This window comes from Pseudomonas sp. RA_15y_Pfl1_P11 (assembly GCF_963970975.1).
Classification (GTDB): Bacteria; Pseudomonadota; Gammaproteobacteria; order Pseudomonadales; family Pseudomonadaceae; genus Aquipseudomonas; species Aquipseudomonas tritici.
Genome location: NZ_CAXAOY010000001.1, coordinates 1 through 115,343 on the forward strand (window position 1 = coordinate 1; position 115,343 = coordinate 115,343).

95 protein-coding genes and 10 pseudogenes are annotated in these 115,343 nt (G+C 59.2%); 65 read left to right on the forward strand and 40 right to left on the reverse strand.

The features are described from left to right. Window positions 1-130: 130 nt before the first annotated feature. The 7 genes and pseudogenes from AACY44_RS00005 to AACY44_RS00035 form a co-directional block, all read right to left on the reverse strand. Window positions 131-432, reverse strand: a pseudogene (locus tag AACY44_RS00005) (DUF6531 domain-containing protein); the annotation flags it as partial. A 68-nt stretch (window positions 433-500) separates the two neighbouring features. After that, entirely contained in the window at window positions 501-947 is a 447-nt protein-coding gene (locus tag AACY44_RS00010; protein ID WP_339529542.1) for a hypothetical protein, read from the reverse strand. Between the two features lie 2 nt (window positions 948-949). Next, a complete protein-coding gene (locus tag AACY44_RS00015) occupies window positions 950-1,945 on the reverse strand; it encodes a toxin C-terminal domain-containing protein (RefSeq protein WP_339529544.1) in 996 nt (331 codons plus the stop codon). Beyond that, on the reverse strand, window positions 1,942-2,511 hold the full coding sequence (locus AACY44_RS00020; RefSeq protein WP_339529546.1) for a DcrB-related protein: 570 nt from the start codon (window positions 2,509-2,511) through the stop codon (window positions 1,942-1,944). The genes AACY44_RS00015 and AACY44_RS00020 overlap by 4 nt, the downstream gene beginning before the upstream one ends. A gap of 17 nt (window positions 2,512-2,528) precedes the next feature. Beyond that, window positions 2,529-4,382: a type VI secretion system Vgr family protein gene (locus AACY44_RS00025; RefSeq protein ID WP_339529548.1), complete on the reverse strand. Its 1,854-nt coding sequence runs from the start codon at window positions 4,380-4,382 to the stop codon at window positions 2,529-2,531. Window positions 4,383-4,425: 43 nt separating this feature from the next. Next, window positions 4,426-5,139 carry a hypothetical protein gene (locus AACY44_RS00030; protein ID WP_339529550.1) on the reverse strand — a complete coding sequence of 238 codons (714 nt, stop codon included), beginning with the start codon at window positions 5,137-5,139 and terminating at the stop codon, window positions 4,426-4,428. Then, on the reverse strand, window positions 5,136-6,155 hold the full coding sequence (locus AACY44_RS00035) for a hypothetical protein (RefSeq protein ID WP_339529552.1): 1,020 nt from the start codon (window positions 6,153-6,155) through the stop codon (window positions 5,136-5,138). Before AACY44_RS00035 ends, AACY44_RS00030 begins: the two co-directional genes overlap by 4 nt. Before the next feature lie 584 nt (window positions 6,156-6,739). On the opposite strand from AACY44_RS00035, the gene tssB reads away from it, so the two are divergent. The 21 genes and pseudogenes from tssB to tnpC form a co-directional block, all read left to right on the forward strand. Further along, window positions 6,740-7,288, forward strand: coding sequence for a type VI secretion system contractile sheath small subunit (tssB, locus tag AACY44_RS00040; RefSeq protein ID WP_339529554.1), 549 nt, complete (start codon window positions 6,740-6,742; stop codon window positions 7,286-7,288). Further along, window positions 7,278-8,777: a type VI secretion system contractile sheath large subunit gene (tssC, locus tag AACY44_RS00045; RefSeq protein WP_339495149.1), complete on the forward strand. Its 1,500-nt coding sequence runs from the start codon at window positions 7,278-7,280 to the stop codon at window positions 8,775-8,777. The genes tssB and tssC overlap by 11 nt, the downstream gene beginning before the upstream one ends. A gap of 25 nt (window positions 8,778-8,802) precedes the next feature. Next, the gene (gene tssE, locus AACY44_RS00050; RefSeq protein WP_339507012.1) at window positions 8,803-9,285 is read left to right on the forward strand and encodes a type VI secretion system baseplate subunit TssE; all 483 of its coding nucleotides are present in this window, start codon (window positions 8,803-8,805) and stop codon (window positions 9,283-9,285) included. Beyond that, window positions 9,285-11,117 carry a type VI secretion system baseplate subunit TssF gene (gene tssF, locus AACY44_RS00055; RefSeq protein ID WP_339529557.1) on the forward strand — a complete coding sequence of 611 codons (1,833 nt, stop codon included), beginning with the start codon at window positions 9,285-9,287 and terminating at the stop codon, window positions 11,115-11,117. The genes tssE and tssF overlap by 1 nt, the downstream gene beginning before the upstream one ends. Next, window positions 11,081-12,151, forward strand: coding sequence for a type VI secretion system baseplate subunit TssG (gene tssG, locus AACY44_RS00060; RefSeq protein ID WP_339495142.1), 1,071 nt, complete (start codon window positions 11,081-11,083; stop codon window positions 12,149-12,151). The genes tssF and tssG overlap by 37 nt, the downstream gene beginning before the upstream one ends. Beyond that, window positions 12,148-14,739 carry a type VI secretion system ATPase TssH gene (gene tssH, locus AACY44_RS00065; RefSeq protein ID WP_339529559.1) on the forward strand — a complete coding sequence of 864 codons (2,592 nt, stop codon included), beginning with the start codon at window positions 12,148-12,150 and terminating at the stop codon, window positions 14,737-14,739. The genes tssG and tssH overlap by 4 nt, the downstream gene beginning before the upstream one ends. Before the next feature lie 58 nt (window positions 14,740-14,797). After that, a complete protein-coding gene (gene tssJ / locus AACY44_RS00070) occupies window positions 14,798-15,430 on the forward strand; it encodes a type VI secretion system lipoprotein TssJ (RefSeq protein ID WP_339529561.1) in 633 nt (210 codons plus the stop codon). After that, window positions 15,427-16,770 carry a type VI secretion system baseplate subunit TssK gene (gene tssK, locus AACY44_RS00075; RefSeq protein WP_339529563.1) on the forward strand — a complete coding sequence of 448 codons (1,344 nt, stop codon included), beginning with the start codon at window positions 15,427-15,429 and terminating at the stop codon, window positions 16,768-16,770. The genes tssJ and tssK overlap by 4 nt, the downstream gene beginning before the upstream one ends. After that, window positions 16,767-17,480 (forward strand): DotU family type IV/VI secretion system protein, encoded by a 714-nt coding sequence (locus AACY44_RS00080; RefSeq protein WP_339507007.1) that lies wholly within the window; start codon window positions 16,767-16,769, stop codon window positions 17,478-17,480. Before tssK ends, AACY44_RS00080 begins: the two co-directional genes overlap by 4 nt. A gap of 30 nt (window positions 17,481-17,510) precedes the next feature. After that, entirely contained in the window at window positions 17,511-21,164 is a 3,654-nt protein-coding gene (locus AACY44_RS00085; protein ID WP_339529565.1) for a type VI secretion protein IcmF/TssM N-terminal domain-containing protein, read from the forward strand. Then, window positions 21,161-22,054, forward strand: coding sequence for a type VI secretion system-associated protein TagF (tagF, locus tag AACY44_RS00090; RefSeq protein ID WP_339495132.1), 894 nt, complete (start codon window positions 21,161-21,163; stop codon window positions 22,052-22,054). Before AACY44_RS00085 ends, tagF begins: the two co-directional genes overlap by 4 nt. After that, window positions 22,051-24,534, forward strand: coding sequence for a type VI secretion system membrane subunit TssM (gene tssM / locus AACY44_RS00095; RefSeq protein WP_339495130.1), 2,484 nt, complete (start codon window positions 22,051-22,053; stop codon window positions 24,532-24,534). Before tagF ends, tssM (AACY44_RS00095) begins: the two co-directional genes overlap by 4 nt. Window positions 24,535-24,695: 161 nt before the next feature. Continuing rightward, a complete protein-coding gene (locus AACY44_RS00100) occupies window positions 24,696-25,214 on the forward strand; it encodes an Hcp family type VI secretion system effector (protein WP_339529567.1) in 519 nt (172 codons plus the stop codon). Window positions 25,215-25,372: 158 nt separating this feature from the next. After that, window positions 25,373-27,398: pseudogene (locus AACY44_RS00105) on the forward strand (T6SS effector phospholipase Tle3 domain-containing protein). Then, entirely contained in the window at window positions 27,395-29,071 is a 1,677-nt protein-coding gene (locus tag AACY44_RS00110; protein ID WP_339529569.1) for a type VI lipase adapter Tla3 domain-containing protein, read from the forward strand. Before AACY44_RS00105 ends, AACY44_RS00110 begins: the two are co-directional and overlap by 4 nt. Beyond that, the gene (locus AACY44_RS00115; RefSeq protein WP_445261140.1) at window positions 29,068-30,663 is read left to right on the forward strand and encodes a type VI lipase adapter Tla3 domain-containing protein; all 1,596 of its coding nucleotides are present in this window, start codon (window positions 29,068-29,070) and stop codon (window positions 30,661-30,663) included. The genes AACY44_RS00110 and AACY44_RS00115 overlap by 4 nt, the downstream gene beginning before the upstream one ends. Next, window positions 30,660-30,929: a PAAR domain-containing protein gene (locus AACY44_RS00120; RefSeq protein WP_339495293.1), complete on the forward strand. Its 270-nt coding sequence runs from the start codon at window positions 30,660-30,662 to the stop codon at window positions 30,927-30,929. The genes AACY44_RS00115 and AACY44_RS00120 overlap by 4 nt, the downstream gene beginning before the upstream one ends. A 48-nt stretch (window positions 30,930-30,977) precedes the next feature. Beyond that, window positions 30,978-33,509, forward strand: a complete 2,532-nt coding sequence (locus tag AACY44_RS00125; protein ID WP_339529571.1) for a type VI secretion system Vgr family protein — start codon at window positions 30,978-30,980, stop codon at window positions 33,507-33,509. 234 nt (window positions 33,510-33,743) lie between these two features. Next, window positions 33,744-34,826 carry a type VI secretion system protein TssA gene (gene tssA, locus AACY44_RS00130; RefSeq protein WP_339529723.1) on the forward strand — a complete coding sequence of 361 codons (1,083 nt, stop codon included), beginning with the start codon at window positions 33,744-33,746 and terminating at the stop codon, window positions 34,824-34,826. Window positions 34,827-34,994: 168 nt separating this feature from the next. Continuing rightward, a pseudogene (gene tnpB, locus AACY44_RS00135) lies at window positions 34,995-35,351 on the forward strand (IS66 family insertion sequence element accessory protein TnpB). An 18-nt stretch (window positions 35,352-35,369) separates the two neighbouring features. Then, a pseudogene (gene tnpC, locus AACY44_RS00140) lies at window positions 35,370-36,713 on the forward strand (IS66 family transposase); the annotation flags it as partial. 57 nt (window positions 36,714-36,770) lie between these two features. On the opposite strand, the gene AACY44_RS00145 reads toward tnpC, so the two are convergent. Genes AACY44_RS00145 through AACY44_RS00160 form a run of 4 tightly spaced genes read right to left on the reverse strand, consistent with a single transcriptional unit; the run spans window position 36,771 to window position 42,488 of the window. Next, the gene (locus AACY44_RS00145) at window positions 36,771-37,805 is read right to left on the reverse strand and encodes a hypothetical protein (RefSeq protein WP_339529573.1); all 1,035 of its coding nucleotides are present in this window, start codon (window positions 37,803-37,805) and stop codon (window positions 36,771-36,773) included. 11 nt (window positions 37,806-37,816) lie between these two features. Continuing rightward, the gene (gene tssM, locus AACY44_RS00150) at window positions 37,817-39,820 is read right to left on the reverse strand and encodes a type VI secretion system membrane subunit TssM (RefSeq protein ID WP_339529725.1); all 2,004 of its coding nucleotides are present in this window, start codon (window positions 39,818-39,820) and stop codon (window positions 37,817-37,819) included. Further along, the gene (locus AACY44_RS00155; RefSeq protein ID WP_339414935.1) at window positions 39,718-41,316 is read right to left on the reverse strand and encodes a type VI secretion protein IcmF/TssM N-terminal domain-containing protein; all 1,599 of its coding nucleotides are present in this window, start codon (window positions 41,314-41,316) and stop codon (window positions 39,718-39,720) included. Before AACY44_RS00155 ends, tssM (AACY44_RS00150) begins: the two co-directional genes overlap by 103 nt. Then, a complete protein-coding gene (locus AACY44_RS00160) occupies window positions 41,313-42,488 on the reverse strand; it encodes a tyrosine-type recombinase/integrase (RefSeq protein WP_339414934.1) in 1,176 nt (391 codons plus the stop codon). The genes AACY44_RS00155 and AACY44_RS00160 overlap by 4 nt, the downstream gene beginning before the upstream one ends. Before the next feature lie 337 nt (window positions 42,489-42,825). Here AACY44_RS00160 and AACY44_RS00165 point away from each other — a divergent pair. From AACY44_RS00165 to AACY44_RS00185, 5 genes and pseudogenes are all read left to right on the forward strand, one after another. Further along, window positions 42,826-42,996, forward strand: a pseudogene (locus tag AACY44_RS00165) (type VII toxin-antitoxin system MntA family adenylyltransferase antitoxin); the annotation flags it as partial. Continuing rightward, window positions 42,986-43,340, forward strand: a pseudogene (locus AACY44_RS00170) (DUF86 domain-containing protein). The pseudogenes AACY44_RS00165 and AACY44_RS00170, both read left to right, overlap by 11 nt. Before the next feature lie 380 nt (window positions 43,341-43,720). Further along, window positions 43,721-44,641, forward strand: coding sequence for a ribokinase (gene rbsK, locus AACY44_RS00175; RefSeq protein ID WP_339414933.1), 921 nt, complete (start codon window positions 43,721-43,723; stop codon window positions 44,639-44,641). A 67-nt stretch (window positions 44,642-44,708) separates the two neighbouring features. Next, entirely contained in the window at window positions 44,709-46,040 is a 1,332-nt protein-coding gene (gene fucP / locus AACY44_RS00180; RefSeq protein WP_339529575.1) for an L-fucose:H+ symporter permease, read from the forward strand. Beyond that, the gene (locus tag AACY44_RS00185; RefSeq protein WP_339414931.1) at window positions 46,037-47,110 is read left to right on the forward strand and encodes an aldose 1-epimerase family protein; all 1,074 of its coding nucleotides are present in this window, start codon (window positions 46,037-46,039) and stop codon (window positions 47,108-47,110) included. Before fucP ends, AACY44_RS00185 begins: the two co-directional genes overlap by 4 nt. 20 nt (window positions 47,111-47,130) lie before the next feature. Here AACY44_RS00185 and deoR read toward each other — a convergent pair whose 3' ends face one another. Continuing rightward, the gene (gene deoR, locus AACY44_RS00190) at window positions 47,131-47,895 is read right to left on the reverse strand and encodes a DNA-binding transcriptional repressor DeoR (protein WP_445261105.1); all 765 of its coding nucleotides are present in this window, start codon (window positions 47,893-47,895) and stop codon (window positions 47,131-47,133) included. A gap of 120 nt (window positions 47,896-48,015) precedes the next feature. Here deoR and deoC point away from each other — a divergent pair, with 120 nt between their 5' ends. After that, the gene (gene deoC / locus AACY44_RS00195; RefSeq protein ID WP_339529577.1) at window positions 48,016-48,699 is read left to right on the forward strand and encodes a deoxyribose-phosphate aldolase; all 684 of its coding nucleotides are present in this window, start codon (window positions 48,016-48,018) and stop codon (window positions 48,697-48,699) included. Window positions 48,700-48,776: 77 nt separating this feature from the next. On the opposite strand, the gene AACY44_RS00200 is transcribed toward deoC, so the two are convergent. Further along, the gene (locus tag AACY44_RS00200; RefSeq protein WP_339529579.1) at window positions 48,777-50,003 is read right to left on the reverse strand and encodes an MFS transporter; all 1,227 of its coding nucleotides are present in this window, start codon (window positions 50,001-50,003) and stop codon (window positions 48,777-48,779) included. A 280-nt stretch (window positions 50,004-50,283) separates the two neighbouring features. On the opposite strand from AACY44_RS00200, the gene AACY44_RS00205 reads away from it, so the two are divergent. Then, on the forward strand, window positions 50,284-50,538 hold the full coding sequence (locus tag AACY44_RS00205) for a hypothetical protein (RefSeq protein ID WP_339437259.1): 255 nt from the start codon (window positions 50,284-50,286) through the stop codon (window positions 50,536-50,538). A 55-nt stretch (window positions 50,539-50,593) separates the two neighbouring features. Here AACY44_RS00205 and AACY44_RS00210 read toward each other — a convergent pair. Then, a pseudogene (locus tag AACY44_RS00210) lies at window positions 50,594-50,839 on the reverse strand (LysR substrate-binding domain-containing protein); the annotation flags it as partial. A 1-nt stretch (window position 50,840) separates the two neighbouring features. Between AACY44_RS00210 and AACY44_RS00215 the strand changes: the two are divergent. Further along, window positions 50,841-52,277: pseudogene (locus AACY44_RS00215) on the forward strand (methyl-accepting chemotaxis protein); the annotation flags it as partial. Between the two features lie 122 nt (window positions 52,278-52,399). Here AACY44_RS00215 and AACY44_RS00220 read toward each other — a convergent pair. Then, the gene (locus AACY44_RS00220) at window positions 52,400-52,717 is read right to left on the reverse strand and encodes a type II toxin-antitoxin system RelE/ParE family toxin (RefSeq protein ID WP_339414927.1); all 318 of its coding nucleotides are present in this window, start codon (window positions 52,715-52,717) and stop codon (window positions 52,400-52,402) included. 345 nt (window positions 52,718-53,062) lie between these two features. Here AACY44_RS00220 and AACY44_RS00225 point away from each other — a divergent pair. Continuing rightward, window positions 53,063-53,182, forward strand: a pseudogene (locus tag AACY44_RS00225) (LysR family transcriptional regulator); the annotation flags it as partial. Here the strand turns inward: AACY44_RS00225 and AACY44_RS00230 are convergent. Both AACY44_RS00230 and AACY44_RS00235 read right to left on the reverse strand, forming a co-directional pair. Then, window positions 53,174-53,260 (reverse strand): annotated as a pseudogene (locus AACY44_RS00230) (ABC transporter substrate-binding protein); the annotation flags it as partial. The pseudogenes AACY44_RS00225 and AACY44_RS00230 sit on opposite strands and share 9 nt — an antisense overlap. 56 nt (window positions 53,261-53,316) lie before the next feature. Then, window positions 53,317-54,624 (reverse strand): MFS transporter, encoded by a 1,308-nt coding sequence (locus AACY44_RS00235; protein ID WP_339529581.1) that lies wholly within the window; start codon window positions 54,622-54,624, stop codon window positions 53,317-53,319. Window positions 54,625-54,860: 236 nt separating this feature from the next. On the opposite strand from AACY44_RS00235, the gene AACY44_RS00240 reads away from it, so the two are divergent. The 6 genes from AACY44_RS00240 to AACY44_RS00265 all read left to right on the forward strand — a co-directional run bounded on the left by AACY44_RS00240 (window position 54,861) and on the right by AACY44_RS00265 (window position 61,085). Next, window positions 54,861-55,583, forward strand: coding sequence for a GntR family transcriptional regulator (locus tag AACY44_RS00240; RefSeq protein ID WP_339414925.1), 723 nt, complete (start codon window positions 54,861-54,863; stop codon window positions 55,581-55,583). Then, window positions 55,580-56,368 (forward strand): SDR family oxidoreductase, encoded by a 789-nt coding sequence (locus AACY44_RS00245; protein WP_339414924.1) that lies wholly within the window; start codon window positions 55,580-55,582, stop codon window positions 56,366-56,368. Before AACY44_RS00240 ends, AACY44_RS00245 begins: the two co-directional genes overlap by 4 nt. A gap of 67 nt (window positions 56,369-56,435) precedes the next feature. After that, window positions 56,436-57,368 carry a 3-keto-5-aminohexanoate cleavage protein gene (locus AACY44_RS00250; protein ID WP_339414923.1) on the forward strand — a complete coding sequence of 311 codons (933 nt, stop codon included), beginning with the start codon at window positions 56,436-56,438 and terminating at the stop codon, window positions 57,366-57,368. Between the two features lie 67 nt (window positions 57,369-57,435). After that, window positions 57,436-58,314, forward strand: coding sequence for an SMP-30/gluconolactonase/LRE family protein (locus AACY44_RS00255; protein WP_339414922.1), 879 nt, complete (start codon window positions 57,436-57,438; stop codon window positions 58,312-58,314). Window positions 58,315-58,387: 73 nt separating this feature from the next. Next, window positions 58,388-59,710 (forward strand): MFS transporter, encoded by a 1,323-nt coding sequence (locus AACY44_RS00260; protein WP_339427833.1) that lies wholly within the window; start codon window positions 58,388-58,390, stop codon window positions 59,708-59,710. Between the two features lie 55 nt (window positions 59,711-59,765). Continuing rightward, window positions 59,766-61,085: an MFS transporter gene (locus AACY44_RS00265; protein WP_339414920.1), complete on the forward strand. Its 1,320-nt coding sequence runs from the start codon at window positions 59,766-59,768 to the stop codon at window positions 61,083-61,085. Here AACY44_RS00265 and AACY44_RS00270 read toward each other — a convergent pair. Further along, a complete protein-coding gene (locus AACY44_RS00270) occupies window positions 61,063-61,242 on the reverse strand; it encodes a hypothetical protein (protein ID WP_339414919.1) in 180 nt (59 codons plus the stop codon). The genes AACY44_RS00265 and AACY44_RS00270 overlap by 23 nt on opposite strands. Window positions 61,243-61,371: 129 nt before the next feature. On the opposite strand from AACY44_RS00270, the gene AACY44_RS00275 reads away from it, so the two are divergent. Next, entirely contained in the window at window positions 61,372-62,295 is a 924-nt protein-coding gene (locus AACY44_RS00275; RefSeq protein WP_065874789.1) for a LysR substrate-binding domain-containing protein, read from the forward strand. Window positions 62,296-62,344: 49 nt separating this feature from the next. Then, window positions 62,345-62,707, forward strand: coding sequence for a 5-carboxymethyl-2-hydroxymuconate Delta-isomerase (locus AACY44_RS00280; RefSeq protein WP_339414918.1), 363 nt, complete (start codon window positions 62,345-62,347; stop codon window positions 62,705-62,707). A gap of 32 nt (window positions 62,708-62,739) precedes the next feature. Here the strand turns inward: AACY44_RS00280 and AACY44_RS00285 are convergent, their stop codons facing one another. The 4 genes from AACY44_RS00285 to AACY44_RS00300 all read right to left on the reverse strand — a co-directional run bounded on the left by AACY44_RS00285 (window position 62,740) and on the right by AACY44_RS00300 (window position 66,679). Beyond that, window positions 62,740-63,675, reverse strand: coding sequence for a LysR family transcriptional regulator (locus tag AACY44_RS00285; RefSeq protein ID WP_339414917.1), 936 nt, complete (start codon window positions 63,673-63,675; stop codon window positions 62,740-62,742). Between the two features lie 137 nt (window positions 63,676-63,812). Continuing rightward, window positions 63,813-65,000 (reverse strand): cyanate transporter, encoded by a 1,188-nt coding sequence (locus AACY44_RS00290; protein WP_339438727.1) that lies wholly within the window; start codon window positions 64,998-65,000, stop codon window positions 63,813-63,815. A gap of 163 nt (window positions 65,001-65,163) precedes the next feature. Further along, window positions 65,164-65,778 (reverse strand): NAD(P)-dependent oxidoreductase, encoded by a 615-nt coding sequence (locus AACY44_RS00295; protein WP_339529584.1) that lies wholly within the window; start codon window positions 65,776-65,778, stop codon window positions 65,164-65,166. Between the two features lie 34 nt (window positions 65,779-65,812). Beyond that, window positions 65,813-66,679: an MBL fold metallo-hydrolase gene (locus AACY44_RS00300; RefSeq protein ID WP_339529586.1), complete on the reverse strand. Its 867-nt coding sequence runs from the start codon at window positions 66,677-66,679 to the stop codon at window positions 65,813-65,815. A gap of 104 nt (window positions 66,680-66,783) precedes the next feature. Here AACY44_RS00300 and AACY44_RS00305 point away from each other — a divergent pair, with 104 nt between their 5' ends. Together AACY44_RS00305 and AACY44_RS00310 are read left to right on the forward strand one after the other, a co-directional pair. Next, entirely contained in the window at window positions 66,784-67,689 is a 906-nt protein-coding gene (locus AACY44_RS00305; RefSeq protein WP_339437272.1) for a LysR family transcriptional regulator, read from the forward strand. A gap of 100 nt (window positions 67,690-67,789) precedes the next feature. Continuing rightward, window positions 67,790-67,966: a hypothetical protein gene (locus AACY44_RS00310; RefSeq protein WP_339414912.1), complete on the forward strand. Its 177-nt coding sequence runs from the start codon at window positions 67,790-67,792 to the stop codon at window positions 67,964-67,966. A gap of 34 nt (window positions 67,967-68,000) precedes the next feature. On the opposite strand, the gene AACY44_RS00315 is transcribed toward AACY44_RS00310, so the two are convergent. Both AACY44_RS00315 and AACY44_RS00320 read right to left on the reverse strand, forming a co-directional pair. Continuing rightward, window positions 68,001-68,879, reverse strand: a complete 879-nt coding sequence (locus AACY44_RS00315; protein WP_339414911.1) for a helix-turn-helix domain-containing protein — start codon at window positions 68,877-68,879, stop codon at window positions 68,001-68,003. Beyond that, a complete protein-coding gene (locus AACY44_RS00320) occupies window positions 68,876-69,091 on the reverse strand; it encodes a hypothetical protein (protein WP_339414910.1) in 216 nt (71 codons plus the stop codon). The genes AACY44_RS00315 and AACY44_RS00320 overlap by 4 nt, the downstream gene beginning before the upstream one ends. Here AACY44_RS00320 and pobA point away from each other — a divergent pair. Both pobA and AACY44_RS00330 read left to right on the forward strand, forming a co-directional pair. Then, window positions 69,069-70,253, forward strand: coding sequence for a 4-hydroxybenzoate 3-monooxygenase (gene pobA / locus AACY44_RS00325; RefSeq protein ID WP_339438740.1), 1,185 nt, complete (start codon window positions 69,069-69,071; stop codon window positions 70,251-70,253). The two genes, AACY44_RS00320 and pobA, sit on opposite strands and share 23 nt — an antisense overlap. A gap of 65 nt (window positions 70,254-70,318) precedes the next feature. After that, entirely contained in the window at window positions 70,319-71,836 is a 1,518-nt protein-coding gene (locus tag AACY44_RS00330) for an MDR family MFS transporter (protein ID WP_339437273.1), read from the forward strand. 132 nt (window positions 71,837-71,968) lie between these two features. Here the strand turns inward: AACY44_RS00330 and AACY44_RS00335 are convergent, their stop codons facing one another. Both AACY44_RS00335 and AACY44_RS00340 read right to left on the reverse strand, forming a co-directional pair. Continuing rightward, the gene (locus AACY44_RS00335; RefSeq protein WP_339414908.1) at window positions 71,969-72,808 is read right to left on the reverse strand and encodes a cache domain-containing protein; all 840 of its coding nucleotides are present in this window, start codon (window positions 72,806-72,808) and stop codon (window positions 71,969-71,971) included. A gap of 40 nt (window positions 72,809-72,848) precedes the next feature. Further along, window positions 72,849-73,619, reverse strand: a complete 771-nt coding sequence (locus AACY44_RS00340; protein ID WP_339414907.1) for a transporter substrate-binding domain-containing protein — start codon at window positions 73,617-73,619, stop codon at window positions 72,849-72,851. Window positions 73,620-73,963: 344 nt separating this feature from the next. Between AACY44_RS00340 and AACY44_RS00345 the strand changes: the two genes are divergently transcribed. From AACY44_RS00345 to AACY44_RS00375, 7 genes are all read left to right on the forward strand, one after another. Then, on the forward strand, window positions 73,964-75,334 hold the full coding sequence (locus AACY44_RS00345; protein ID WP_339529589.1) for a glutamine synthetase family protein: 1,371 nt from the start codon (window positions 73,964-73,966) through the stop codon (window positions 75,332-75,334). A gap of 102 nt (window positions 75,335-75,436) precedes the next feature. Beyond that, window positions 75,437-76,036: a class I SAM-dependent methyltransferase gene (locus AACY44_RS00350; RefSeq protein WP_339529591.1), complete on the forward strand. Its 600-nt coding sequence runs from the start codon at window positions 75,437-75,439 to the stop codon at window positions 76,034-76,036. 122 nt (window positions 76,037-76,158) lie between these two features. Beyond that, complete coding sequence (gene rnd, locus AACY44_RS00355) at window positions 76,159-77,292, forward strand: ribonuclease D (RefSeq protein WP_339414904.1); 1,134 nt, start codon at window positions 76,159-76,161, stop codon at window positions 77,290-77,292. After that, on the forward strand, window positions 77,289-77,582 hold the full coding sequence (locus AACY44_RS00360; RefSeq protein ID WP_069022347.1) for a YcgL domain-containing protein: 294 nt from the start codon (window positions 77,289-77,291) through the stop codon (window positions 77,580-77,582). Before rnd ends, AACY44_RS00360 begins: the two co-directional genes overlap by 4 nt. Before the next feature lie 107 nt (window positions 77,583-77,689). Continuing rightward, entirely contained in the window at window positions 77,690-78,622 is a 933-nt protein-coding gene (locus tag AACY44_RS00365; protein ID WP_339414903.1) for a D-2-hydroxyacid dehydrogenase, read from the forward strand. Between the two features lie 165 nt (window positions 78,623-78,787). Continuing rightward, window positions 78,788-82,006 carry an OspG family effector kinase gene (locus AACY44_RS00370; protein WP_339529593.1) on the forward strand — a complete coding sequence of 1,073 codons (3,219 nt, stop codon included), beginning with the start codon at window positions 78,788-78,790 and terminating at the stop codon, window positions 82,004-82,006. A gap of 5 nt (window positions 82,007-82,011) precedes the next feature. After that, window positions 82,012-86,316 (forward strand): SET domain-containing protein-lysine N-methyltransferase, encoded by a 4,305-nt coding sequence (locus AACY44_RS00375; protein WP_339529595.1) that lies wholly within the window; start codon window positions 82,012-82,014, stop codon window positions 86,314-86,316. 49 nt (window positions 86,317-86,365) lie between these two features. On the opposite strand, the gene AACY44_RS00380 is transcribed toward AACY44_RS00375, so the two are convergent. Next, window positions 86,366-86,950, reverse strand: a complete 585-nt coding sequence (locus AACY44_RS00380; protein ID WP_339414900.1) for a nitroreductase family protein — start codon at window positions 86,948-86,950, stop codon at window positions 86,366-86,368. Between the two features lie 154 nt (window positions 86,951-87,104). Here AACY44_RS00380 and AACY44_RS00385 point away from each other — a divergent pair, with 154 nt between their 5' ends. Continuing rightward, window positions 87,105-87,554: a YcgN family cysteine cluster protein gene (locus tag AACY44_RS00385; protein WP_049709459.1), complete on the forward strand. Its 450-nt coding sequence runs from the start codon at window positions 87,105-87,107 to the stop codon at window positions 87,552-87,554. Window positions 87,555-87,566: 12 nt separating this feature from the next. Continuing rightward, a complete protein-coding gene (locus AACY44_RS00390; RefSeq protein WP_339456444.1) occupies window positions 87,567-88,784 on the forward strand; it encodes a hypothetical protein in 1,218 nt (405 codons plus the stop codon). A 120-nt stretch (window positions 88,785-88,904) separates the two neighbouring features. Here the strand turns inward: AACY44_RS00390 and AACY44_RS00395 are convergent, their stop codons facing one another. From AACY44_RS00395 to AACY44_RS00405, 3 genes are all read right to left on the reverse strand, one after another. Beyond that, entirely contained in the window at window positions 88,905-89,246 is a 342-nt protein-coding gene (locus AACY44_RS00395; protein WP_339414898.1) for a YgaP family membrane protein, read from the reverse strand. Between the two features lie 68 nt (window positions 89,247-89,314). Continuing rightward, a complete protein-coding gene (locus AACY44_RS00400) occupies window positions 89,315-89,782 on the reverse strand; it encodes an RNA methyltransferase (protein ID WP_339414897.1) in 468 nt (155 codons plus the stop codon). Window positions 89,783-89,874: 92 nt separating this feature from the next. After that, a complete protein-coding gene (locus AACY44_RS00405; RefSeq protein ID WP_057723014.1) occupies window positions 89,875-90,249 on the reverse strand; it encodes a YajD family HNH nuclease in 375 nt (124 codons plus the stop codon). A gap of 98 nt (window positions 90,250-90,347) precedes the next feature. On the opposite strand from AACY44_RS00405, the gene AACY44_RS00410 reads away from it, so the two are divergent. Further along, a complete protein-coding gene (locus AACY44_RS00410) occupies window positions 90,348-91,268 on the forward strand; it encodes a ParB/Srx family N-terminal domain-containing protein (RefSeq protein ID WP_339529597.1) in 921 nt (306 codons plus the stop codon). A 58-nt stretch (window positions 91,269-91,326) separates the two neighbouring features. Here AACY44_RS00410 and AACY44_RS00415 read toward each other — a convergent pair whose 3' ends face one another. Then, window positions 91,327-92,013, reverse strand: coding sequence for a spermidine synthase (locus AACY44_RS00415; protein ID WP_339529599.1), 687 nt, complete (start codon window positions 92,011-92,013; stop codon window positions 91,327-91,329). Window positions 92,014-92,091: 78 nt separating this feature from the next. On the opposite strand from AACY44_RS00415, the gene AACY44_RS00420 reads away from it, so the two are divergent. Further along, on the forward strand, window positions 92,092-92,370 hold the full coding sequence (locus AACY44_RS00420; RefSeq protein WP_339414894.1) for a hypothetical protein: 279 nt from the start codon (window positions 92,092-92,094) through the stop codon (window positions 92,368-92,370). Here AACY44_RS00420 and AACY44_RS00425 read toward each other — a convergent pair. Continuing rightward, entirely contained in the window at window positions 92,367-92,840 is a 474-nt protein-coding gene (locus AACY44_RS00425) for a cyclic nucleotide-binding domain-containing protein (protein ID WP_339414893.1), read from the reverse strand. The genes AACY44_RS00420 and AACY44_RS00425 overlap by 4 nt on opposite strands. A gap of 70 nt (window positions 92,841-92,910) precedes the next feature. Then, window positions 92,911-94,953, reverse strand: a complete 2,043-nt coding sequence (locus AACY44_RS00430; protein ID WP_339414892.1) for a S9 family peptidase — start codon at window positions 94,951-94,953, stop codon at window positions 92,911-92,913. A 24-nt stretch (window positions 94,954-94,977) separates the two neighbouring features. Between AACY44_RS00430 and AACY44_RS00435 the strand changes: the two genes are divergently transcribed. From AACY44_RS00435 to AACY44_RS00445, 3 genes are read left to right on the forward strand one after another with little or no spacing between them, the layout of a single operon-like run. Further along, complete coding sequence (locus AACY44_RS00435) at window positions 94,978-95,514, forward strand: MFS transporter (RefSeq protein ID WP_339414891.1); 537 nt, start codon at window positions 94,978-94,980, stop codon at window positions 95,512-95,514. Between the two features lie 21 nt (window positions 95,515-95,535). Then, window positions 95,536-96,312 (forward strand): class II glutamine amidotransferase, encoded by a 777-nt coding sequence (locus tag AACY44_RS00440; RefSeq protein WP_339414890.1) that lies wholly within the window; start codon window positions 95,536-95,538, stop codon window positions 96,310-96,312. Between the two features lie 11 nt (window positions 96,313-96,323). Beyond that, window positions 96,324-96,866 (forward strand): DUF2937 family protein, encoded by a 543-nt coding sequence (locus tag AACY44_RS00445; RefSeq protein WP_049709451.1) that lies wholly within the window; start codon window positions 96,324-96,326, stop codon window positions 96,864-96,866. 165 nt (window positions 96,867-97,031) lie between these two features. Here AACY44_RS00445 and AACY44_RS00450 read toward each other — a convergent pair whose 3' ends face one another. Continuing rightward, window positions 97,032-97,952, reverse strand: coding sequence for a LysR family transcriptional regulator (locus tag AACY44_RS00450; RefSeq protein WP_339414889.1), 921 nt, complete (start codon window positions 97,950-97,952; stop codon window positions 97,032-97,034). A 175-nt stretch (window positions 97,953-98,127) separates the two neighbouring features. On the opposite strand from AACY44_RS00450, the gene AACY44_RS00455 reads away from it, so the two are divergent. Genes AACY44_RS00455 through AACY44_RS00465 form a run of 3 tightly spaced genes read left to right on the forward strand, consistent with a single transcriptional unit; the run spans window position 98,128 to window position 100,474 of the window. Continuing rightward, the gene (locus AACY44_RS00455; RefSeq protein WP_339414888.1) at window positions 98,128-98,868 is read left to right on the forward strand and encodes a 5-oxoprolinase subunit PxpA; all 741 of its coding nucleotides are present in this window, start codon (window positions 98,128-98,130) and stop codon (window positions 98,866-98,868) included. Beyond that, complete coding sequence (locus AACY44_RS00460) at window positions 98,865-99,569, forward strand: 5-oxoprolinase subunit B family protein (protein ID WP_339438705.1); 705 nt, start codon at window positions 98,865-98,867, stop codon at window positions 99,567-99,569. The genes AACY44_RS00455 and AACY44_RS00460 overlap by 4 nt, the downstream gene beginning before the upstream one ends. After that, window positions 99,566-100,474, forward strand: coding sequence for a 5-oxoprolinase subunit C family protein (locus tag AACY44_RS00465; protein WP_339414886.1), 909 nt, complete (start codon window positions 99,566-99,568; stop codon window positions 100,472-100,474). Before AACY44_RS00460 ends, AACY44_RS00465 begins: the two co-directional genes overlap by 4 nt. A 29-nt stretch (window positions 100,475-100,503) precedes the next feature. Here AACY44_RS00465 and AACY44_RS00470 read toward each other — a convergent pair whose 3' ends face one another. The 3 genes from AACY44_RS00470 to AACY44_RS00480 all read right to left on the reverse strand — a co-directional run bounded on the left by AACY44_RS00470 (window position 100,504) and on the right by AACY44_RS00480 (window position 103,703). Next, a complete protein-coding gene (locus tag AACY44_RS00470) occupies window positions 100,504-101,682 on the reverse strand; it encodes a vWA domain-containing protein (RefSeq protein WP_049709446.1) in 1,179 nt (392 codons plus the stop codon). After that, the gene (locus AACY44_RS00475) at window positions 101,682-102,527 is read right to left on the reverse strand and encodes an AAA family ATPase (RefSeq protein ID WP_339414885.1); all 846 of its coding nucleotides are present in this window, start codon (window positions 102,525-102,527) and stop codon (window positions 101,682-101,684) included. Before AACY44_RS00475 ends, AACY44_RS00470 begins: the two co-directional genes overlap by 1 nt. A gap of 99 nt (window positions 102,528-102,626) precedes the next feature. Further along, entirely contained in the window at window positions 102,627-103,703 is a 1,077-nt protein-coding gene (locus tag AACY44_RS00480; protein ID WP_339529602.1) for a DUF748 domain-containing protein, read from the reverse strand. A 125-nt stretch (window positions 103,704-103,828) separates the two neighbouring features. Between AACY44_RS00480 and cysK the strand changes: the two genes are divergently transcribed. Together cysK and AACY44_RS00490 are read left to right on the forward strand one after the other, a co-directional pair. After that, window positions 103,829-104,803 carry a cysteine synthase A gene (cysK, locus tag AACY44_RS00485; RefSeq protein ID WP_339414883.1) on the forward strand — a complete coding sequence of 325 codons (975 nt, stop codon included), beginning with the start codon at window positions 103,829-103,831 and terminating at the stop codon, window positions 104,801-104,803. A 109-nt stretch (window positions 104,804-104,912) separates the two neighbouring features. Beyond that, window positions 104,913-105,848 carry an aspartyl/asparaginyl beta-hydroxylase domain-containing protein gene (locus AACY44_RS00490; protein WP_339414882.1) on the forward strand — a complete coding sequence of 312 codons (936 nt, stop codon included), beginning with the start codon at window positions 104,913-104,915 and terminating at the stop codon, window positions 105,846-105,848. Window positions 105,849-105,912: 64 nt separating this feature from the next. On the opposite strand, the gene acnA is transcribed toward AACY44_RS00490, so the two are convergent. After that, on the reverse strand, window positions 105,913-108,654 hold the full coding sequence (gene acnA / locus AACY44_RS00495; protein WP_339529604.1) for an aconitate hydratase AcnA: 2,742 nt from the start codon (window positions 108,652-108,654) through the stop codon (window positions 105,913-105,915). A 196-nt stretch (window positions 108,655-108,850) separates the two neighbouring features. On the opposite strand from acnA, the gene rlmM reads away from it, so the two are divergent. Continuing rightward, complete coding sequence (gene rlmM / locus AACY44_RS00500; protein ID WP_339437149.1) at window positions 108,851-109,927, forward strand: 23S rRNA (cytidine(2498)-2'-O)-methyltransferase RlmM; 1,077 nt, start codon at window positions 108,851-108,853, stop codon at window positions 109,925-109,927. 156 nt (window positions 109,928-110,083) lie between these two features. Next, complete coding sequence (gene tusA / locus AACY44_RS00505; RefSeq protein ID WP_339414879.1) at window positions 110,084-110,335, forward strand: sulfurtransferase TusA; 252 nt, start codon at window positions 110,084-110,086, stop codon at window positions 110,333-110,335. Here the strand turns inward: tusA and AACY44_RS00510 are convergent. Then, complete coding sequence (locus AACY44_RS00510) at window positions 110,332-111,726, reverse strand: MATE family efflux transporter (RefSeq protein ID WP_339437150.1); 1,395 nt, start codon at window positions 111,724-111,726, stop codon at window positions 110,332-110,334. The genes tusA and AACY44_RS00510 overlap by 4 nt on opposite strands. Window positions 111,727-111,866: 140 nt before the next feature. Between AACY44_RS00510 and pdxB the strand changes: the two genes are divergently transcribed. Continuing rightward, window positions 111,867-113,009: a 4-phosphoerythronate dehydrogenase PdxB gene (pdxB, locus tag AACY44_RS00515; protein ID WP_339529606.1), complete on the forward strand. Its 1,143-nt coding sequence runs from the start codon at window positions 111,867-111,869 to the stop codon at window positions 113,007-113,009. Between the two features lie 52 nt (window positions 113,010-113,061). Here the strand turns inward: pdxB and AACY44_RS00520 are convergent, their stop codons facing one another. Next, on the reverse strand, window positions 113,062-113,235 hold the full coding sequence (locus AACY44_RS00520) for a PA1571 family protein (RefSeq protein WP_339529608.1): 174 nt from the start codon (window positions 113,233-113,235) through the stop codon (window positions 113,062-113,064). Between the two features lie 245 nt (window positions 113,236-113,480). Here AACY44_RS00520 and AACY44_RS00525 point away from each other — a divergent pair, with 245 nt between their 5' ends. Next, a complete protein-coding gene (locus AACY44_RS00525; protein WP_339529610.1) occupies window positions 113,481-115,265 on the forward strand; it encodes an ABC transporter transmembrane domain-containing protein in 1,785 nt (594 codons plus the stop codon). Window positions 115,266-115,343 lie beyond the last annotated feature (78 nt).

Consider the following 115,343-nt stretch of genomic DNA (forward strand, 5'->3'; position numbering starts at 1 on the left):
GGTAGAGGTACACTTTTTCAACTTTGGCGTCGGGGCGCATCATGACGGCGGGCTCCTGAAGGATATCGGGAGCCCAGCATCAGGCATCAAATGGCAGCTTTGAATGTGTAGACGATGGATCGCTTACCTGGCTGCGCACCAGGGTCAACCGTTCATGGGGGGAGTAGATGCGTTCGCCTGGCTCCAACACGACAAAGGGGACGCTGCGGCCTTGGTTATCGCAGAGGTAGATGAATTCGCCGTTCTGGTGCAGGGACTGCTCCCATGGCAGCACCCAACCACGCCCCAGTGCGCTATCCACGTTCAAGTCGCTGGCATAAAAGCGTGACCAGTGGATCGGCATCAGCCCCGGCAGAAGTCGGTCTCCTGCTCTTCGGGCAAGATCTTGCGACCGTTGGTGGCATCGACTGGATTGCCGAAGATGGCCCCCACCGCCCGATCCAGCTTTCAGCTTTGGCGTTTTTGCTATTCAGAATGCTCTTTGGGTTTCTTGAAGTGTGCTAAGCATAAGGAGAGAGGTATTCTTGAATTGTTAAGTTGTTAGATAGGGCTGATATGCAAGATGGTGCGCATTTGTTAGATAGAAAGTACATGTAATAATCATAGCCGAAGTGGAACTCGCCATTTGGCGAAATTAGTTTGCACCAGATTTGCTCTCTCAAAATCTGCCTTGCAATATTTTCAATATCAGATACATTTATTTCCTGGCCTTCAAAAAAATCTTCGCTGTCATGCGACTCTAATTCGGATACTTTATATTGAGCAATGTTCATGCATTCTGAAATTGTCCTGATCGCATTCAGATACCTGCTTTCTATTTCTACATAGTCTTTTTCTTTCTCTGGCGTGTCTATTTCATGAAAGCTGGTCCATTCCTCCGGTGGAGATGTAAGATAACCTTCTGAATTGACCTTGTCGTATTTTGTAATTCTATAGGAGTAAGGCATATCTATTTTCCTACCTTTGTCAGATATTCGTTATATGTTCCGGAACGTATAGTTTTGTTTCCAAGATTTTTTACGCTATTTGCAGCTTTCCAGAAGCCACCGTTGTGCTGATCTATATCGCGCGTTATATATCGTAATTCGCTTGGGGCTTTGCTGTTATAGTACACAGCCTGTCCGTGTGAGCGTTCATTGATTTTTATATAGTCTAATTTTTTTGCTATTTCCGCATGCTTTGGAACTACTCTAAGGTTTGCAAGATTTGATCCGAAACCTTCAGTTTTTATCGTATATCTTTTATCGAACCATGATCCACCTTTCGCTCCCAGCATGCCACCAAGAAATGCACCGCCAAAAGCAGTGAGTTTTTGGCCATTTGACCCATCTCCAAACAGCTTTCCACCAAACCAATGACCTCCGATGCCCCCAGCCACCCCTCCGAAAAAGGCAACAATAGGTATCAGGAACCCGCCTGTTAGCACGACGGCACTGGCGAAGCCAATCCCTCCAATCGTCCATTGAAGCCACACAGGTACTTCAGGATTGATAGCGTCAGTGAGCTGCGTTCCACCTCCAATAAAAATATTGCCTGATCCTGTACTGATTTTTCCATCACACTCAGTACGATCGTCTACCCTGGCTGCTGGCTGACCATTGATATAGACGCTGGTGCTGCCTTCAGCGAGCACCTTACCAATGCCGTGTTGGTCGCAGTCAACATGATCAAGGTGTGCTCTAGCAGCTGGTTTTCCATTGAAAAACACGTTGGGTGAACCGGATGTGATCTTGCCAGCCTCATTGCGACAGAACGAGAGACTGCCAATTAGTTGTCCGATACCAGCCCCGGCCGCAGCGCCTGCTCCGATCATGGTCACTGCCGCTAGACCACCGGTGCCTACGATTAGTGCAGTGGCTGCAGCGCCTACCGCCAGTCCAATCAGCAATCCCGCAAGCGCGCTTGAATGCTCTATCGAATCACCCTCACGAGCTGCCGCCGTCATTCGCAAACCACGCCAGAGTGAGGCTGTCGCAGTTGCATCGTTTCAACCACTGAGTAGAACCTGATCCTCTCCTCGATCAACATGCCCTGAATATTGTTACTGGTACCGGTGATCTGAATCAGTACTCGATGGTGTTGCTCGTCGGTATGCAAAAACAGTATTTGGATCTGGTGGACTGGCTTGCCTTGTTGGCGCCACCGATACTCGAATTCGTGACCTTCCACGCCGGCGATCTCTAGGGGCGCAAGTGGATTAATCCACTCAAGGTGCGCAAGAGAACCTTCCATTTCTTTGATTACGCGTTGGCTTATACCTTCCACGTCCGCGTCTTTATCAATTTGGCTGCGGCCTATTACTAATGAGAAAGGACTCGGACCTGAGTCAGTTTCGGCGAATACGTGAAATGTTTTATCCAAGACGCCGACTGGCCGAATAAAACTCAGTTCGTTTGTCAAATAGGGAGCAGGAGGGGGAGGACTTGCTTCAGATTCTTGCAACGCTGCTGCTTGTTCTTGACGTTCGCGCAACAGCTTTTCCGCGTAGCGGTCGTAGATATTCTGACGCATTAATTAGGGCCTCTCGGTTAACTATTTTCGTTGATGTGAACTTTTGACGTACCGATCAAATTGAGGGTGCTGCCAGATAAGGTAATGACGCCGTCATTACACATAGTCAGGGAGCTGCTTCCTACCGTTAAGACGATGGAGGTACTTGCGGTCAGGGTGATAGCGTTGCCCGAAGTTTCAAGTTTGAATTCGCCCTCTTTGATCGTTATAGAGGTGTCATGGGTAATGGTTTCGGTGTGCGTTCCCGAGATCTCCAAGATACGGTTACCGCCGACGGTCAGCGAGTCATCACGTTCCACTTCTCTATCCATGTCTCTTTCTGCGTGCACCGAAATGCGCTCACTGCCCTGCTTATCTTCAAACAATAGCGAGTTGGCATTGGCCCTGGAGCCCTTGGTCGAGCGAGTGAGAAAACCACTCTGTGTCTTGTTGGCCGGCAAGCTCCAGGGCGGTGTGTTCTTGCTGTTGTAAACGCTGCCGGTGATCAGTGGGCGGTCGGGCTGGCCGTCCAGGAACGACACCACCACTTCATCGCCAACCCTGGGGATGTGGATGCTGCCGAAGCCACCGCTGGCTGAGGTTTGCGAGACGCGAACCCAGCAGGAACTCTCTTCTTTCTTGCGCTGGCTGTTGGCGCCGCGTGACTCACGGTCCCAGTGGAAATGGACCTTCACCCGGCCCAGGTCATCGGTGAAGATCTCTTCACCGGGCGGGCCGACCACGATGGCCGTTTGCGGGCCGTGGACGGTGGGGCGAGGGGTCACTGGTTGCGCACGGAAAGGGATCTTCTTGCGGATGCAGGTGAAGGTATTTTGATAGCCAGCCTCACTGCCGGTCAGGTAGTTGTTGCTACCTTGATGGTTCACGGTAAGCAACTGAAACTGCCGGTCTTCTATCGTGTCGCAGTCATGCTCATGGTGCTGGGTTAGTTCAAAGGTGAAGCCAGGGCACATTGCCCGGCAGTTGCTGGCACCACTGAATATTTTTCCTTGCACTTCCAGGGCTTCGATGCGGTGGCGTACCAGACGCTCACCATCGGCGCTGCTCGCGTGGGTGTACTGCCCTGGGAAGTCATAGATCTCGTATGCCGTAACGTCGCCCTGCTGGTTCAGGCTCTGCAGGTTTACCGGTAAAAGGTGATCCGGTTGTTTGTAGTCGAATGTCTGTACGGCAATCTTTCCAGACTGCAGCTGGCGATGGCCACTCCATCGGAAGATCGAGTCCGCGGTCTCGTTGATTGACGTGCTGTGATAACGGATTGCGGGCTGCTGCGCCAATGGCTTGAGCAGGTTGGAGGCATCGGTGATGGTCAGGGTGTGCTGGTCGGCACTGTGCTCAAAATAAAAAAACAGGCCTTCACTCTCAAGCAAGCGCAGCACGAAGTTCAAATCGGACTCTCGGTACTGGGTGATGTAACTCCGTGACGGCAGTCCCCCCAGCAAGCGGAACTCGTACTGGGCAAGCGGTGTGTAGTCAGTAAAAACTGAACTGATTACTTGCTCAACGGATTGATTTTGGAAAATGCGTGAGTTAAAGCGTTTCCCGAGCATCCACAGCCAAGGGGTTAGTGTTGCCGAATAATGAGTCAGGTTGCCCTGGCTGCCGGAACTGCCGAACCGGGTGACGTAGCCATGCACGTGGCGGGCTCCGCCATCGGCAAGCTCGATCTCTAAGCAGACCGGTTTGCCAATCAGCTTTTTTAGTTCAAGAGCAGGATCCTGAGAGAGCATCGACAGCGTGAAATTGAACAGCTGCGAGAGCCCCTCACTACCACTGAAGTTTTCTAACAGTAGTTCCTGAAGTTCCAGCGTTGGGGTGCTAAGCTTGATCAGTCGCCGATTTTGAGGCTCGAAAATGCTGGTTAGATCCATAGGTCGGGACTCTCCATGTCGTGGCGGTGGCAGTAATAGGGGGTTAATTAAATAGCTTTTGCACTCTGCGGCTAATCCATGATGACTGCCTGAGTTTGCGTATAGCTTCTATGTTTTCGAACAAGAAATACTTGTTCGCCGCTGACTCTTCAGTTTTTAGTCGTTTTACTCCTGAAATGGTATTGCGGTAATAAAATATTATCCAAAAAACCAATCCGTAGTATCCCACCGCCAATACTGTAAGTGCCCACTCGTATTGAGCTAGGAGCGGGGCTGCTAAGGCGCAGGCGCCGGCAGACGCTCCAACTAGAAAGTTGCGATATTGCGGGGAGGGAGAGTTGTCGATAGGGATGGTCTTGACCCGGTAGCGATCGTGGCAAAAAGGCGATTTATAGCTCTTCCTGGAGTATGCCCAGTAATAGAGTGCCAAAAGAGATAGGGAGGGGAGGCTGGCAATTAATGAAGCCTGCGATAGTGGTACCTTAAACTGAAAATATAGTAGTGCATCATTCATTAGGAATGTCGTCAAGAGTGAGAAGCTCACAAGCGCGTTAAGCCAAAATGATGCGTACTCTGTAAAGCTTTCTGTTATATGGGCACAATATAAATATTTTGCGATTACCCAAAGTGACAAAATGGTGTATGGAATTAAAAGTGCCGCTGGATGCAATAAGGTGACTATTCCGCCAAATAATATGTGGACGCCTAATGCCCCTCTAATTCTGCTCAGAAAATTAACTTCGCTTGTGTGGATCACCGATTTGCTCCGGTTAGTAGATCGCCAATTTTGTGGTTTAGCGATTCCTCACCGTAGTTCATGACGATTTGAATTGCTGTACCAAGAAATAGGGTCACAGATATAACCACTACAGCAGGGGTGAGGTAAGCTCCTACGACAATCCCAACTCCAACAGTAAGGACGTTTGCTGCTTGGCTATAAGCAGATTTATGTAAGAAGTCGCTTAGGTTTCCTGACTCTGAGGCATCAATCGCTGCCTGCGGGCCTAGTGTCAAAATCCCGCTGGCAGTAGGGCCGACCAGTACTCGGCCTATTCCACGCGAGCTAAAGGCGTTGCTGGTGATTGGAACCCTGCTTCGTAAGGCCTGCGCAGCTTGATGTAAAGGGAGTAATGCAGTGTTAGCCCCAATTCGACCTCCAATTTGGAAGAGCTGGGCACGAGCGTTAGTTGGTACTTCGAAATAAAGTTGACCACTCAGTCTCACTATCTTGATTCGCTGTTTAAACGCTCGTCTCGCGGATATGCTCCCAGGTTTGCCGCGGGTGTTTGCCCAGTTCACCAGCTGCTGTTTTAGGCTTGGCTGAAGATCGAGCAAGTCTACCAGTCTGGCTCCTTTGGTGAGAGTGTTTACTAGAGCTGCGAGTGTGGCAGTAGTACTGGGGAGGCTGGATAGCGAAAACAGTACTGGCCCAATCACGGGAATGGATTGCGCCTTCTGATGTAACTCTTTAATTTCGCTAGCAGTTACATACTCTGTAACTTTAACCTTTGAAAGCAGATAACTAAGGTGCAACGCCATCTGCTCGTGCTCTTGAGCATCCAGTCCGTTATCCGGATCGCTAAGCGTTGCCACCATAAAGTGTGCCGCGCTCAGTTCGTCAGTCGCGTAAAAGCCACTAATAGATATGTCTGTAGGAAACTGGCGCTCAGCGATCACGCTTGGCCAAGGCAGTGTGCCATGCCCAAGTAACCCACTATTCGTGCCCTCACCCAGCGGGTCATTCACCGAGCAGGGATACAGTCTGTTGCTCATCCATAAGTTCCTGTAAGCGCCATGACGCGAGTGATTCAGTCATCAGCATTCATGATGCTCATGCAGGTATTCACTCGCATTTAAAGTCGCGAAGGAGACCTTCTTGGAAAACGCTTGTCAAGCCAGGGAATTGTAACGCGACGAACTATCTGTGCTGAAATCTGTAAAAAATATGTGCTATAAAACGGTACTGTTCGTTGTGAGATTTCGTCCTGGTCCCGCGAACTAGAGCTGTTGACGTGTAGGGCTGCGTGCGCGGGCGGAATGGGTCGATCGAAATGTTTTGTAAGTTATCTTTCGATAAAAATTACAAATTTATTCCTTGTGGGAATGGTCCTTCAATTCAAGCCGAAATAGGCTACTTGAAACAGTAATGGGTCTGATTGTTCGTACTGATTTCGGCAGTTACGGTGTGCGGCGTTTGATGAGGCCCTTTGAGCTGCCTTGGCCGCATTAGTTCAGCCTCAAATGGTTTACAAAAGTTGTGTGCTTAAGCCTTGGCCAACATCTCATTTCCGTAGGGGATTTTCCCGCTACGGTGTGTAGGGCAACAACGGATGAAACACGATTAAGGAGTTCGCCAGATGGCAAAGATGGAAAGTACCCAGCACAAGCTCGACCGTATTCGTGCGCCGCGTGTGCAAATCACCTATGACGTTGAAGTTGGAGACGCCATTGAACAGAAGGAGTTGCCGTTCGTGGTCGGTGCGATGGGCGACTTCTCTGGGCACCCGCTGGAGCCACTGCCGCGCCTGAAGGATCGTAAGTTCGTCCTCATTGATCGCGATAACTTCAATGGCGTGCTCAAGGGCATCAAGCCACGGCTGAGCTATCGCGTCGATAACACCTTGGCCAAAAATGACACGCAACTGGGCGTTGAACTCAACTTCAATGCCATGGATGACTTCGAGCCACAGAATGTGGTCAAGCAGGTGGAGCCACTGAGAAAGCTCTTGGAGTTGCGCAGCAAGCTGGCGGATTTACGCAACAAGATGGGTGGCAACGATAGATTGGAAGAGATGCTGCAGGAGGTTATTCAAGACCCTGAAAAGCTTCGGGCACTCAGCCAAGAGTTTGGCCGTCAAGGCCAAGCGTCTTCCAGCACTCCTCAGGGAGTCGATCATGACCGCTAACTCTTCACTCAATCCACAGACCTCGACTGAGCAGCTGGAAGCGGCTGCTCCACAGATCTCGCTGCTGGATAGCATCATTTCTGAAAGCCGTGTGGCCCGCTCCGAGACTGAGCGCACACGTACGCGTGACCTTATTGGCGAGCTGGTCGGGCAGGTGCTTGAGGGGGCGGTTACACCGAGCAAGGACTTGATGGCAGTGCTTGATGCGCGCATTGCCGATATCGACGCGTTATTGTCCGAGCAACTGAACGAGGTCATGCACGCTGACGAGTTTCAGCAGTTGGAAGCGTCCTGGCGCGGTTTGAAATACCTGGTCGACAACACCGAAACCAGCACGACGCTGAAGATCAAGTTGCTCAATGCCTCGAAGAAAGACTTGGTGCGCGATTTGAAAGCGGCTTCTGAGTTTGATCAGAGCGCGCTTTTCAAGAAAGTGTACGAGGAGGAATACGGCACCTTTGGGGGCGCTCCTTTTGGCATGCTGATGGGGGATTACAAGTTCTCTCGCAGCCCAGAGGACATGTACCTGCTGGAGGAGATTTCCCATGTCGCTGCTGCTGCCCACGCGCCGTTCATTTCAGCGGCCTCTCCCGAGATGTTTGGTTGGGATTCGTTCACCGACATGGCAGGGCCTCGGGATTTGGCCAAGATCTTCGATACGGTCGAATACACCAAGCTGAAATCCTTTCGCAACAGTGAAGACTCACGTTATGCCGCATTGGCGTTGCCGCATGTATTGGGGCGTCTGCCCTATGGGCCAGATACAGCGCCGGTGGAAGCATTCCTCTTCAAGGAAGATGTGGATGGTCGCGACCACAGTAAGTACTTATGGGTCAACGCGGCCTATGCACTGACGACTCAGGTTACCCAGGCCTTCTCGCGTTACGGCTGGTGCGTAGCCATTCGTGGGGTGGAGGGTGGTGGTTTGGTGGAGGGCTTGCCCAGCCATACCTTCATGACCGATGACGGCGAAGTGGCCCTTAAGTGCCCCACGGAGATCGCCATCACTGATCGGCGTGAGAAGGAGTTGTCGGACCTGGGCTTCGTGCCATTGGTGCATCGTAAAGACACTGACCACGCGGCGTTTTTCGCCACGCAGTCGATGCAAAAGCAGAAGCAGTACAACACCGACGTCGCCAATGCCAACGCCAGGCTCTCGGCGCAGCTGCAATACATCTTTGCCACCTCGCGGATCGCCCACTACATGAAGGCAATCATGCGCGACAAGGTGGGGAGTTTCGCCTCCCGCCAAGACGTGGAGTCGTACCTCAACAATTGGCTTTCCAGCTATGTGTTGTTGGATGACACCGCCAGTCAGGAGGCCAAAGCCAAGAACCCGTTGCGCGAAGCTCGGGTCGAGGTCTTTGAAGTGCCCGGCAAACCAGGTGTCTACAAGTCGGTGAGCTACCTGCGCCCCCATTACCAACTGGATGAGCTGACGGCGTCATTGCGCCTGGTCGCTGAGTTGCCGAAATCCACCCGTAGTTGATCCGTACCCGTGCCAGGATGGCCCTATGAACACGCCCGCCAGATTTTTGCCGACCTTGTTTGATCGGTTGAGTGACGAAGCTCCGCATCAGGCGGTGGAAGGTAGCGCGCAACGCCTCTATTCGCTGGCCGATTATACGGCCAGTTTGGTGCGCGATCTGGAAACCCTCGTGAATACTCGGCAACACGTTGATGCGCAGTCGTTGGATGCATTCCCTCAACTGCGCGGCTCATTGTTGGAGTACGGGTTGCCTGATTTTACGAGTAAGGGCCTGCTCAACCCCGAGGACCGCGCGCAGATTCGGCTGCAACTCAAGCAGGCCGTCGAGAGCGGTGATCGTCGCTTCCGCCACGTTCGTGTCCAGCTACTGGACTCGCTGCCGCAACAGCGACAACTGACGTTCCGGGTGGATGCGCTGTTGCGCCTGCCTGAGACGACACGACAGGTGTCGTTCGACGCTGTGTTGCAGGTCAACACTCAAGCCTACACCGTGCAGAACTTGAACTGATGCATAGCGATCTGTTGCCCTATTACGAAAAGGAACTGTCGCACCTGCGCACGTTGGGGCAGGAGTTTGCGCGACAGTACCCGAAAATTGCTTCACGGTTGCTGATGGACGGTGACCAGTGTGAAGACCCCCATGCGGAACGCCTGATAGAAGCGTTCTCGTTTCTTGCGGCGCGAGTGCACAAGAAACTGGATGACGATTTCCCTGAGATCGTCGAAGCCTTCCTGGACGTGATGTACCCGCACTACCTGCGGCCAACCCCTTCGTTGTCGATTGTGGAATTCTCTGCCGGTGACAGCAGTGCGGTAACTGATGGCTACTGCATCGAGCGTCATAGCGAATTGAAATCGCAGGAAGTGGACGGCATTTCCTGTTTGTTTCGTACCTGTTACCCCGTGACGCTCTGGCCTATCAGGGTGGCCGATGTGGCGTTTGTGGAGCTCGAGCGTTCGGCGTTCACCAGCCGTACGACGGAGCATCAGGCGTGTTTGCGAATCGGTCTGTGCACGACCACTGAGGTTTGCTTTGGTGATCTGGCGCTGCAGCCGTTGCGGTTTTTCATTGATGGCGAAAGCACGTTGACGCTTCATCTGTACGAGCTGCTGTTCAATAACGTGGCCAGGGCGACGTTGGTGTTCACCGAAGCGGGCCAGCGCCGGGAAGTCGCATTGCCGCCGGGTGCAGTGAAGGCGGTCGGCTACTGCGCCGAGGAAGGCTTGATCGACTATTCCGAGCGTTCTTTCCTGGGCTACCGGCTGTTGCATGAATATTTCACTTTTCCCGACAAATTCATGTTCTTCGACCTCGAAGGTCTGGGCCGTGTGCTGGCGGGCAAAGCCGTGCAGGAGGTGGAGGTCAACCTGTACTTCGCCGAATACGATGTGCCCGAGCGGCTGACAAGGTTGGCGCAGAACCTCAATGCGAGTCACTTCAAGCTCAACTGCACGCCCGTGGTCAATTTGTTCCGTCACCAGGCTGAGCCGATCAAGCTGACGCATACCCAGCATGAGTACCCGGTGGTCCCGGATGGTCGCCAACATCGCTTTGCTGAAGTCGTGTCGATTGACCGTGTCGTGCGGATCAAGGAAGTCGGTCGTCAGCAACAGGTCGAGCCGTGCCGACCCTTTTTCGAGCCGCGCGACTCGGTCTCCGACGATGGTAGCTATTGGATCGCCCGGCGTCGCTCGGTGGCCCATGGGCAGAAAACCGGTACCGATTTGGCGATTCGCCTGGTCGATCGAGAGTTGGAGTTGGTTGACAGCACCGACGATACCCTCAGCTTGACGTTGACCTGCAGTAACCGCGACTTACCGAGGTTGTTGCCCTATGGCGGCACGGGCAGCGATTTTTTCCTGGAGGGCGACTCGGTGGTACAGCGAGTTCGCTGCCTGCGCAAACCCACACCCTCCGTTCGCTTGCCGCAGGGGAAGGGGTTGCTGTGGCGCCTGGTGTCGCACCTGTCGCTCAACCATTTGTCGCTGGCCCATGACGGGCGCGAGGTGTTGTTGGAGCTGCTCAGTCTTTACAACTACCGGGAAGCTTCTGCAGTGCGAAAGCAGATCAACGGCATTGTTTCGTTGCGCAGTGCGCCAACGGTGGCGCTGCTCGGGCACCCTCGGCCTAGCGTTGTTCGTGGCGTGGGGCTGACGCTGGAGCTGGACGAAAGCCAGTACATCGGCGGTGGCGTGTTCCTGTTCGGCCAGGTGCTGGACCACTTCTTCGGGCTGTATTGCTCGCTCAACAGTTTTACCCAACTCACCCTGCAGTCTCGGCAGCGAGAAAAGAGAATCGTGCAATGGCCACCAAGAACCGGCGCTCAAGCCCTGGTCTGATTGATCAGGCGCGGTCACAGCCGTACCGGTTTGAGTTCTTTCAACTGGTGCGTTTGCTGCGGCTGCACTACAGCAAGACGGGGCGTACTGATCCTGAAGCGCGTCCCCACGATGATCCGCTGCGGTTTCGTTCGCTGCTGTCGCTGAACTTTCCTGCCAGCGATGTCAGTGACCTGCGCTTTGAGCGGGCTGAGCGTATGTCGCTATCGGGCTTGCCCTTGTCCGAGGTGCAGGTCACGTTCATGGGGTTGGTGGGGCCTTCCGGCGTGCTACCTCGGCCCTATACCGAAATGCTGATGGCCCGCCACATGCAAAACCGCGATGACGCCGGGCACGCCTTTCTGGATCTGTTTTCCCACCGGATGACGGCGCTGTTTTATCAGGCTTGGCAGAAGTACAAGTTCCATATTGAGCATGAGCGCAAGGGGCGTTCTGACTTTGATCGTTACCTGCACACGTTGTTGGGGCTCGGCACGAAAGTGCAGCAACGACAGATTGAGAAGGGTGGTTCGGCGTTGCCTCGGGATGTATTCAGCTACTTTTCCGGCCTGCTGGCGCAGCAGCGGCGTACGCCGCAGAACCTGGAATTGATGCTGGCTTACTACTTCGTCGTGCCTTGTGTTGTGAAGAGCTTTGTCGGTCGCTGGCTGCCGCTTCCGTCCGCGCAACGCTGCCAATTGGGGCGACGTAATGCGGTGTTGGGACGCGGGTCGGTGGCTGGCTGGCGAGTCTGGGACTACCAATCGTGCCTTCGTATTGAGTTGGGGCCGCTCAGCCTGGATGACTATCGGCGCTTTCAGCCGGGCACCGACGACTATTGCAAGCTGCTGGAACTGGCTCGCTTCTACATCGGTGCATTCCTGGATGTTGAGATTGCCCCCATCTTGCGTGCCGACGCGGTACCCGAGGCGCGCTTGAGTCGAAACGGTGGGCTGGCACTGGGCTGGCTGGGTTGGTTGAAACGTCCTGCACGTGAAGCCAGCCCTGATCGTTGTGCGATTTTCCGTATTCCTTATGAGGGCACGCTGCTGTGAACCTGAAAACTCTGTTTGCCAAACTGAATGACCTCAGCCGCCGTGCGACCGAGGATGCTGCTGCATTGTGCTTGAACGAGCGTCATTACGATGTGGAGGTTGAGCATGTGCTGCTGCAACTGCTGGCGATCAATGATTGCGACATGCGGCCTATCCTTCATCACTACGAGGTCGTGACAGAACGCCTGCAGGCTCAATTACGCACAGCCCTGACAGGTTTCAAGGTTGGCAACACTCGCACGCCAGCCCTGTCGCCGCAGATTGCCCGGTGGATTGAACGGGCGTGGGTGGTGGCGTCCATTGAGTACGGTCAGGAGCGTGTGCGCAGCGGCCACCTGCTGCTTGCCTTGCTTGACGATCAGGAGCTTCGGCGCTGGGTGCTGGCTTCGGCAGCGGAGTTGGAGAAGGTTCATCCCGATGATTTGCGTAACCGACTTGCCCAGTTGGTAGAAGGTACAGCGGAGGCGGTTGCCCTGGATCAATCGGCCTCGCCGGTGACGGCCGGATCGGGCAAAACGCCGGCTTTGGATCAGTACACGGTGAACCTGACCCAGAATGCTCGGGAAGGGCGTATTGATCCGGTGTTGGGGCGAGATGTGGAAGTGCGCCAGATGATCGACATCCTGACCCGTCGCCGGCAGAACAATCCCATCCTCACGGGTGAGGCGGGTGTGGGCAAAACCGCCGTTGTGGAAGGGTTGGCCCTGCGCGTTGTTCAGGGCGAGGTGCCGACGGTGTTGCGCGAGGTTGCCATTCACACGCTCGATTTAGGGCTGTTGCAGGCGGGTGCCGGCGTGAAAGGCGAGTTCGAGCAACGGTTGAAAGCTGTGATAGAGGAAACCAAGCGCAGCCTGCATCCGATCATTCTATTTATCGATGAAGCCCATACTTTGATTGGTTCCGGCGGTCAGGCTGGACAGAACGATGCTGCGAATTTGCTCAAGCCCGCGTTGGCGAGGGGTGAGTTGCGCACAATCGCCGCGACTACCTGGGCGGAATACAAGAAGTACTTTGAGAAAGACGCGGCGTTGGCTCGTCGCTTCCAGGTGGTCAAAGTCGAAGAGCCGGACGAGGCGCAGGCCGTGGTCATGCTGCGGGGGCTTGTTGAAAAAATGCAGGCGCACCACGGCGTAGCGATACTGGATGAGGCACTGATACAGGCCGTGCGTCTATCGAGCCGTTACATCAGCGGGCGGCAGTTGCCTGACAAGGCCGTAAGCGTGCTGGATACGGCCTGCGCGCGGGTGGCGCTGGCGCAGTCCACCACGCCTGCGGCACTGGAAGATTGCGTCATTCAGATTGAGCAGATCACCAGCGAGCGTGAGTTGCTGGAGCAGGAGGCCCGCACCGGGACGCCACACCAGCGCCGGCTTGACGAACTGGAGCAGGCGTTGGCGGGCGTGCAACAACACTTTGATGTGTTGTCGGGGCAATGGCAGCGCGAACGGGCTCTGGTTGACGAAGTGAATCAACTGAGTGTGCAACTGCGCCAGGGAACCGAGACCAGTTTCGATGCCTTGATGCGCTTGAAGGGGCAACTGGCTGAGGTCCAGCGTGACAACCCCTTGGTCCACGCTCAGGTGGATGGTGCTGCCGTCAGCGAGGTGATTGCCGGGTGGACCGGGGTTCCACTGGGCACGATGCTGCGCGATGAGATCGATACGGTGCAACAGCTCCCCCAGCTCCTCGCCGAGCGGGTGTTGGGGCAGGACCACGCGCTGGAAGCAATCAGCCAGCGTATCAAGGTGTCTCGAGCGCATATGGAAGACCCCGATAAGCCGATCGGTGTCTTTCTGTTGCTCGGTCCAAGCGGGGTGGGCAAGACCGAAACCGCACTGGCGCTGGCGGATACCTTGTATGGCGGCGAGCGCAATCTGATCACTATCAACATGTCCGAATACCAGGAAGCCCACAGCGTTGCCACACTCAAAGGCTCGCCGCCAGGGTACGTTGGCTATGGCGAAGGCGGCGTGTTGACCGAAGCCGTGCGGCGCAAAGCATTCAGCGTGGTGCTGCTCGACGAGGTGGAGAAGGCCCACCCCGATGTGTTGGAGCTGTTTTTCCAGGTGTTCGACAAGGGGATGCTGGACGATGCCGAAGGGCGATCGATCAACTTCCGCAATACCCTGATTTTGCTTACCTCAAACGTCGGTACTGACCACATTCTGCGTACCTGTCATCAGGTCGACGCACTGCCCAGCCCTGAGCAGCTCATCGAAGAACTGCGACCGGCGTTGCATCAGGCCTTCAAGCCCGCCTTCCTGGGGCGCTTGCAGGTGGTGCCGTTCTATCCGGTGCAGGACGCCATTCTTGAACGCATCGTCGGGCTCAAGTTGGCGCGCATCCAGCAACGTTTCGAGCGTCACTACCACGTGCCTTTGCACATCACTGAGGCTGTGCCGACGACACTGGCATCGCGCTGTACTGAGGTGGATAGCGGCGCCCGCAACATCGACAACATCTTGTCCGGCGCCTTGATGCCCGAACTGGCGAGCTGTGTGCTGGAGCGAATGGCCCAACACTTGTCCATTCAACGTGCGGAGGTCGACGTGGGTATGGATGGCGGGTTTGTGGTGAACCTTAGTTAGTAGCGGCTGCGCAGGATGGCCTGCTGCACCCTTGAACATGGAAATTTTGAGGACATTTATGTACCGGATAGGAATCTTGGTGCTGCTTGCGCTCGGCCTGAGCGCATGCGGCGTGACTGATCGGGCGGGACGGAAAATGGGGGGCTCGTGGGTAAACGACATGATGTTCAGCAGTCCTGATCGCCTGCGCATGACGATTGATGGCGGTAACCAACTGAATACGGTGACTGATGGAGAGCCGCTCTCCGTGGTCGTGCGGGTGTATCAACTGTCTCGCCTGGAGCCATTCGTGGCCGCGAGTGCTGATGCCTTATGGACGGTTCCGCAGCAAACAATGGGCGCCACCGTATTGGATGCCCGTGAGCTGACAGTGTTGCCTGGCATTGGCCATGTCGAGGACTGGCCGTTGGGCGATGCCACCCGCTTTGTCGGGGTTGCAGCCTTTTTTCATGACACTTCTGAGCAACCGTGGAAAATCGCTTTCGCGGCGGATTCCTTGCGCAAGGACGGCCTGTGGTTTTCCCCGAACGGCGTACGTGTATTGCTTGAGGGCTCACGTGTGGTGGCTGCCAGTGGGGTCGATGTGCTCGACGGGGTGGCGCGCTGGAGTGATCCCGAATCGGATAACACCGAAGCGGCCCTTGAAGTCGATGTAGCCCCTTCGCCGTCCTCGGCCGAGGTAGTGCTATGAGCCAGCACAATCGCGTGATGTGGTACGAGGGCATGTTCATGCTGCCTCAGCACTTCCAGTACCAGGACGCTTTTCACCAACATCAACAAGCTCAGGCAACCATGCGCGGCACACCCTTCTTTTGGGGCGTGCAAGCCTTGGAGTTGGACAGTGATGCACTGGCTGAAGGCCGATTACAACTGACGCGGCTTAAGCTGGTGTTTCCTGACGGTACCGCATTCGATGCTCCTCAGCACGACCTCCTGCCACCCGCTCGAAACCTGAATGAGTTATTTAAGGAGGCGCACCTCAAGGTTTTCGTTGCCTTGAGGTTGTCGCAGCCTGCAGGAGCCAATTACCAGGATGACACGCAGGCTACCCACATCCCGAGACGTTTTTGCAAACGCTTCGACGCGCTCCCCGACCTGAACGAAGGTGATTTGGAGAGCGAGATCACCCGCCTGCGCTTGAACCCGGTGCTGCTGATCGAGGGCGATGACCTGGATGGCTACACCGCGTGCCCATTGCTGCGTTTGGTCCGGGATGCTACGGGTGGGTTTCGATGCGACGAGCAGTTTGTGCCACCCGCATTGCATCTCGGTGCCCACCCCACACCCTTGGTGGTGGGAAAGCGTCTCCTGGCGGCGCTACAGGGCAAAAGCCAGTTGCTGGGCGCGCGCCGACGCGAGCGTGGCGATCAGGTTGTCGAGTTTGGTAGCAGTGACGTGACCTTGTTCTGGTTGTTGAACACGGTGAACCGAGCCTATGCGGAGTTGGCTCATCTGCTCCAGCACCCCGGCGTGCACCCGGAACAGTTGTATCGATGCTTGGCTGAGCTGACGGGCAGTTTGTTGACCTTTTCCTTGCGAGGCGAGCTGACGGATATTCCGGCATACGACCATCAAGATCCAGCGCCAGCCTTACTGAAATTGGATGCTTTGATCCGTGATCTGCTGGACAACGTGGTGCCCAGCCAATGCATTGTCATCGACCTCGAGCAGAACAAGCCTTCCTTCTATACAGGGCGTTTGCGCGACCCTCGTTTAGCGGATGCGGACTTCTATATTGCAGTGCAAGCCGATATGCCCGGTGCGAAGTTGCTGGAGCTGGTGCCGCGAGCCTTCAAGGTGGGTGCGCCAGATGAAATTGAAGTGGTGGTCAATGCTGCGATGCCCGGTGTCGTGCTCAATCCTGTTTCGAGGCTGCCCAGCGCCATTGCGCTGCGCCTGGATAACCACTACTTCGCAATCGAACCCCAGGGGAAGGTCTACGAAAGGATGATGGCTGCTCAGGCCATCTGTTTCTACGTTCCCAACGCCTTTAAAGATCTCAAGCTCGAACTGATGGCGGTGCCCAAATGACTTTTGCACAGACGTTGGGCGTGGTTTCCGCGGCCGTAGAAAAAACGTTGATGAAGGATCTCGTGCGCGATTTTCTATCCATGGCCCTGTTGATCCGTCGCGGAAGTCAGGCGCAAGACGTGACGCAGTTCGTGCGCAGCGTGGATGAGTTTTTTCACGGCCTGGAACATGGCGCGCGTGCCGCCGGCTACAGCGTCGAGCAGGTCAAGGACACGCAATACGCGCTCTGTGCCTTTCTTGACGAGAGCGTGTTGCGGGCAGGCGACAGTCCGCTGCGCTCACACTTCGAAGTACACACCTTGCAGTTTCAGTATTTCGGCGTGCACCTGGCAGGAGAAGGCCTGTTCGACAAGCTGACGCAGTTGCGCGGGGACGTGAAGGCAAACCGCGATGTCCTAGAGGTTTACCACTTGTGCCTGGCGCTGGGGTTTGAGGGCAAGTTCAGCCTGGAGCAGAAGGAGCAACTGGCGTACATCGCCAACAGCCTGGGCCAGGATTTGGCCAGTGGGCAACAGGTGCCGCAGGCGCTGTCGCCGGATTGGGCGTTGCCTGACCAGGTCTCGCACTTGCTGCGCTATGAAGTACCGGTGTGGCTGTACATGGCGCTGTTGGCGGCAGGCTGCGGCATCGTGTTCTGGGTGTTGCGTTGGCTGCTTGAGCGTGACGTGGCCGTGCTTTCCGAACAACTCAGCCGCCTGTTCGGCGTTTAAGTCTCAGTCGACACTTCAGGTCAGGATGTAATGAAGACACTATTGCGCGTTATCAAAAATTTCTGGTTTCTCTGGGTGCTGGTGTGGCTGTCTGGAATAGCCTTGTGCACTGCGGTGCTGGTGTGGACGGCTGTGGAGCGGGAGGCCGTGTGGGTCGGCATGGCACTGTTCAGTGCCTGCTGCTTGCTGTGGGTGGTGTTACGTCAGTACGCGCGAATTCGCACTGAACGCAACCTTGAACACCTGCTCAGTGTTGAGGTCGACCGCGAACAGCGGGGTGGGGAGTTTCGCGATCACCAAGTGTTGCGGGAACGGTTGCAGCACGCGGTGAAATTACTGAGGGCCGCGCCCGAGGCGGGCGGTGGTGGTGCGGCTGCGTTATCCGATCTGCCTTGGTACTTGGTCATCGGTTTGTCGGCCTCCGGTAAAACCTCGTTGCTGACCCGAGCCGGCCTGTCGGCTCGGGTGGCTGAGGGATCGATGCCGGGGTTGCAGAGCGGTACCCAGCACTGTGACTGGTACTTCAGCCCCGAAGCCGTAATGATCGATACGGCAGGTCGCTACCTCAGTGATGACCAGTCCGCTCATGAGTTCACTGGTTTTCTGAAGCTGCTCAGGCGGCAACGTCGGCGACCGGCGATCAATGGCTTGGTGCTGGTCGTGAGTTTGCCGGAAATTCTATCGGCCAGTCAGGAGGAGCGTGGAATTCTGTCTGCGCAGCTGGTGGCACGTATTCAGCAATACAGCGCCAGCCTTGGGGTGACCCCACCGGTCTATCTGATGCTCAGCAAGACGGATCTATTGCCCGGTTTCCACGCGGTGTTTGACGGGCTGGATGCTGGGGCGCGGCAGCAGCCCTTGGGCGTGACCTTCGATCCGGGTGCATTGCGCAAGCAGGGCATGCGTCAGGTACTGGAAGGCAAATTCAGTGCCTTGTTACAGCGTCTCAATCAGCATGTAGGAGCGCAGGTGTCGAAATCGGCCGAGGGGGCGATTGAGCGCCTACAGTTTCCTCGCTATCTGGCGGATATGTCCGGGGTGCTGGCGAATTTCTTGGCGCCGTTTGACTGTACGGACTCCACTCAGGCGCCCTTGCTCTTGCGCGGCCTGTATTTCACCAGTGCCTTGCAGGACGGCCAGGCGTTGCCGGCGATCCATGAAGATGAACTGAGCGAACGCTATGGGTTGGCCCCATCTGGCGAAGTAATTGCCAACCGTGCCGGTGAGAAAAGTTACTTCATCACCGACGTGTTTCGCAAAATACTGTTTCCTGATCGGAAGCTGGGTCTTTACTACGCCCGTCAGGGCGTGAACCACGCGTGGCGTCCCGTGCTCTTGACCGGCGCTTTGTTTGTAGGTGCTGGGGCGCTGGCCTGGGAAGCGAGTGCCTTTCACGCGACCCGACTGTGGCTGACCGAGCTGAGGGACGACCTCAATGTTCACCAGGCGTCAGGTGCTGACGCCGTGGCGACCTTGGAGATGCTGCGCGAGCAAGTGCAACGGCTGAATACGCAGAGCGAGCACGGCGTGCCGTGGGCTCACGGCGCCGGACTGTATCCGGTCGATGCGTTACAGGTGCCGTTGCAGGCCGCTTACAAAGAACAATTGCGGCGGCAGGTCTTGGCCCCGATCAGCCGGCATCTGCAATTGCAGTTGCACGAGTTGAACGAGCTGGCCAAACATTTGACCCATGAACCCCGCGAGGTTTTCGTGCCGAAAAAGGGCGCGCGTACAGCCGCCTCGGCTGTTGCAAGCAGTGTGGATGTTGAGCGACAAGCCGCGCTGTCGCGGGCTGGGCTGGCCCTGTCTGAGGAGGTAGTGGGACGCCTTAATGAAGCGCAAGCGACCACTTTAGTGGAGGCTTACAGTGCGTTGAAATTGTATTTAATCCTGACCTCACCTCAACAACATCCCGATACTGACTTCCTGTCTGTCGCACTGCCATCGGCATGGCGTCAAGTGATGGAACCTGCCGGGCCATGGTTGAGCGCCGCTTCAGTGAATGGCAACATGGCACTCTATGCCCAGATGGTGCGCCAGGATGACGCGCCGGTAATGCCACGCAATGAGAGCCTGGTCAGTGCTGCGCGCCATAGCCTCAAGTCCTTGATGATCACCAGCTCTCTGGTGGAACGTGAGTATCTCCGGCTGCAGTTGGAGTCCGACCAGCAGTTCCCAGCATTGACCCTGAACCAGATGGTCTCAGGCCCTGGCCGGCAGTTGCTTTTTTCCGCGCAAACCGTGCCTGCGTTGTATACCCGCCAGGGCTGGGAGCAGTTCATGCAACCGGCGTTGCTAAAATTGCTCGCAGGTTCCATGCAGCATGACAGCGACTGGGTGCTGGAAGGTCAGGACGTCGATCAACAGGTGCAAAAGGTCAACGTTATTCGGGACCTGATGGCGCTGTATAAGCGTGACTATGCGGCAGCGTGGACGAAGTTCCTGGCAGGAACAGGCCTGCGTCAGTTCAGCACCCTGGAACAGGCACTACAGCACTTGGCCCCGTTGAGCGATGTTCAGAACTCGCCTCTCAAGCAGGTGCTGATGGCACTCCATCAAAATACCTCGTGGGACCGGTCCAGTGATGAGCCGCTGGCCGAGGCTGCCACTGCCGGTTTGGCGGCCATTTTGCCATTCACCGACGGTGCTTTGAGTAGCCAGTTTGACAGCGTCTCGCGTTTGTTTTCAGCCGAAAACCCGGATGGTGCGGATCGCACGGTCATGGACCGGTATCTGGCCGCGCTGCGCAAACTTAAAGTGCGCTTGAGCAATATTGAGCGCTCCCAGGATCTGGGTAAAAGCAGCAAGCAACTGATCATCGAAACCCTCGACGGCCAGCCGACGGAGGTCACCAGCCTGCGAAACTACGTTGAAAGCAGTATCGAGACGTCGCAGAACAGCCTTTCCAGTTCACTGAAGCGCCTCTTCAATGACCCTATCCTGTTCACCTGGGAAAGCCTGCGTGCCCCGGCCGGAGAGCAAGTTGCCAAGGCATGGTCGCAGCAGATCATAAAACCCTGGCAGCAAAACTTGGCGCATCGGTATCCCATCAACCCGGCCGCGCAAAACGAGGCTTCGGTCAAGGATCTACAGCGTTTTGTTGATCCCGGTACGGGCTTGATGCCGGCTTTCCAGCGCAATGAAATCGGCAACTTGGCAGGCGGCGAAGGTTTAGGAATGAGCCGGGCCGGCAACGGCGCCCCACTGGTGAGCTCACGCATGCTACAGGGCATCGAGAAGGCCAGCGCGCTGGGTGAAGTGATCGCCAGCCTGTCCGATCCCGGCAATGGTTTTGAGGTGATGCTTGAACCGTCCCAACGCTTCACCGATATCATCCTGACGCTGGATGGTCAGGTGCAACACTACCGCAATGGCAAGCCGCAATGGAACCGATTCACTTGGCCAGGGAACCCACAGAGCCCTGGCGCGCGTTTGGATGTGGTCACTCTGACCGGAGAGCGCAAGACGGTATTTGACTACCCAGGACGCTGGGGCCTGTTGAAGATGAATGACAGCGCCAAGGTTTCCGAATTGGACCAGGTACGTCAGCGTTTTACCTGGCCGGTTCAAGGAGCGGAAGTCAGTCTTGTGCTGCGTAACTATGGTGGCGTGCGCCTCACCGATCTTGGTGACGTGAAGTCCCTCGGTACTCTGGGCGGTGCAGCGCGGGCTGACGGCACATGATTGGTTGTTTTGGAAAGATCCCCGCCAGCGCGGATTTCGTCAGCCTGCATGGGGCATTGCCTGAAGTGGCTGAGTTCGATCTATGGTTGCAGCGCACCTTGGTGGATCTCGATCAAAGTGCGCAGTGGCAGGCGCGTTTTGACGAGCTGCCCCTGTGCTATTTCAGTTTTGTCAGTACGACTGGCGCCTGGTTGCTGGGTGGGGTGGTCAGCTCGCGTGACAGCAGTGGTCGGCGCTACCCGTTTTTTATCTTTCAACTCGTCCGTCCCACCGACAGCGGGCTCAATGCACATACGTTGAGTGAAGTCTTCGCCGCGCAGATCAAACCGCTATTGATCGACGCGTCGCAGGGGCTGGACAACGCTTCGGTGTTCCAACAGTTGAAAGCCTTGCGTCCGTGGGACCTCGCTGACGTGGCCTTGTATCGGCGTGTGCATGTGAAGTTTCTGGATGACTTCGAGCTACGAGATGTCGCCAATGCTTTGCAACCTTCTTACGCTAACTTGGATAGCGTGTCCTTACCGGAGCGATTGATGGGCTTGCGTGAGAGCGCCTGCGAAAAGCGACCGTCGGTGGTGCATTTTCCACTCCCGGCCGCGCGTGGCTTGATGCGGCCGGTGGCCGATTTCTGGTGCGAATGGCTGACCGTCCAACGTAATGAACAGGTTCCGGCCGTCAGTGTGCTGGTGGATGATTTTATGCACCCAGGCTTGCTCTGTTTCGCTTCGCGTCAAGTTGCTACGGCGTACCGCGTCTTGGCGGGCGGAGTGTCCTGTCCTTCGTTGCTGCATGCTGAGCCTGGCGTTTCACTCCCTGCCATGAGGGCGGAGCAGTCGTTGCGAGAGTGGGTCGAGTTTACCCCGGCGCGGCAGCAGGGGACGATCGCATGAACCGGCTCAAGTATTACTTTTTGAAGTACCAGCCCTATGTAGTCGGTGTCAGTTGCTTCCTGATGCTCTTCGTCATCTGGGGGCTTGGCGTGCGTCTAGGCTTCTCGTCCCTGAGCAGCTTGATGGTGGGCATTGGTGGGTTTTTGGTGTCTTCGTCGCTGTACGTGCTGCTGCTCAATCGCGGGGCAGCGCAGTATCAGGATTTGGAAGTGCTGCTGCGCGATGACGCCGATCAGGCGGTGCTAAACGCCAGCCCTGCCGACCGTGAAGAGATCAGTTTGTTGCGTGAGCGCCTGTTGCAGAGTATCGCTCGTTTGCGTGCCGGTACGCGTGGACGGCGCTCACGGGATGCACTGTATGCCTTGCCCTGGTACTTGGTGATTGGCCAGCCAGCCTCCGGCAAAAGCTCGATGTTGCTGCAGTCTGGTCTGCATTTTCCTTACGCTGAGCGTGAGGGGGTGCGTACGGTGGGCTTGGGCGGGACGCGTAACTGCGATTGGTTCTTCAGCGCCGAAGCGGTGTTGCTCGACACCGCTGGCCGTTATATGGACACCCCGGAGGAGGCGGGCCGTTGGCGTGGATTTCTGACCTTGCTGCGCCAATACCGCCCTCGCCAGCCGCTGAATGGTTTGATCGTGACGGTAAGCCTGGAGGATCTGCTGAATGCTTCGGCGCTTCAGTGTGAACAACTGGCTAAGCGTTTGCGTGAGCGGGTGCAGGAAGCGCAGGCGCTGCTGGAACTGACGTTGCCGATTTATTTGGTCTTCACCAAGTGCGACCTATTGCCCGGATTTAGCGAGTTCTACCGACAACGGCATTCGTTGCACCAGGACGGTGTATTGGGCACGACCTTTCCCCACGCTCACTTTGAGCAAGCGGACTGGGGAGCGCGTTTTGCTCAGGCCCTGGAGGTGTGGGCCAGTCACTGGCAACAGGTGGCTGGCGAGCAGTTGGTGCAGCAAGACATCCGCATCACGCGCGACGATCCAACGGTGTATCGCTTTCCTTTGGAACTGATGGCGTTCAAGCCTGTGTTGCGGGCCTTTGTCGCCACACTGCTGCAAGCCAACCCGTATCAGAGTGCAACGCTTTTGCGCGGGTTCTATTTCACCAGTGCATTGGATGCGCAATGCGCGACGTTGGGGGAACACATCCGCCAAGTCAGCCAGCGATTTGCCCTGGATCCGCAATCGATCCCCACAAAGGGGGCTGCCCAGCCACAGTCGTTGTTCATCCAAAGTCTTTTCCAGAAAGTCATCATCCCGGATCAACATCTGGTGGCTCTTTACAGCCGTAACCGGCGAGAGGATCGTCACCTGCGAGGTTGGCGTCTGGGCGGCGCGGCCTTGGCACTGGTCGTTTGTGGGGCGTGGGGCACAGCTTTCTGGCAGAACAAAATGGCCATTGAAGGTCTTGTCGGCGACTTGGCGCTAACCGCTCAGCAAGACGCCGAGTCACCGGGGGCGTACGCCGGTTGGCAGCGTCTGGACCGTTTGCGCGCGAGCGCTGCAGATTACTACAGCCTGCATCGACAAACCGGTGTGCCCTGGGCTCTGCGCCTGGGTCTTTATCAAGGTTGGGTGATCGAGCCAAAGGTGCGCGAGCATTATTTTGCCGAACTGGAGCGGGTGATGCTGACACCGACCGCAGACAACTTGACACGTTCGTTGTCACTGTTGCCGACGATCAAGGTGTATCAGCGCAACACCCAGGATAAGCACCTGGTGACTGGCGTCGACAGCGTTGAGCCGCGTGCTTTGCCCCAGGACAACCGGGCGGCTTCCATCGCCAAGTTCGGCAAGTCAACGCTGGAGACCTACCAGATGCTCGCCAAGTCCTGGCAAGGGAAGGCGGACCCACTGTTGCTCAAACAGACGATTCCTGACTACTGGTACCCGAGCATTGCTCGTCACATCAGAGCCAGCACGGGAGTTGCTCAGCCCGAAGCGGCTGACTACCTGTATGCCGGACGGCAAATTGCTTTCTACAGCGAGCAGATCAATGAACCGGATGTGCCACGGATTATGGACAACGCATTCTTGGTGTCCAGTTCGCGCAATTACATCAACAGCTTGTTGGCGCAGTCGTTGCGTGCCATTGAGACCATCACGCTGGAATCGGACACCTTGTTTGCGTTCGGTAGGGCGGACCTACAGAGCTTGAAGGAGGGGGGGCGTCTGCAATTGGGTCAGATCGCCGCCAAGCTGCTCAATACCCCCAACGTCGGCACGATCTTGATTGCCGGTCACGCCGACCAGATCGGTGACGCCGACAGCAACTTGCGGGTTTCTCGCCAGCGCGCCGAGACGATCAAAACCTATCTGGTCGGCAAAGGTGTGCCCCAGGAACTGGTCACGGCCGTCGGTGAGGGCAGTCGCAGACCTTTAGTGCGCTGTGACACCGCTTTGCCGCGCGCTGATCTGATCAGTTGTCTGGAGCCAAACCGCCGTGTGGAGATTGAAGTGCGCGCACAGCCGTGATGGCACCGGCGTGCGCACAAAATACTGGTTACCGAGTGGGGCTGCTTGCTCGGTGACACCAGTGAAAGTCTCATTTGCTAGGGCAATGAGACGTACCGCAAAGGTGTTGTGTTCCGCTAATGGACGGACACCGCCTTATACCAACAAAGGAGTTTTACCCAATGGCATTTGATGCATACCTGAAAATCGATGGCATTCCTGGCGAAAGCACCGACGACAAACACGCTGAGTGGATTGAAGTGGTGGGCTATGAATACGGTGCTACGCAGGCCACTTCCGCCACTGCCAGTTCGGCCGGCGGCGCTTCTTCGGAGCGTGTGAACCTGAGCGATTTCTCGATCCGCAAGGTCGTCGACAAAGCCTCGGCCAAGCTGTTCGAAACCTGCTGCAAGGGCCAGCACATCAAAGAGGTGGTTCTGCACGTCAACCGTGCCGGTGGTGACAAGGTCACCTACCTGACCATCACCATGGAAGAAGTGGTGGTGTCCTCCGTCAAGTTCCTGGGGAATATGGAGTCGGGTAACGACGCTTCTGACGTCAGCGATCTGCCCAAGGAAGAGATCAAGTTCAACTATGCGCGGATCAAGACCGAATACGTGCAGCAGAAGCGCGGCGACGGTCAAGGTGGCGGCAAGGTCGTGGGTGGCTGGGACCGTACCAAGAACAAAACTCATGCCTAAGCAATGCGTCCTCTGCCTTCTCACAGGGTAGAGGCAACGCCCTGCCTCGTTGCTGAGGCGGGGCGTTTTGCGAAAAAGATAAGCATGTCTGAACACCTGGACACTAGTCCGACCTAGCTGCCAGACCGGCTGCAATTTTTAGACAGGACGTGGAGTTTATGAGCTATGCAGATGAAACGGTAATCGCCACAGGCACGAGCCGATTAATCCCTAATCGCGGTAATGATCGCAACACCGCCATACCGCGTGATCTTCCCGGTGTGGTGATTTTTTTGCACGGCGTGAATGATCCGGGAGCGGCGTATGAGTCGGTGGAGACGGGGTTGTGCCAGGGGGTTAATGAGCGGTTGGATCGTCCGGATCTTAAGTCCGGGGGATATGGAGCTAAATATAATGCGGCCAAAGAAATGCCGCGTGAACAGTGGAAGGATAAAGAGCAAAAAATACTCGACGACCCCGACACCTACCTTTACCGCCGTGATACTGCCGATCCCGACACCCGCAGCCTGTTGATCCCGTTCTATTGGGGCTACCGAGCAGAACCTGGCGAGATCAAACGAGACAAAAGCGGCGACCCCGAAAAGCTGCGTGACCAATACCAGGACCAATTTAACAACCGTCTGGACCGTCACTTCGCCAAGGGCGGCGGGTTCTTCGCCAACGCTACCAACAATCTGTTGGAAATGTACGCTAAAGGCTTTGCTAAGTGGGTTCGGCATCTCGCCCAGCCCGCGCTGAAGGCACCGCTGTACATGGGCAAGGGTCCACACCGTCGCTATTTCGTGATGGCCGCCACTCGGTTGGCGATGCTGATCAGCGAGATTCGTCGTGTTTCGCCGGATGAGACCATCACCGTCATGGGCCACAGCCAGGGCACGCTGATTACATTGTTAGCGCAAGCCATGCTCGTGGATAAAGGCGAGCGTTGCGCCGACTGCGCCATTATGGTCGCCTCGCCCTATTCGGTGTTGCCCGATAAGACGCCCAAAAACGCGCGCACCCTGCAAACCCTGATCGATATCGTGCAGCACGTTACCCAATCCCCACACGCCCAGCCGCCGCTCAGTGCCACGCGCATGGGCGTGCCTGGGTACGGCGGGCGCACGGGGCCGCGTTGGTCACCCGAACAAGGCCAGCGATTGGGGCCTGACGACAAAACCGTGGTGTTTCCCGAGCGCGATAATCGCGGCAAGGTCTATTTGTATTTCTGTCATGAAGACACCACGGTCGGCCTCAGGGACGTCAGCGGCATTGGCACCTTTGGCGTGCCAGATGCGTTGCCTGACGGCACCTACGCCATGAACGTCTTGAAGCATCTGCGCTTTTATCAATGGCTGTGGAGCAAGCGCCTGCGTGACGGGCAACCCCTCAGGGTGGGTGATGCGCCGGGGCCGGTGGCCTTGCGGGTCAAGGGAGAGCGGCGAAATGCGGGCCACGGCATGGTGGCGGGAGCTGTCCAGAGGCCCATGGAGGTTGACGAACCCCGCTTGATCAATGGCGAAGCGCTGAGCCCCCCGGTTTCTGCCCAGATGTTCGGCGGCGAAGCGGTCACCGGCTCAGAGAATCGGCCCGGAAAAGACAGCCCTGACGCAGTATCGCTGAACAATGCACTGTAACCCAAGCGCAAGTTTCAACTGGGTGGCGATGGGTGAAAGCCCGCAGAGCTTCAACCTGGAACAGGAGCGAGCCCGATGGAACCAGAGCAAGGAGCCGGACGATCAAACCTACGACATGCGCCAGATACAGATACCCGGCCCGACAATACGTGACGACAGAACGTACTACCGCATTGAGCGTGAGGAAACGCCCAACGAGATTCGGGCCAGGCTGGTGGTTGACCCCGATGAATGGGATGACAACAGCTACCACTCGGCGGTGTTGCGCAGCCCGGAAAACCATCGCTGGGTGACGGCGATGGACATTGCGATCGGGCAGGCCAGGTGCCTGGATGATCCGGTGATGCGGGAGGTGTTGGTGGCGATTGCGGATTGGAAGATGGATGAAGAACGATTTGAAAAAGTGGAAAAACTACCGGGTTGGTCGCGGTTAAGTGTCCAAGCGCGAGAATTGGTGACGGCCAGCTATCAATACTATGACGTAGGTAAATTCCCATCCGCCGATCTGGTATCACTGACGCCACCAACACTGGTCACTGGCGCCCCGAAAAAAGGAGCGGGCCAATGAGTGATCGTCAGTCGTACCTGGAGCTTAGACCGAGCCTGAAAGGTTACTTCTGGATAGTCGGGATATTGATAGCCCTTTGGCTTGGATATGTCTGGTTTATTGATCCGATTTCACAGGTAGACAACATGGAAAATCGAGACATAGGTGCATCGCTACGCTGGGGCATCTCGATGGTTTTGGGGCTTACGGTATTGGCCTACAGCGGTCATTGGTGGGGCAAGGCCTTGGCCTCCGAGGAGAAACAACTGGCCGATTACCGATCCAGTGTTATGGGCAAGAAAGCGGAGCAGATTGCTGAGGACGCGCGGACTTATTCGTTGGAGATTCGGGGTTCTGGACTTGCCGTTGATGACTGGCATCAATCGTCGATTTGGCGAGAGATAGAAAAGAAAAAAAATAACTTTGCTTCGATTTATTCGCAAGATCCCAATGACTACGATCCTTCTTTGGATTCCCGAGAGATCACTCAGAGCATCAACATTCGAGTGGCCTTTCAGCATTCAGCCAGCGACTCAGTGGCCTATTGGCCGATACCGGTATTTGCAATTGCGCCACCCAAGCAACCTGAAGATACAGGTGCTGTTGGCAATATTAACAGTGGTCGTAATGCTGCCACTCTGGGCGTCACCTTGTTCCTTTGGCAGGGCGCGGAGAATACGACCCACGCTCAGGGCATGATCGAGCGGTTGTTTCAGTTTTTCGATGCCAATCCGAAGGTGCCGCAGGCGTTGGTCGTAAGCCGGGACGGTGATGTTACTCGAAATGGTTACCGCGTTGCCGGCACTCCTGGTCTGCAAAACGTTTCGGTCATTCCGACAGTTTACGAAAGCATGACTGGCCTGCTGGTAACCCGCTCGGATCGGGTGGATCGCTATATTCGCCCGTTTGTCACCAATGACGCTGAGGACAATCAAAACAAGAACACTGACCTAGGCAAGTTGTGGGCATTTTATTGGGATCGTAGTCGTGCATTCGACGATTGGTATCTGAACACTGAGCGGGCCAAAGGTGCGAATCCCCTACGAGCACCCAGCACCATGTCCTCCACCTACTGGCATTCTCAACTCCCCGACCTCTGGCGAACCCTGAGCAACCGAGGTCCCGGCGAGTTCGTCCCCTCGCCCTGGCTCCCGGCCCGCTGGGCGCGCCACCAAGTCGCCGAGTTCGACGCTGCACCGGTACTCGGCTACCTGCACCGCCCCATCAAAGTCTCGATGCAGGACGAAGCCGGCAAGCGGCTCAAACCCGCCTTACAGGTCAAGGCTTTGCAAACCGGCTGGCTACAAGCCCTGGACACCTTGCCCAAAGATCAAAAGCCCGCGCGCGTGTTCTACGACAGCACCGCCAACACCGCCAGCGAAATCGCCCTGAACAACGCCTTGCACGCCCTCAATACTGACGGCCATGGCATCGAACTGGGCAACGTCGAAGAGGGCTACGACATCGGCCGTCGTCTGGGTAATACCGGCGTCAGCAGCACCCTCGTGCAAATCAACCTCGCGACAATCGCCAGCTACAAGGATGGCGGGGTGAGCGCGGTTGTTTATTCCGGCTCGGACGGCAGCGTCAGCGTGCAAATGGTTCGGCCACCCAATGATGCGCGCAAGGAGAAAAATCAGCAAAACCGTGGCAGCGACCCCTTCAAATATGGCGCACCGGGAGGTGGCTCATGAGCCACCTCATGTGCCGGGGTGAGAACACCAACTGCGGTGGTGCCGCCGACATCTGCCAAATGGGCGCAATGATTCGTCAGGGGATCGTTGGTGTCTTTGGGGCATTGATATTGGCCTACAGCGGTCATTGGTGGGGCAAGGCTGTGGCCTCTGAGGAAAAACAACTGGCTGATTACCGATCCAGTGTTATGGGTAAGAAAGCGGAGCAGATGGCTGAGGACGCGCGGACTTATGCGCTGGAGATTCGTGGTGTTGGGATCGCTGTGGATGAAGATCAAAACTCCACTATTTGGAAGCTGATCCAAAAGAAAAATGACAACTTTGCTTCCATTTATTCTCAAGACCCCAATGACTACAATCCTTCTTTGGATTCCCGAGAGATCACTCAGAGCATCAACATTCGAGCGGCCTTCAAGCACTCAGCCAGCGACTCAGTGGCCTATTGGCCGATACCGGTATTTGCAATTGCGCCACCCAAGCAACCTGAAGATACAGGTGCTGTTGGCAATATTAACAGTGGTCGTAATGCTGCCACTCTGGGTGTCACCTTGTTCCTTTGGCAGGACGCGGAGAATACGATCCATGCTCAGGGCATGATCGAGCGGTTGTTTCAGTTTTTCGATGCCAATCCGAAGGTGCCGCAGGCATTGGTTGTAAGCCGGGACGGTGATGTTACTCGAAATGGTTACCGCGTTGCCGGCACTCCTGGTCTGCAAAACGTTTCGGTCATTCCGACAGTCTACGAAAGCATGACTGGCCTGCTGGTAACTCGCTCGGATCGGGTGGAACGCTATATTCGCCCGTTTGTCACCAATGACAATGAGGACAATCAAAACAAGAGCACTGATCTAGGCAAGTTGTGGGCATTTTATTGGGATCGTAGTCGTGCATTCGAAGATTGGTATCTGAACGCTGAGCGGGCCAAAGGTGCGAATCCCCTACGTGCACCCAGCACCATGTCCTCCACCTACTGGCATTCTCAACTCCCCGACCTCTGGCGAACCCTGAGCAACCGAGGTCCCGGCGATTTCGTACCCTCGCCCTGGCTCCCGGCCCGCTGGGCGCGCCATCAGGTCGCCGAGTTCGACGCCGCACCGGTACTCGGCTACCTGCACCGCCCCATCAAAGTCTCGATGCAGGACGATGCCGGCAAGCTCCTCAAACCCGCCTTACAGGTCAAAGCTTTGCAAGCCGGCTGGCTACAAGCCCTGGACACCTTGCCCAAAGACCAAAAGCCCGTGCGCGTGTTCTACGACAGCACCGCCAACACTGCCGGCGAAATCGCCCTGAACAACGCCTTGCACGCCCTCAACACCGACGGCCATGGCATCGAACTGGGCAACGTCGAAGAGGGCTACGACATCGGCCGTCGTCTGGGTAATACCGGCGTCAGCAGCACCCTCGTGCAAATCAACCTCGCGACAATCGCCAGCTACAAGGATGGCGGGGTGAGCGCGGTTGTTTATTCGGGCAAGGACGGCAGCGTCACCGTACAAATGGTTCGGCCACCGGATGAAGCGCGCAAGGCGCAAAACCAAAAAAACCGTGGCACCGACCCCTTCAAATATGGCGCGCCGGGAGGAGGCTCATGACTAATCCCATCTGCTTGGGAGACGACACCAGCAGCGGCGGTACTGTTGTCTCCTGCCAACTTGCGGGTACTCACACCCTCAATGGAAAAACACCAGCAGTGCTTGGCGATAAGGCGACGTGCCCACTGCATTTGGGCGAATTCGCCTTTGTTGAGGGGCATCCGAAAAGGCGCATGAACGGCATTCCGATTGTGATGCAAGGGCATCGTTTGTCCTGCGGTTGCCATGGCATAGCGGCGAATGCACTGAATGTAAGGGTGGTTTAACAAGGGTTCGCCGTATCGGCCTTCATCTACACCACAGGAGTAGTTTCAATGGATCTAAACCAATTGTTCTCCCCACAAAACAGACGCCTGATCAAACTGACCACCCAAGCCAGCAATGAACAGGAACTCTTGCTCGAGAATTTCTCTGGCACTGAAGAACTGTCAAAACTGTTCAGTTTTGAGATGTCGCTGCTCAGTCAAGACGCTCGGCTGGAGCTCAAGTCACTGATCGGGCAATCGGCGCAGTTGGAAATTGAACTGGCGACGGGAGAGCCCCGCTATATCCATGGCTATATAAGCCGTTTCAGCCTGCAAGACAGCGATAACGGTCTGGCGCGCTACACCGCAATACTAAGCCCCTGGTTGTGGATGCTGACACGGCGTCAAGACTCTCGAGTTTTTCAAGAGCAGACGGTCGAAGCGATCATTCGTGCAGTACTGACCAGTTACGGTACGTTGCCCGTATTCGAGTTTCGGCTGATACAGCCACTCAAGATCCATAGTTACATCACACAGTACCGTGAGAGTGACCAAGCGTTCGTCATGCGCCTGCTGGAGCAGGAAGGCTTGTTCTTCTATTTCGTCCACGAAAAAGACAGACACACCCTGATCGTCTCCGACTACTCCCCGTCGCTGACACCGATACCGCAGCAACCACAGATCCGCTATCACAGTGCGTCGGTCACCGAACTTGCGGACTCTATTACGCAGTGGAGCAGCCATCGAACGCTGCAGCCCGGCCGCATGTCCCTCAGGACCTTTGACTACAAGCAGCCCCGAAATGCGTTGTCAGTTGGCATAGCCAGTGTGAATGAGCAGGGTACGGTGGACCCTTACGAAATCTATGATTTATCGGGGCATTACACCCATGCCACTGGCCAGCAAGGTGAGGTACTGGCCCGGCGGCGCCTGGAAGCCATTGAAGTACAAGGCAAGACGTTCAAAGGCACGAGTAATTGTCGGGCCATGGGATGTGGTTACACCTTTGAGCTGACCCAGCATTTTGATCACGACCGTGATGTTCGGGAAGACCGTCAGTTTCTTCTGCTGTCGGTCGAACACCGAGGCAGCAATAACTATCTGTCAGACCAGCCGGCCAGCTATGACAACAGCTTTGAGTGTATCCGTCACAAAATTCCCTTTCGGGCCCTGGTCCAGGTCCCGCGTCCGATTATTTCGGGGCCGCTCACCGCCATTGTGGTAGGACCCGAAGGTGAGGAAGTGTTCACCGACGAATTGGCTCGGGTGCAGGTGCGCTTTCATTGGCAGCGTGAGCAAGACCCTTCCAAGGATACGACTTGGCTGCGGGTGGCCATGCCCAGTGCGGGTGAAGGTTTCGGTCATCAATTCCTGCCGCGCATCGGGCAGGAAGTGCTGGTGACTTTTCTTGCGGGGGATATCGACCGTCCGGTTGTTACTTCGGTGCTCTATAACGGCGATCACTCGCCGCCACGGTTCAGTAACACGGCGGGGCTGCCGGGCAATCGAACGTTGTCTGGCATTCAGACCCGCGAGCATAAGGGGCGTGGTTTCAACGAGCTGCTCTTTGACGACACCCCCGGCGAATTGCGTGCTCGAATGGCCACCACTCATCATGCTACTGAATTGAATCTGGGTAAGTTGGCCATGCCGCGCACAGATGGCAAAGCACTGCCACGTGGCAATGGTGCCGAGTTGCGCACCGACGCCGCCATTGCCCTGCGCGCCGCGCAAGGGATGTTGCTGACCACCTATGCACGCCACGGCGCACAAGGTTCGCAATTGGACCGCGAAGAGTTGCTCAAGCTGCTGGAGGAGTGCGGTGACCTGTTCCAGTCACTGGGGCAGACCGCTGCGGCGCGTGGCGGTCAACAGGTGGACAGTCAAGGCATCGAAGCTTTGCGCCAATCCTTGAATCAATGGCCAGCCGCCGATAGCAACCAAGCAGGTGCCCCTATTGCCGCTCTCGCAGCAGAGGCAGGCATCATCAGCGCCACGCCACGCTCGCAGGTGCACTACGCCGGTGAAAATCACGACACCACCGCTCAAGACCATCTGCAGTTAACCAGTGGCGCAGTGATGCACCTGCGTGCGGGTAAAGGTATTTCGGCGTTTGCCCAGGATGAAGGCATCAAAGTCATCGCCAATCGCGGCAAGGTTTTGATGCAAGCCCAGGAGGACGACATTGCCCTGAATGCGCAAAAGAACCTGCAACTGTCGGCCGCCGAAGGCGAGGTGGTGATTAGCGCGCCCACCATACGGTTGGTGGCCGATGACGGTAGTTACATCAAGATCGGTGGTGGGGTCGAGATTGGCACGCAAGGTAAGGCCATCGTGCATGCCGGTGAGCATGATTGGGTAGGGCCGAAGACCGACAGTGCGGCGCCTCCAGCGTTCGGCCGGGATGGCGCTGACCAGCGTCACCGGCTGCACTACGTCGGTGATTCTGTGGCCGTTGTACCTGGTCAGCCTTACAAGATTGCACTGGAAGACGGCAGCATGGTGCAAGGCATCACGGGGGCTGATGGACATACCGACTTGCTCCAGCGCGAGGCCATGCAACTGGCCCGTTTGAAGGTGTTTCGCAGATCTCCCTCATAAACAGAAAGTTCGAGATTTACCAAAATAGGTTTGTTGGAGGCAAGCGTTCTCGGACGGCATATCACCGTGAAGATGGTTCGGCCACCGAACGAAACGCGCAAGAAGATAATTAGTAAGGCCGAGGTGTCAACCCTTTCAAATATGACGCACTGGGAGGGGGATTAATGAGCCACCTTCAGTGGCTGGAAAGGATGGGTAATGACTAGTTTTTTAATTCATCAACCAGAGATGCATATGTCTGAGAACTTGCACGAACATTCCATCGTCACCCTGACCCAACCCATTCAAGGGGGAAGCGGTGAGGATTTGAGCTTTTCCGAGCTGTTCGACCAGATCAAGGAAGCACGGCGTGCCGATGCGTCCTATCTGAGCCAGGGAGAATGGCAAGCCGAACTGAAGCACGCAGATTGGGAAAAAGTCGTTCGCCTGAGCGGTGAGGGACTGGCCCAGCAGAGCAAAGATTTGCGCCTGGTGGCTTGGCTGTGTGAAGGCTTGGCCCACCACTATCAATTTGAGGGAGTCGCCTTTGGTTTGTCCGTGTGCGAAGCAATCCTTCAAGCATACTGGTCCGGGCTATATCCCTCACTCGACGAGGGGTTAGAGGCTAGGGCAGAACGCCTGGCATGGCTGAGCGCCACCCTCACGGGAATCGTCGCTGACGCCCCCCTGACCCAGGATCCATCCTATGGTCTGACCCAGTATGACCAGTCACTTCAAGTCGATAACCAGGGACGACAGAGCCCCGAATCGATGGAAGCGTCGCTGGCCGAGGGCAAGATCAATGGGGAGCTGTTCCAACGTGCGGTAGCGTTGACGGCTGTTGACTACTTGCAATCACGTCACAGTGAGGTGCAGGAATGCCTAAGCGTGTGCCGGCGGCTACAAGCAACGATTGATGAGTTGTTCGAGCAGGATGCCCCGCGCCTCACTCGCCTTGACGAAACTCTGGTACGAGTCAGTCAGTTGACGGAACGCCTATTGGCAGAGCGGGGTGGGAACATAGTGAGAGCGCCAGCTCCGGTCCCAAAACCGATAAAACCTGCTGCTGCAATCACACCTGTCCCGAGTCAACCTGTAGCCACTATACCCACAGTCGCAGCTATTCGTACTGAACCACAATCGCGTGCCGAAGCACTTGACCAGCTTCGAGGTGTGGTGCAGTTCTTCAAGCAAACCGAACCCCATAGTCCGGTCCCCTTGCTGATTGAACGAGCGATAAAATGGGGTGATATGCCCTTAGAGAGTTGGTTGAGTGATGTGATTAAGGACAGCAGTGTAGTGGATGGGATTCGTAATGTGCTGGGCACGGATGTGTAGGGTGGTATGAACAACTTTTTTACGCGACAAGCTCATAGGCAGCAACGGTGACGAGGTTGTTGGCTTCGGGAGAACGACTGTAAGTGATCCATGATCCCCACATTCCAAGCTCACACTTGATCCCCGATGCTGCGCTCCCGATCTCTTTCTGGAGCCAGCCCGGCCATGATGCGACCCGACGCCAAAGTCGAAAAAGTGTACCTCTACCCCAAGCCGGTGGACTTTCGAAAATCCATCGACGGCCTAGCCGCATTGGTCGAACTGGATATAAAAGTGGCGGTGTTCGATCCAGTGCTTTTCGTCTTTCTCAACAAGTCCCGCAACCGCGTGAAGATCTTGTACTGGGAGCGCAACGGCTTCTGCCTTTGACTCAAACGCCTGGAGTCCGAGCGCTTCAAAACGTCGCCCGATGCCACGGACGAGGCGATTATCCTCAGCGTCCAGGAGCTGAACTGGCTGCTCGACGGGTTTGATCTCTGGCGCAACCGTCCTCATCAAGTTTTGACGCCGCGCTACGTGGCGTGACTCGGTATAATCCGGGCCATGATTTCTCTACCCGACGACCTCCCTGATGATCCTGTTTTGCTCAAGCAATTGCTGCTTGAGGCACTCAGTCGCCAAGAATAATCGGCGCAAGCTTATCAGACCCATATTGTTGACCTGAAAGAACAGATCAAGCTGTTGCGCGACCGTCTGTTTGGGCGCAAGTCCGAGCAAACCGTTGAGCCCAACACTCCACAATTGGCCTTGTTCAACGAGCCTGAAAGCGAACCCATGCCGTTGGTAGGCGATGCCGATGAAGAAGTCGTTGCACCGACACCTCGCCGTGGCAAACGCAAGCCGTTGTCGGCTGAGTTGCCACGTTTAGAAGTTATCCATGAATTGCCCGAACACGAACTGACCTGTGTCTGTGGTTGCCGCAAACATGCCATCGGGGAAGAAACCAGCGAGCAGTTGGATATCGTGCCGATGCAGATCCGCGTCATCAAACATATCCGCAAGATCTACGCTTGCCGAGGCTGCGAAACTGCACCGGTGACCGCTGACAAACCGGCCCAGTTGATCGAAAAAAGCATGGCCAGCCCCAGCGTGTTGGCGATGCTGCTGACCACCAAGTATGTCGATGGCTTGCCGTTGCACCGGTTTGAAACGGTACTAAGCCGACATGGCATTGATATTCCGCGCCAGACTCTAGCGCGCTGGATCATCCAGTGCAGCGAACACTTCCAGCCACTGCTGAATTTGATGCGCGAACGATTACTGGAAAGTCCGGTGATCCATTGCGATGAAACCCGCTTCCAGGTGTTGAAAGAGCCGGATCGAGACCCGACCAGTCAATCCTGGATGTGGGTGCAAGCCAGTGGTCCGCCGGATCGAAAAGTCGTGCTATTTGATTACACGTCCAGCCGTGCGCAGGAGGTGCCGTTGCGCCTCTTGGAAAGTTATCGTGGCTATGTCATGACCGATGATTACGCCGGCTATAACGCCTTGGCGTTGCAGCCGGGCGTGGAACGCTTGGCGTGCATGGCTCATGCACGACGCAAGTTTGTGGACGCGCAAAAAGTGCAGCCCAAGGGCAAGACAGGACGTGCGGATATCGCGCTGACGATGATCAACAAGTTGTACGGCATCGAGCGTGAGCTAAAAGACGGCAGCGACGAGCAGCGGTTTATCGCTCGCCAGGAAAAGAGCCTGCCGATCTTGGGTCAAATAAAAGTCTGGCTGGATAAAACCCAGTCCCAAGTGACGCCGCAAAGCGCATTAGGCAAGGCCGTGCATTATCTGGCAAATAACTGGAGCCGACTGGAACGCTATGTCGAAGCGGGTTATTTACCCATCGACAACAACCCTGCTGAAAGAGCGATCAAGCCGTTTGTGATCGGACGAGCAGACTTGGATAACCTGCTGCGCTCCCAAGCAAGTGCTTTCTCCCATGGCACACGCCTAGACACCGGAAGCCATGGGTGTGATGGAATACTCCTTCTCCACCTTCCCCACCGCAGAAGCTGCCCCGCCATTAACCATCGCCGGCCGTACCCACACCGTCCGCTCTTCCAACCGTCGAACATGCCCACGCCGCAGATGCGCGCGCGGCGACGCATGCTGCCCACCGTCACGTGAAACGCCGGTTGTGCGTGGAGCACTGATCTGAAGCACGCGGTAGCTGAAGAGCGGCGGCTTTCCTTTTCCCTTGCGCTTGCGATTGATCAACTTCGGTGCGGCAATCTCTGCCGTGGTGACATTGGCGCAGTTGAGCACCACGCAGGTTTGCAGCAGCATTGACACTTCATCACGGGTGTCGGACAGGACTCTCGCGGCCACTTCTGCTCCGGAAGAGTATTCCAGTGCTTCTGCTGCAATCTCCGGCAGCAGCAGGAAAGGCGATACGCGAAACTGGCGCAGTTTGCTTAGTGGCAACCCGGTGGCGATGTAGGGTTCGGTCAATAGCTGATTAGTCAGGCTAGCCTCGCCAGGAACGTAGTCACTGACTTCGTTTTCATGGGGCACGAAAGCGCCGCCCATGGGCAGCTTCCATAGCCCGGTACGATCTTCCCAGTACAGGGGGATGACGACCACCCCGCCGCGCTCTTCCTGTAGAAAGCCCCGGGTATCCGGCAGCCAATTGGCGACTTCCGGGGACATGGTCAAGCACAGGGCGATGCGCTTGGAGGAACGGATGCCACCGTGTTTGTCACCACCGGCTCCATCGGGCCAGACCCAGGGGGATTCAAGGGCTACCACTGGATACGGCAGGCGAGCCATATCGACATGTGCCTGGCGCAGCTCGTTCATGTCTACCAACTCGGCGCAGTTGGGCAGCAGGAATTTCACGCTGTCGTGCAGTTGCTTCGCTACAAACGTGTGGGCCGTACGAATACCGGGAAGATCCTGGCTCAGCAACGGTAGGCACACCTCCAGCTGCTCCAGGGCCTGAGTCGAATAGTTCAAGCTGCGGACGTGATCGGTCTTATCCATCATTGCGGGACTCCTCAGCGTTGCGTGACGCTGTCAGTAGCTTTTTTCCTGCCGCGCTCTTCCAGCAGCGTTCTCGGCAGCACAAACCCTTCAAAACTGCGCTGGGTGATCGGGTTGTTGGCCTTCTCCGCCCCAATCCGATAGCGCATCAACCCATCGGCGACGGCAAAGGTCAGGTCCACGCTGGTGTCGGTCCTGCCATTGAGGTGCCCACGGCTGAGCAGCCGAAACAACGACCACGGCCCGCGATAGCTCATGCTGGCGGTATTGCCGGTGCTGTGTACCAGGGTCAATTGGCTGCCATTGGTATTGCCCAAACTGTTGGGCCAAACCAGCCCCGTGCGTTGCGGCGCGCCATGCTGGTAAGGGATCAGTTGGCCGTCGACGCTGAGCATGCTGCTCAGGCGGGTGGCGCTCAGGGCCAGAGGTTCGAAGGTGAGTTGCACGGCCAGGTGGCCGCGATGGTTGAAGAAGGTGTCGCGGATGCGCTCGACTTTTTTCAGCTGTTCCAGCACGTCGCTGCGCAACAGGTAGCCGCCGAGGCTGTCGGAGTACAGGGCGTCGAGGTTGTCCTTGAGGAACACGTTCAGGTACTGATCGTGGAATTGCTGCAGTCGGCCCTGCGGGCCGAAGAAGGCTTCGAAGTCTTCCAGCGAGGCGTCCTCGCCGCTGGCCTTGAACGGGTAGCGGCCTGCCAGGCGGTCGCGGTAGAAGCTGTAGATTTCACTGTCCCAGCGTTTTTCCAGTTCGCGCAAGGCGGCAATCACCAGTACCTGTGAGGTCTGGTCGGCGAGTTTTTTGACGTGCTGGTTCAGCGGTTCGGGCAGGCCCACGGCGACGCGTTGCAGGTTGGCAATCGGGTCAGCGCCGTCCAGGGAGAAGCGGTTGAGTACGGTTTTCAGCGCCGCCTTGCCGGGGTCGGGGTTGTCGTGCACGGTTTTGGCATAGTCGTAGACGGCACTGACCGAACGCAGGGTTTCTTCGTAGTAAGACGGCTGTTCGCCTCGTGCGCTGATCAGCTCTGAAAGACTGGAGAATGCGCGCCGAATCCCTGCTGCCTGTTGTTGCCCCTCCGACACCTTGTCCAGCTTGAGCGGCGCTTGCCCTTCAGCCAAAGGCACGGCCGGGTAGATCACGCTGTTGTCGCGCAGGGTTTCCAGCAACCGTCGTAGCGGTGCGGCCGGGCCGGTGACTTGTTCCAGTACCGCCACGCCGTGGCTGAGGTCGTCGAAGTCGGTGACCGCGAACTGATTCAGTGCGCGTCGCCAGCTGTCCACGTAGTCGGCGCTGTACAGGGCGCGGATACGTTGGGTCAGCACTTTGCGGTCTTCGTCGGAGTAGTCCAGGCGTTGACGCTCGCCGAGCACCCACTGGTCGATCATCGCCAGTTCGATGATGCCCTCGGTGCCGGGCTCGAAGTAGTCCTTGAAACCCTTGGCGGTGAGCAGCGGCGGCAATTGCAGGCCGCTGCCCTCTTGATCGGTGTTCAGTGGGCGGTAGACGATATCGAACGCGGGGCCGACCTCATTGCGAAGGTCCAGCGGGCGATGTAAACGCTCCAGGGCATCCTGTTTCAGGCTCATGTAGACCCGTTCGGCCATGGGCAACTGGCGCAATTGCTGTTGCACCTGGGCAATGCGTTCACGGTAGTGCGGCAGGTCGGCGTCGGCGTATTTCAGCGCGTAACCCAGGTGTCCCATCAGATCGGCCTGCAACTGGCCCTGGCCTGGATAGGCGCGCTGCCACTGCTTGGCAACCCACTCTTCGACGATGGCCGGGCGGCGGTTTTGCCGCTCTTCAAGCATGCGGTAGACGCGCAGGGCCGTCAGTTGCTGATTGCTGCCGGCGGACGCAGTGTTGATGGCTTCAAGCACTCCGCTGGCAATTGCGGGCAGAAAGCGTTTGGACAACAGATTCAGATACGCCTCATCCACCGTGGGACCAATCGCCCTCCCCTGGTACAGGCCCATATCCGATAGCAACGGCCACGCCTCGCGGTAGTCGCCGTACACCAGCACCGCATCGCGGATCTGGTCCAGTGGCACCAGCAGGTTGCGACCGGTGGAGTCGACCTTGGCGTCAATGTCTCGCCCACTGAAGTCTGGCTCTTAGCCAAGACGCTGGCAGCCTTGTCGCGGTTGATATTGAAGTAAAACTGCCAGGTTCCGATGACCACCAGAGCGCCCAAGGACGCGACACTGAACCCGGCGATCAGCAGCCGCCGTTTGTTGCGGGCGACCTTGATGTTGTCGCCCGCCAGGCCCGCTTCGGGATAGATCACCCGTTGGAACAGTTGCTGGGCAAAGTAGATCGCCGTGCCACCGGCCGGTTTGACCTCTGGTGGCGGTGGCGGCAGTTGATAGGCTTGCCCCGCTTCTTTGACGAAGGCGTTGCTCAGGGTGCCTTGCTGCAAGACCGAGGAAAAATACAACCCGCGCACCAACGCCGGTGTGGTGAAACGATCGCTGCCGAGCATTTCACTGAGGAAGCCGAACAGGGCCGGGCGCAAGCCCGCCATCTGATGCATCAGCGCCTGCAAGCGATCACGCTCATCCAATGTGCGCGACTCCCGGGTGCTATTGAAAACCTGCTCGGTCAGGCAGGCGACAAAGGTTTGGTATTGGCGCGTCAGTTCCGCCAGCCAGGCATCAAAATCATCCACCGCGTCCAGGCTGAAGGTGAAGCCCAGCAGGTCTTCGCGCCCGCTGCGCGACAACCGGGCGAAGAATTCTTCGAAGCCTTCCAGCAGGTCGAACTTGCTCAGCGTGATGTACACCGGCAAGCGCGTGCCCAACTGTCGTGTCAGCTCAAACAACCGGGTGCGCAGCAGGTTGGCGTGGGCCTTGCGCTGTTCGGGACGTTGCGCCAGCAAGGCTTGCACATCGATCACCAGCACCACGCCGTTCAATGCGCGACGGCTGCGGTTGCGCGTTAGCCAGTCGAGCAAGTGCGACCAAAGGCGCGCATGGGTGCCACTGGGTAACACCGGTTTGACCTTGCCCTGCTGCTCGACGTGTTCAGCCGGTGAAGTCGGGTGGCTGAGAAATTCACCCGGTGGATCAATCAACACCGCCTCGTCACCGATCCACCAATCCACCGGATAGGCCAGTTGCTCTTCCTGATGGGCCCGGACCCCAGCCTTGGTCACATGGGACAAGGCAAAGCTCTGGTTGGAACGCGTGATCAGGCTGGTCTTGCCGGCATTTTCCTCGCCCAGTACCAGATACCACGGCAGTTGATACAGCGAACGGCGGCGCTCCATGTTGTTCAGCAAGTTGCCCAGGCTGCGGTCCAGTGCTCGCTCCTGCGCCTCGACATACGGCAGGCAAGGATCGGCCTGCACCGCCGCCTCATGCTGGCGCTCAACCTGCAAACGCTGGTAACGATTGCGCACCCGCCACGCCCAGATCAGCAGCGGTACCACCAGCACCACGACACTGGCCGAGATCCGCATCGCCAACTCACCCAGCGGCTGACGCTCACGTCTGCGCTGCCAGCATGGGCTGAAGCTCATTTTGATTGTGTATTCAGATACCTGCTCCAATGCTCCATCATGATCCGACGCTTCTCGAAAAGGTCTCCCCGCGCATAGGCGGCCTCGGTCTTGTCCCTGATCGTATGAGCAAGGGCGGCTTCTGCCACTTCCCGTGGGTAGTCGGTCGTCTCCCTGGCCCAGTCCCGAAAGGTGGAGCGAAAGCCGTGTGCGGTGAGATCTGGACGTTCTAGCCGCCGCAGGAGTTGAAGCAAGGCCATGTTGGAGAGGTGAGTACCGGTTTTGTTTCCGGGGAAAAGGTAGTCTGACTTGTTCGATGCATCCTTGATCAGAGGGCGGAGCAGCTTGATGGCCTGCGGGCAGAGCGGAATGCGGTGCTCCTTCGGAACCTTCATGCGCTCGGCCGGAATCGTCCAGACCTTGGCGTCCAGATCAACTTCGGCCTTGCAGGCACCAATGGTCTCGCTCGTGCGAGTCGCCGTCAGGATCAGAAGCTCGAATGCCCTGGCCGCTACACCGTCCAGTGCGCGCAAGGTATGAACAAACGTGCTGGCCTCTTCATAGGGCAGGGCAGCGTGGTGTTTGACCTTCTGGATCTTGGATTTGCGTGGTAGCAGATGGTCCAGGTGGCCCTTCCAGCGCGCCGGGTTCTCCCCTTTGCGATAGCCGCGAACCGTCGCCCAATCCAACACGGACTCAATGCGACCACGCACGCGCGATGCGGTTTCAGTCTTTACCGTCCAGACCGGCTCAATCACTTGCATGACCAGTCCCGTGTCGAGGGTACTCACCGGCAGGCTGCCAAACACCGGGCTGGCGTAGGCGTCCAGCGTGCTCTGCCATTGAGCGGCGTGCTTGGCGTTCTTCCAACTGCTGCGGTGGGCGGCGATGTACTTCTTCGCGCACTCGTCGAAGGACAGTTGATTGGCTTGGTCGGCCTTCCTGGTAGCCACCAAGTGGCGCTTCTCATCCAGAGGATCGATGCCGTCGAGCAGCTTCCTTCTACAGTTGAGTGCCTTGGTTCGCGCTTCGGCCAGGCTGACCGTATGAAGCGGTCCAAGACCCATGCCTCTGGCCTTGCCACTACGCATGTAACGAAACAACCAAGATTTGACGCCAGCCTTAGTGACTTGCAGGTAAAATCCCACGCCGTCGCAGCACAGGCCCGGTTTTTTCGTGCGGGACACCGACAAAGCAGTTAGGCCGAAGATAGTTCATGGTGATCTTGACCCACGAATTGACTATCAAAACCCTAGGTTATTTGGGTGGTTGTTGAAAGCCCCTGTCAGGCGAGTGGTTTTTACAATGTTCAGCGATTCAAGGGGTTGCGTGGACATTTTGGCCGTTGATGGACTTTTCTGGAAGAGCGCCGCTTGGGTCACTCTCTCCGCCAAATCGTCCTATCTCTCCGCCATTATTGAATAACGAAAACCCCCGATAACTTAATTGTTGTTGGGGGTTTTTTGTGTGGGGCAGAAATTTCAAGATGAATCCTGCTACGGTCATTTATCAGATGGCATCATGGGCCGTAACACCGTCATGCGATACCCAGTCATAACAACAGGGCGACGGCTCTGGAACAAGGACAGTCAGGCGGGTATTTTCGAGAGCTATATCCTCAGTGAAAAAACCGCGCTGGACGCTGCACGAGCGGGGCTGCTGTCCGATATTCAGAAGGGCGGAAAAGTGCATGGCCGATGATGTGCTAATCAACAACGCCTCGAGCATTGAGCGCCGTGTCGCTTGCGCCCGCGAGGAGTACGCAAAGGACCCTGCCAGTTTCGCTACTGACTTCATCCATCAGGACGCAGCGATTCTTAATATTCAACGTGCGTGCGAAGCGGCGCTGGATATGGGGCAGCATCCTGTTGACCAACCTGAAGAGCATGGTCGGTTTTCGCAATATCGCCGTGCACGAGTATCACCCCCTCCAATTGCCGATTACCGTTGCGATCATCATTCAGCATTTGGGTGATTTTTTGGCGTTCAGTTCATTTATCCTGATTAAGGATGCGAGTCAGTCAAGCGCTACCCCAGACACTTGAGTCAGATGAAGAGAAAGCCTGCAGAACTCAATGTTCAGCAGGCGTTTTAGTAGTTGCTCCTCCCTTCTGAATGTTCCCGTGATTTACTCCCCAGGGCGCTTAAGCGCCTTCGGCCTGCCATTGCGTGGGCACTGTTTTTTCAACGTTAAACCGTCAGGTTCGCTGTCGTTTTTTACACATCAGCCAAGCCTTCGAACGAACCGAGCGCCTTCGCACGGCGTCGTCCCCTCCGTTAATTCGCGCTTCCTCTCATCAGCGCATCAGCCCAACGTTTCCGCATTCACAAAAAATAGGTTGAATAGTCACAGAAAATGTTATTTAAATAACAAAAATAATAACGCTGTGGTGCCTGCCACAGCGTGCACAAGGTAAAGATATCCATGAATAAGATCGCGGTCATCGGTAGCAACATGGTGGATTTGGTTACCTATATCGACCGAATGCCCCGTCAGGGCGAGACACTTGAGGCTCCGAGCTTTGCCATGGGCTGCGGCGGCAAGGGGGCGAACCAGGCAGTGGCGGCGGCCAAGCTTGGCAGCGAAGTGTTGATGCTGACCAAGTTGGGCGATGACATGTTTGCCGATAACACCCTGGCCAATTTTCAACGCCATGCCATCGACTCGCGCTACGTCACGCGGGTGCCGGGGGTGTCCAGCGGCGTGGCGCCAATCTTTGTGCAGAGCGATTCCCACAACAGCATCCTCATCGTCAAAGGCGCCAACGCGCACTTGAAGCCGGCTGATATCGACGCCGCGGACGCGGCTTTACGCGAATGCAGCCTCATCGTCCTGCAGTTGGAAATCGACTTGGCAACCGTCTACTACGCCATCGAGTTTGCCAAACGGCACGGCATTCCGGTGTTGCTCAACCCGGCCCCTGCGGTCGCGGGTTTGAGCCGCGAGCATCTGGCGCAGCTGGATTTTTTCATTCCCAATGAAAGCGAACTGTCACTGATCACCGGCAAGTCGGTCGAGGGGCCTGAGAGTGCGTTACTCGCCGCGCGGGTGTTGGTCGCCCAGGGTATCCGCCACGTTATCGTCACCCTCGGCGAGCATGGCGCGCTGTATGTGGGCGAGGAGGGTGAGTTCCATGTGCCTGGGCGCGAGGTCGAGGCCCGGGACACCACCGGCGCTGGTGATGCCTTTATCGGTTGCTTCGCCCACTACTGGACCCAGCAGGGCGATATGCGTGCGGCCATGACCCGGGCGGTGGCGTATTCCGCCTGTTCGGTCACCGGCCTCGGCACCCAGAGTTCCTACCCCGACGTTGCCCGGTTCGCCGAGTTTTTTGACCCGTCCTGAGTCGTCTATCACCGATGTTGGCCATCCCTGTATGGCTGACGCGCCGTATACCCCACGGAGAATAACAATGACAAAAGTCCCGCTCCAACAAACTGCCGATGGTTTTTATCTCAATCGCACGCCCTGGTTCGCGTTTTTGCTGCTGTGCAGTATTTTCGCCCTGTGGGCGGCGGCGGCCAGCATGAATGACGTGCTGATCGCGCATTTCAAGAAAGCCTTTTTGCTCAGCGATTTCCAGACCGCGTTTGTGCAGTCGGCGTTTTACCTGGGCTACTTTTTCGTCGCGATTCCGGCGGCCTTGGTGGTCCGTCGCTTCGGTTATAAAAGCACGATTCTGGTGGGTTTGATGCTCTACATGGCGGGCTGCGCGCTGTTCTTTCCTGCCGCATCCAGCGCCACCTACGGCATGTTCCTGATGGCGCTGTTTGTGATCGCGTGCGGGCTTTCGTTTCTCGAAACCGCCTGCAACACCTACTCGACCTTGATGGGCCCGCGGGAGACCGGCACCCGCCGCCTGAACATCTCGCAGACCTTCCACCCGTTCGGCGCCATGGCCGGGGTGTATGTCGGCAGCTTCGTGATGTTCAAGGACACCGATGCGACCCACGAACAACTGACCCAGATGAGCGCCTCTCAGGCGGCTATCCAACAGTTGGAAATGATCCAGTCGACCCTGCTGCCGTACAAGTGGATGATCGCGGTGCTGGTGCTGATGTTTATCCTCATCGCCATCACCCGCTTCCCCGCGTGCCGGGGCAAGGTCAAGGCTGATGTGAAAAAGCCCAGCCTCGGCCAGAGCCTGGCGCGCCTGTCGCGTAATCCGCGCTTTACCTTCGGCGTGCTGGCGCAGTTTCTGTATGTGGGTGCCCAGGTGGGTGTTTGGAGCTTCACCATTCGCCTGGCGATGCAGATGGGCGGGATGAACGAGCGCAGCGCGTCATGGTTCCTGCTGACGACCTTTGCCGCTTATTTCGTCGGCAAGATGGTCGCCAATCTGTTGATGCGCAAGCTGCACCCTGCCAAGGTCCTCGCCATCTACGGCGTGCTGACAATTGCCTTGCTCGCCTACACCATCCTGGTACCGAATATCAGCGCGGTGTACGCAGCGGTCGCGGTGAGCATTTTCCTCGGGCCGTGCTGGCCGACCATTTATGGCCTGACGATTGAAGGACTGGGCGAAGACACCAGTGTCGGCGGTTCTCTGCTGGTGATGAGCATCGTCGGCGGCGGGGTGATTCCGGTGTTCCAAGGCCTGCTGTCAGATGCCACTCACGGCAATATGCAGTTGGCCTACAGCGTGCCCCTGCTGTGTTTTGTGGTGATTGTGGCCTACGCCTATTCCTGCATGCGTCACAGTCGCGCCGCGCAGCCTCGGGCTGGCGCTGTGGTGGCCTCATGAAAACCTTCACGCTGGCCTTGTCTCCCGAGCAGTTCAGCGGCGTCGAAAAGACCCTGCTGCAATCGGCCGATTTTCGCGTGCTGGCCTGGACCTACCCCAGTGGGGTCAAGGCGCTGGCGTTGGAAAATGCCCGCGGACGCGTAGTGGCCTTGCCTTACCAGGGGCAGATGATCTGGTCCGCGACCTTCGACGGTTGCGAGCTGACCATGCGCAATATGTTTCGCCAGCCCAAGCCCAGTTCGACGGTGATCGGCACCTACGGCTGTTTTATGTTCCACGCCGGGCTGCTGCGCAACGGTTGCCCGGCCCCGGCCGACGACCACCCGCTGCACGGCGAAATGCCCTGCGCGCCGATGGACGCCGCCTGGCTGGAAGTGGGGGAAGACGCCGCTGGCCTTTACCTGCGCCTAGGTGGTGACTACGAGTATGTGCAGGGGTTTGGCGACCACTATCGGGCCACACCCACGCTGACCCTGCGTGTCGGCTCGGGGGTATTTGATATTGGCATGGCGGTCACCAATCTTGCGGGCAAGGCCATGGAACTGATGTATATGGCCCACATGAACTACGCCTACATTCCCGGCGCCAGCCTGGTCGAGCCCTTGGCCGGCGCCCGTGTCCGGGTTCGCAGCAGCGTGCCGGCCCACGTCAAGCCAACTCCCGAGTGGTCGGCCTATATGGCTGAGTTGAGCCAGGACCCCTTGCGCTTGAACACCCTGGACAGCCCCGCGCTGCATGATCCGGAAATTGTCTGTTTCTTCGAAGAGGTGCCCGGCGATGCTGCAGGTCATGCGCATTTTCTACTGGACCATCCCGAAGGTTCGGCGTTTTACACCCGCTATCGGCCCGATCAGTTCTCCCATGCCACCCGCTGGATCCTGCATAACGCCGACCAAGGTGTCGCCGCATTCGTCTTGCCCTCTACCTGCGAACCCGAGGGCTACCTGGCGGAAAAAAACAAAGGCAATGTGCGCTCATTGGCCGGCGGGCAACGTGCGCTGTTCAGCGTGAGCACCGGTTATTTGTCGGCTGAAGAACGTTGCCGCCTACGGGATGAATTGGGCGGCTGATGAGGCGTGGCGAGGGAGGTTCACACCACCCATTGCGCGCCGTATTGCGTGATCAGCTCACGGTATGGTTTGGGCAACTTCTTATCGGAGACCACCACGTTGAATTGTTCCAGGGTGGCGAAATGCGCGGTGCGCACGACGTCGAACTTGCTGTGGTCGGCCAGCAGCATGCGGTGCTGGGCCTGGCGCAAGACCTTCTGTTTGACCGCTACTTCATTGAAGTTGAAGCAGGTCACGCCGAAGGTTTCGCTGACGCCTGCGGCCGAGATGAATGCCCAGGTCAAGCGCACGTTGTCGAGGATGCTGCTCTCGTTGGCATGGTCGAACACTTGGTTCTTGCGATGGAAGGTGCCGCCACACAGGACGATCGTGCAGTTGGGTTTTTGCGCCAGCTTGAGCAACACGTTGAGCGAGTTGCAAACCGCGGTGAACTCAAGTTCATCGGGGATGAAATCAATCACAAAGGGCACCGTGGTACCGCAGTCGAAGAATACCGTGTCGCCGCGCTTGATAACCGCGGCCGCGAGCTTGCCGATGCGGCGTTTCTCTTCCACATGCCGAGTGCCTTGCTCCGTGACTTTGTAGTCGGGCGCGCCTTCCGGGTCGAATGCGAGCGTGATATGCCCGCCGAGTAAATGGAACTTGTCCGGGTAGCGGTTGAGATCCCGGCGCAGGGTCATTTCCGAGACTTCCAGCAACGCGGCCATCTCCCGCAGATGGATCGCCTTTTGGTCCTGCAGGGCTTGTTGGATCAGTTTGCTGCGTTCTGATTGTTTGCTTTCCACAGGTATTCCGATCGGCCAGTTATGTTGTAATTACATCATTTATTGGTATTATATTAACATTTGCTGGGCGCGTCTTCTAACATATTCGCCCATCGTGCCCCTTCACCAGGAACGGATTTCATGACCTCAATCACACCCGCAGCACTTGCACCGTTTATCGATCACACCTTACTGGCGCCCGACGCGACGCGGGAGCAAATTGCAGCGTTATGCAAAGAAGCGCAGGAATATGGGTTCTATTCCGTGTGCGTGAACTCGGGCCAGGTGCCTTTTGCCGCTCAATTGCTTGCAGGGCAGAAGGTTAAAGTCTGCGCAGTGATCGGGTTCCCATTGGGTGCGGGGCTGAGCGAGAGTAAAGCCTTCGAAGCCCAACAGGCAATTGCCGTGGGCGCGGGAGAGATCGATATGGTGCTCAATATCGGCGCCCTGCGCGAAGGGCGCCTGGATACAGTGCGCGACGATATCGCCGCCGTGCATCAAGCTTGTGGTGCGGTGCCGCTGAAAGTGATTCTCGAAACCTGCCTGTTGGACGAGGAGCAAAAGATCCGGGCCTGCGAAATCTGCCGTGAATTGGGCGTGGCTTTCGTCAAGACGTCGACGGGCTTCAGCCGCGGTGGCGCCACCGCTGAAGACATCGCCCTGATGCGCCGCGTCGTCGGCCCGCAGATGGGGGTCAAGGCGTCAGGTGGGGTGCGCGACTATGCGGCTGCAGTCTGCATGATCGAAGCCGGCGCCACCCGCCTAGGCACAAGCTCGGGGGTGAGCATTGTCAGTGGCAAGCTCGAGGATGCGGCGGGTTACTGAATTCGTTTTGTACCCGACCATTGAAAAAGCCTGCTGAACTCAATGCTCAGCAGGCTTTTTAATGGGGACTGGTCTGGTCAGGCAGGTTGGGCCGCGAGGCTGTTACTCACATTACGCCCCAGCACCAACACTGTGACAAACCCACATCCCACCAACGCCGTAGCCAGGCTTAACAACACTGAACTGCCCATCTGATCGACGATCCGCCCGCCAAAGAACGAGCCCAAGGCAATGATCACCTGGAACAAGGCGACGAACAGCGGCATGCCGCGTTCCACATCCTTGGGCGCGACCACAAACATCCAGATACTGGCGCAGGCCGGGAAGGCGCCAAAGGCGAAACCCCAGAGCGCAATGAGCATCGCTGCGCCGGTCAAACCGGTGGCGAAGTGGGGGAACAGCGCGGTGCTGGTGCCGATCATCAGCGCGACCAGCAGCAGGGTGTAGCGCACGCTGCGGTTGGCGGCGAAGCCGGCGAAAATGTTACCCGCGACCCCTGCCACACCAAACATCAGCAGCAGCGAGCCAATCGTCGGGCCATCGAAGCCGGCGCTGTTTTTGAAGAAAGGTGCGACATAGGTATACGCGGCAAAGTGCGCCAGGCCGATCAGCAATACGGCGATCAGTCCGACCCGAGCCCGTGGGTTGATAAACAACGCCGGCAGGTCACTGACTTGAATGGCCTTTTCCGGGTTGAGCCGGGGTAGCAGGAAGACCTGCGCCAGGACCACCGGTATGCCCAACAGCGCGGTGACCAGGAAGGTCATGCGCCAGCCCATCAGGCCGCTGAGCCAGGTCCCTACGGGCACGCCCAGTACGGTGGCCAGTGTCACCCCCATCATGATGATCGATGTGGCTTTCGCTACGCCCACACCCTTGGGGGCCAGGCGGCCGCTGAGGGCAATGGCCGTCGCCCAGAAACCGCCGATGCTGATACCCAGCAAGACGCGGCCGAACAGCAGCAGGCTGAAGTCACTGGCGAAGGCCACGACTGAGTTGGCGATAATCATGACCAACGTCAGGCCGATCAGCAGATAGCGACGGTCCATGGTGCCAATGATCACCGACAGCAGGGGGGCGGCGAGGGCGGCCATGATGCCAGGCAGGGTGACCATCAGGCCTGCGTGGCCGGCAGTGATGCCGAGGTCGCTGGCGACGTCGTTGAGCACGCCCACGGGCAGAAACTCACTGGTGACCAAGGCGAACGCGCCCACGGCAACCGAGAGAATTGCCAACCACTGCTGTTTGACACTTTGTTGATTATGTTCGGGAAGGCCGCGAGGGGCCTGGCTGGCACTTGGCATGGTTGGGTTCCAGGATGAGCGTCGCCTGAAGCCAGGCGAGGGGGAGGTAATTTGGAGGCGATTATAGGAATCAGTGTTGAAAATCGGGCAGGCGCTCGTTTCGATAGTAATCATCAGTGCAATCGATACGACGCTCTAGCACGCACTACACGTTCAATGCACCTTTCGTACAGGCTTTCAAAATGCTGCCTACGAGCAGCGCATTGCGGTACTCCCGGCAACTTATTACTTTGTGGTAGCGCTCGAGATCGGGCGCCTCCAACCGCAAAGGAACTGCATCGTGAACAAAAATACGAAAGAAACCACCGGCAAGATCGCGACGTTGGCGGCGGAAGTGCTCTCCAGCCAAAGCGCCTCAACCATTGCCAAAAGCCTCGCCGCTTCAGCTTTAGCCCAAAAAGGCACCGACAAGCAGACGAGTGCAGAGATGGAGCAGAAAGCTGGAAAGGTGCTGGGCAGCGATAAATACAGCGAAGATACCAAAGCGCTTGCCGCCTCGGTTCTGTCTCAAGCGAACAAGGAGCGCGGAAGCTAAGTCACCCCCGCTAGATAGGAAAGGCCCGGTAGCCGAATCGGCTACCGGGCCTCAGTCATCGCCCAAGCCGTTCTGACAGGCTCTCGATAAACACCGTTTGCGCCCGACTCATCTTCTGTTCCCGATTCCACAGCAAATGAATGTCCACGTCCGCGATCCCCTCATCCGGCGGCAGCCGCCACAGCAGCCCGTTCTTCACATCCTCTGCCACCACATGAATCGGCAAACAGCCCAAGCCAAACCCGGCAATCACCAACCGACGCACTTCTTCCGGGCTTGAAGAGGGCGCCACGATCCGTCCGCGCATTCGTACAATCTCTTTGCGCATGGCGTTGGATCCGAATCCCGCAAGCCTTCCACAATACCGCAGCCAGATGGACACCCGCAGCCAGGACCTGGTCAAAAGGCTGGCTGACCTCGAGGCGGTGATCGACACCCCTGAGGTACGCTCGCTCTATGACCAGTTCCAGGTTTCGCTGCGCCTTTACCAGCAGGGCCTGGCCCAATCTTTCGTCCTTGCCGACAAGCAGCAGGGCGCCGAACTCAACAAGCTGCTGCTGGTGGACATGAAAACGGTGATTGATGGCTCCGGTGCGCAGCTCAATGCCCTGGCCGACTGCTACAACGCGCAGATCAACCAGCAGGGACAGGTGGCCGAGGCGCAGTACGGTCGCTCGCGCACCATGGTGTTCGGCTTCGTGCTCCTGGCGGCGTTGAGCACAGTGGCGCTGGCGTGGTTGCTGACGCGCAGTATTGTCGGCCCGCTGAGCCATGCGGTGCGGGCAGCAGAAAACGTGGCCCATGGCGACCTGACCCAAACGGTGGCTGTTACCGGTGACGACGAAGTGACCCGCCTGCTTGTAGCACTCAAGACCATGCAAGCCAACCTGCGCGGGACCTTACAACTGATCCGTCAGTCGGCGGGGCAGATGGCATCGTCCGCCACCGACCTGAATGGCATCACTGATCAAAGCAGCCGCAGCCTGCAAAAACAGACCGCTGAAATAGAGCAAGCCGCCACCGCCGTCAACGAGATGACCTCGGCGGCGGATGAAGAAGCGCGCAATGCGGTTTCCACCTCAGAGTCCACCCGCCTCTCTAATGAAACGGCGCGCGAAGGCCAGCACCGTGTCGGCGAAACCGTCAGCGCCATTCAGGCCCTGAGCACAAATATTGGTGAAACCTCGACGCTGGTGCAGACCCTCGCTGAACAATCGCGTGATATCGGCAAAGTGCTCGACGTGATTCGCTCCATTGCCGAACAGACCAACCTATTGGCCCTCAATGCCGCCATCGAGGCTGCCCGGGCCGGTGAGTCCGGACGTGGCTTTGCGGTCGTGGCTGACGAAGTGCGTGCACTGGCACACCGTACGCAGCAGTCGACGCTGGAGATCGATCAGATGGTGACCGCGATGCGCACGGGGTCTGACCATGCGTTGACATCAATGCAGTCCAGTACCCAGCGCGCTGCCGCTACCTTGACCATGGCTGAAGGTGCGGGAGGCGCGTTGAGTCAGATCACCGACTCCATCGACCAGATTCACCAACGTAACCTAGTCATTGCCAGCGCCGCAGAAGAGCAGGCTCAGGTTGCCAAGGAAGTCGACCGCAACATCGTCAACATTCGCGACTTGTCGGCGCAGTCCTCATCCGGCGCCGGGCAGATCAATGGGGCGAGTCGCGAGCTGGCGCAGTTGGCAGTTTCGTTGAGCGAGGCGGTGGCGCGTTTTCAGCTATAGCGCGATTTACGGTGAAGGCGTGTGAGCATCGGGCACCCATTCCAACACCCGGTTCCTCCCGCCTTCGGCCAGCAGATAACTCCCTCGACCGGTCGGCACAATGATCACCCTTGTTGTCGGGGCTAACCCCAATCGCTTTGCAACATTGCCGTGTAGTCTTTGCCACCGTAAAACACACCCGGTATCGACACCGTTTCGGAATCGGGCCCTACCATGAACGCGATGACGGTGGTGCGTCGACAGTGAGTGATGCGCAACTCGGGTAGCAGGTCGTCACGGCAAGTGCCACGCAAGGGAAACAGGGAAAGCCTTTCGCAGTAGCCGATGAGATTGTCGATAAAGCGCGCAGCAGTAGAGGGGGGCGCGGCATCGCTGACACAGTCTTCAAGGGCGTCGAGTTGCGCCAAGGCTTGAGGCGAAAAGACGACCGTGTAGCTCACGTTTTCCCCGTGTCTTTTCGCTGACGCTGGGTCGAGCGCATTTGGAAGTCCGCCGAGGTTGGGTAGGATTCAATCCTACTGGACCATTGACGTGATGCAAGAAGCAACTGATCGATGCCGATATCCGGCGACTCGTCGTCTATCCAGAAGTGATGGGTTTCCATGAGTGTGTACGTCTCCCGTTGTGTAGGTCAGGTCGCAAGTATTGACCCATTTCAACGATTGCGTGGCCGCAGAAACCCAATAACCCACTGATATGTATGACTTTATATTTGTAGCAAGGTGATAGCGGCAAAGTCATCGGTCCCCCTGCAACGTAGCGCCCACGCGCCCACGATGATCGGGCTGGTATTGCCGCAGGTGATGCGTAATATGGGCTTGATAAAACGCCGCGGGCGGACCTTGCCGCCAGCGGCGCTGGAGTTGGAGCGGTGGGTGCGGGAGATGCCGTTTCGGTCAGCGTGACACCGGGTCCAGTCCGGTGGATTGCACCACGGGTTGCGCCTGAGGCGATGACAAATATTGAAGCAGCGCTTTGGCTTGGGCCGTCAGCGCCATCGCGCTGAGAGCCACCGCCGCCAAGGTGTTGAGCAGTGGCTTCATTGTGCAGCCTCTTGCATCACCTGCCCACGGGCGTTGGCGTGGCGATACAGCGCCAGGGTCGAGCACAGCGCACACGCCGCAGCAAACATCATCCAGTAGGCGGGCGACGCTTTATCGCCAGTGATGTGAATGAACCACGTGGAGATCGCTGGGGTGAACCCACCAAAAATCGCCGTCGCCAGGCTATAGGCCAGGGAGAAACCCGCCACGCGCACTTCCACCGGCATGATTTCAGTGAGGGCCGGGATCATGGCCCCGTTGTACATGCCGTAGAGGAAGGAGAACCACAGCAGGGTTTCCAGCATGTGCGCGAAGCTGGGTGCGTTCACGACGTAGGACAATGCTGTATATGCCGTCAGAACGGTCAGTACAGTCATGGCGATCAGCACCGGCTTGCGGCCGAAACGGTCGCTCAAGGTGCCGCCGATCGGCAGCCAGATAAAGTTCGACACCGCCACCAACAAGGTCACCAGCAGGGCGTCGGAGGTGCTCAGTTGCAGCACGGTCTTGCCGAACGTCGGCGCGTACACGGTGATCAGGTAGAACGCCGTCGTGGTCATGGCCACCATCAGCATGCCACCGATCACCACGGTCCAGTTCTTCACCAGGGTCGCCAGCACTTCGCGCAGGGTTGGACGGTGCTTGCGATTGGCGAACTCTTCAGTTTCCTGCAGGTTGCGACGCAGGATGAAGATGAACGGGATGATCACGCAGCCGATGGCGAACGGAATGCGCCAGCCCCAATCGGCGACCACAGCGGGCTCCATCCACACGTTCAGGCCATAACCCAATGCGGCGGCGATCACGATGGAGATCTGTTGGCTGCCCGACTGCCAGCTGGTGTAGAAGCCCTTGCGTCCTGGCGTTGCCATTTCGGACAGGTACACCGACACGCCGCCCAGTTCCGCGCCGGCCGAGAAGCCTTGCAGCAAACGGCCCAGCAAGACCAACAAAGGTGCCCACAGGCCAATGGTGTGATAACCGGGCACCAACACGATCAGCAGCGTGCCGCTGGCCATGATCGACAGGGTCACGATCAGCCCTTTGCGGCGCCCGACGTCATCGATGTAGGCGCCCAGGATGATTGCGCCCAACGGACGCATCAGGAAGCCTGCGCCGAATACGGCGAAGGTCATCATTAATGACGCAAACTCATTAGCGGCAGGGAAGAACGCGGCAGCAATGTAAGTGGCGTAGAAACCGAACAGAAAGAAGTCGAACTGTTCGAGGAAGTTACCCGAGGTAACGCGAAAAACCGCGCGAACTTTAGAATGGGCAGATTCGGGCCGGTTAGGGCTAGTCATGGTTTTGTGTCTCCAGCGGTCTTTTTAAAGTGCTTGATTCGCCTATGACCGAGGATAGTGGCTGACACATTTAGAAATGAAAAGTAACAAATTTGGATGGATTGATGTTTGTTAGCTATCAATCCGCAGCGCAGTCCAAATGTCGTAGCGCACCTATGAAGCCGGGAAACTATTTGACATATTTGATTTGTGATCACATATTGGGGCCATAAGAACGACAACACAGGTTTTGCCTCATGACAGACAGTCCGCTCCTCCTGCCCACCCTGCGCCAGGTGTCCCGCGATACTTTGCAAGACCAGGTCTATCGCCAGATCCGCGAAGCACTGATGAGTGGCCGTTTTCAGCCAGGCCAGAAACTCACCATCCGCGGCCTCGCCGAAGCCCTCGGTTCCAGCCCGATGCCGGTGCGTGAAGCCCTGCAACGCCTCAGCGCCGAAAACGCCTTTGAAGTCACCGAAACCTCCCGTCTGCGCGTACGCCTGATGACGGTAGAACGTCTGCGTGAAATTCGTGATACACGGGTCGCCCTTGAAGGTTTACTGGCCGAAAAGGCCGTGCTGCTCCTGCAAAAAGCCGACCTCGACGAAATCACCGACCTCTGCCAACAGATGCAGCACGCCGCCGACGAAGTCGATGTGTCCCGCTACCTGTGGACCAACTTTGCGTTTCACCGGCGTATCTATGCCGTGGCCCAGGCCGAGTTGACCATGGCCGCCGTGGAAAACTTCTGGCTGCACATGGGCCCGTGCTTTGCGCTGGTCGCCCCGGATAAAGCTCACCTGCAACGCTCGATGGAGGCGCACACGCGCATCGTCGAAGCGCTGGCTGCCCGTGATGGCGCTGGCGCGCGCGCGGCGGTGACCGATGACATCATGCAGGCCGCCGATTCCCTGGCGCGCCTGCTCGTCAAGAACGACCGTTCGCGGTCGTCTGTTTCAGGAGGTAAACGTGCATGAGTGTCCTACAACGGCTGCAGCCCTATCCTGGGTTACGTGTGTTGATTTCCGGTGGGGCTGCCGGCATTGGTGAAGTGCTGGCGGCGGCCTATCTCGAAGCCGGTGCCCAGGTGCATGTGTGTGATGTGAGCGAGCCCGCCCTGGCAGCGTTTCGCGACAAATACCCTGGCACGGTCGGCACCCGTGCCGACGTCAGCGATGCCGCGCAGATCGAGGCGGTGTTCAAGGTGCAGCACGAGCATTTCGGCGGCCTCGATGTGCTGGTCAACAACGCCGGAATCGCCGGGCCTACTGGCGGGATCGATGCCATCAGCGACGCCGAGTGGCAAGCCACTATCAACATCAATCTCACCGCGCAATACCGCTTTGCCCACCACGCGGTACCGATGCTCAAGGCGTCGCCCCACGGCCATCTGCTGCATATCGCCTCGGTGGCGGGGCGTTTGGGCTACGCGTGGCGTACCCCGTATGCGGCGACCAAATGGGCGATTGTCGGTTTGATGAAATCCCTGGCCTCGGAGTTGGGCGAGAGCGACATCCGCGTCAACGCCTTGCTGCCTGGCATCGTCGAAGGCCCGCGCATGGACGGCGTGATCCGCGCCCGTGCCGAGCAGGTCGGTGTGCCCGAAGCCGAGATGCGTCAGGAATACCTCAACAAGATTTCCCTCAAGCGCATGGTCACCGCCGAAGACGTGGCCGCCATGGCGTTGTTTCTCTGTTCACCCGCCGCGCGCAACGTGACCGGCCAGGCGATCAGCGTCGACGGAAACGTCGAGTACCTGTAAGTCACGGAAGAACACCTCGCGCTTTACCCAGGATTTTTTTCATAAGAATAAAAGTCGGAGAATCGTCATGTCCAAAAAACGTCCTGTCATCATTACCTGCGCTGTCACCGGCGCGATTCATACGCCGTCGATGTCACCGCATTTGCCGATTACTGCGCAGGAAATTGCCGATGCCGCCATCGGTGCCGCTGAAGCCGGCGCTGCGATTGTTCACCTGCATGCCCGTGACCCGAACGACGGCCGTCCGAGCCAGGACCCCGCACTGTTCACCGAATTCCTGCCGCAAATCAAAGCCGCCAGCGAAGTAGTGATCAACATCACCACGGGTGGCGCACCGACCATGGGCGTGGAAGAACGCCTGCAACCGGTGATGCAGTTCAAGCCGGAATTGGCCTCGCTGAACATGGGCTCGATGAACTTCGGGCTGTACGAAATGCTCAACCGCTTTACTGACTTCAAGCACGATTGGGAAAGGCCATACCTGGAAGAAAGTGACGACCGGATCTTCCGCAATACCTTCCGCGACATCACTCACATTCTCAACGCCTGCGCCGAGAACCGCACCCGTTTTGAGATCGAGTGCTACGACATCGGTCACCTCTACACCGCTGCCCATTTCCTGGAGCGCGGCTTGCTCAAGCCACCCTTGTTTATCCAGTCGGTGTTCGGCCTGCGCGGTGGCATCGGCGGGCACCCGGAAGATCTGGCGCACATGCGACGTACCGCCGACCGCCTGTTTGGCGACGACTACGTGTGGTCGATCCTCGGCGCCGGACGTGGGCAGATTCCGTTGGCGACCATGGGCTTGTCCATGGGCAGCAATGCGCGGGTTGGCCTGGAAGATTCACTGTGGGACGGTCCGGGAAAACTGGCGGCGTCGAATGCCGACCAGGTACGGCGCATTCGTACGGTGATCGAAGCCCTGGGGCATCGCGTCGCCACGCCGGACGAAGCGCGGGAAATTCTTGGGCTCAAGGGGCGCGACCAGGTCAACTTCTAAACACACACACAGGGCCGCGGCAAAGCGCGGCCTGTATCCCGCACAACAACAATAAGGGGATCACACCATGCGTATCGAAGTGCTTGTCGACGTCAAGACCACCCTGGGCGAAGGCCCGGTGTGGGACGTCGAGCAACAACGTTTGTACTGGATCGACAGCGCCGACGGCCGCATCCTGCGCTGCACCGACGACGGCCGTGAATTGCGTGCCTGGGAGGTGGGCCAGAAAATCGGCTCCATGGCCCTGCGCCACAACGGTGAGAGTGCCATCGTCGCCCTGCAAAACGGCGTGCACACCCTCGACCTCAACAGCGGCGAGCTCAACCTGATCATCGACCCGGAACCGCAGTTGCCAAACAACCGCCTCAACGACGGTAAGGTCGACCGCCAGGGCCGCTTCATCTTCGGTTCGATGGACACGCTGGAGGACAGCGCCAGTGCCAAGCTCTACCGGCTCGATGCCGACCTGAGCCTGCACACCCTGGACGAAGGCATCATCGTGTCCAACGGCCCGTGCTGGAGCCCGTCGGGTGAAACCTTCTACTTCTGCGACACCTGGTCCGGCGATATCTGGGCTTACGACTACGACCTCACCACCGGCAACGTGAGCAACCGCCGCACCTTTGCCAACGTCGACACCCGCACGGGTGGCGCCGCCGATGGCTGCACCGTGGATGCCGAAGGCTGTCTGTGGCAAGCGCTGGTCTACGCCGGAAAACTGGTGCGCTACACCCCCGATGGCCAGGTCGACCGCATCATCCCGATGCCAGTGAAAAAGGTCACCAGCCTGACCTTCGGCGGGCCGAATCTCGACACCCTGTTTGTGACCTCCATGGCCAAGCCGCCGCTGCCGCGTTTCCCGGCAGACGGCCAGCAGCGCGGTGCGCTGTTCGCCATTACCGGGTTGGGCGTGCAAGGAATAGCTGAGCGAAGGTTCGCCAGCTAGCGCGTTTTTTCAATAAGGCATATTCCTTCGCAACCTTGTGTCAGTGCGCGCCTTCGCGCGCCTGGAGAGGCCCATGGCAACTATAAAAAAAGCGTCGCTGCGCAGCATTCACCGGCATTCCTGGGTGTCGCTGCTGGTCTGTTGGATGATCTGGATCCTCAACGCCTACGACCGTGAGATCGTGTTGCGCCTGGGGCCGACCATCTCCAAGCATTTCGATTTGTCCGCCGACCAATGGGGCACCGTGGCCACGGTGGTCATGCTCGCGCTGGCGCTGTTGGATATCCCCGGCTCCATGTGGAGCGACCGTTATGGCGGCGGCTGGAAACGTGCGCGCTTCCAAGTGCCGTTGGTGCTGGGTTACACCGCGATTTCGTTTCTGTCCGGCTTCAAAGCCTTGAGCGGTAACCTCGCGACCTTTATTGCCCTGCGCGTCGGCGTCAACCTCGGCGCCGGTTGGGGCGAGCCGGTCGGGGTGAGCAACACCGCCGAATGGTGGCCGGTGGAGCGTCGCGGGTTTGCTCTGGGCGCGCACCATACGGGCTACCCGATTGGCGCCATGCTCAGTGGCATTGTCGCGAGTTTTGTCATCACCGTGTTTGGTGAGGACAACTGGCGTTACGTGTTCTTCTTCGCCTTCGTGGTGGCGCTGCCGCTGATGATTTTCTGGGCGCGTTATTCGACGGCCGAGCGCATCACGGCGCTGTACGTCGACATCGCCGCCAAAGGCATGACCCCGCCCGACAGCGCACCGGCCAGCCAAGTCAAAGGCGAGGCCTGGCGTACGTTTATCGCCACCTTGCGCAACCGCAATATCGCCCTTACCGCCGGTAATACGATGCTCACGCAAGTGGTGTACATGGGCGTGAACATTGTACTGCCGGCCTACCTTTACAACATCGCCGGGCTGTCGCTGGCGGAGTCGGCGGGGATGAGCGTGGTGTTCACCCTCACCGGCATTCTCGGGCAGTTGGTGTGGCCGTCGCTGTCGGACATCATTGGCCGGCGCACCACCCTGATCATCTGCGGGCTGTGGATGGCGGCGAGTGTCGGTGCGTTCTACTTCGCCAATACGCTGACCTTGATCATCGTGGTGCAACTGCTGTTCGGCCTGGTGGCGAATGCGGTGTGGCCGATCTACTACGCCGTGGCCTGCGACTCTGCCGAGCCGTCTGCGACCTCCACCGCCAATGGCATCATCACCACTGCGATGTTTATCGGTGGCGGCCTGGCGCCGGTGCTGATGGGCAGCCTGATCGCCATGGGCGGCGGCTGGACCACGCTGCATGGCTACACCGTGTGCTTTTTCGTGATGGCCGGCTGCGCCCTCGGCGGCGCGCTGCTGCAGCTGTTTTCACATCGCCCGCCGGCGTTGGCTGTGCAACTCGACTCCTAGAACAACACTGATGCGCCCCCCAGCCCGGCTGGCGGGGCGCCAAGAGGAATTGCCGATGACTATCGCCATCCCCGCCCGCGAGCCGCAGGCGTTAAACAAACTGATGTTCGTCAAGCTGATGCCCTTGCTGATCATCGCCTACATTTTGAGCTTTCTGGACCGCACCAACATCGCCCTGGCCAAGCATCACCTGGATGTCGACCTGGGCATTTGCGCCGCTGCATACGGATTGGGCGCGGGGCTGTTTTTCCTGACCTATGCGCTGTCGGAAATCCCCAGCAACCTGATCATGCACAAGGTCGGCGCGCGGTTTTGGATCGCCCGGATCATGGTGACCTGGGGCCTGATCTCGGCGGCGATGGCCTTTGTGCAGGGCGAGACCTCGTTCTACGTGCTGCGCCTGTTGCTGGGCATTGCCGAAGCCGGTCTGTTTCCCGGTGTCATGCTCTACCTCACCTACTGGTTCAACCGTGAACAACGGGCGCGTGCCACCGGTTACTTCCTGCTCGGCGTGTGCTTCGCCAACATCATCGGCGGCCCGGTAGGCGCGGCGTTGATGCGCATGGACGGTCTGCTCGGCTGGCACGGCTGGCAGTGGATGTTCCTGCTGGAAGGTTTGCCGGCGGTGGCTTTTGCCTGGGTGGTCTGGCGCAAACTGCCGGACCGTCCGAGCAAGGCGCCGTGGCTGTCGGCCGAGGAAGCGCATGGGATCGAACAGCGCATCGCCCTGGAAACCGAAGAGGGCGCGGGCGAGGGCGGGCACTCGTTGAAAAACTGGCTGACCCCGCAAATTCTGCTGGCGATCTTTGTGTACTTTTGCCATCAGATCACCATCTACACGGTGATTTTTTTCCTGCCGAGCATCATCAGCAAGTACGGCGAACTGAGCACCATGAGCGTCGGCTTGCTGACCTCATTGCCCTGGATCGCGGCGGCTCTCGGCGCGGTATTGATTCCGCGTTTTGCCACCACGCCCGGGCGTTGCCGTCGCTTGTTAGTCACAGGGCTGTTGACCATGGCGTTGGGCCTGGGCATTGCCTCGATGTCGGGGCCGGTGTTCAGTTTGCTGGGCTTTTGCCTCTCGGCGGTGATGTTCTTTGTGGTGCAGTCGATCATCTTTTTGTACCCGGCCTCGCGCCTCAAAGGCGTTGCGCTGGCGGGCGGGCTGGGTTTCGTCAACGCCTGTGGGCTGTTGGGCGGGTTTGTCGGGCCGTCGGTGATGGGGGCGATCGAGATGAGCACCGGCAACGCGATGAACGGCTTGAAAGTGATTGCGGTGGTGTTGGTGATCGCGGCATTGGCAGCCTTGCGTTTACGTCAGGGCCAGGAGCAGGCGCCTGCGCCACAGGCAATCATGAAACCAGCAACGAAATAGGAAAGCCCGACGCCAGCACCCCATACGCCACCATCGCCGCCAGGCACAGGCCGACAAACACCCGCAGCAGTGTGCGGGCGGTGGGGTTGGCAATCAGCTGGATGACCCAGATACAAAACCCGGCCAATACAATGGCCGAGGCGAGAATGACCAGCACGGTAGTGTTCCTGCGACCTTGGAGAGCTGTTTTATAGCCGCAAAGCGGCTGGATGAACAGTGTGCACATAGACGCAGGCCCCCGCGCTTTCTAAACTGCGGCTTGTCTTGGGGAAAGGGGCAGGCGCCGATGAATCGCAATGAATTACGCAAGGCCGACATCAACCTGATGGTGGTGTTCGAAGCGCTGATGCTCGAGCGCAACGTGACGCGGGTGGCGGAGAAGCTGTTTCTCGGCCAGCCGACCATCAGCTCGGCCCTCAACCGCTTGCGCACCTTATTCAACGACCCACTGTTCATTCGTGTCGGCCACCGCATGGAGCCCACCGCGCGCGCCGAGGAAATCATCCAGCACCTGTCGCCGGCCCTGGATTCATTGTCATCGGCCCTGAGCCTGACCCACGATTTCGACCCGTCCATCAGCACCATGACCTTTCGCATCGGCCTGTCCGACGATGTCGAGTTCGGCCTGCTGCCACCGTTGCTACGCGCGTTGCGCCAGGAAGCGCCGCAAGTGGTGTTTGTGGTGCAGCATGTGGACTACTGGCGCATTCCGGACCTGCTGGCCTCTGGTGATATCACCGTCGGCATCACCCAGACCCGTGGCTTGCCGGCGAATGCCAAGCGCAAGCTGCTGCGCCATATCCGCCCGCGCTTGCTGCGCGCCGATGCCTCTGACACACCGCTGACCCTCGATGAATATTGCTCGCGGCCCCATGTGCTGGTGTCCCACACCGCCAACGTGTCGGGGTTTGCCGATGAATGGCTGGCGGAAATCGGCCGCAAACGCCACGTGGTGTTGTCGGTGCCGCAGTACAGCGCATTGCCGGCGTTGCTCGCCGGCACTGACCTGATCGCCAGCCTGCCGGACTACACCGCCGAAGCCATGGCGGTGTCGGGCCACCTGTTCTGTGAGCCGTTTCCGTTCGAGACGCCGACCCTGGATTTGTCGATGGTCTGGCTCAGTCATGTGGACACTGACCCGGCTGAACGCTGGGTGCGTTCGCGGCTTGAGGCCTTCATGAGTGATCGAGGGTTGGCGACCCAGGCCTGACTCGCATGGTATACCTGCGAAACATCCTACAATAAATTTGGAGCCCTTCATGCCACACCTGCACCTGGAATACACCGCCAACCTGACAGGCCTTGCCGTCGAGAAAGTCCTGTTGCGGCTCAACAACGTGCTGATGGTCTCCGGCCAGTTCGGTTCCGAGTTCGATATCAAAAGCCGTGCGGTCAAGGTCGAGAGTTTCCAGGTAGGCACTTCCCTCGATCCGCGTGGGTTTGTCGCATTGAAGCTTTCGCTGCTCAGCGGGCGGTCACCACAGGTCAAGAAGCAGTTGTCGGAAAGCTTGCTGGCGGCGTTGCAGGACGCGAGCGACTGGCCTGCGGATATACAGGTTCAACTGAGTGTCCTGTTGGTGGACATGGACCGCGATGCCTACAGCAAAGCCGTCATCGGCTGACACCGCAACGATGCCACCGGCGTAGGGTCCTTTCACAGCAAGCCCTGGTCCGCGCAGACTTTTACAACCTGCTCACGAAACCAGGTATTGGCACTGTCCTGTTCACTGGTTTCATTCCACTGCATCTCCAGCGTGAACCCCGGCAAACCGTTGGGCGCCTCGCAATGGCCGAACACCGCCGCAGGCGCCAACAGCTTTTGCACGCGGCGCGGCAGGGTGACGATAAAGTCGGTGCCGGTGATCATCTTCAGCGCCGCACTGTAGCTGTTGGCGCGGGCGATCACTTGGCGCTTGTGGGCCTGGCGCGCCAGCCAGCCGTCGATCATGTTGGTGTCGGAGGTCCACGGCGTGGGGAACACATGCCGTCGCTCGACAAAGGTTTGTAGGCTGAAGGCCGGTTCGCGCGGCGCTGAGCGTTTATCGAACACGCACACCAGGTCGTCTTCGAGCAGCATCTGCGTGCGGAAGTCTCTATGGGCGCGGTGGAAGTTGGGGCCGAAACAGATCACCAGATCGAGACGGCCATCGCGCAGGTCGTCGGCGGGGATGTCGGTTTCCAGCTTCTGTACATTGACGATCACCGGCAGGTCGGCGCGGTCGAAGTGCTTCAACAGGCGCGGCAGGATCAACTGTTCGAAATATTCCGGCGCGCACACGTTGAACGTCACGGCCTTTTGCGTCGGGTCGAAAGCCTGGCCACCGGCGTGGCACAGGTTGATGCACTCGAGAATTTTCTGCACATGGCCGTACATGGTGGTGGCCTTGTACGTCGGGCGCATGCCCGCTCGTGTGTTGATAAACAACTCGTCTTCGAAACTGGTGCGCAGCTTCTTCAGGCTGTAGCTCACGGTGGACTGGCTGACAAACAGCGTTTCGGACACCTCGGTAACGCTGCTCTGGTCATAGACGGCGATAAATACCATCAAGTCCTGCATGTCGAGCTTTCTGAGCAAGTTACTGTTTAACATCGGTTTCGTCCGTAAACCCGTTGTACCGAACTCAGTACAAGACAACGCAAAAGCTTAACGGAACGAGCGTGCCATTAGAAAGCTCTGTAGGGCGTTTCTATGTTTGGCGTGAGACAAATACTGTTTGCAACACGACTTCAGTGGATATGGTGTGCGTAGTGTTTTGGGTTAAAGCGCGTGACGATCAGCAGCATCACTACGATCACCGCCGTCAGCGACCACCAGGCCCATTCGAAGCTGCCCAGTTGATCGCGGATCATCCCCGCGATCAGCGGCGACAGCCCGGCTATCAAGTAGCCGATACCTTGCACAAACGCCGTGAGGCCACCGGCGCGGCGCGGGTTGTCCAAGTGGTCGAGGGACAGGATCAAGCTCATCGGGAACAGCCCGCCAATGCCCAGGCCGAGCAGGCAGGGCCACAGCAGGCTCAGGTATTGCGGGCTGAGAATCAACCCGCAGAAACCGAGGATGATCAGCACCAGCAGCACCGCAACCACACCGCGTTTATCCCGGCGACGGTTGGCGATGGCGGGGGTGATCAAGCCGGACACCACTTCCATTGCCGTCAAAAAGCCTAGCAGCAAACCGGCGTTCTGTTCGCTCCAGCCTTGCTCCACGTAGTACGGCGCCAGCCAGGCGAGTACGCAGGTGTAGGACGCAGTACCAAGGCCGAAAAAGACGGCCAGCAACCAGGCCCGGCCGTTACCGAAAAACGATGCCTGTGGGCCGGCATTGGCTTGCGGCAACGGCGGCAGCACCGAGCGCTGCGCAACCCAGAACGCCAGCGCCAGTACCGCGAGCACTGCCCAGATTGCCAGGCCAATGCGCCAACTGCCGGTCTGCACTTGCACGAAGGGCGCGAACGACGCCGCCAGCGCAGCGCCCCCCATGATCGCGGTGACGTACAGGCCCATGAACAGCGAGACGTTATCGCTGAATCGCGACTTGATCAGCGCCGGCATCAATGCCTGGATCATCGCAATGCCCACCCCGGCCGCGATGGCGCTGACGATCAGCTCCAGCGCCGAATCGAGGAACAACCGCGACAGCGTAGCGATGCCAATCACCAGCAGCGACAGCCCAATGCTGCGGTGTTCGCCAAAACGCTTTGCCAGGCCCATGCCAAAGAACATCGCCAAGCCCATGGCCATCACCGGCAACATGGTCAGCAACGCAGCGCTGCTGAAACTCAACGGCACGTCGCCGCGAATCGATGACAACAGTGGGCCCACGGCGGCCATTGATGGGCGCAGGTTGAGGGCGACCAGCACGACACTGATCATCAGCCAGAGGGCGGTGGTGGGTTTGGTGTGAACGGTTTCCATGGGCGGGCCTTGAGTGAGCAAGGGCGAATCAGGCCATGGAGGGGAGGCATGGGGCAAATGAGAAAGTCGCAGTGTCTATTGAAAAATTGCAGCTGACTGATTCTCCGTTGATCAACATGTGGGAGCAGGCAAGCCAGCGCCCACAGTTTTTAACCGCGTTGGGTCAGTAGCCCACGGTGAAACGCTGGCGGGAGTGCTTTGGTGATTCCACTTCGTCGATAAGGGCAATCGCGTAATCAGCAAAACTGATCCAACTACGCCCTTCACGGCTCACCAACAAATCGTCCTTGCCTACACGGAATTTACCGGTGCGTTCGGTCTCAACAAACTCCGCCGAGGGCGACAGGAAGGTCCAATCCAGTTCCTTCTCCTGACGCAGCGCATCGAGAAACGCAGCCCCCGCGCTGGCCTCGGCTTTGTACTCTGCCGGGAAGCCTTCGCTGTCGATCACCCGACCGCCACCCGGCAGCAACAGCGAACCGGCACCGCCCACCACCAGCAGGCGTTTCACCCCGGCTTTTTTCACCGGCCCGATCACGGCGCTGGCGGGCAGGGTGGCGAAGTGTGCGGCGCTGATCACCACATCGCTGCCGCTGACAGCGTGTGGCAGGGCATCTGCGTCCAGTGCGTCAACCTGTTTGATGGTGACGCCAGGGCGAATGGCCAGCTTGTCGGTATTACGTGCGATGGCTACAACGCTATGCCCACGGCGCAGCGCTTCTTCCAGCAGTTGGCTACCGGCACGGCCAGTGGCCCCAATGATTGCAATCTTGCTCATGACGTTCTCCAGGACGGTTAAGGTTTGAAACGCTTCACCACTTCATTTCGCCCTTGGCGACTTTGGCGCTCAGCGCCAGCGAGCTTTCGTCGGCGAGGGTCGGGAAACGTTTTTTCATGGCCGCGATCAGGGCAGCGGAATCCTTGGCTTTGGCGGTCTCGACGTCAAAGGCCTTGATGTAGTCGGCGGTAAAGGCCACCGATTTCAGCGACGGTGTGCCCAGGTAATGGCCTGGAACCACGGTGCGAGGTTTGAGCTGTTCGATGCGTTGCAGGGTGGCGAGCCAATCTTTGTGGGATTGCGCGCTCTGGGTGTCGGCCATCCACAGGTGGATGTTTTCAGCGACGACCACACCACCGACCACGGCTTTGATCGACGGGATCCACACAAAGCTGCGATCCGGCTGCGGGCCATCCAGACCGATGACATCCAGTTGTTGGCCTTCGAGGGTCAAGCTGTGGCCTTCAAGCACCTGCGGGACGATGGTTTTGGCCGGCTTGTCGGCGCCCATTTTCGGGCCCCAGAACTCAAGCTTTCCGGCAACGGTCGCCTTGATGTGGTCGACCACCGGTTGCGGTGCAAGCACCTTGGCGTCGGGGAACGCGGCGGTGAGGGTGTCGAGGCCGAAGTAGTAGTCCGGATCGCCATGGCTGATGTAGATGGTGGTGAGGTGTTTGCCGCTGGCGCGGATCTTTTGCACCAACTGCTCGGCCTGGCCCTTGCCGAATTGCGCGTCCACCAGGATGGCGTCCTTGGCACCGCTGACCAGCACCGAGCTGACCGGGAAGATCGCGGCTTCGCCTGGGTTGTACACGTCCAGCGTCAGGTCGGCCGCAGCCGCATGGGCGGCGAAGGCCAAGGCAGCGGTGGCCAGGGTCAGGCGCTTGAAGGTTGAGAACATCGGACAGCTCCAGCATGGGTAAGGGATGCACAGAGCTTAGTTGCACAAAACCAGACTAAAAATGCGATGCTGGGACATAGTTTGTTTCTAAAATCGGGCAGATCATGGATCGTCTTCAAGCAATGCGCGTGTTTGTCACGGTGGTGGACCTGGGTAGCCAGTCCGCCGCCGCCGACCATTTGGACCTGTCGCGGCCGGTGGTGTCGCGCTACCTGGCCGAGCTGGAAGACTGGGTCGGCGCACGTTTGCTGCACCGCACCACGCGCAAGCTCAGCCTCACGGCGGCCGGCAGTGAAACCCTGCCGCGCTGTCGGCAAATGCTGGAACTGAGCGGCGATATGCAGGCCGCTGTCAGCGAGCCCGACGACGCGCCCCGCGGCCTGCTGCGCCTGAGTGTGAGTACGTCTTTCGGCCAGGCGCAATTGGCGCAGGCCATCGCCGAGTACGTCAAGCGCTACCCGCTGGTGACGGTTGACCTGCAGATGCTCGACCGCACGGTGAACCTGGTGGATGAGCGTATCGACCTGGCCATCCGCACCAGCAATGACCTGGACCCCAACCTTATCGCCCGGCGGCTGACGGTGTGTCGCTCAGTGGTCTGCGCCACGCCGGCTTATCTGCTGGAGCATCCGGCCCCGCAGAAAGTCGAAGACCTGGCCGGGCACAACTGCCTCACCCACTCTTATTTCGGTAAAAGCCTGTGGCATTTCGAAGAGCGTGGCGAGCACGTTTCGGTGCCCATCAACGGCAATATCACTTCCAACGAGGCCAGCACCTTGTTGCGCGTGACGCTGGCCGGGGCAGGGGTGTCGATGCTGCCCAGTTACCAGGCCGGCGACTACATCCGCCGCGGTGAACTGGTACGCCTGCTGCCCGATGCAGAGCCTCGCCGGATGAACATTTACGCGGTATACGCCTCGCGCAAGCACATGCCATCGGCGCTGCGCAGCCTGTTGGATTTCCTGGTGGTGCGGTTCCCGGAAGAGCCCGCATGGGATGCGGGTCTCTAGGTCGACATAAGCGTGTTGAATGTCGCCTGATAATGGCAACTCGCGCGCGTTGACCTATGCTTTGGATAGCACCCTGTAGATCCGCTCAGAGGTCTGTGCCATGAGTATTAAAACCAGAAAATACCTGATGATTTTCAGCCTGTGCGCACTCGCCAGCGCGCTGTACGGGGCTGCCGCCTACCGTGTGGAGCAAACGCGTCTGCAGCCGACCTTTGCGATCAGTTGCCATCAGGACCAATGTGTTCCGCGTACCGGCAGTTTCAGTGCCTTGCGCTAAAACCGCCCGCTCCCACAAAAGCCCGCGCTTACATTCAGCTTTGCGGCGCCTCGGCCTTCAGCTGTTCGCGAAACGCCTTGGGCGAAAACCCGACCCGTCGGCGAAACAGCCGTGAGAAGTTGGTCGGGTCGGAAAAGCCCAACACCTCCGACATTTCATTAATGGTCATGCTGGTGTAAGTCAGCAGACGCTTGGCTTCCAGCAACTGGCGGTCATGCATGATCTGCAGCGCAGGCTGCCCACCCAACTCCCGACATGTTCCGTTCAGGTGTGAGACCGAGATCCCCAGCTTGTGGGCCAGGTCCTCGATCTTCGGGTGTTCGCGGTAATGCTGCTCGACCAGTTGGGTAAAGCGCCGGAAGTATTCACGCCCCCTGGGCGCCCGAGGGTGGCGATGCTGGATGGCCTGGCGGCTGATCCACACCAGCAGCACGCTGACCAGCGCATGCATCATCATGTCTCGCGCTGGCTGGTCGTCGGCGTATTCATCCTGCAGACGGGCAAACTGACTGTTCAGGTAATCACTGTCTTTGCCTGCCGGGTAACTGCCCAATGCCTGCAAGCCGTCTACCGTTGCGCCCAGCTGTGCTTGCAGATGGCTGACCAGCGGCGCTGCGAGCGTCACGACATAGCCTTCAACATCCTCGGGAAAGCGAAACCCGTGCACGCACAACGGCGGCAATACCTGCAGGGTCGCTTCATTCAAGGTGGTGCGCTGGCCTTCGATTTCCAGCTGTGCCTGGCCTTTGTGCACGTAGAGCAGTTGGCACAGATCCGCGTGCCGGTGGGGTTGGATTTCCCACTGGTATTCCCGACTGCGCCGGGAAATGGTTTCACAGTGCAACAAATCGGGGGTCGGCCATTGCTGGTCTTCCCCGTAAAGCTTGAAGACCGGAATCGCGGTTTTGGTCATGGTTTCAATCCGATACGCAGGACAGTGGTGCGGTAATCGCCCCAATTGGCAAAAAGCGCAGGCTTTGGCTCAGTTTTCACCTTCTTATGCTGCTCGCTCAAGTGAAAAATGTCAGCAACAAGACCAATGACAACTCTTTCACCCTGTCCGTTCGGGTGGAACTTGCGGGCCATAAAAATAATGAAAACGCTGAAAACCCAAGTCGCCATCATCGGCGCCGGTCCCTCTGGACTGCTGCTCGGTCAACTGCTGCACAATGCGGGTATCGAGACCCTTATCCTAGAGCGCCAGAGCGCCGATTACGTGCAAGGGCGCATTCGTGCCGGGGTGCTGGAGCAAGGCATGGTCGACCTGTTGAGGCAGGCCGGCGTCAGCCAGCGAATGGACAGCGAAGGCCAGGTGCATAACGGATTCGAGCTGGCGCTGAACGGCCAGCTCACCCATATCGACCTCAAGGGCTTGACCGGCGGCCAGTCGGTGATGATCTACGGCCAGACCGAAGTCACCCGCGACCTGATGGCCGCGCGTGCCGCCGCTGGCGCCACCACTTTTTATGAAGCCCATAACGTGCAGCCCCACGGCCTTAAAAGTGATCGACCCTGGCTGACGTTTGAGCACCAGGGTGAGGCGTTTCGCCTGGAGTGCGACTACATTGCCGGTTGCGACGGTTACCACGGCGTTGCGCGCCAATCGATCCCGGCCGAATCGCTCAAGGTCTTCGAGCGGGTCTACCCCTTCGGCTGGCTGGGTATCCTGGCCGACACGCCGCCCGTGCACGCTGAGCTGGTGTACGCCAAGCACGCGCGCGGCTTTGCCTTGTGCAGCATGCGCTCGTCGACCCGCAGCCGCTATTACCTGCAAGTGCCGCTGGAAGAACCTATTGATGAATGGCCTGACGCACGCTTCTGGGACGAGCTGAAAACCCGCCTGCCCAGCCACCTCGCCGAGAACCTGGTGACCGGTCCGTCGATCGAAAAAAGCATCGCGCCGCTGCGCAGTTTCGTGGTGGAACCGATGCAGTACGGCCGCCTGTTCCTGCTGGGTGACGCGGCGCATATCGTGCCGCCCACCGGCGCCAAGGGCTTGAACCTGGCGGCGAGTGACGTGAGCACACTGTATCGGATTCTGCTCAAGGTCTACGGCGAGGGGCGCGTGGACTTGCTGGAACGCTATTCCGCCATCTGCCTGCGGCGGGTGTGGAAGGCCGAGCGGTTTTCCTGGTGGATGACCTCGATGTTGCATCAATTTCCCGAGGCGGACGGTTTCAGCCAGCGCATTGCTGAGAGTGAGCTTGAGTACTTCATCCACTCCGAGGCGGGGCGCAAAACCATCGCAGAAAATTACGTCGGACTTCCTTACGAAGCTATCGAGTAGCCTGCTATCGTATCGAGCATTCCCGCGGGCCGACTTTCCCGCGGGCCCTGCTCGAAGGTCTTGCCGTGACGCACCTCAATCAGCCCGCTCCGCCGCTTCCCGCTGTGCGCAGTATCCTCGCCTCACTGATGATGGCGATCTTCCTGGGTGCCCTGGACCAGACCATTGTCGCAGTGTCCATGCCGGCCATTTCGGCGCAGTTCCACGACGTCAACCTGCTGGCCTGGGTGATTTCCGGCTACATGGTGGCGATGACCGTGGCCGTGCCGATCTACGGCAAGCTCGGCGACCTGTATGGGCGCCGGCCGATGATGCTGATCGGCATGGGCCTGTTCACCCTGGCCTCGCTGTTCTGCGGCATGGCGCAAAGCATGGAGCAACTGGTGCTGGCGCGGATCCTCCAGGGCATCGGCGCCGGCGGCATGATTTCGGTGAGCCAGGCGATCATTGGCGACATCATCCCGCCCCGTGAACGCGGACGCTACCAAGGCTATTTCAGCAGTATGTACGCGGTGGCCAGCGTGGCCGGGCCGGTCCTCGGCGGCTACATGACCGAGTACTTGTCGTGGCGCTGGGTATTTTTGATCAACCTGCCATTGGGCGCCGGCGCCTGGTACGTGGCCCATCGCACCCTGGTGGGGCTGCCGGTGCCGCAGCGCAAGCCGATCATCGATTACCTCGGCACTGTGCTGATGATCGTCGGCCTGACCGCGTTGCTGCTGGGCATCACCGAAATCGGCCAGGGCCATCATTGGCGTGACAATGAAGTGCTGGGCCTGCTGGCGTGTGCGCTGCTGGCGTTGAGCCTGTTTGTCTGGCACGAACGCCGTGCGCGGGAGCCGTTGTTGCCGATGCATTTGTTCGCCAACCGCAGCGCGGTGTTGTGCTGGTGCACGATTTTCTTCACCAGCTTCCAGGCGATTTCCCTGACGGTGCTGATGCCGCTGCGTTATCAGACGGTGACCGGCTCAGGTGCCGACAGCGCCGCCCTGCACCTGCTGCCGCTGGCAATGGGCTTGCCGATGGGCGCCTATTTTGCCGGGCGCATGACCTCGGTGACCGGGCGTTATAAACCGATGATCCTCAGCGGCGCGCTGTTGAGCCCCTTTGCGATTCTCGGCATGGCCTTGAGCGCGCCTCAGGCGGTGGGGCTGACAGCCGTGTTTATGCTGCTGTGCGGGATCGCGGCCGGCATGCAATTTCCCACCTCGCTGGTGGGCACGCAAAACTCGGTGGAACAACGCGATATCGGCGTCGCTACCAGCACCACCAACCTGTTCCGTTCCCTCGGTGGGGCAGTGGGGGTGGCGTGCATGTCGGCGCTGTTGCTGGCGCTGTTGCAGGATTCCAGCTTCGCCCACCTGGCCAGCGGCGCGCTGGCCGTTGAAGGTAGCTCCGGTAATGTGTTGCTTGATGGCCTCAACGCGGCTCCCGGCCCGGCGCAGGACGCCTTGCGCGGGGAATTGGCGGTGACGTTCCGGCATTTGCTGATGGTGAGTGCGGCGGTGTCGTTGTTGGGCTTGGCGGCGGCGATTGCGATGCCCAACCGCGTGCTGCGCGGTCGCGAAGACAAGGCAAAATAACCGGCATGATGCAGTTCAAAATGTGGGAGCTGGCTTGCCTGCGATAGCGGTGGTTCAGCTTGCACAGCTGTTACTGATACACCGCTATCGCAGGCAAGCCAGCTCCCACAGGAGATTGCATTTCAAGTCCAATCAGGGGCTGTAGTAACCCACCGCCACCATGAAATGTCCCGCCTTGCGCACATACGCATGCTTGTTCTCGACCTTGCCGGTCACCGGGTTTTTCCAGCGGTATGTGTATTCACCCTGGTCCTGCTCGGCCATCAGCTTGAGGATCGGCTCGCCCACCGGCTTGCCGTCGGGGTCCTTGATCTTGCTGAAGTCGGTGTTGATCAGCCGCAGGGTGGTGCCGTGGGCCACGTAGCGTCGGGTATTGAGGTCGACGACAAACACGTAGAGGTCATCCTGCAAGAAGCCGCCTTGCAAGGAGTTGATCGCCTTGAGCGTGCCCGACTCATCCTTGAGCAATGCGTTCACCGCCTTGTTGCGCAGGGCGCGTGCCTGTTCCGGTGTGGCCCGCGGCAAGTAATAACCCACGGCCAGGATGCGTTCGCCCACGCGCTGGTAGAACACGTGCTTGTGCTCGACCTTGCCATCGTTCCAGTTCTGCCAGCGGTAATCGGCCTGCTGGATGCCCTGGCCTTCCGGCACCTTCAGCGCGTCTTTAAATGACTGGCGCAGATCCGGTCCCAGTACGTCGGACACATCGCGTCCGATCAAGGCGGAGGAGGGCCCGCCACTGGCCAGCAGCACGCCCTGGGTATCGACCACGAACACATAGCGATCCTGATCAATAAACTCCCCCTGGCGACTGAACGCAGCAAAGGCCTTGTCGCCGTTGCTCTGGTAGTAGGCCAAGGCTTTCTCCAGCAGCGCCTTGGCCGCCTGCGCATCCTCATCCTGAGCCGTCGCGGCATGCGCCTGGCTGAAACACAACAACAGCAGCCAGGTGATTCGAAGCAATCGCGTCATAACCTATCCCTCGTTTTTATTGATGTGACAAGAGCGTAGCTCAGGGCGCCGCCAGCCATTGACTGACGATGCCGTCATACACCCCGGTGGCCACGCTCAGGTGCAACCATTGGTCGACATAGCTTTTCCATGCCACATCGTCGCGGGGCAGCATGAAGGCTTTTTCGCTGTACTGCATCTGCCGCTCAGGGTTGACCGCGCACAGCCCTGGCTTGAGCTTTTGCTGGTAACGCGCTTCGCTGGCGTCGGTGATCATCACGTCGGCCTTGCCCGCCAGCAGTTCGTCGAAGATGGTCACGTTGTCATGCAAGCGGATTTGCGCCTGGCCCAAGTGGGCGCGCGCGAATATTTCGTTGGTGCCGCCGGCGGGCTCGATCACGCGGACCTGCGGTTGGTTGATCTGCTCGACGGTCTGATAACGCTGCACATCGGCGCAGCGCACCAGCGGGATCTTGCCGTCGACGCCGAGGGCCTGGCTGAAGAAAGCTTTTTTCTGGCGCTCCAGCGACACCGAAATGCCGCCCACGGCAATATCGCAGCGTTGGGCGAGGAAGTCCGGCATCAGGGTTTTCCAGGTGGTGGGCACCCATTGGATGTTGGCGTTGAGGCTCTTGGCCAGGGACTCGGCCATGGCGATGTCGATGCCTTCGTAGCTGCCATCGGCGCGCAGGGAGGTGTAGGGCTTGTAGTCGCCGGTGGTGCAGACGCTGAGCGTGCCGCGTTGGAGCACCTGGTCTAGACGCGAAGGGGCGACGTCGGCCAGGGCGCTGGTGGCCATACCTAATACACACAGGGCAAAAAGAGCTTTCATGCGGTCGAGTCCTTGGGGCATGGTCTTGGGCGGTCATTATTTCCAGCGTTGGGCAGTGTGGCAAGGCGCTGCGAATGTTTAGCCAAGTCGCAACCAAACTCCATCAACCCTGAATTTACCCACCTGTGCAGGCGTGTGAGGCTGGCCGCTATCTTCAGCACTGTGATCCCTGCATGGACGGCTCTCTCGACACCCACCCCGCGACACTGCCGTCCGATCTCGCGTTCTGGGCCTTGTTCCACTGCCGTCACGCACGCCCACCAGATACCTCATTCCTACGTTGATCCGTCCCTTGGATGGCGTGCACCTGCGCGTCTGCTTTACACAAACGTATGAGAATGCCCATGAGTGTGTTTGCCTGCCTGAACGAAGCCCAGTCTTACCTCGAACACAACCCGGACATCGAAATGTTCGAGCTGTTTATCCTCGACAACAATGGTGTGCCACGCGGCAAATTGCTGCACCGCGATGAACTGCTGGCGGTGTACGAGAGCGGCCGGCCCTTGCCCAGCACTATCCTGGGCCTGACCATCAATGGCGACGACGTGGAAAACTCCGGGCTGGTGTGGGAGGTGGGCGATATCGACTGCCGCGCCTACCCGATCAGCGGCAGTTTGCATCGCATGCCGTGGCGTCTGATCCCGACGGCGGCGGTGCAGGTCAGCATGCACCCCACCGAAGGTCTGCCCGCCACCGTGGCTGATCCCCGGCATTTGCTGGCCAAAGTGATCGACGGGCTCAAGGCCGATGGTTATTACCCCGTGATTGCGGCGGAGTTGGAGTTTTACCTGCTTGACCAAAAAACCGACAGCAATGGCCGGCCACAACCGGCGCGGGATGTGGATGGCGGGCGCCCGCGTTCGACCCAGGTCTACGGCCTGCGCGAGCTGGAACAGATCGAGCCGTTCCTCGCCGACCTCTACAGCGCCTGTAAACTGCAAGGCATCCCGGCGCGCACGGCGATTTCCGAATACGCCCCCGGTCAAGTGGAAATCACCCTGGAACACCGTACCGACGCCCTGCAAGCCATGGATGAAGCGGTGCGCTATAAACGCTTGGTCAAGGGCGTGGCGCACAAACACGGGATGACCGCCTGCTTCATGGCCAAGCCGTTCGATGACTTGGCTGGCACTGGCATGCACATGCACGTGAGCCTGGCGGACGCCGCGGGCAATAACCTGTTCGCCAGCGAAGCCACTGACGGCACGCCGCTGCTGCGCCACGCGGTGGGTGGCATGCTCAGCACCTTGATCGATTCGCTGTTGCTGTTCTGCCCCAATGCCAACTCTTACCGTCGCTTCCAAACCAACAGCTACGCGCCGCTGGCCGCCACTTGGGGCGTGGACAACCGCACCGTCAGCCTGCGCGTGCCTGGTGGGCCGGCCAACTCCCGGCATATCGAACACCGCATCTGCGGCGCCGACGCCAACCCTTACCTGGCGGCTGCCGCAATCCTGGCCGGCATTCACCGTGGCATCCGTGAACAGCGCGACCCCGGCCCTCCGGTGGAGGGCAACGGTTACGCCCAGGCCAAGGAGCTGCTGCCGACCGACTGGCTTACCACTCTGCGCGCGCTGGAAGGTTCAAGCTGGGCGCGGGAGGCATTTGGCAGTGAATTCCTCGGCGTGTACCTGGCGGTAAAACGCGCTGAGTATCGCCAGTTCATGGGCGAGGTAGGGGAGCAGGATTGGCGCTGGTATTTGCATCAGGCGTGAGCCGGTGAAAGGGCGGTGGCGGCTTCGACCTTTTTTTCACGTTGTGGTGTTTAAGCTGCCAATCAAGGTCGTTCACTACTGTTCTACTTACATGAGCTCGCGATGCCGTCACCACCACCATCCTCCATCGAGATCGAATACGCCGAGCGCTGTGACCGTGAGCACGCTCGGGTTTGCGGCGATACGCGCCCGCCGGGACTGCGGCGGCGCCTGGCGTCATGGCGCGACGAGTGGCTGGTGCGCCAGGCGTTGAAGGTCGCCGGTGAACCTGGGCTGGTGCTCGATCTGGCCTGCGGTTCCGGGCGTTTCTGGCCGGTGTTGGCCGAACACGTCAACCGGGTGATCCTGGCAGCGGACAATTCCCAGGACATGCTCGACCACGCACGCAGTCACCACCCGGCGTCCTTGCTCAAACGAGTCAAGACGTTTCAGGGCTCGGCATTTTCAATCGGCTTGTCGGCGAATGCAGTGGACTGCATTTTCTGCCTGGAGTTGTTTCGCCATGTCCCCAGCAGTGAAGGGCGCTTGGCGTTACTGCGCGAATTTCACCGGGTCAGCCGCGACACGGTGATCGTTTCTGTCAATTCTCGTACCGCCGTAGAGGACGAGTTTCGGCAGGCCGGCTTCAAGGTCCTGAATCATCAGGAATTCATGCCAGGCTCAAGCGTGTGGCGGGTTTACGTACTGCGTAAGAGAGGATAAGTCCCGCCTGTCGGACTATTCTTCAAGTCTTGCCTGAGTTTTCATGGTCGCCTCTGCATTGCGGATGCTCGCAAGTCCCTTTCGCGATATATACTGCGCGCCATTCTTCAAGGGAGAGCCGTGTGGCCATCGATATTCACTGGATCTGCGACAACGATAGCCTCGGCCAGCATTGCGCCGAATGGCAGCAGTTGCCATTCGTCGCCCTCGACACCGAATTCATGCGGGTCGACACCTTTTATCCTATTGCCGGGCTGATCCAGATCGGTGATGGCGTGCGCGCTTACCTGATCGACCCCCTGACCATCGACAACTGGCAACCGTTGGCCGCCCTGCTGGAAAACCCGGCGGTGATCAAGGTGGTGCACGCTTGCAGCGAAGACCTGGAAGTGTTGCTGCGCCTGACCGGCAGCCTGCCTGTGCCGTTGTTCGATACCCAATTGGCTGCCGCTTATCTGAATCTTGGCTTCTCCATGGGGTATTCGCGCCTGGTGCAAGCCGTGCTGAATATCGAACTGCCCAAGGGCGAGACCCGTTCGGACTGGCTGCAGCGGCCGTTGTCCGAGACGCAGATCAGCTACGCCGCCGAAGACGCGCTGCACTTGGCCGAGGTGTACATCCGCCTGCGTCCGCAGTTGTCCGACGATAAATACGCCTGGGTGTTGGACGATGGTGCCGAATTGGTCGCCAACCTGCGCCGCGAAGTCGACCCTTACGAGGTGTACCGCGACGCCAAGCTGGCGTGGAAACTCTCACGTGCCCAACTCGCCGTGCTGCGTGAGCTGTGTGCCTGGCGCGAGCAGCAAGCCCGCGCCCGTGACCTGCCGCGCAACCGCATCATCCGCGAACACGCGTTGTGGCCCCTGGCCAAATCCCAGCCGGATAACCTCGCCGCCCTGGGCAAGATCGAAGACATGCACCCGCGCACCGTGCGTCAGGACGGCCCGTTTCTGCTCGACCTGATCAAACGTGCCGGCAGCGTGCCGATGGACCAATGGCCACCTGCCGTTGCCGAGCCTTTGCCGGTGGATGCCGCTGCATTGATCAAGCAACTGCGCGCCTTGGGCCAAACGTTCGCCGAGCGCCTGAACATGGCTCCGGAACTGATGCTGCGCAAGAAAACCCTCGAAGCCCTGGTCAAAAGTGGCTACCCCGATGGGCCTTATAAATTGCCAGACTCGCTGCGTGGCTGGCGCCGCGAGTTGATGGGCCAGGCGCTGCTCGACAGCCTGGCCACTGTCGGAGAACAGCCTTGAAACGTATTTGCTCCATCTATCGCAGCAAGAAAAAAGACGGGATGTACCTCTACGTGCTGAAAAGTGATGCTTTGGAGCGCGTGCCTGAACCCTTGATGGACGCCTTCGGCAAGGCGCATCACGCGTTTGACATGGTGCTGACGCCGGAGCGCAAACTGTCCCGTGAGGACATCGCCGTGGTCCTGGAAAACCTCGACAAGCAGGGTTACCACCTGCAAATGCCGCCGGCCGAGGACGAGTACATCGAACACTTGCCCGAAGAGCTGCTGCGCCGTAACGACCCGATGTGATCGGTGAGTGCCCTGTTCAGGGCACAGTCTTCAATGGAATCGTATAAGTGGGCGGTGGCCGTAAGGATGCGGGCGGCCGTCCGTATTGTTTTTGAAAGGTTTGAACCATGCGTGTTCTGATTGCTGAACAGGATCACCCGCTCTACGCTCGATTGCTGGGTGACCTGGCCCCGGACCTTGAGGTGCTGACCAGCGGCGACTCCGCCCAACTGTCGCGCCTGGCCGCCGATTGCCCGGTATGGCTCGGCCAGCCCGACCTGCTGGCGACGTTGTTGCGCCAGGGCCATCACCCGCAATGGCTGCAATCGACCTGGGCTGGCATTACGCCGCTGCTGGCCGAAGGCTTGCCGCGCGACTACCGCCTGACCCGCGCGGTCGGCATCTTTGGCCAGGTCATGGCTGAATTTGTCCTCACCTATATGCTCGGCCACGAGCGCGAAGTGTTGGCGCGCCTGGTCAGCCAGGTCGAGCGCAAGTGGGACAACCGCTTGGGCCAGAGCCTGGCGGGGCGTAAGGCGTTGATCGTCGGCACCGGCGACATCGGCCAGAGCGTTGCCGGGTTCCTCGTGCCGTTTGGCGTGAAGCTGTATGGCATCGCAAGCGAAGCGCGTGAGCAGGCACCGTTTCTCGAAGTGGCTGGGCTCGACCAACTGGGCCGGCTGGTGGGGGAGGTGGACTACGTGATCAACCTGCTGCCCAACACGCCGAATACGCATGATGTGTTCGACGCAGCGCTGTTCAAGCAATTCAAGCCGACGGGGGTGTTTATCAACGTCGGGCGCGGTGTGGCGGTGGTCGATGCTGACTTGGTCGAGGCCTTGAAGGAAGGGCATTTGGCGGGCGCAGTGATCGATGTCTGCCGTCAGGAGCCGCTGCCCCAGCGTCATCCGTTCTGGACCGCCTGGGGGTTGTTGTTGACTGGGCACAGCTCGGCGCCGACTTCGCCGCCGATGATGGTGGCGCTGTTCCTGGAAAACCTGCGCGCGTATCAAGCAAAGACTGCGTTGCGCGGTGAAGTGAGTTTCGAGCGCGGGTACTGAGTCGACCCTGCTACTCGAGCCACATCTGCCCTTACATCTTGCCCCTGACATGAACCCTGACAGTTGCGCTGGAACCTCCTCAATGGGTTTGCACACCCAGTGAACGCCGAGGCCGCTAATCGCGTGCCCGGCAGGACGTTCCTTCAGCTATGGACAGGTGTGCACATGATCGCCAGCAATTCCTCACGCTCCAGTTTCCCCCACGCATCCATCTCGACACAACCACCAGCATCCATCGTCGACCCCGGCGCAACGAGCGTGCCCGAACCTTCGGCGGCCCTGGCAACGCAGCCGACAGCACAGGCCCCGCGCCAGGCGACGGCCCCACCGCTGGGTAATTTCGGCGGGGCGCTGGCCTGGCCAGTGCCTCTGTCCAAGTCCGACCAAGATGCGATCATCACACTGTTGCAGGACCCCGACGCCACTCTACCGGGGCTGCCGCTGGTGGATGCACGCAAGGGTGCATTGGGTTATTTGCTGAGTGGCAGTTCGGTCGCCAATGCTGACCTGAATACACCCGACATCACCCTGCAAAAACTGCTCGGATCCTCTAAGGCTCAAGCGTTAGGGCAGGCCCTGCAAACCCGGGTGAACGGCATTGCGACGGCCACCAGTTGCAACGACTATCTGCTGGCCGCCATCCACCTGGGCCTGGACCCGGAGCTGCGCGTTGCGCGCCCAAACAGCGTCGCCGGGTTTGATCTTGCGGCGCGCCAATATTGGGGCAAACCTGCGTCAGAGGTGATTGACGGGCTCAGTCGTCATCTGATCGAGCAGGGCAGAGCCACGGTGCAAACCGCGAACCTGGCAGCCTGCCTGCTGCTGGCCAGAACCGCCCCGGAGTTATTGGTCAAAGACGTTCCAGCCAGCGTGACCTACGGCAGCCTGCTGTGGACGCAACTGGTGATAGCCACGGCCAAGGTGGAAGCCGACTCGCCCGGACGTGCGCACACGATGAGCTACGCCGAAGTCGTGGCGCATGCCGATACCCTCACTGGGCGCGGGGTTGGCGTGCAAGCGGCCGAGCAACTGGCCCTCGTGAACTGGGGGGCGGCCAACGCATTGCTGAACGTCGCTTCAGCGATGCCCAGCGAAACCGAGATGGAGCGTGTACGCACACGTTATAACCGTCAACTCAGCACGCTGACGGACGCGTGTGCCGCGGTGCAAACGCCGATACCCAGCCGACGGGCCATGGCGCTTGCCACGCTCAAGGCGCACTTTCCAACGCTGGATCCGCAGGTATTCGAACTGCCCGCCTTACAAAAGGCCTGGCTTAAACCAGGAAGGCCGGGCGCGTTTCCCGGGCTGTATTCGATGCTCGATATCGTAATGGAAGGCGGCAAACTCAATGTCCAGGAGCATTGGTTGGCGCGGGATAAGCGGGTGCCGGGCGAGGTGTTCTGCCAGCTGTATGAAACCGGCCGGCTGGACGTCAACGATGCTTTCGGTGCGCAGTATGACAAGGCCATCGCGTCACACGAACGGGGTCACGCAGGCCTGGTCCAGTATCTGATTTCCACCCTGCCCGTGGAGGATAGAAACAACTTCGAATATGGTGCGCTCGAATTTTTTCGCACCGATCAATACAAAATAGCCGGGGATCTTTTTTCGCCGCAGGCCCTGCACACTCGCGGGCATACGCTGCAGGTGAAAACCACCCTGGATGGAGCGGTCAATATTTATGAGCTGGATACCAGAAATGGCAGCATCAAAAAACAGAACTATCTGATAGCCCGCTATACACCGCCCTATACGGCAAAAAACCTGGAGTCCCGAGACGCAAATATCGTCAGCAAGACCAGCCTGTTTGATCCACCACCCGGGCAGTACACCGAAAAGCCGCTGCCCTCCGTCCACCTGCAGTCCTATGGTTCCGGCCGCAGCAAAGCCATCGGCAAGGTATTCGTCAAGGCGCTGGGGTTGGGCAATGACGACCTGTTGCAACAGGCACGCGGCGTGACGTCATTTGATCAGGGCAGAGCCACCGACCAGGCCATCGGCGAGTTTTTCCTCAACCTCATCCCACTGCGATCGGCCATCGTCAACTTTATGAACGGCAGAGTCGCCGACGGCCTGTTTGATCTGAGCCTGGATGTAATGGGTCTTGTCACCTTGGGGGCGGGCAAGGCTGCGCAGGCCGGCAAGGCACTTTCGAAAGGTATCAGCACACTCGGCGGGTTGTCGAAGGTTGCGCGATTTGTGGGCGCCGCGGCGATCGAAATGTTCAACCCGTTCAACGGCCTGGGCGATTTGGCGATGGCGGGCGGGTACGCGCTGGGTACTGTCACGCGGTTGGCGTTCGCCAAGGGACGCGAAAGCGTGAACATGCTTCGCGGTGCAACGGGCAGTTATGACGTGCTCAAGGCCGCCAGCCAACAGCACGGCGTGGCAGCCACTGGGACGTTCAAGGCCGCAGGTCAGAGCATCGAAGGCGGCGCGGTGCTCAAAGACGGCAAATGGTATGGCCTGGATGCGCGCACGCTGCAGGCCTATGGCAGCCCGCTCGAAGGGTTTTCTCCCGCCACACGGGCCGTCGACGGCGTGATAGATGTAGCGCCGGGTAATGAATTGAGCAATGCGCGGTTTGCCAATTACGGCGTCGTCGAATCGAAAATAGCCGGGGTTTCGCGCAACGCCCAAGGGGTCTATGTGGGCGCCGACGGTCACCGTTCCCATATCCGCCATACCGACAGCAGCGGCGACACCGCCGTCTATGAAGTTCGCCAGGTGACTCGCACTGAAGAGGGCGTGGTGCAGGCGCGGATTTATCATAATAACCGGCAAACCGAGCTACTGGTCCAGCACGTACAGGGCGATCAATGGCAGCGTTTGACGGCGCGGGGCGGTAACGGGTCTTCCGTGAAAGCAGACCTGGGACCAGTGATTGGCGGCGGCGGCGAGAGCACTCTTTACGCAAGCCTGGATGGCAAAAGTGTTTACAAAGACCTTCACACGAAAGCCGCCACGAAGATCCCCGATTACGCCACTTCCGAGGCGCACCGCCTGAATACCTACTATGGTGCCGGTTTTGCAGAGGCCATGGTGGAGGACGGGCGCTCCTACATCAAAATGAAAAGACTGGATGGCATCGCACTGGATGATGTGCCCAAGCGCAGCTTGCCCCCAGTGGTCCGCATCTGGCTGGATGACGCGTTGAAAGGCATGGAAGACAAAGGGATCTACCATAACGATCTGCATTTGAATAACTTTCTGTACTCGTTGAAAGATAAAAAAGTCTATCCGGTGGACATTCAGTCACTGAGCCCGGAAGTGTTGGCGAGCGACAAGTTTCTGCATGACATGACCCTTAGTGATTACGCACGCAAAAAGGCTCAGTTGCAGAGGGACTTCAACGAACTCGTGCGTGCTGGCGACAGGTAATCACTATGAACATCATTGATTTCCCTTCTCGTCAGCAGCAGGTCATCTCGTCCAGCCCGGCGGTCCAACAGACGACGCAGCCGTCTGTGGACGTCGTCGGCAAAACCCATCGTGCCTCGACGTTACATGCGTCATTGGGCGACAAGGGAAACCTTGCAACGCTGGGCCTCAAGCTCTATGAGATCGCCGCACGCCTGGCCGAAAACCCCACTGCCGACATGATCAAGACCACACTTCAAACCACGCCTATGGCCGTGCGGCCTGAATCATCCGACGCCGCAGCACTGGGTAGTACGGTCAATCTCGCGGCATTTATTCAGGGCAAGGGACTGGGCTTGCCGTATAACCTGTTTTCGCTGACATCCCTGGCCGACGCAGTGAGCGACCGGGCCTTGCAGCACCCGCTTGGCAACTTGAGCGGCGCGCTCTCATGGCCGAATCCTTTGAGCCCGGATCAACAGCGCAGGATGCGCGACATCACCCAGCGGCATGATCATGCACAGGGTGAGCAGCCGCTGGTGATGCAGACCAAAGGGGTTCTGGACTTTCTCAGTTACCCCAAAACGCTTTCCCCTGATGAGTTGGTTGACCCGGTCAAGGCGCTGAACACGCTGATCGGCTCCGCCGCAGCGCAGCGCTTGGGGCAGACGCTGCAACACCGACTGGGTGGCATCGCCACCGAGAACAGCGCGAATGACTACCTGCTCGCGGCAATCAATCTGCACCTGGACCCTGAATCAATCTCCGCGCCGCACCGCAATAAAGTGGCCGGCTTTGACTTGATGCAAGAGCAACATTGGGGCGAGCCTGCCGCGGTGGTGGTCGAGGGCTTGCGCCAGCATCTGATCACCCAGCGCAAAAGCAGCCCGCTGATGGCCAACGCTGGCGCTTATTTGCTGTTGGCAAACAAGGCCCCCGAGTTTCTGGTCAAGGACCTGCCCGGCAACCTCACGTACGGCAGCCCGGCGTGGGTCAGCCTGTCGGTGGCGGCGGCGACGATTGAGGCACAGTCGCCGGGAACGGCTGCGAACATGACATTCGCCCAGGTCATGATCCGGGCAGAACATGCGGCCATGGTCGATCCCGTGATGACCGAACGTGCCCGCAAAACGGCGCTGGCAGATTGGGGCGTGGCCAATGGTGTGATCGACAGACGCGGCGATGATCAATACTCGAGCGAACAACTGGACAGTGTCAGGGCGACGTTCAATGTCCGGCTTGGTCAGCGCTTGTCGGCTTCACAGGCATTGAATCAAGCGATGCCGATGCGCCGAGACATCGCGCTGGCCAAACTCGTCGAGCGGTTTGGCGACCTTGGCGCGTTGTTTGAAGAGAAGCTGTTAGCCACGCACAACTACGCTGGGCCGGGGCATCGCACATCGCTGGTGGGGGACCATTCGTTGCTCGATATCGCAATGATGGATTTGCCCAGCCCGGCGCCATTCGTCTCGGCGGATAGTCGCCTGCCGCTGGCAGCCTTGAATGCCAATCCCAGGTTTGGTGTGACCGAGGCGTTCGATCAGCAGTTCGACACATTCATCAGCGGCAAAAAATCCGCCATCGGCATTACGGTCAAACACCTCATTGCACAATTGCCTTTGGAGCATCGACGTAATTTCGAGTTCGGCAAAATCACCCTGTTTCAGCAGACTTCCCACACGCTTGGGCTGGATTTCACCTCAAAAACGCCAGGCCCGAAGCAACCGCGGTTGCTGGTAAAGACTGAGCGAAACGGCGTGGCCTCGGCGTATGAGATCGATTTTCACAACGGCACGGTACAACCTGCACAGCTCTACAAAGCCCGCGAGCAACGCTCAAGGGACGCCAATCGGGTACAGGAGACCAAGGTATTCACACCCGCCGAAGCCGTAGGCGAGCTAAGTCGCGAGCGGACCTCGGGAACGGCGCCGCCGGACAGTTTCAACAGTGCGCGAAGTGAAGCGATCGCTGCTGCATTCGTCGAACATCTGGCGCTGGACGACCCTGCCATCAAGGAAGAGGCCAGGGGCAAGACCACCGGAGACCGCCAGCATGACAGGGCCAAGGCGTTTGAAACGTTTTTGCTGAACCTGGTGCCGCTGCGAGCGGCCATTGTCAATTTCCAGAATGGCAACTACGGCGACGGCGCGATGGACCTTGCGTTGGATGTATTTGGTTTTCTCACGGCGGGCATGGCCACCGCCGGCAAAGTCGCCAAGATCGGCGCGACGGCCATTTCCACTGCAAGCAAAGCGCTGCGTGCGACCAAGGTAATCGGCACCGCTGCCATCGGTGCGTTCAATCCACTGGGCGGGTTTGGTGATCTAGCAGTGGGTAGCGTCAGCTTCGCGGTTGCAAAAGGCAGCGCCGCGATCAATCGGCTGCGGGGTGCCACGGGCAGCTATGACGTGCTCAAGGCCATGAGCAAAGACTATGACGCTGCGGCCATTGGCACGCTCAACGTGGCCGAACGTCGGGTGGATGGCGCGGCGGTACTCAAGGACGGCCGCTGGTACGCGTTCGATGCCGACGTAATGCAACCTTACGGCAGCCCTCTCGAAGATTTCACCGCGCATACCCGGGCCGTGGACGGCGCAGTCAGCACGGCGCATATCGAGCACACCAGCGAATTGGATAATGCGCAGTATCGGCAATTCAAGGTGGCGGAGTCGAACCTGGATGGGCTGACGCGCAATAGCCAAGGGGTGTATGTCGCCGCCGATGGTCACCGTTCCCATATGCGCCATACCGACAGCAGCGGCGACACCGCCGTCTATGAAGTTCGCCAGGTGACTCGCACTGAAGAGGGCGTGGTGCAGGCGCGGATTTATCACAATAACCGGCAAACCGAGCTACTGGTCCAGCATGTTCAGGATGACCAGTGGCAGCACCTCGCCGCGCTGGGCGGCGCCCACATTGACGCCACGCACCTGCGCGCATGGGAGGCGCTCTCCACCCAGGAGCAGCAGCGGCTCACGCTGAAGGGGTTTGCGAGGCAGCACCGCTTGAACCTGCCGACCCTGACGTATTACGTGCAGCCCGACGGGACGTTGAGTGCTGCAGGCGTGATCGTGCGCGACCGCGCGGCAGGTGCGCCCTCGCGCACGCTGACTCCCCACCATCTGCGTGATTGGCAGGGCATGACCCAACAAGCGCGGGATGCGGCAACCATGGAAGGATTCGCCAGCCTCCATCATCTTGATGTGGGCGACTTCAAATCCTGCGTCAAACACACCGGCGGCCTGCTGCCACGCGGCGAAGCGCTGTTGTTCAGGGCCGGCGGCGGCAAGTACAACCAGCTGACTGACGATCATTTGCTGAAGTGGCACCGGGTCTCCCGGCAACCGAACAATCGGGTGACCCAAGAGGCGTTCCGGCGACAACACACGCTCAATCCAGTGGACTGGAGAACTCATGTGTATAGCGATGGCTCCTTCAACACCTCGGGGGCGCGACGTCTGAGCAGGGCGCAGGAAAACCTGGCTACCCAGCCGGCTGCCAGGTTTCCTGCCCCAGGCGCGACGCGCAAACGGCCTGCACCGGATAACATGCCCCCGGCGCAGGATGCCCCACTGGATTTGTCCAAACCCGCCGACGGCGATCCTCCGGCCGCTGCGCCGATTATCAAGACCGAGCCGGAGGTTGTCCCGTTGCGCACGTTGGCGACTCATTCGGTGGATAATACGCTGCCGATTTTACAGGACCCGGCCAACCCAAGGCTCAGCCTGACCCAGGCGATTGAAGGGCCGATCGATGATATTCGCATTGCGCATTGGTATGGGTTGCTTGACGGGTTGGAGCCGGCGCAGAAAAAGGTGGTGGCCAACCGGATCAAAGACTCGATCAAGGACTGGCTGCGAAGCGAAGGCAGCCATGGGCCGCGTTTCGACCAGATGCTTGAAGTGGTGACGCCGCTGGATGACGGCGGGCCAGCCCGTGGTGCGTCGGTATGGGCGCGGCGAGACATCGCGCAATTCGAAGTGCTCGGCCCTTACGCCGGCAAATATCATGCAACCGACGCCTCCCTGTTTCAGGAGCAGCGCAAGCAAGGCTCGCGTGCAGTGCTGACGTACCTGTTCGGCACACGCTCGGGCACGCGCTCGGTGAGTGCCTTGAACAGCGGTAATACTCTGAGCCTGGTGAACACGTCACAATTGAGGAATGGGCCCGCTTGGCAGAGCAACAACGTGATTTCCATCGCCGTGGGCAAGAACCTGTCGTTTTATGTGGCGCTCAAGGACATCAAGGCCGGCGATGAGTTGTTGCTCGACTATGGCCCGCTCTACGACGTGACGCCGGGGTTAGTGCCCAAACAGGAACCTGCCGTCTGAGGTTGTGCGGCGAGACCTTCAAGGCTCGCCGCACAACAGGGTGCCGGGCTCAGAGGCTGAAATCACCCTCCGACACCAGCTCGCTCAACGGCCGGCGCGGACTCGGCGTTTCACGCCCTTGCAGGTAATCCGGCAAGGTCGATTTATCGCCCAGCTTGCCAACCGCCACGGCCGCATGCAGCGCATAACCGTCTGGAATCTTCAGCTCTTTGCGGGTCAGCTCCTGATCGAAGCCGGCCATGCCGTGGGTGTGCCAGCCGCTGATACTGGCTTGCAACGCCAGGTGGCCCCAGGCCGAACCGGTGTCGAAGGTGTGCCACAGCGCCGGGGTTTCTTCGGTGGCGCCGGGGGCGGTGAAGTCGGTTTTCGACGCGATGATCACCAGGGCCGACGCGTGTTGCGCCCAGCCACGGTTGAATTCATTCAGCAAACCCAGGAAACGTTCCCAGTCCGGCGTGTCGCGGCGCGCGTAAAGAAAACGCCATGGCTGCGAGTTGTAGGCGGACGGCGCCCAGCGCGCGGCTTCAAAGAAACTCAGCAGGGTTTCCTGGGAGATGGTTTCGCCGGTGAAGGCGCGGGGTGACCAGCGGTCGGTGAACTGGGGATCGATCGGATAGTCGGCAACACGTGTCATGGAGCAGTTCCTGATCGTCAATTCGGCGTTCAAGGCTACTGCGCGCTCACTAGACTGACAAGTGGTGTTAGACCGCCAGTCGTAAGCGCTTGGCCCCAGGGGCCGCGGGCACTAGACTGGCGGCCTTTTCACCTACCGATACTGATGTAGAGCCATGGCCGCCAAAGTCGAACCTTTCTGGATACGCAAAACCCTTGAACACCTCGATCAGGAGGAGTGGGAGTCGTTGTGCGACGGCTGTGGCCTGTGCTGCCTGCAAAAGCTCGAGGATGAAGACGACAACAGCGTCTATTACACGCGTATCGCCTGCAAACTGCTCGACCTGAAAACCTGCCAGTGCACCGACTACCCGAACCGCCGTGCATCGGTGCCGGACTGCATCCAGCTCACCCCGGGCCAGGCGGATCAGTTCAAATGGCTGCCGCCGACCTGCGGCTATCGCCTGGTCAGCGAACGCAAGGACCTGCCACTGTGGCACCACTTGGTCTGCGGCGACCGCGATGCTGTGCACCAAGAACGCATTTCCCAGTCCGGGCGCATGCTCAGCGAAGGCAGCGTGCCCGAGGACGACTGGGAGGATTACCTGATTTTTCGTGCCGGCTGAAAAGGAGTGTGTATGAAAGGGGGGCGGTTGGGGGTGAGCCTGGTAGTGCTGGCGCTGAGCATGCCAGCGTGGAGCGCGAAGAAAGTTGACTTGGATTATCACGTCAAACTCCTGCCCCAGAGCGATCAGGCCGAGGTGCGCGTAAGCCTGTCACAGGGCTCGGCAGTGCGCAGCCTGGACTTCGACCTCGGCCACGACGGTGACTACAGCGACTTCAAGGCCGATGGCCGATGGAGCATCACTGAGCACCGTGGCCTGTGGCAACCCAGCGCCAACAAGGCCAGCCTGACCTACCGCGTGCGCCTCACCCACGCGCGCAAGCCCGGCACCTATGAAGCGCGCATGACGCCGAGCTGGGCGCTGTTTCGCGGTGAGGACCTGGTGCCGACGGCGCGGCTCGACCAGCAAGACGGTGTCGAGTTGGTCTCCCGGCTGGTGTTCGAACTGCCGGCTGGCTGGAAAAGCGTCGAAACCGCATGGCCGCGTATCGGCAAGAACAAATTCCGCATTGATAACGTCTCCCGCCTGTTCGACCGGCCCACCGGCTGGATGCTCGCCGGCACCCTCGGCAGCCGTCGCGTGCGCCTGGGCGAGACTGAAGTCAGCGTGGCCTCGCCCAAGGGCCAGGCCATGCGGCGCATGGATGTGCTGACGTTGCTGACTTTTGTCTGGCCCCAAGTAGAAGCAGCATTCCCACGTCGTCCGGCCAAGCTGCTGGTGGTGGGCGCCAGTGACCCGATGCGCCGTGGCGCGCTCGCGGCGCGCGACTCGATTTACCTCAACAGCCGCACGTCGCTGGTCGGTGAGAACGGCATCAGCCCGTTGATCCGTGAAGTGGTGCAGGCGATTGGGCGCTTCAACGATCACGACGTCAGTGACTGGGTCAGCGAGGGTTTGGGCGAGTATTACGCGATCGAACTGCTGCGCCGAGCCGGAGGTATTACCGATGAGCGGTATGAGGCCATCCAGGCACGCCTGGCGAAGGAAGGCAAGGACGTGACCAGCCTGCGCGGCGAGCATGTCAGCGGCGCGACGGTGGCACGGGCGGTGGTGGTGTTACAGGAGTTGGATCGCGAGATTCGGGTGAAGACTCATAACAAACGGTCGCTGGATGACCTGGCTCAGGCGGTGATGCGCGCGAACAGCATCACCACTGCGGAGTTCGTAAAGCTGGCTGAGAGCATTACTGGCGAGCCCTCAGTGGTGCTGGACAGCAAATTATTGCGTTGACGCAAATCATTGTGGGAACTGGCCTGCCTGCTATAGCGGTCTATCAGCTACTGAACCAGCAACCTGACACACTGCTATCGCGGGCAAGCCCGCTTCCACATTCAACCGAGTTCGGCTGGACTACTTGGTTGCTTTTTCAGCCGCCACTTCCGCCTTGGCCTTCAAGTTCTGCAACTCTTGCCCGGCCCGCTCGATCTTCGCACGCACCGTGTTCATTTCCTGGCGGCCCTGTGCAAGTTTGTCCTTGAGCGAACTGTGCCCGGTGAACCCACGCGCCAGCGCCACGCCGCCGATCGCCACTTGGATCAAGCCGAAAATCCCGCCACGGCGCAGGCCTTTGCCCACCATCATCACGCCACCGGCCACCGAGCCGATGCGCTCCCAACCGTGCACGTTTTGCTGCGGCTGCGTTTCAAACGGGGCGTGTTCGATGATAGGACGCAAGGTTTTGCTGTCGCTCATGATCTGTCTCCAACGTGGGCTAGTGATATGTAGCTGACTGCTGGCACCTGCCGGATGTTCCGGAAAAATCAGTACTTGGGGCCCGAACGGGTGTTGTTGCCCTTGGCCAGTCGATCGTAGAGCACCACGTTGACGGTGGCGGCGAGGTTCATGCAGCCGGTGGTCGGGATGTAGACCACGTCTTCGCACCAGTCGCGGATCTCTTTGTCGAGGGAGCCGTCTTCCGGCCCGAAGATGTACAGCGCGCGGTCGGGGTGGGTGTATTCAGGCAGCGCGCGAGCACCTTCCACCAGCTCCACGGCGACAGGGATGCAGCCCAGCGGCAGGATCTTTTTCAGGTCATCGATGCCGATCAGCGGAATGTCGTGGTGGACTTTCTTGGTGTCGGTGATGAAATCCCGGGCGCGCGCGTAGCGCACGCCGGTGTAGAACACCGAGGCCACGCCGTAGCAGCCGGCGGCACGCATGACCGAGCCGACGTTTTCGGGGGATTTGGGGTTATACAGACCGATGCAGCTGTAGCGTTTATTGCCCACGGGGAAGGGTGCCTTAAAAAGGCAGCATTATAGCGGCAAGCTACAAGCTGCAAGTTAAAAGCGGAGCGGCTTTTTCTTGCAGCTTGATGCTTTCAGCCGTCTTTCTTCATAAGGCCAGCCAACGCCGCAAACGGGTTATGCGTCGCCTTGGCAATTGTCGGGCTGCTGGTGGAGCCTTCGCCGAAGTACTGCTGGTCGGTGTAGCGCGAGTGTTCGTTGTCGTGGCAGTACAGGCACAGCAACTCCCAGTTGGAACCGTCCTGGGGATTGTCATCATGATTGTGGTTGCGGTGGTGTACGGTCAGCTCACTCAGGCGTTTGCCGGCGAACTCACGGGCGCAGCGGCCGCACACGTGGGGGTACATTTTCAAGGCTTTGTCGCGATAGCCCATTTCCCGGTCGCGCTGGGCATCGGCGAGGATACGATCCAGCTTGGCGGTGTGGGAGGGCGGATTGGTCGAGCTCATCATGGCTCCTGGCTATTGGGTGGTTCACGGATAAGGTTGATTCTAGCCGCTTGCGTTGTAAATGACCGCTTCACTTTGTCGATAAGGAGCTCAATATCATGCGTCTGCAATCATGGACTGTTGCGTTGTTGCTGTGTGGGGTGGTTGCCCAGGCCCAAGCGTTCTCCACGCCAAAACCCGGCCAAGCGATCGAGGTTGCACTCGAACACTTGCACCCGACCCAGGCCGTGGTGGGCTTCGACCAGATCTACTACAGCCTCGGGCTGTTTGCCGACAAACCCGCCAAGGTCTTCGATGATTACTGCGAAACCAACGGCCAGGGCGAAGCAGACAAGGTGCCCAAGGACGCAGACCTGCACAAAGCCTCCAGTTTCACCTGCAAGGACCCGGTGGGCACCCATCCCGAGGACATGAAAACCGTGGTGGTCGGTCCCGCTGGCCAGCTGTACCTGACCGACGGTCACCACAGTTTCACCACTTTATGGGAAGTGCCCGGCGGTGGCCCTCGGTTGAAGATGTGGGTCAAGGTTACCGACGACTTTAGCAACAGCCCGACTTTAGCGAGCTTCTGGCGGCGGATGGAGGCAGCGCGCAAAGTCTGGCTCAAGGACAACAGGGGGCAGACGCTGCCGCCCGAGCAGTTGCCCGCGCACCTGGGCTTCAAAAACCTGCAGGACGACACCTTCCGCAGCCTGGTGTATTTCACCCGCAAGGCGGCCTATGGCAAGCCCGAGGCTGGGGAGATCGCGCCGGAGTTCCTGGAGTTTTACTGGGGCAACTGGTTGCGTACGCAGATTGACCTGGCCGCGTTCAACCTGAACAAGAAAGGCGGCTACAAAGACGCGATTGAGGCTGTAGCCAAGCGCATGGTCAGCCTGGCGCCGGGGTCGCAGGTCGGGGATAGCGGTTTTACCTCTCATCAGTTGGGAGGCATGACCAGGCTCGACCGGGATGAGCTGGAAAAGACCTTCGACAAAAAAGTGCCGTACGTGATCGATTACCGCAATTCTCGAAACTAATGCCGATCAAAACTGTGGGAGCGGGCTTGCTCGCTCCCACATTAGATCTGCGGTGTGATCAACCCTTGAGCTTCTCCGCAATCCAGATGGTGTGCCGGGTGCCCTTGTTGCCATGGGCAAACACCTGCACTTCCTCGGCTTTGAAACCGGCCTTGCGCAGTTTGTCGCTGAACAGCTTGTCGGCGCTGGCCGACCATACGGCCAGCACGCCTTTGGGGCGCAGGGCCTTGGCGCAGGCGGCCAGGCCTCCGGCGGAGTACAGCCAGCTGTTGGCTTTTTGCGTGAGGCCTTCGGGGCCGTTGTCGACGTCCAGCATGATCGCGTCAAAGCCCTGGGGCTCGGCTTGCAGCACCTTGGCTACATCTTCCATACGGATCACCGTGCGCGGGTCCAGTAGCGGGCGGCCGGATTTTTCTCCCAGCGGCCCACGGTTCCATTCCACGACGCCCGGCACCAACTCCGCAACAACCACTTCGGCGGTTTTGCCCAGGTGCTTTAGGGCTGAAGCCAGGGTAAACCCCATGCCCAACCCGCCGATCAATACCCGCGAATCCGGGCGACCGGCGACTTTGCAGCAGGGGATTTGCGCCAAGGCATCTTCGGAACCGTGCATACGCGTGTTCATCAACTGGCCGCCGTCACCGCCCAGGATCTTGATGACAAAATCTTCACCGTATTCGAACAGGCACAAGGCACCGCCGTTGTCGGGGATCGGGGTGGTGTCGAGCAGAACGAAACGTTTCATGGAAATCTCATTGGGAAGGGCATTCTTGCGCGGTTGGGAGTAGCCTTGTGACATTCCGGTCAGGCCATGGAGCCATCGATGAAGTGCAGCATTCTAACGGTCATTGTGTTGAGCGCGCTCGCATCCGGTACAGCGCAGGCTCAGGCGTTGCAAACCGTACCGATTGCGCCGGCCCCTACGCCAGGTGCACCGGGCACGCCGACGCCGACGCTGTACCCGCAAGTCACCCCACCGGCCATGCCCAAGACTAACGGCTCGCCGCCCCTTGCGCCCATCGTGCTGCCGACGCCGCCGAAGGACCAGACGGTGCCCGGCCTGCAGCAGAACGACAGCAAACCGAAGACGCCCGGCGGTTAAAACTGTTGCGATAGCAGCTGCCCATCGGCCATGCGCAGGCGCTTGGACAGGGCGATGGCAATCGCACGGATGATCTTGGCGGCAACCCTGGGGGTTTCGTTGAGCATCTTTTCCAGGGCGTCCTTGCCCAGGTTGAGCAGCACGCAGTCACTGGCGGCCACGCAACTGGCGGAGCGCCGCTCGCCGTCAAGCACGGCCATTTCACCAAAGGCCCGGCCACTGCGCAGGGTGGCGATGGTCAGGCGTTGGCCGTCGCTATTGGTTTTTTGCACCGCCACCTGGCCGCTGTGGATGATGCACATGAAAGTACCGGCATCGCCCTCGAGAAAAATCGCTTCGTCACGGGCAATGCTGCTGATGTTGAAGTAGCCGGCGGCGACGTGAAAATCTTCCGGAAACAGCGGGTCGAACAGGCCGCAGTCCATGAGCATGTCGCGGATTTCGTCGTTGAGAAGCGTGGGTAGTGTCATGGCTGCAATCTTGAACCATCAATCATGTAGGGCGGTACTGTGTTCAGACAGAACCGCCGCTCTAAGTTCCTTAAACCAGCCCCAGTACCTTGAACACAAAGCCATATTCGAGTGCTACGTCACGTAATCCCTGGTAACGACCACTCATGCCACCGTGGCCGGCGCCCAATTCGGTTTTGAGCAGCAGCAGGTTGTCGTCGGTCTTGGTAGCGCGCAGCTTGGCCACCCACTTGGCCGCTTCCCAATATTGCACGCGGCTGTCGTTGTAGCCGGCGATCACCAGCATGGCCGGGTAGGCCTGGGCGCTGACGTTTTCATACGGCGCATAGGCCTGGATGCGCGCATACACCTCGGGCTCTTGCGGGTTGCCCCACTCGTCGTACTCGGTGATGGTCAACGGCAACTCCGGGTCGAGCATGGTGTTAAGCACGTCGACGAAAGGCACTTCGGCAATCGCCGCCTGGAACAGCTCCGGACGCTGGTTAAGTACGGCGCCGATCAACAGGCCGCCGGCACTGCCGCCGCTGATTGCCAGTTGTTTGGAGGTGGTCAGGCCCTTGGCGATCAAGTGCTCGGCGCAGGCGATAAAGTCGCTGAAAGTGTTCTGCTTGTGCTCCTGCTTGCCATTGCGGTACCAGGCCTCGCCCAATTCACCGCCGCCGCGCACATGCGCAATGGCGAAGGCCACGCCACGGTCGAGCAGGCTCAGGCGTGCGTGGGAAAACCACGGGTCGAGGCTCGAACCGTAGGCGCCGTAGCCGTACAGGTACAGCGGCACAGGCTTGCCCAACTGGTCGCGCTTGACCACCAGGCTGATCGGCACCTGTGTGCCGTCCGCCGAGGTGGCCCACAGGCGCTGGCTGACGTAATCGTCGGCATTGAACACGCCAAGCACCGGGGTTTCCTTGAGCACCTGCTGTGCGCCGTTGGCCAGTTCCAGCTGGCGAACCTGGGCCGGGCGGTTAAGCGCCTCATAGCGCAGGCGAATCTTATCGCTGACAAATTCCAGGCTGTTTTGAACGTAGAGGCTGTAGGCGGCGTCGGGCAATTCCACCCGATAAGCCGGCACGCCTTGCGGGTGAACTTCGATCACGGGCAGCCCACCAATGCGCAGGCTCAGGGTCATGGCGCTGGCATTCAGGCTCACGCCGTCGAGCATGACGTCATCGCTGTGGGGGATCAGGTTTTGCCACTCAGCCTCGGTCGGCACGTCGCCAATGTCGGTCGCCACGAACAATGCGTAGTTGATGCCATCACGGTTGCTGCGGATAAACCAGGTCCACGCGCCATTCAACTGACCGTGGTCGACATCGTATTCATGGTCTTCGACCCGTGGCGCCAGGCAGGTAAAGTCCAGTTGCGGCTGGTCGGCGTCCAGCGCCCAGATTTCGCTGGTGGTCTTGCTGCCCAGGGCCAGCAGCAACTGGCGCTCGGAGCTGGAACGGTAGCAATGCAGGAAGAAACGCCCGTCCGGCTCATGGAACACTTCCTGCGCCGCCGTCCCATCCAAGCGATAGCGGTAGAGTTTGTGCGGACGGTGGGTGTCGTCCAATTCGCCGAAGAACAGGGTCAGGCTGTCATTGGCCCAAGTCATGCTGCCGTCGCAGTCCTGGAACTCCAGTTCACTGACCTTGCCGTTGGCCAATTCCTTCACGTACAGGGTGTAGACCTCTTCACCGCTGGTATCCAGGCTGTAGGCCAGGCGCTGGTGGTCGGGGCTGATGCTGAACGCGCCGAGGGAGAAGAAGCCGCCATTGGCGAGCACGTTCGGGTCGAGCAGCAATTCTTCGCTGCTGTCATCCACCTGATTGCTGTCGTCATCCGGGCGGCGGCAGCGGTAGTGGCGGGCGTATTCGTCACCGGCGGTGGTGCGGGTGTAGTAAAGATACGGTCCCCAAGGGGAGGGCAGCGACAGGTCAGTCTCGAGAATGCGCCCCTTGATCTCCTCGAACAGGCTTTCGCGCAGCGCCTGCTGGTCGGCGAGCTGGGCTTCCTGCCAGGCGTTTTCGGCCTTGAGGTAATCGAGTACCTCAGCGCTGTCACGCGTTTGCAGCCAGGCGTACGGATCTGGGCCTTGGGCCTGGCGGGCAATCGGGGGGGTCGACATAGGCATGGATTATTCTCTATCTGGCAGACGGTGGCAGGCATTGCAGCCGCGACACGCAAAAGCCGTTATCATAGCCGCCTGTTTGCCAACCTTGCCATGGACACCATGACCGAGAACGACTATCTGACTGCTTGGGGCCTTTACGCCTTCGCTGCCTTGGGCTGCCTATTGGTGTGGTGGCGCATGACCCGCTGGATCTGGCGCTGGCTGCGCGAGCCGTTGCAATTGCTGATGGCGGTGCTGCTGCTCAGCCCGACCATCGTCGATCCGGTCAAGACCCAGTTCGCGCCGGCCGTGGCGATAACCGCCCTGGACCTGTTGCTCAAGGTCGGCAACAACGCCTGGCGGGCCATTTCCGATTTGTTCATGTACACCATGATTGCCTTTGGCGTGTACCTCGTGATCGTGTTGATCCGCTGGCCCATCGAGCGCGCCGCTAACGCCCGCCGTGAGCGCAAGGCCGCCGCCGATGCGGCATTGGCCGCTGAACCTGAAAGCGATGACGATGACGTACCTTTCCGCCGTCCTGAGCCTGTGAGCGGTATGCGGGTCGAACCACGCCTTTAACGTTGTAGCGAGAGCCCTGGCATGTGTGAATTATTGGGCATGAGTGCCAACGTCCCCACCGACATCGTGTTCAGCTTTACCGGGCTGATGCAGCGCGGTGGGCGCACCGGCCCGCACCGCGACGGTTGGGGCATTGCGTTTTATGAAGGGCGTGGCCTGCGCTTGTTCCAGGACCCGGCTGCGAGCAGTGAGTCGGAAGTCGCGTTGCTGGTACAGCGTTATCCGATCAAAAGTGAAGTGGTGATTGGCCATATTCGCCAGGCCAATGTCGGCAAGGTCAGCTTGGCCAATACCCATCCGTTCGTGCGCGAACTGTGGGGGCGCAACTGGTGCTTCGCACATAACGGCCAACTGGCAGACTTCAATCCCCGCGCCACGTTCTACCGCCCGGTGGGCGATACCGACAGCGAAGCGGCGTTCTGCGATCTGCTCAATCGCGTGCGCGAAGTCTTTCCTGAGCCGGTGGAGATTGAAAACGTCTTGCCGGACCTGATTGCCGCCTGTTCCGAATACCGCAGCATAGGCGTGTTCAACTGCCTGCTCAGCGATGGCGACTGGCTTTTCTGCTACTGCTCGACCAAATTGGCGCAGATTACCCGCCGCGCACCTTTTGGGCCGGCGCGCTTGAAAGATGTCGACGTGATCGTCGATTTTCAGGCCGAAACCACACCCAATGATGTCGTCACCGTGATCGCCACCGAGCCTTTGACCGACAACGAAAACTGGACCCGTTACGAACCGGGCCAATGGAGCCTGTGGCGACGCGGTGAATGCGTCAGCCAGGGCATCACCGAGTAAGGATATCGACCATGTTGCTCAGTTATCTGCGGTTGGTGCTGTTTGCCATCGGCCTGTTGGTCGGCGTGCAAGTGCCCGGGTTTATCAACGACTACGCCAAGCGCGTCGAGGCTCACCTGATCGAGGCCCAGACCGGCCTGAGCGGGTTCGAAACCACCGCACGGCAGTTCTTCAACGGTGACTTGCAGGCGTTGGTGGCGCATTACCGCGCCAGTGATGATCCCGTGTTCCAGAGCGACGCCAACAGCCTGGGCGCCATGCTTGACCGCCAAGTGGCGCTGGACAAGCAGTTCCAGGCGATGCAAGGGCCTTGGTACATCCGCGCCCTGCAAGTGGCGGTGGCGGCGGACCCGGATATTCGCCAGGAAACCTGGAATGGCTACAGCTACCAGATCCTGCTGACCCCCGAAGCCATGGGCTGGGGGTTGGGCGGGGCGATGCTGTTGTCGTTTGGCATCGAATGCCTGTTCCGCCTGATCGACTGGGTGGTGTTGGGCGGCAAGCGCCTGCGCCAGAGCCGGCCGATAGAAGAGCGTGACCTCAAAGGCCTCTAAAGACCGACGCGGTCAAATGTGGGAGCCGGCTTGCCTGCGATAGCTATTTATCAGTGACTGATGCACCGCTATCGCAGCCTAGGCATAGCGAGCCTCTGCTACGCGATATCACATTTAGAATGTGTAGATACCGATGGCTATCGCAGGCAGCCAGCTCCCACAGTTTTAATCGGGTTTCGTCAGTAACATTCTGTCTTCACCGACTTCCCCGGCATAGCGGGCAACGACTTTCTGACACAACCCCACAATCTCCTCCACCAACTCCACCCCCACACGCCACGACACCACCACCTGCAAGTTCGGCAAGCGCTGCGCCATCGGCAGCATCACCAATTCCCCGCGCGCCAGCTCTTCTCTGACCAGCACCGGCGGCAACGCACCAATCCCAAAGCCATCGCGCAGCAAGCGGGTAATCGCCGACACCGAGTTCACGCAGTTCATCCGCGGCGCGGCCACGTCGTTGGCCTGCATCAGGCTGATGACGTCCTGGTGCGGGTGGGAATTTTTCGAGTAGGTGATGATGCGCTCCTGGGCCAGTTCGGCGAGGGAAGCGTAATCCCGATTGTAGATCGATTGGCTGGCGACGATCCACGCCATGGGGTGGCTGGCCAGCTCCAGGCTGCGTACGCTTTCGAGGCGCAGCAGGTCGGTTTGCAGGATCAGGTCGAGGAAGCCTTTTTGCAGTTGATCGCTGAGGTTCAGGGCGGTATCGGCGACCAACTCGATTTCTACCAATGGGAAATGGTCCATCAGTTCCGCCACCAGCGGGCTGAGCCACGTGTGGATCACCGTGTCCATGGCGCCGATGCGGATGCGCCCGACCTTGCTGCTGGTGGTCTCCAGGGACTGCTTCAAACCCTGCAGGGTCACCAGCATCTGCTCGGCATAATCGAGCACCTTCAAGCCTTCCGGGGTCAGGCTCACGCCGCGTGAGTCACGCAGAAACAACTTCACCCCCAGCTCGTTTTCCAGCACGGCGATGCGGCTTGAGATCGAGGCCTGGGTGGTGAACAACTTCTCGGCGGTCAGGCGGAAACTCTTGAGTTTGGCCACCCAGACGAAGGTTTCGAGAAACTTCAAATTCATGGGATCAACTTTTTCTTATGCATGGATCGGTTTTTATTAGTTGGACGCCGCACCGGGCCAGCGCCAAAAATCGAGCTATTCCACGATAAGCGCCGTTGGGGTGTCAGGACAAGTTGCGAGTTCTGCGTAAAAAATCCCACACTACAAAAAAACAAAGCCTACAGGAGCACCTACCGTGAGCCGTTTGCTACTGAATTGCGATATTGGCGAAAGCTTCGGCAACTGGGCCATGGGTCTGGACGCCGAGATCATGCCGTTCATTGATTGCGCCAACGTGGCGTGCGGCTTCCATGCCGGTGACCCGAGCATCATGCGCAAAACCGTCAGCCTGGCGCTCAAGCACGGCGTGCAAATCGGCGCGCACCCAGCCTACCAGGACCTGCAGGGCTTCGGCCGCCGCTCCATGGCTTACACTGCGCAGGAAATCCAGGACCTGTTGCACTATCAGATCGGCGCCCTTGAAGGTATGTGCCGGGCGCAAGGTGGACGGGTCAGCTACGTTAAACCCCACGGCGCGATGTACAACGACATGATGGCCAACCCTATGCAGTTGCGCGCCGTGATCCAGGCCGTCGCCGCTTATGGCGAGCTGCCGCTGATGCTGCTGGCCACTCGCGACAACAGCGTGGCCCAGGCGTTGGGTAACGAATATGGGGTGACCCTGTGGTTCGAAGCCTTCGCCGACCGGGCCTACGACAACAATGGCCATCTGGTGTCCCGCCAGTTGCCCGGCGCGGTGCACCACGACTCTGAGACCATCGTGCAGCAAGCCCTGACCATTTCCCGTGGCGAAGCGCTCACCGCCAGCGACGGCAGCCCGCTGGCCTTACAGGCCAATACCCTGTGCGTGCACGGCGACAACGCCAGTTCCGTCGCAGCTGTACAGCGCATCCGCGAGGCCTTGAAACCAGCATGAAGCCACGTATTGAAGTGGTGGCCATCGACTGCCTGATGGTACGTCTGTTTGATGCAATCGCCGAAGCCAACATGCCCTGGATGCTCGCCGCTAGCCAGCGCCTGCGCAGCGGGTTTGGCGCGGCATTGGTGGACCTGGTGCCGTCGTACACCACCTTGATGGTGCATTACGACCTCACCGTCTTGAGCCCAGCCCAGGCACGGGAGCTGATCACTCACGCCCTCACCGACCTGCAGCCGCAAGCCCAGGGCGGCGGCCAGCGCCACGTGCTGCCGGTGTGGTACGACCTGAGCGTCGGCCCGGAATTGACCTTGCTCAGCCAACGCAGCGGGCTGGCCATCGACGACGTGATCCGCCGCCACAGCGCCCACGAATATCAGGTGTTCGCCCTTGGCTTCGCGCCTGGCTTTGCCTTTATGGGGCTGGTGGATGAAATCCTCGCCACGCCACGCCTCAACACCCCGCGCAAGCGCGTGGCGGCCGGCAGCGTGGGCATCGCCGAACGGCAAACCGCCGCCTACCCGGTGGTATCCCCGGGCGGCTGGAACCTGATCGGCCGCACCCCGGCCAAGCTGTTCGACCGTGATCGCGACGGCTACAGCCTGATGCAACCGGGCGACACCGTACGTTTCGAACCGGTTGATCACGCCCAGTTCATCAAATTAGGTGGCGATGACACGCCGTTGGAGGCACAGGCATGAGCCGCTTGATCATCGAGGCCAGCACGCCGCTGTGCCTGCTGCAGGACGCCGGTCGCTTTGGCGTGCGCCACTTGGGCGTGACCCAGGGCGGCGCGCTGGATTGGGTGTCGATGTCCTGGGCCAACTGGCTGCTGGGCAACGCACTGGACGCGCCAGTGGTGGAAATCACTCTCGGCGGCTTTACCGTGCAAGCCGACGATTATTGCCTGCTGGCTCTGGCCGGTGCAGACCTGGGTGCGTATGTCGACGAGCGCGCCATCAGCCCCGGCCGCAGTTTTATCCTGCAAAAGGGCCAGCGTTTGCGCTTCACCCAGCCTTTCAGTGGTGCGCGCGCGTACCTGGCGGCGCCGGGCGGGTTTGATGCGCCGGATGTGCTGGGCAGTTGCGCCACCGTTGTGCGGGAGGAATTGGGCGGGGTAGACGGTTTTGGCAAGGCGCTGGCCGAAGGCGGGCGCCTGGTCTATTCCGGTACAGGCGGTGCAATGAAGGTGATGAATGCCCAGGAGGTGCCATCCGGTAAACCGCTGGACGTGATTGTCGGCGCGCAGATCGGTCAGTTCAGCGGCCAAAGCCTGTTCGATGCGTTCAACACCGAATGGGCCCTCGACAGCCGCGCCGACCGTATGGGCATGCGCTTGCTGGGCACGCCGTTGCAGTACCAGGGACCGTCGTTGATTTCCGAGGGGATTGCGCTGGGGGCGATCCAGGTGCCGCCGGATGGGCAGCCGATTGTGTTGCTTAATGATCGGCAGACGATTGGGGGGTATCCGCGTCTGGGGGCGTTGACGCCGCTGTCGCTGGCGCGATTGGCGCAGTGCTTGCCGGGAGAGAAGGTGAAGTTGGCGCCGGTCGTACAACCGACAGCCTACCAGCAGCACATTGAGTATTTGCGCCGATTTAACTAACGGCGCTTTTCAAAATGTGGGCGCGCCGTTTATTTGGAGAGAAACCGCATCCCTTCTTCCAACCCCCGCAGGGTCAACGGATACATCTGATCCTCCACCAACTCCCGCACAATCCCCGTCGACGCCGTATACCCCCAGGTATCCTTCGGATACGGGTTAATCCAGATCAGCTTTTTGTACTTGGCCATGAAGCGCTGCATCCACACATAACCCGGCTCTTCATTCCAGTGCTCGACGCTGCCACCCGCCTGGGTAATCTCATACGGCGCCATCGACGCGTCGCCGATAAAGATCACTTTGTAATCGGCGCCATACTTGTGCAGCAGGTCCTGGGTTGACGTGCGCTCGGACGTGCGGCGCAGGTTGTTCTTCCACACCGATTCGTACACAAAATTGTGGAAGTAGAAGTACTCCAGGTGTTTGAACTCGGTCTTGCACGCGGAGAACAGCTCTTCGCAGATTTTCACGTGGGCATCCATCGAGCCGCCGATGTCGAACAGCAGCAACAGCTTGATGGTGTTGCGTCGCTCCGGGCGCATTTGGATATTCAGCAGCCCGGCATCGCGGGCGGTGTGGTCGATGGTGCCGTCAATGTCCAGCTCTTCAGCCGCACCCTGGCGCGCGAATTTGCGCAGGCGGCGCAGGGCGATTTTGATGTTGCGCGTGCCCAGCTCGACCTGGTCGTCGAGGTTCTTGTACTCGCGCTGGTCCCAGACTTTCACCGCCTTGCCCTGGCGCTTGCCAGCATCGCCGACACGAATACCCTCGGGGTTGTAGCCGCCGGAACCGAACGGGCTGGTGCCGCCGGTGCCAATCCATTTGTTGCCGCCGGCGTGGCGTTCCTTCTGTTCTTCCAGGCGTTTCTTGAATTCCTCGATCAATTTGTCGAGGCCGCCGAGGGACTGGATCTGCGCGCGTTCCTCATCGCTCAGCGAGCGTTCGAATTCCTTGCGCAACCAGTCTTCGGGGATCAGTGCCTGCAGGTGGTCGTCGAGTTTTTCCAGGCCGTTGAAATACGCGCCGAAGGCGCGGTCAAACTTGTCGAAATGCCGTTCGTCCTTTACCAGGATTGCCCGGGCCAAGTAGTAAAACTCGTCCATGTCGGCGAAGGTCACGCGCTGTTTCAGCGCGTTGATCAGGTCGAGCAGCTCGCGCACCGACACTGGCACCTTGGCGGCGCGCATCTCGTTGAACAGGTTGAGCAGCATCAGCGATTACCGCGACGGCTCATGAACGCCAGACGCTCCAGCAACTGCACGTCTTGCTCGTTCTTCACCAGCGCACCGGCCAGCGGCGGGATGGCCTTGGTCGGGTCGCGCTCGCGCAGCACGGCTTCGCCGATGTTGTCGGCCATCAGCAGCTTGAGCCAGTCGACCAGTTCGGAGGTGGACGGTTTTTTCTTCAGCCCGGGTACTTTGCGCACGTCGAAGAACACGTCCAGCGCTTCGCTGACCAGGTCTTTCTTGATGTCGGGGTAGTGCACATCGACGATCTTTTGCAGGGTGGTGCGGTCGGGGAAGGCGATGTAATGGAAGAAGCAGCGGCGCAGGAACGCGTCCGGCAGCTCTTTTTCGTTGTTGGAGGTAATGATGATGATCGGGCGCTTCTTCGCCTTGATGGTCTCATCGATTTCGTAGACGTAGAACTCCATCTTGTCGAGTTCTTGCAGCAGGTCGTTGGGGAACTCGATGTCGGCCTTGTCGATTTCATCGATCAGCAGGATTACCCGCTCTTCGGACTCGAAGGCTTCCCAGAGCTTGCCCTTCTTCAAGTAGTTGCGCACGTCGTGCACCTTATCCACGCCCAGTTGCGAGTCGCGCAGGCGGCTGACCGCGTCGTACTCGTAGAGGCCCTGATGGGCCTTGGTGGTGGACTTGATGTGCCAGGTGATCAGTTTGGCGCCGAAGGAATCGGCCAGTTGCTCGGCAAGCATGGTCTTGCCCGTGCCAGGCTCGCCCTTGACCAGCAACGGTCGCTCCAGGGTGATGGCGGCGTTGACGGCCAGTTTCAGGTCGTCGGTGGCAACGTAGGCCTGGGTGCCTTCGAACTTCATCGGTGTTTCCTCGAATTCATCAATGGCCGGACTATACCGCGCAGCCCTGGCGACTGTGAACGCAGACGGGCTATTCAGTCTCTGAATGGTCAGTCAGGCCTAGTCCGCCGAGGGCTTGGGCTGTTCATATCGCGCATTGAATGCCTGGATGAATCCATTACGCAAAATCGAGATAAAGGCCGAGAACGCGCTGACATCTTGCTGGTGCACGCTGCCACTGAGCTCGACGCGGCTGGCGAACTGGTTTTTGCTCTGGTTTTTCAGCACTGTTTCACTGGCGCCGACCACGGCTTCCCAGATCGAGCGGAAGACGTTCTTGTCCTTGTTCTCCACGTCCTGCTTCCAGTCGAACACTTCCACGTTGCGCAGCAGCGGTTTGATGTAACCCGTCAGTTGGCCTTTTTCGGCCTGGGCTTCGATCACCACGTCGCCGGTGCCGGCCTTGAAGTCGAACTTGCCGTAGGCCGAGGCGAAGTCATTCATGCGCTTGAGCTGCAGGTCGCGAGCGCGGAAGCGCAACTCGAATTCTTCAAAGTCGCTCAGCGGATCAAACGTCGCCGTGGCCTCCAGTGGCGCCTGGCCTTGCAGCAAGGCCTTGCCTTCGAAGCGCGCGTCGCGCTTGCCTTTGACGTCCACCACGTTGGTGAGGTTGTAGAAACTGGCATTGACCGAGGTGGTGTTGATGTTCACCGGCGGTTTGGAATTGAAGTTGTGGAACGAAATCTTGCCGTCTTCAATGCGCATTTCATTCAGGGTGATCGGCAGCAGTTTTCTCAACTGTTCCTGCCAGTCGGTGCCTTCACCCGTCTGTGACGCCTGCTTGTTGGCGCCGCCGTCGACGAAGTTGAGCTCCGGCTTGACGAAATGCCCCTCGGCGACCACCGCATGGTCGTACCACAACGAGTGCCAGCTCACGGCAAATTCGATCAACGGCGCGTTGACGAACGGTACGGGCACCTTGCCGTCGACCTTGACGATCTTCAGGCCATTGATGCGATAGGCACCGCGCCACAACGCCAAGTCCACATCAGTGACTTCGCCACGGTAGTCCCCCATGTCGGCGAGCTTTTCATTCAAATAGTTGCGCACCAGATAGGGCAGCGCGATGTTCAAGGCAACCAATACCACCACCAGCCCGGCGACGGTCCATAGCGGCCAACTGTAACGACGTTTCATGGTGCAGATCTCCTTGCAGTTAGGAGGTTGACTGTTTTGAATGCGCCAACGTTCCTCCGACTGGACGCTTCGAGAGGTGAGGCATACCCTTGGGGCTTTCTGGAAACTGCCAAATAGGACCCGTCATGAGCCGTATCTTTGCAGACAACGCGCACTCCATCGGTAATACGCCCCTGGTTCAGATCAACCGTATCGCACCGCGTGGCGTGACCATTCTGGCCAAGATCGAGGGGCGTAACCCAGGTTACTCGGTGAAATGCCGCATTGGCGCAAACATGATCTGGGACGCTGAAAGCACCGGCAAACTCAAGCCGGGCATGACCATTGTCGAACCCACCTCCGGCAACACCGGCATCGGCCTGGCGTTTGTGGCCGCTGCACGTGGCTATAAATTGCTGCTGACTATGCCGGCGTCCATGAGTATCGAGCGGCGCAAAGTGCTCAAGGCCCTGGGGGCCGAATTGGTGCTGACCGAACCGGCCAAGGGCATGAAGGGCGCTATCGAAAAGGCTGGCGAAATCGTCGCCAGCGATCCGGCCACTTATTTCATGCCGGCTCAATTCGAAAACCCGGCGAATCCGGCGATCCACGAAAAAACCACCGGCCCGGAAATCTGGAATGACACCGATGGCGCCGTGGACGTGCTGGTCGCGGGCGTGGGTACCGGCGGCACCATCACCGGCGTGTCGCGCTATATCAAGAACATTCAGGGCAAGCCGATTCTGTCGGTGGCCGTCGAGCCAATCGTGTCGCCGGTGATCACCCAGGCGCTGGCCGGTGAGGAAATCAAGCCGAGCCCGCACAAGATTCAGGGCATCGGCGCCGGTTTCGTGCCGAAAAACCTCGACCTGTCGATGGTCGACCGCGTGGAGCTGGTCACCGACGACGAATCCAAGGCCATGGCCCGGCGTCTGATGCAGGAAGAAGGGATTCTGTGCGGCATCTCCTGCGGCGCCGCGATGGCCGTGGCGGTGCGCCTGGCCGAGAAGCCGGAAATGCAAGGCAAGACCATCGTGGTGATTCTGCCGGACTCCGGTGAGCGTTACCTGTCGAGCATGCTGTTCAGCGATTTGTTTACCGAACAGGAAAACCAGGCTTGATGTGAATCAGCGCAGGTAAGCTAGGCCTTCTGCATACTGGCCCAAATGTTTATCATGGCCGGCTGCTACGTCTGCTGTTGGCCAGGCGCTTATTTCCAGGAGTTGCTGCATGACCTTTTCTTTGGCCGCCAAACTGTCGGTGTTGCTGTTGTTTATTGGCAGCACGCTGTATGTGCACCTGCGCGGTAAGGCCCGTTTGCCGATGTTGCGCCAATTCGTCAACCATTCGGCGCTGTTCGCTCCGTATAACGCCTTGATGTACCTGTTCTCGGCGGTGCCGTCCAAACCGTACCTGGACCGCAGCAAGTTCCCGGAACTGGACGTGCTCAAGGACAACTGGGAAGTGATCCGCGAAGAGGCCATGCACCTGTTCGACGAGGGTTACATCCGCGCTGCCGAAAAGAACAACGACGCTGGCTTCGGGTCGTTCTTCAAGAAGGGCTGGAAGCGTTTCTACCTCAAGTGGTACGACAAACCCCTGCCGTCGGCCGAGGCACTGTGCCCGAAAACCGTAGCACTGGTGAGCAGCATTCCTAACGTGAAAGGCGCGATGTTCGCGCTGTTGCCTGGCGGCAGCCACCTCAACCCGCATCGCGACCCGTTTGCCGGCTCGCTGCGTTACCACCTGGGGTTGTCCACGCCGAATTCCGACGCCTGCCGGATCTTTGTTGACGGCGAGGAATACGCCTGGCGCGACGGTGACGACGTGATGTTCGACGAAACCTACGTGCACTGGGTCAAGAACGAAACCGAGCAGACCCGTGTGATTCTGTTCTGCGACATTGAGCGGCCGCTGAGCAACCGCGTGATGACCCGCGTCAACCGCTGGGTCAGCAAGCAGTTGGGCCGCGCGACTGCACCGCAGAACCTGGATGACGAGCGGGTGGGTGGGATCAACCAGGCGTATGCCTGGAGCAAGACGTTCAGTGACACGTTCAGCGGTGTGGTGAAGCAGTGGAAGCGCAAGCATCCCAAGGCGTACCGGATTGCCCGGCCGGTGTTGGCGGTCGTCGTGCTGGTGCTGCTGTGGAAGTGGCTGTTCTGATCGGAACGCGGTCAAAAATGTGGGAGGGAGCAAGCCCGCTCCCACATTTGATCTTCAGCGTTTGTTAGGACGCGATCAGTTGGCGCAGTACGTAGTGCAGAATGCCCCCCGCCTTGAAGTATTCCACTTCATTCAACGTATCAATCCGGCACAGCACCTCTAGCTTCTCTGTACTGCCATCCTCCCGCGTAATCACCAGCGTCAGGTTCATGCGCGGCACGATCTCTGCCTCCGTCAGCCCAAGAATGTCGACCTGCTCCTTGCCCGTCAGCTTCAGCGACTTGCGGTTCTGGTCCAGCTTGAACTGCAGCGGCAACACGCCCATGCCCACCAGGTTGGAGCGGTGAATCCGTTCGAAACTCTCGGCAATCACGGCCTTCACACCCAGCAGGTTGGTGCCTTTGGCCGCCCAGTCACGGCTTGAGCCTGTGCCGTATTCCTGGCCGGCAATCACCACCAGCGGCGTGGCCGAAGCCTGGTATTTCATCGCGGCGTCGTAGATCGGCATTTTCTCGCCGGTAGGGATATACAGCGTATTACCGCCTTCCTCGCCGCCGAGCATTTCATTGCGGATGCGGATGTTGGCAAAGGTGCCGCGCATCATCACTTCATGGTTGCCTCGGCGTGAGCCATAGGAGTTGAAGTCGCGTGGCTCCACGCCTTGTTCGCGCAGGTAACGGCCTGCAGGGCTGTCGGTTTTGATGTTGCCGGCGGGGGAGATGTGGTCAGTGGTGACCGAGTCTCCCAGCATCGCCAGCACATTCGCGCCTTTGACGTCCTTGATCACCGGCAGAGGCCCGGAAATATCGTCGAAGAATGGCGGGTGCTGGATGTAGGTGGAGTCTTTCTGCCACACGTACGTCGCGGCTTGCGGCACTTCAATCGCTTGCCACTGTTCGTCACCGGCAAACACTTCGGCGTATTCCTTGTGGAACATCCCCGTGGTGACTTGAGCGACGGCGTCGGCAATTTCCTGGCTGGTGGGCCAGATGTCTTTCAGATAGACCGGATTGCCCGCTTGATCGTTACCCAGCGGTTCGCTGCTGATATCGATACGCACGGTGCCGGCCAGGGCATAAGCCACGACCAGGGGCGGTGACGCCAGCCAGTTGGTCTTGACCAGCGGATGCACGCGGCCTTCGAAGTTGCGGTTGCCGGAGAGCACCGACGCTACGGCAAGGTCAGCTTTCTGGATGGCTTTCTCGATCGGCTCGGGCAACGGCCCGGAGTTGCCGATGCACGTGGTGCAGCCGTAACCCACCAAGTCGAAGCCGAGTTTATCCAGATAGTGGGTCAGACCTGCGGCCTTGTAGTAATCAGTGACCACCTTGGAGCCCGGGGCGAGCGAGGTTTTCACCCAAGGTTTTCGGGTGAGGCCCTTTTCCACAGCCTTTTTCGCCACCAGCCCGGCCGCCATCATCACACTGGGGTTGGAGGTGTTGGTGCAGGAGGTGATCGCGGCGATCACCACGGCACCGTTTTTCAGGCGGTAAGTGTGGCCGTCGTATTCGTAGTCGGTTTCGCCCACCAGGTCGGCATTGCCCACGGCAACCCCGCCGCCGCCTTCGCTTTCGAGGCGACCTTCTTCCTTGTTGGTGGGTTTGAACTGCAGGTCGAGGAAGTCGCTGAATGCCTGGCCGACATTTGGCAGCGACACTCGGTCCTGTGGGCGTTTTGGCCCGGCGAGGCTGGCTTCGACGCTGCCCATGTCCAGCGCCAGGCTGTCGGTGAATACCGGCTCCTGGCCGGCATTGCGCCACAGGCCCTGCGCCTTGGTGTAGGCCTCAACCAGTTTTACGGTTTCCGTAGGTCGGCCAGACAAGCGCAGGTAGTCCAGCGTTACCTCATCCACCGGGAAAAAGCCGCAGGTGGCGCCGTATTCCGGGGCCATGTTGGCAATGGTGGCGCGGTCGGCCAACGGCAGGTCGGCCAGACCATCGCCGTAGAACTCGACGAATTTACCCACCACGCCTTTCTTGCGCAGCATCTGGGTCACGGTCAGCACCAGGTCGGTGGCGGTGATGCCTTCCTTCAATTTGCCGGTGAGCTTGAAGCCGATCACTTCCGGGATCAGCATCGACACCGGCTGGCCGAGCATCGCAGCTTCCGCTTCGATCCCGCCCACGCCCCAGCCGAGTACGCCGAGGCCGTTGATCATGGTGGTGTGGGAGTCGGTGCCGACCAAGGTGTCGGGGAAGGCGTAGGTGCGGCCGTCTTCGTCCTTGGTCCACACGGTGCGGCCGAGGTATTCGAGGTTGACCTGGTGGCAGATGCCAGTGCCCGGTGGCACCACGCTGAAGTTATCGAAGGCGCTCTGGCCCCAACGCAGGAAGGCGTAGCGTTCGCCGTTGCGCTGCATCTCGATGTCGACGTTTTGCTCGAAGGCGTCGGCGTTGCCGAACTTGTCGACCATCACCGAGTGGTCGATCACCAAATCCACCGGCGACAGCGGGTTGATACGCTGCGGGTCGCCACCGGCCTTGGCCACGGCGGCGCGCATGGCGGCCAGGTCGACCACGGCGGGCACACCGGTAAAGTCTTGCATCAACACCCGTGCGGGGCGGTACTGGATCTCACGGTCGGACTGACGCTCCTTGAGCCAGGCGGCAATGGCCTTGAGGTCGGCGCCAGTGACGGTCTTACCGTCTTCCCAGCGCAGCAGGTTTTCCAGCAGCACCTTGAGCGACATCGGCAGCTTATCGAGGTCGCCCAAGCGCTTGGCGGCTTCGGGCAGGCTGAAGTAGTGGTAGGTTTTACTGTCTATTTCAAGAGTTTTAAGGGTACTCAGGCTATCAAGCGATGACATGACACGACTCCTTATGGTCCGCACGGCTACGGACCTGACGGGACGAACAGAGCTATCAACTTAGCCCTGTTTTCATTAGCAGGCTAATAACTGGACTCTATCGTTAAGTCCAAGGTTCCGAACTCCGTTATCATGCGCGGGTTTTCATGACAGGCATTGCGACAGCGCAACGTCGGTTGATTCACCAGGAGAGTTGATGAACACCCTTTTTATGCACTGCCGCCCGGGTTTTGAAAGCGAAGTCTGTTCCGAGATCGCGGACCTCGCCGCGCGCCTGAACGTTTCCGGCTATGCCAAGGCCAAGACCGGCAGCGCCTGCGCCGAATTTGTCTGCACCGAAGAAGACGGCGCTCAGCGCCTGATGCACGGCCAGCGCTTTGCCGAGCTGATCTTCCCAAGGCAGTGGGCGCGCGGGGTATTCATCGACCTGCCGGAAACTGACCGCATCAGCGTGATCCTCGCTCACCTGCAGGGTTTTCCGGTGTGCGGCAGCCTGTGGCTGGAAATGGTCGACACCAACGACGGCAAGGAACTCTCGAATTTTTGCAAAAAATTCGAAGTGCACCTGCGTAAAGCTTTATTGAACGCCGGCAAGCTGGTGGATGACCCGAGCAAGCCGCGCCTGCTGCTGACCTTCAAAAGCGGCCGTGAAGTGTTCATGGGCCTGGCCGAGCCGAACAACTCGGCCATGTGGCCGATGGGCATCCCGCGCCTCAAGTTCCCGCGCGACGCGCCAAGCCGCTCGACCCTCAAGCTGGAAGAGGCCTGGCACCACTTTATCCCCCGCGACCAATGGGACGAGCGCCTGCACGGCGACATGACCGGCGTCGACCTCGGCGCAGCGCCGGGCGGCTGGACCTGGCAACTGGTCAACCGCGGCATGCTGGTGACCGCCATCGACAACGGCCCCATGGCCGAAAGCCTGATGGACACCGGCCTGGTGCAGCACTTGATGGCCGACGGCTTTACCTTCGTGCCCAAGCAGCCGGTGGACTGGATGGTCTGCGACATCGTCGAGAAGCCTGCGCGTAACGCCGCGCTGCTGGAAACCTGGATCGGCGAGGGGCATTGCCGTGAAGCGGTGGTGAACTTGAAGTTGCCGATGAAGCAGCGTTACGCCGAAGTGAAGCGCTTGTTGGAGCGCATCGAAGACGGTTTCAAGGCGCGCGGCATTCGCGTGGAGATCGGCTGCAAGCAGCTGTATCACGACCGCGAGGAAGTGACCTGCCATTTGCGTCGGCTGGTGGAGGTGAAGAAAACCAAGGCCCGCTGAGCCCTTGAGGTGACTACAGGACCAATGTGCGGGCTTGCTCGCGAAAGCGGTATAACTGTCGAAATTTATGTTGAATGTGCCCGCGTGTTCGCGAGCAAGTCGACCCGTCGCACCGCCGCTCCCACAGGTTGAGCGGCGCCGTTTCAGGAGTGATGTATGAATCAGCCCCTCGATTTGCCCGTAGACGCTGTGCTGGACGCCACCGGCCTCAACTGCCCGGAACCGGTCATGATGCTGCACCAGCACATCCGCGACCTGCCGCCTGGCGGCTTGCTCAAGGTGATCGCGACCGACCCGTCCACGCGCCGCGATATCCCCAAGTTCTGCGTGTTTCTTGACCACGAACTGGTGGATCAGCAGGCGCTGGCCGGTACGTACCTGTACTGGATCCGCAAGAAGTCCGCTTAACCCCGCGCCTGGTCTGCGCGAATGCGCCGGCGTGCACTGCGCGCCAGGCGCACCAGCAACATCCCCGCCGCGCAGCTCAGGCCCACGATCAGCCCTTGCCACAAGCCGCTTGGGCCGCTCGGTGCGCCCAGCCAGTCGGTCAGGCCCAGGGCGTAACCCACCGGCAGCCCCACGCCCCAGTACGCGAACAAAGTCAGCACCATGGTCACCCGTGTGTCCTGATAGCCGCGCAATGCGCCTGCCGCCGTCACCTGGATCGAGTCGGAGAACTGGAACAGCGCGGCGAACACGATCAACGTCGAAGCCAAGTGAATGACCACCGGGTCCGGGGTGTAGATCGCCGCAATCTGCTCGCGAAACAGCAGCATCAGGCTGCAGGACAGGCAGGCGTAGGCCAGCGCCGTGCCCATGCCAACACCGGCGGCGAAGCGCGCTTCACGCGGTTTCCCGCGCCCCAGCGCCTGGCCCACGCGCACGGTGATGGCCATGCTCAAGGAGTAAGGGATCATGAACACCATAGAGCTGATGTTCAGCGCGATCTGATGACCGGACACCACCGTGGCGCCCAAGCCGCCAAGCAGCAGGGCGATCACCGCGAAGATGCTCGACTCGGCGAAGATCGCGATGCCGATGGGCAAGCCAATCCCCAATACGCGCTTGATGACCGCCCACTGCGGCCAATCGAAACGCTTGAACAGTTCGCTGCTCTGGTAGGCCGGGCCCCAACGGCTCCAGACGGCCAGGCCGAGCATCATCGCCCACATCGAAATGGCCGTGGCCCAGCCGCAGCCCACGCCCCCCATGGCCGGCAGGCCAAGGTGACCATAGATGAAGATGTAGTTCAGCGGAATATTCAGTGCCAGGCCGAACAGGCCCATGACCATGCTGGGCAACGTGCGGCCCAGGCCATCACTGAAACAACGCAGCACGTAATACAGCGCAATGGCCGGCATACCGGCGGCGATGCCATGCAGGTAGCCCATGGTGGGCGCGATCAGGTCCGGTTCAACCTTCATCGCATGCAGGATCGGCTCGGCGCAGAGCAGCAGCAGTGCGCCGATAATGCCGACCACCAAGGCCAGCCACAATGACTGACGCACCAATGGCCCGATTTCGCTGTAGTGACCCGCACCGTAGCGTTGGGCGACTTTCGGCGTGGTGGCCAGCAGCGTACCGCTCATGAGCAGGTAGACCGGAATCCAGATCGAGTTGCCCAGGCCCACCGCTGCCAGGTCCTGGGGGCTGACGCGGCCGGCCATCACCGCATCGACAAAGCTCATCGCGGTGGTGGCCAGTTGGCCGATCATGATCGGCAAGGCGAGTGTCAGCAGGCCGCCGACTTCCCGGGTGATGCGGACGGGGCGGCTGAGGATGGCGGTGGCAGTGTTCACGTGCAGATGTCCGGTCGAGGTAAGCGCAAGGACCGTGGATTCTACGCATTGACGCATCGGTCAGGAAAAAACCTGTGTTAGCGATTTGTAAGCGCGGGCTGCGATGCCTGTACACTGCCGGTCCGCCAAAGGAGCCTGCCATGCTGATTGTTGCCGACGAAAATATTCCGCTGCTCGATGCATTCTTCCAAGGGTTTGGCGAGATTCGCCGCGTGCCCGGCCGTTCCATCGACCGCGCGACAGTCGAGCAGGCCGATGTATTGCTGGTGCGCTCGGTGACCAACGTCAACCGTGCCCTGTTGGAGGGCAGCAAGGTGCGCTTTGTCGGTACCTGTACCATCGGCACCGATCACCTGGACCTCGACTACTTCAAGCAGGCCGGCATCCAATGGGCCAGCGCCCCCGGCTGCAATGCCCGTGGCGTTGTGGATTATGTGTTGGGCAGCCTGATGACCCTGGCTGAGATCGAAGGCGTCGACCTCAATCAGCGCACTTACGGCGTGGTCGGTGCCGGTGAAGTCGGTGGGCGGTTGGTGAAGGTGCTCAAGGGCCTGGGCTGGAACGTCCTGGTCTGCGACCCGCCACGGCAGATCGCCGAAGATGGCGATTACGTCAGCCTGGCGCAGATCATCGAGCAATGCGATGTGATCAGCCTGCACACGCCGCTGAACAAATCCGGCAACGGCTCTACCTGGCACCTGCTTGACCGCCAGCGCCTTGAGCAACTCAAACCCGGCGCCTGGCTGATCAACGCCAGCCGTGGCGCAGTGGTGGACAACGCCGCCCTGCGCGAGGTACTGCTGGAACGCGAAGACCTGCAAGCGGTGCTGGATGTGTGGGAAGGCGAACCGCAGGTGGATGTCGACCTGGCTGACTTGTGTGTGCTGGCCACGCCGCATATCGCCGGCTACAGCCTGGAAGGCCGGCAGCGCGGCACGGCGCAGATTTATAAGGCGTTCTGTTCGCACTTGGGCCAGGAACCGGGTATTCAACTGAGCGACCTGCTGCCACCGTTGTGGCTGGACGAGGTGCATTTGAATGCATCGACCGATCCGGCCTGGGCGCTGACAACCCTGTGCCGCAGCGTGTACGACCCGCGCCGCGATGATGCGGATTTCCGCCGCAGCCTTGTGGGAACCGTGGAAGAGCAGCGCAAGGCTTTTGACCTGCTGCGCAAGCATTATCCCGCACGCCGAGAGATCGACGGTGTGAAGGTGCGAATCAATGGGGAGTCGACGGCGCTGGCCAGTATCGTTTCCGCATTGGGTGCGCAGACGATTTAAACGCCAATAAAAAACCCGGCCATCTGGGCCGGGTTTGAAAGAGCGTGGCGCTTCAGCCTTGCTGGGCAGGCTTGACTAATTTTTCTTCCAGTTCGCTGCAGGCTTGCTGGATCATCTCTTCGGTGATCTGCACTTCACAGCCCTGGGCGTCGATGTACGAGCAAGGCAACTGCTGCGGCTGGCGGATCACTTCAATGTTGGCATCGCTGCTATTTTGCAAGGTCATGGCCTGTCTCCTCATCAGGTTGTATACCCACTTTAAGACCCCCGCGTGACCGAGCTGTTACAACTTCCTACCCGTTCAGCGGTTCAGACACCCAGTCGACCAGAAACCGATACAAATTTCCAGCCAGGCGTTAGACCGGTAGCCTCTAGGGGCAACATCGCGGGGCATAATTAACCTGACTCATTGTTATTTAGGCAAGTTCCCCCAATGTTGTGGTGTAGATAACTTTATCCCCTCCACAGGTGATGCCCTCCATGTTCTCAGCCCGTCAACGCCGTGCAATTCGCCTGGCCAGCCGTTTCATTGGGCCCTACCGCTGGCAGGCGCTCGGCGCCCTGTTGGCGCTTATCGTCACGGCCGGTATTACCTTGTCCATGGGGCAGGGCATTCGCTTGCTGGTGGACCAGGGCTTCATGACCCAGTCACCGCACCTGCTCAACCAGTCCATTGGACTGTTCATGATCCTGGTATTGGGCCTCGCCGCGGGCACGTTTGCGCGGTTTTACCTGGTGTCGTGGATTGGCGAGCGGGTGGTGGCGGATATCCGTCGGCAGGTGTTCAACCACCTGATCTACCTGCATCCGGGCTTCTATGAGAACAACCGCAGTTCGGAGATCCAGTCGCGGCTGACCACCGACACCACCTTGCTGCAGTCGGTGATCGGCTCGTCGCTGTCACTGTTCCTGCGCAACGCCTTGATGGTCATCGGTGGCATCGTGCTGCTGTTTGTCACCAATCCCAAGCTCACCAGTATCGTGGTGGTGGCGTTGCCGCTGGTGCTGGCGCCGATCCTGCTTTTCGGTCGGCGCGTGCGCAGCCTGTCGCGACAAAGCCAGGACCGCATCGCTGATGTGGGCAGCTATGTGTCCGAGACCCTCGGTCAGATCAAGACCGTGCAGGCGTACAACCACCAGGTGCAGGACGAACAGCGCTTCGCCATGACCGTGGAAGACGCATTCACCACCGCGCGTAAACGCATCACCCAGCGCGCCTGGCTGATTACCCTGGTGATCATGCTGGTGCTCGGCGCCGTGGGCGTGATGTTGTGGGTCGGCGGCATGGACGTCATCAGCGGGCGCATTTCCGGCGGTGAGCTGGCGGCATTTGTGTTCTACAGCCTGATCGTCGGCAGTGCCGTCGGCACCCTGAGCGAAGTGCTCGGCGAATTGCAGCGCGCCGCCGGTGCCGCCGAGCGGATTGGCGAGTTGTTGCAGTCGAGCAACGACATCCAGGCGCCGGCCAGCGGCACTGTCCAATTACCTGAGCGGGTCAGCGGCCGCATGGCGCTACACGACCTGCGCTTTTCCTACCCGTCACGGCCGGACAGCTTCGCCATCGACGGCTTGAACCTGACGATCAATCCCGGTGAGACCCTGGCCTTGGTCGGCCCGTCCGGCGCGGGCAAATCGACGATTTTCGACCTGTTGCTACGTTTCTACGATCCCCAGCAAGGCCGCATCCTGATTGAAGGCCACGCGCTGACCGATCTCGACCCCATGGACCTGCGCCGCCACTTCGCCCTGGTATCCCAGAGCCCGGCGCTGTTCTACGGCAGCGTCGAAGAAAATATCCGCTATGGCAACCCGACGGCCACTTCAGAACACGTCGAAGCCGCCGCGCGCATCGCCCATGCCCACGACTTCATCCTGCAAATGCCCAATGGCTACCAGACCCACCTCGGCGACGGCGGCATGGGCCTCTCCGGCGGCCAACGCCAACGCCTGGCCATCGCCCGCGCGTTGCTGGTGGACGCGCCGATCCTGTTGCTGGACGAGGCCACCAGCGCGCTGGATGCCCAGAGTGAACACCTGATCCAGCAAGCGCTGCCGCAATTGATGCAGGGGCGTACCACGCTGGTGATCGCGCATCGCTTGGCGACGGTGAAGAATGCTGACCGGATTGCGGTAATGGACCAGGGCAAGCTGGTGGCGGTAGGTACGCATCAGCAGTTGATTGCGAGCAATCCGTTGTATGCGCGGTTGGCGGCGTTGCAGTTCAGTGATGGGGTGGAAGAGCCTGCTTCACATTAAATCCCACTGAAAAAAATGCCCGCATCTCTCAATGCGGGCATTTTCATTGTGGCGGGCAAAAAGCGCGCAGCCTCTTTT

Coding starts and splice junctions, on each gene's coding strand:
- AACY44_RS00430 (WP_339414892.1), bottom strand. CDS start 94,953: ATGCCTATGTCGACCCCCCCGATTGCCCGCCAGGCCCAAGGCCCAGAT.
- AACY44_RS00240 (WP_339414925.1), top strand. CDS start 54,861: ATGACAGACAGTCCGCTCCTCCTGCCCACCCTGCGCCAGGTGTCCCGC.
- AACY44_RS00380 (WP_339414900.1), bottom strand. CDS start 86,950: ATGACACGTGTTGCCGACTATCCGATCGATCCCCAGTTCACCGACCGC.
- AACY44_RS00385 (WP_049709459.1), top strand. CDS start 87,105: ATGGCCGCCAAAGTCGAACCTTTCTGGATACGCAAAACCCTTGAACAC.
- rbsK (WP_339414933.1), top strand. CDS start 43,721: ATGAATAAGATCGCGGTCATCGGTAGCAACATGGTGGATTTGGTTACC.
- AACY44_RS00410 (WP_339529597.1), top strand. CDS start 90,348: ATGCGTCTGCAATCATGGACTGTTGCGTTGTTGCTGTGTGGGGTGGTT.
- AACY44_RS00470 (WP_049709446.1), bottom strand. CDS start 101,682: ATGCTGCTCAACCTGTTCAACGAGATGCGCGCCGCCAAGGTGCCAGTG.
- AACY44_RS00080 (WP_339507007.1), top strand. CDS start 16,767: ATGACTTTTGCACAGACGTTGGGCGTGGTTTCCGCGGCCGTAGAAAAA.
- AACY44_RS00285 (WP_339414917.1), bottom strand. CDS start 63,675: ATGTTAAACAGTAACTTGCTCAGAAAGCTCGACATGCAGGACTTGATG.
- AACY44_RS00010 (WP_339529542.1), bottom strand. CDS start 947: ATGCCTTACTCCTATAGAATTACAAAATACGACAAGGTCAATTCAGAA.
- AACY44_RS00020 (WP_339529546.1), bottom strand. CDS start 2,511: ATGCGTCAGAATATCTACGACCGCTACGCGGAAAAGCTGTTGCGCGAA.
- AACY44_RS00120 (WP_339495293.1), top strand. CDS start 30,660: ATGACTAATCCCATCTGCTTGGGAGACGACACCAGCAGCGGCGGTACT.
- AACY44_RS00520 (WP_339529608.1), bottom strand. CDS start 113,235: ATGACCTTGCAAAATAGCAGCGATGCCAACATTGAAGTGATCCGCCAG.
- AACY44_RS00025 (WP_339529548.1), bottom strand. CDS start 4,382: ATGGATCTAACCAGCATTTTCGAGCCTCAAAATCGGCGACTGATCAAG.
- deoC (WP_339529577.1), top strand. CDS start 48,016: ATGACCTCAATCACACCCGCAGCACTTGCACCGTTTATCGATCACACC.
- AACY44_RS00255 (WP_339414922.1), top strand. CDS start 57,436: ATGCGTATCGAAGTGCTTGTCGACGTCAAGACCACCCTGGGCGAAGGC.
- AACY44_RS00335 (WP_339414908.1), bottom strand. CDS start 72,808: ATGACGCGATTGCTTCGAATCACCTGGCTGCTGTTGTTGTGTTTCAGC.
- tssK (WP_339529563.1), top strand. CDS start 15,427: ATGAGCCAGCACAATCGCGTGATGTGGTACGAGGGCATGTTCATGCTG.
- fucP (WP_339529575.1), top strand. CDS start 44,709: ATGACAAAAGTCCCGCTCCAACAAACTGCCGATGGTTTTTATCTCAAT.
- AACY44_RS00185 (WP_339414931.1), top strand. CDS start 46,037: ATGAAAACCTTCACGCTGGCCTTGTCTCCCGAGCAGTTCAGCGGCGTC.
- AACY44_RS00280 (WP_339414918.1), top strand. CDS start 62,345: ATGCCACACCTGCACCTGGAATACACCGCCAACCTGACAGGCCTTGCC.
- AACY44_RS00300 (WP_339529586.1), bottom strand. CDS start 66,679: ATGTTCTCAACCTTCAAGCGCCTGACCCTGGCCACCGCTGCCTTGGCC.
- AACY44_RS00085 (WP_339529565.1), top strand. CDS start 17,511: ATGAAGACACTATTGCGCGTTATCAAAAATTTCTGGTTTCTCTGGGTG.
- AACY44_RS00035 (WP_339529552.1), bottom strand. CDS start 6,155: ATGAGCAACAGACTGTATCCCTGCTCGGTGAATGACCCGCTGGGTGAG.
- AACY44_RS00365 (WP_339414903.1), top strand. CDS start 77,690: ATGCGTGTTCTGATTGCTGAACAGGATCACCCGCTCTACGCTCGATTG.
- AACY44_RS00320 (WP_339414910.1), bottom strand. CDS start 69,091: ATGATGGCGACTTGGGTTTTCAGCGTTTTCATTATTTTTATGGCCCGC.
- AACY44_RS00480 (WP_339529602.1), bottom strand. CDS start 103,703: ATGAAACGTCGTTACAGTTGGCCGCTATGGACCGTCGCCGGGCTGGTG.
- AACY44_RS00345 (WP_339529589.1), top strand. CDS start 73,964: ATGAGTGTGTTTGCCTGCCTGAACGAAGCCCAGTCTTACCTCGAACAC.
- AACY44_RS00115 (WP_445261140.1), top strand. CDS start 29,068: ATGAGCCACCTCATGTGCCGGGGTGAGAACACCAACTGCGGTGGTGCC.
- rlmM (WP_339437149.1), top strand. CDS start 108,851: ATGAACACCCTTTTTATGCACTGCCGCCCGGGTTTTGAAAGCGAAGTC.
- acnA (WP_339529604.1), bottom strand. CDS start 108,654: ATGTCATCGCTTGATAGCCTGAGTACCCTTAAAACTCTTGAAATAGAC.
- AACY44_RS00235 (WP_339529581.1), bottom strand. CDS start 54,624: ATGACTAGCCCTAACCGGCCCGAATCTGCCCATTCTAAAGTTCGCGCG.
- AACY44_RS00260 (WP_339427833.1), top strand. CDS start 58,388: ATGGCAACTATAAAAAAAGCGTCGCTGCGCAGCATTCACCGGCATTCC.
- tssE (WP_339507012.1), top strand. CDS start 8,803: ATGAACACGCCCGCCAGATTTTTGCCGACCTTGTTTGATCGGTTGAGT.
- AACY44_RS00250 (WP_339414923.1), top strand. CDS start 56,436: ATGTCCAAAAAACGTCCTGTCATCATTACCTGCGCTGTCACCGGCGCG.
- AACY44_RS00310 (WP_339414912.1), top strand. CDS start 67,790: ATGAGTATTAAAACCAGAAAATACCTGATGATTTTCAGCCTGTGCGCA.
- AACY44_RS00015 (WP_339529544.1), bottom strand. CDS start 1,945: ATGACGGCGGCAGCTCGTGAGGGTGATTCGATAGAGCATTCAAGCGCG.
- AACY44_RS00490 (WP_339414882.1), top strand. CDS start 104,913: ATGACCTTTTCTTTGGCCGCCAAACTGTCGGTGTTGCTGTTGTTTATT.
- AACY44_RS00395 (WP_339414898.1), bottom strand. CDS start 89,246: ATGAGCGACAGCAAAACCTTGCGTCCTATCATCGAACACGCCCCGTTT.
- tssB (WP_339529554.1), top strand. CDS start 6,740: ATGGCAAAGATGGAAAGTACCCAGCACAAGCTCGACCGTATTCGTGCG.
- AACY44_RS00295 (WP_339529584.1), bottom strand. CDS start 65,778: ATGAGCAAGATTGCAATCATTGGGGCCACTGGCCGTGCCGGTAGCCAA.
- AACY44_RS00125 (WP_339529571.1), top strand. CDS start 30,978: ATGGATCTAAACCAATTGTTCTCCCCACAAAACAGACGCCTGATCAAA.
- AACY44_RS00200 (WP_339529579.1), bottom strand. CDS start 50,003: ATGCCAAGTGCCAGCCAGGCCCCTCGCGGCCTTCCCGAACATAATCAA.
- AACY44_RS00445 (WP_049709451.1), top strand. CDS start 96,324: ATGTTGCTCAGTTATCTGCGGTTGGTGCTGTTTGCCATCGGCCTGTTG.
- cysK (WP_339414883.1), top strand. CDS start 103,829: ATGAGCCGTATCTTTGCAGACAACGCGCACTCCATCGGTAATACGCCC.
- AACY44_RS00370 (WP_339529593.1), top strand. CDS start 78,788: ATGATCGCCAGCAATTCCTCACGCTCCAGTTTCCCCCACGCATCCATC.
- AACY44_RS00340 (WP_339414907.1), bottom strand. CDS start 73,619: ATGAAAGCTCTTTTTGCCCTGTGTGTATTAGGTATGGCCACCAGCGCC.
- pdxB (WP_339529606.1), top strand. CDS start 111,867: ATGCTGATTGTTGCCGACGAAAATATTCCGCTGCTCGATGCATTCTTC.
- tssM (WP_339495130.1), top strand. CDS start 22,051: ATGAACCGGCTCAAGTATTACTTTTTGAAGTACCAGCCCTATGTAGTC.
- AACY44_RS00305 (WP_339437272.1), top strand. CDS start 66,784: ATGGATCGTCTTCAAGCAATGCGCGTGTTTGTCACGGTGGTGGACCTG.
- AACY44_RS00290 (WP_339438727.1), bottom strand. CDS start 65,000: ATGGAAACCGTTCACACCAAACCCACCACCGCCCTCTGGCTGATGATC.
- AACY44_RS00100 (WP_339529567.1), top strand. CDS start 24,696: ATGGCATTTGATGCATACCTGAAAATCGATGGCATTCCTGGCGAAAGC.
- AACY44_RS00390 (WP_339456444.1), top strand. CDS start 87,567: ATGAAAGGGGGGCGGTTGGGGGTGAGCCTGGTAGTGCTGGCGCTGAGC.
- AACY44_RS00145 (WP_339529573.1), bottom strand. CDS start 37,805: ATGATGGATAAGACCGATCACGTCCGCAGCTTGAACTATTCGACTCAG.
- tssC (WP_339495149.1), top strand. CDS start 7,278: ATGACCGCTAACTCTTCACTCAATCCACAGACCTCGACTGAGCAGCTG.
- AACY44_RS00460 (WP_339438705.1), top strand. CDS start 98,865: ATGAAGCCACGTATTGAAGTGGTGGCCATCGACTGCCTGATGGTACGT.
- AACY44_RS00425 (WP_339414893.1), bottom strand. CDS start 92,840: ATGACACTACCCACGCTTCTCAACGACGAAATCCGCGACATGCTCATG.
- AACY44_RS00155 (WP_339414935.1), bottom strand. CDS start 41,316: ATGAGCTTCAGCCCATGCTGGCAGCGCAGACGTGAGCGTCAGCCGCTG.
- AACY44_RS00415 (WP_339529599.1), bottom strand. CDS start 92,013: ATGAAACGTTTCGTTCTGCTCGACACCACCCCGATCCCCGACAACGGC.
- AACY44_RS00405 (WP_057723014.1), bottom strand. CDS start 90,249: ATGAGCTCGACCAATCCGCCCTCCCACACCGCCAAGCTGGATCGTATC.
- AACY44_RS00440 (WP_339414890.1), top strand. CDS start 95,536: ATGTGTGAATTATTGGGCATGAGTGCCAACGTCCCCACCGACATCGTG.
- tusA (WP_339414879.1), top strand. CDS start 110,084: ATGAATCAGCCCCTCGATTTGCCCGTAGACGCTGTGCTGGACGCCACC.
- AACY44_RS00275 (WP_065874789.1), top strand. CDS start 61,372: ATGAATCGCAATGAATTACGCAAGGCCGACATCAACCTGATGGTGGTG.
- AACY44_RS00465 (WP_339414886.1), top strand. CDS start 99,566: ATGAGCCGCTTGATCATCGAGGCCAGCACGCCGCTGTGCCTGCTGCAG.
- AACY44_RS00375 (WP_339529595.1), top strand. CDS start 82,012: ATGAACATCATTGATTTCCCTTCTCGTCAGCAGCAGGTCATCTCGTCC.
- tssF (WP_339529557.1), top strand. CDS start 9,285: ATGCATAGCGATCTGTTGCCCTATTACGAAAAGGAACTGTCGCACCTG.
- tssJ (WP_339529561.1), top strand. CDS start 14,798: ATGTACCGGATAGGAATCTTGGTGCTGCTTGCGCTCGGCCTGAGCGCA.
- AACY44_RS00110 (WP_339529569.1), top strand. CDS start 27,395: ATGAGTGATCGTCAGTCGTACCTGGAGCTTAGACCGAGCCTGAAAGGT.
- AACY44_RS00265 (WP_339414920.1), top strand. CDS start 59,766: ATGACTATCGCCATCCCCGCCCGCGAGCCGCAGGCGTTAAACAAACTG.
- AACY44_RS00525 (WP_339529610.1), top strand. CDS start 113,481: ATGCCCTCCATGTTCTCAGCCCGTCAACGCCGTGCAATTCGCCTGGCC.
- tssG (WP_339495142.1), top strand. CDS start 11,081: ATGGCCACCAAGAACCGGCGCTCAAGCCCTGGTCTGATTGATCAGGCG.
- AACY44_RS00315 (WP_339414911.1), bottom strand. CDS start 68,879: ATGACCAAAACCGCGATTCCGGTCTTCAAGCTTTACGGGGAAGACCAG.
- AACY44_RS00420 (WP_339414894.1), top strand. CDS start 92,092: ATGAAGTGCAGCATTCTAACGGTCATTGTGTTGAGCGCGCTCGCATCC.
- tagF (WP_339495132.1), top strand. CDS start 21,161: ATGATTGGTTGTTTTGGAAAGATCCCCGCCAGCGCGGATTTCGTCAGC.
- AACY44_RS00475 (WP_339414885.1), bottom strand. CDS start 102,527: ATGAAGTTCGAAGGCACCCAGGCCTACGTTGCCACCGACGACCTGAAA.
- AACY44_RS00350 (WP_339529591.1), top strand. CDS start 75,437: ATGCCGTCACCACCACCATCCTCCATCGAGATCGAATACGCCGAGCGC.
- AACY44_RS00450 (WP_339414889.1), bottom strand. CDS start 97,952: ATGAATTTGAAGTTTCTCGAAACCTTCGTCTGGGTGGCCAAACTCAAG.
- tssA (WP_339529723.1), top strand. CDS start 33,744: ATGTCTGAGAACTTGCACGAACATTCCATCGTCACCCTGACCCAACCC.
- AACY44_RS00245 (WP_339414924.1), top strand. CDS start 55,580: ATGAGTGTCCTACAACGGCTGCAGCCCTATCCTGGGTTACGTGTGTTG.